Here is a 113965-nt window from a genome sequence, read left to right on the forward strand (position 1 = left end):
CGCCGACCAGCGCCGCGGCGATGGCCGTGATATCGCCGGCCTCGGCGGGCGTGATGAGATCGACGCGGATCAACAGGAGGCACGCACCGAAGACGAAAAGCAGGAGCCAGCCGGTCAGGAGTCGGCGGTCACCGTCGAGGTAAAGCCAGTGTAACAGATCGTCGATGTGCGATTCCGATCCGACCAGCGGATCGGGTTGTGAGGCGGGTGGTTCCTCGCCGTCGTCACTGTCGCGCTCGATCATCGTCTACAGTACGGTCCGTTCGCTGGTTATCGACACGGTACGCTCGATTCTACGGAGAACAATCACGGATCGACGGAAAGAACTATTGCCGGCAGAACAGCGCCACTCATACGGTCTGCTGTAAGTCAGTACCGGCGTATCCGGAGACCGGGTGCCGGGTGAGCCGGTAAACGGTTACAGCAGACCGTATCAAGCGTTCGCCTTCGCATCCGCGAGCGTCTCGTACAGCTCGTCGGCCAACTCCTGGGCGCGACCGGCGTCTCGAGCTTCGGCGTAGACCCGAACGAGGGGTTCCGTTCCGGACGGACGGGCGAGCACCCACGCGTCGCCGTAGTCGAGGCGGTAGCCGTCTCGCGTGTTGAGTTCGGCGTCCGCGGATTGGGCGTGGTTCGCCGCCGCATCGAGCATGGCGTCGCGTTCGGCCGTCGATTCGTACTCGAGGTTGTGTCGAACGTTCGCGTAGCCGTCGAAGGGTGAGACGATCTCGCTCACCGATCGCTCTGCCACGAGTTCGAGGAATCGTGCCGCGGTGAACGCGCCGTCGCGCGCGAGCCGGAAAGCGGGGAAGAAGATTCCGCCGTTGCCCTCGCCCGCGATCGGAACGCGCGCGCCGCTCGCTTCGAGCTCTCTGATCCGCGTGATGATGTTCGTCGAGCCGATCGGGGTCAACTCGAGTTCGGCACCGAGGTCGGTGACGACGTCGACGAGTCGCTGGGAGACGTTGACCGCCGAGACGACGGTGTCTCCCGCCTCGAGTTCGGCAGCGGCGAGGGCGGCGAGCGTGGCGTCGCCCGGAACGTACTCGCCGTCCTCATCGAAGAAGATCGCACGATCGGCGTCGCCGTCGTGAGCGATTCCGACGTCAGCGTCGCTGGCCCGAACGAGTTCTCCCAGGTCTCCCAGGTTCTCCGGGACGGGTTCTGGATCGCGACCGGGGAAGCGACCGTCGGCCTGGCCGTTGACCGTGACGACGCGACAGCCGAGTTCCCGAAAGAACCTCGGGCTGGTCAGTGCGCCAGCGCCGTGACCGGGATCGAGTGCGACCGTCAGATCGGCACCGGCGATCGTCTCCCGCTCGGCAGCCGCGAGCAGTTCATCCACGTACTGGTCCGTCGTCCCCGTTATCTCTCGGACCCGTCCGGTCTCGTCCCAGGGAGCAACGGCGAACCGTTCGGACAGCAGCGTTTCCTCGATCGTCTCGAGGTCCGAGACGGCCAGTTCGACGCCGTCGGTTCCGACGAGTTTGATTCCGTTGTACTGTGGCGGGTTGTGTGAGGCGGTGATCACCACGACGGGAACACCCGCTCGCTCGGCGTGGAACTGTGCTCCTGGTGTGGGGAGGATACCGAGGCGGTCGACGTCGGTCCCCGTGCTCGCGAGCCCGCTTGTGGCCGCGTCGGCCAGCATTCGGCCGGTATAGCGCGTGTCGCGCGCGATGGCGACCCGATCGACCCCCCACGCCGTCCCCGTAGCCTTCCCAACGCGCAGGACGAATTCGGGCGTCAGCTCTTCGTTGGCGACGCCGCGCGTCCCGCTCGAGCCGAATACTTCCATCGATCGGTAGTGTGACGGGCGTCCCCAAAGGGGTTCCGAAGCCGACGATCAGGCGGAACGCTTTCGGCTGGTGCTCTCGTTCGTCCATCCAGAGATGGATTCGATCGAGGAGAAACGAGTCTACGGCGACCGCGACGGCGCACTCGAGGCGTACGTCACGAGTTCGATCGGCGTCGTTCGCGTTCGGGTTGCCGGCGACACCGTCGGTGAGTTCGGTCTCTGTGAGCGCTGCGACGCCAGGGACGTGACGGCGACCGACGACGTCGTCGCGATCGCGACGGAGGAGGATGTTCGCGTGTACGACCTCGAGAGTGGAGTGGGCTCAGCCGAGGGTACCGACGACGAGCCGACGTTCGCGGAAACCGGGTTCGGCTCCGCGGTCGCCGTCGGTGCGGACGGCCCAGATCTGATCGCGGCCGGCGATGACGGTCGCGTCGCCCGGCGTCGCGCCGGCACCGATCGTTGGGAACCGCTCGCCGCAGACGCGGTGGGTGGAGCGGACTCGGAGCGACCGGGAATCGGTACGGTCCGAGCGATCGACGGCGATCTCGTCGGAACCGAGACGGGGGTCTATCGCATTCACGACGGCGGGCTCGATCACGCCGGACTGACGGCTGTCAACGACGTCTCGACGCCAGGCGTTCCGCTCGCGGCCACGGACGACGGCCTGTACAAGCTCGGAAACGGCTGGATGGAGATCCTCGAGGAATCGTTCGAATCGGTAACTGCGGACCCGCGTTCGGAGCCCGGCCGTCTGGTTCGGGCTCACGCAACTGCGGGCGACACGATCTACGCGCTAGAGGGTGGCGAGTGGCACGCGACCGGCAGCGCCGGCGCTCCGATCGTCGCCATCCGTTACGGCGAGACGGTCTACGCCGTAACGGAGGACGGCGGCTTTTGCGCTACGGGCGAGGGTGGATGGCGCACGCATCCACTCGGTATCGACGGCGTCACGGGGCTCGCGATCGCAGCCGCCCGAAGCGATAGTAGCCACTGAAAGTCGATGTACACCTGATCGCACGACAGCGATGCGATCGGTGTGTGAATTGTTGCAGTTGGTACTATAAGGCGAACGCTCCACCGAGCGCGTGTTCGAACGCCTTTGACCGTCGAGGCGACCCGAGCGCGAGAACGAAAACCCGTTTACCCCCCGCGCTGTGGGCTCGAGTATGATCATCAGTGGATCCGCGTCCCAGTCACTCGCCGCGAGGCTCGCGACCGAACTCGAGGAATCGCTCGCGACCGCCGAGTACGACCGCTTTCCCGATGGGGAGCTCCTCGCGTCAGTCCCCGATATCGACGCCAATGCGGAGCGTGCCGTCATCGTCGCCTCGACGGTCTCGAGCGACGCTCACCTCGAAGTACTCCAGCTTCAAGACGCCGCACGGCAGGCCGGCATCGACGAGACCGTCACGGTTCTCCCGTACATGGGCTACGGACGCCAGGACAGGTCCTTCGATGCCGGACAGCCGATTTCGGCGCGCGCGGTCGCTCGCGCGATCTCGACGGGGACGGATCGCGTCCTCACGGTCTCTCCGCACGAACAGGTCGTCTGCGAGTTCTTCGAACCGACGGCCACGGCAGTCGAGGCGGCGGATCGGCTGGCCGATCCTCTCCCCGCCGATCTCGTCGATCCAGTGTTCCTCTCGCCGGACGCCGGCGCGATCTCGCTCGCTGAGACGGTCCGGGACGCCTTCGGTGCGGGCGAGACGGACTACTTCGAGAAGGTCCGTCACTCGGGAACCGCGGTCGAAGTCTCTCTGAGTGGCGTCGATGTCGTCGGTCGCGACGTCGTCATCACGGACGACATCATCGCGACCGGGTCGACGATGAGCGAGGCGGTCGCTGTACTGCGCGAGCGGGACGTCGGCCGCGTCTTCGTCACCTGCGTCCATCCGCTGCTGGTCCGAAACGCGTACACGAAGCTCGCCCGCGCCGGCGTCGAGGCGATCTACGCCACGGATACGATCGAGCGCGAAAGCAGCGTCGTTTCGGTCGCACCCGAACTCGCAGCCCACCTCTGACTCTCCTCGAGTTCGAGCGACGAATCCATCACCGTCGTGACGGTCTCGTCCACCGCTTTCCGACGAGAATCACCGTTATGGCGGCCAGGAGCGAACCGATCGCGGTTCCGACGCCGAAACCGGGTACCTCCTCGAGGTCCGCGGGTGGGACGGCCTCGATCGTCACCGTCGTTTCCCGATCCCCGACGACGAGTTCGTAGGTCCCCTCCTCGTCGAATTGCACCGACGCGTTGATCGTTTTCCGCTCGTCCGACGCGACGACGACGGTTCGCTCCGCGACGACGCCGTCTTCCGTTCGGAACTCGATAACTGCCGTTCCGGGACCGTCGCCGGCAGCCTCGACCGTCGCCGTGACGTCTACGGGTTCGCCCGGACGTGCCGGTTCGGGATCGATCGAGAGGTCGGTGACGGTGACGCTCGATGCCGTCCGGACGAAGACCGCCAACTCGTCCGAGCCGACCCGAAGTGCGTAGTCGCCGGGTTCGGGCGGCGTCCAGGCGAGCCGTTCGGTTGCGTGTCTCCCCACGGGGAGGGCCGACTGGTTGTAGTCGACGATGTCACCGTCGATAACGAGGCTCGCGTCGTACGTCCCGTCTCGATCTCCGACGTTCTCGACCGTGGCCGGGACCGTCACTGACGTATCCATCGGAACCACCACGGCGTCCCTCTCGGCGGTTACGTAGCCGTCCTCCCACGGTTCGTCCGCCACCTCGAGTGGCTCTGGACCCAAACGGTACGCGAATGCGGCTCCCTCCAGATCGAACGCGGCTGCGTGTTCGCTCCGTGACCACATCCCCGGCGTCGCGTCGGTCAGCGTGTACCGCTCCGCGGTCGCCCGGACCGCCTCTCCGCCGGCGTCCTCGAGGAGCTCGAGGAACCCGTCTCCAGTAAGTCCCTCCTCGTTCGCGTTCATCACCCGGAAGACGTCTTCGAGCGTGCGGTCTCCCTCCGTCTCGAGTCGCAACACTCGATCGATCTCGGCGTAGACGAGTCGCCCTTTGACGTAGTCGGTTCGATCGTCCTCCCAGCTCGGTGGATCGGCAAGGATTCCGTCCGCGTACGGCGCTCGCTCGCCGCGTTCTAGGTGTCGCTTCAGTTCGTCGAACTCGATCAGCCCCTTCTCGAAGGCGATCGTCGCCGCGTAGTACTCGGCCTGGGCCTCGACGAGCCACTCCGCTTCTGGTCCGAGTCGAGCGTCCGACGCGGAACCCGAGAAGTCCTGACGAACGTGGACGTACTCGTGAACCCAGATGTTCGCCGGGTTCTCGAGGGGAGCGTCGGCACGAACCCACGCGTCTCCGTCGCCGTACTGGACGCCCTCTGGCCCCCAATTGACGTCGGTCGGAACGGCGACGATGAATGCTTCGTCGGGTCTGGCCCCGACGTCGAGTTCCCGGCTCGCGTACGTCAGCGTCTCGAGGACGGCGGACGGCTCCTCGGCCATCTCTGCCGATTCGGAGACGACGAGGCGAATCGTCTCTCCGTCGACGGTTCGCTGGTGTTCTTCGACCTCACCGAAGAAGGCGATGTCTCCGCCGGTCGCACCGGGGCCGTCGACGCGGACCGTCTCGTCGTGGCCGACCGACTCGGTCTGTCGCAGCGAGATATCGATACCGGGTACCTGAACCACTCCCCACTCGCCGGTGTCGACGAACGTGTACCGCTCGTCGGCGGTCGTCGCTGTCCTCGCGTGTTCTGTTCGCTCGTCGATGGTCGCCGTTACCATCGCGCGTTTCGTCGGCTCGTTCGGGACCTCACCGCTCGTTTCCGGTGATCCGCCCGATTCGAGCGCGTGAGCGCCGACGTCACCCGTCCGGTTGGCCGGCATGGTAAACCTCACCGACGGTCGATCCGTCTCCTCGGTCCACTCGAGCGTTCCGTCGCCGGTCTCCTCGAACCCCTCGGTCGACTCGACTTCCGCACGGGAGTGGAGACCGATCTCGAGGTCGACGACGGGATCGGGGACGCGAAACTCCTTTTCGGTCTCGAACGTCCCGGATCGATCGGGCAAGTGGCGGAGCGTCGTCGTCCGATAAAGCGTGCTTTCAGTGGCGGTCGTGGCCGTGATGGACCCGGCGTCGATCGGCTCGAGCGAAGCGGGCTCCGCTGCCGGTGAGGCGGTCGGTTCGGCAGACTCGAACGCGCCGACGCCGGCCGGGAGGCTGGCGATCATCAAGACGACGAATACGATCGCGATCAGTCGGGAAGTCACTACAGACCCGTGGAAAGTCGACGATCAAGACTGTTGCGGTGACGGGACCGTCACGTTCGTCGACAACACGGAGAAAACGAGCTTGCGATCATCGACTGCCGCGCAGACGAGTTCGGGATCGCGTGGACGAAGACAGGCTCATACGGTCTACTGTAAGTCGTTACCGGAGCGACCGCGAGCAGTCCTGCGGTCGCTCCGGTAAAAAGTCACAGCAAACCGTATCAGACCGTCCGCTCAGACAGCGGCGAGATCGCAATTTCCATCGTTACGCCCTCGACGTCCCACTCCTTGCGGTGCCCGTCGTCGATCGCACGACGCTCGTCGGCACGGACCTCCTCACGGACCAGATCGATTCGTTCGTCGACGAGGGCGGCGACGCGGTCGTCGTCGACCGCGAGTTCGAGTGCGATCCGCTCTTCGACGTCGAGATCGAGTTCCTTTCGCATCTCCTGGACGCGCCGGATGACCTCCCGGGCGTACCCTTCGCTTTCGATGTCCTCCGTCAGAGAGGCGTCGACGTAGACGACGCCGTGATCGTCGCCGTCGAGACCGAAGGCCGTCCCGGCGACGTCCGCGGGCGTCTGCGAGACGAACGAGACCATCGACTCCTCGAGCTCGACCGATTCGTCGAGCGTGTCGTTGACGGCATCCTCGAGCGCCCCGAGCGATGGACCGTCGATACGAGCCTCGTTGAGCGCGTTCATGACCTCACCGGCCCGACCGCCGAAGGCGGGACCGAGCTCGCTCATGTCGGCCTCCGCGCTGTAGGCGAGTTCTTCCCATCGGTCCTCCGACGAGACGACCTCGATCGAACGGGCGTTGAGCCGATCCGACAGCAGATCGGTGTGGCGTTCGACGGCCTCGAGAACGCGGTCGTCGTCGGCCGCGACCACGACCCGCGGAACCGGCCAGCGAAGCTTCCGACCGGCCTGCTGGCGCGCGTTCGCACCGGCCTCTTCGATCGCTCGAAGAACCGCGACGTCATCCTCGAGTCGGTCGTCGACCCAGCGCTCGTCGACGGTCGGCCAGTCGGACATGTGGACCGTCTCGTAGCCGTCGTCTCCGGAGAGCGCGCCGTAGATCTCCTCGCTGATGAACGGTGCGAACGGCGCGAGCAGGAGGACGCACTCTCCGAGAACGCGATAGATCGTCGCGTAGGCCGCCGTCTTCGAGTCGCTGTCCTCTTCTTCCCACATCCGCTCGCGGACCGCCTGGACGTAAAACCGTGACACGTCCTCGACGACGAACTCGATCAGCGCCTCGAGCGCTCTGTCCTGACGGAACTCCTCGAAGTGGGCCGTCATCTCGGCTTTCGTCGTCTGCAGACGGGCGAGGATCCACTCGTCGACTAGCTCGAGATCGTCCTCGACGTCCTCGACGTCGGTTTCGCTCGGATCGAAGCCGTCCAGTCGCATGTACGGCAGCGGGAACCGAAAGACGTTCCACAGCGTCCGCAGGTGGTTTTCCATCGTCTGCATTCCGTCCCACGAAAAGCGCATGTCGTCGCCCTGTGGATTGTTCGAGAGCAAGAACATGCGCATGACGTCGCGACCGTGACGATCGATCGCCTCGTGCGGATCGACGAGGATGTCCTTCGACTTGGACATCGCGCGGCCGTCGGGCATGAGCGCGTGGCCGTGCATCAACACCTGCTCGTAGGGGCTCTCACCGAGCGCAGCGGTACCCATTCCGAGCTGTGACCAGAACCAGCCGCGGGTCTGGTCGTGGGCCTCGAGGATGAGATCGGCGGGCCAGAGCTCGTCGAATCGGCCGTCGTCTTCGGGGTAATCCAGCGTTCCCCAGGTCGCCACCGAGGAATCGAGCCAGACGTCGAAGACGTCGGGAACGCGCGTGTACGTCGTTCCGTCCTCCGTGATGGTGAAGTCGTCGACCGTATCCTTGTGGAGGTCGACCGTCTCGGGGTCGATCTCCTGGTCGACGCGCTCCGTGAGTTCCTCGCGGGTCGAGATGACGATCATCTCGGTATCGTCGTCACGGTGTTCCGGCGTCCACACCGGCAGCGGAATCCCCCAGTACCGCTGGCGGGAAACGTTCCAATCCGGCGCGTCCTCGACGAAGTCCCGGAATCGGTTGTCGCGGGCCCACTCGGGATACCACCGGCTGTCCTCGATGTTCTCGAGCAACTCGTCTTTGACGTCCGTGATGGTGATGAACCACTGGTCGGTGACGATCTGGACGATTCCGGTATCACAGCGCCAGCAGTGACCGTAGCTGTGAGTGACCATTCCCGACGAGAGCAACGCCCCGTTGTCCTCGAGGTCCGCGATGATCTCGTCGTCGGCCTCCTTGACGAACTGACCCTCGTACGTGCCGGCCTCGTCGGTGTAGACGCCGTCGCCGCCGACGGGACAGAAGATCGGAAATCCGAGCTCGCTGCCGCGTTCGAAGTCCACCTCACCGTGACCGGGTGCGGAGTGGACCAGTCCCGTCCGATCCGCTTCGACGTAGTCGGCCGCGTAGACCTCGAGTGCACCCTCGTGGTCTGCGTGGTCCGGAACCTCCTCGGAGAGGGGGTGGTCGTAGGACCAGCCGACCATCTCTTCGCCGGGGAGCTCCTCGACGACCTCGTAGTCGTCGTAGCGCCCCTCCTTCAGGACATCCTCGACGCACTCTTTGGCGACGTAGAGGAGATCCGATCCGTCGTCTGTTTTCGCACGGACTCCCTGGTACGTGAGCTCCGGATCGACGGCGACGAACGTGTTCGCCGGGATCGTCCACGGCGTCGTCGTCCAGATCACGACCGATCCCTCACGATCGACGAGGTCGAATTTCACGTAAATCGAGGGATCCTCGACGTCGTCGTACTCGACTTCGTTGTTCGCGATGGCGGTTTCGCACCGGGGACACTGCGAGATCGAGCGGTGACCTTTCTCGACCAGATCGCGGTCGGCTGCGTTTGCAAAGCCCCACCAGGCCGCTTCCATGTACTCGGGGGAGACGGTACGATAGGGATCGTCCCAGTCCATCCAGACGCCGAAGTCCTGAAAGTCCGACTGCAGTCCCTCGAGTTGCTCGTCGGCGTACTCCTTGCAAGCCTCGATGAAGTTCTCCTCACCGAATTCCTCGATGTCCTTTTTGTTCTCGAATCCGAGTTTCTCCTCGACTCGAGTCTCGATGGGGAGGCCGTGCATGTCGTAGCCCGGCCGGTCCGTCACGTCGTAGCCCTGCATCCGAAGGAATCGGAGGTTGACGTCCTTCAGCGACTTATTCCAGGTGGTACCCATGTGCGCCGACCCGGACGTATACGGCGGGCCGTCGACGAAGAAATAGGTTTCACCGTCCGATCGGTGATCGACCGTCTGCTCGTAGGCGTCGACGTCGTCCCAGTACTCGAAGACCCGTTGCTCGATGGCCTGGGGGTCGTACTGGTCGTCGACCTCGGCGAACCTGTCCATACCAGACGTGATTCGCTCCGAGATTAAAGGGGAATCGGTCCTGTACTCGCCGTCGGGGATCCGATCGGTCGTCGCTTCGAGGCACCGACGTGGGCGGAGAATATCCACACGAACTCGGACGAGTTTCAGCGGCTCGAGGCGATCACTCGCAAGAACACTTTCCGGTAGCCGATGCCGTACAGACCCGCATAGAGCATGACCGCACCGATCGCCGCGAGCCAGAGGGCGACCATCGCTTCACCGGAGCCGAGATGCTGAAGACTGGCGTACTCAGCGGCGAGACCGCCCGCCGTCAGCACGGCGGCGATGAGCGTGTACGCGAGTATCGGGAGCAGTTCGACGAGGAGTTCGGGGCCGATCGATGTCATTACCGCCGAAATGTAACCGACGAACGTAAATCTGTCTCTCCGATCCGCTCCGTCTATCCCTGTGGAGTCGTACCGTCGAACATGTCTCCGACAGGCCCGGAGCCCGGACCAGACACCGACTCTTCGCCGTCCGATCGCGATCCGACGGTTCCGGAGTCGCGTCACGTCCTCGAGTCCGACTGTTCGCGCTGTCCGGCGCTCGTCGACTCCCGCGAGTGCATCTCGTGGGGAACCGGACCGCTCGACGCGACGGTGGTCGTCGTCGGTGAAGCGCCCGGATACGGCGATCCCGACGCCGACCGCTGGCAGGGCGGGAACTGGACCGGAAGGGCCTACACGTCTCGTCACTCCGGACGGCGGATCCGCCGAATGCTCGAGCGCATCGACTACGGCGACGACGCCTACTACACCAACGCAGTCAAGTGCTTTCCGACGAGCGAGAACTCGCCGGAGAACGCTCGCGACACGCCGACCAACCGCGAACCGACCGCCGAGGAACGGTCGAACTGTCGCCCACACCTGCTCGCAGAGCTCGAGGCCGTCGAGCCGGACGTAATACTCGCGACCGGAAAACACGCGACGACGACGATCCTCGCGGCCGAACGTCGCCAGCTCGATGGATTCGTCGACAGCGTACTCGAACCCGTTCGCTGTGAACGACTCGAGACGTGGCTCGTTCCCGTCTTCCATCCGTCGTACCAGGACATCTGGCTCAATCGGCTCGGATACGAACCCGACGGATACCTTGTCGCGATCCGTGAGGCGATCGAAGACCCGTCGACGGCGGCCGAGCGGTGATCGGGAGCGTCTGATACGGTGGATCACCGTTCGGGCAGATTTTCGTACGGCGAAGAAGTTTATACTGGTCGAACTCGTAGGAGCGCCCCAGTCGAATGGAAGAGAGCATCTCGGGATTCAAGGTTCGCGGCGACTGGGGCGACGTCGTCGAGCACGGCGAACGCATCACGCGGGCGCTTCGCGATGCCGACGTTCACGACCCCGACGAGGACACCAACGCACGCTTCTCTCGAGCGTTCGACGAGTGGGAGGAGTGGCGGCCGAAGGCTCACGAACGCCTCGAGTCGGACGTCAGCGAGAAGACGGCCGAGCAGGCGAGCGTCGAGGAAGGAAAGGGAGAAAAAGCCGGCAAGAAGCCGGACGAGGACATCAAAACGGCCGGAGAGAAACTCTCGGAATCCTACGAGCAACTCGAAGAAGACGATCCGGAAGCCGCAGTCGACAACTGGCGAGAGTCGATCGACTACGTGGCGCGAGCGGCTGACTCCGCGGGACGAAAGGCGCTTCGCCGCGTCGAGGACACGGTCTATCAGAACGTGATGACCCAGCTCGCACCGTACTACTTCGACAACGAACTCATCAGCGCGAACATCCAGCAGTCGACTCGCGGGACGGACAACGGACAGCAGTTCGCCTTCGAGGTCAACGTCAACGACGACGTACTCAAAGACGAGGTCTCCGATCGCCTCGCGGAACTCGACGACGAGATCGACCGCTGGCACGTCGAAGTCGAGAAGGACACCGACGCCGCCGAAGCCATCGAAGGTGCCGAAGCGCCACCGGAGCCGACGGACAACTCGAAATCGACGACGAACTGACCGCGTGACGACCGTCGGCCGGATCAGCTGGCCGTCGGCCGATCGAATTCAGTGGGCTGTCGATCGAACGGGTAACGGACGACGTCCTCGAGTCGAGGTCGGCACACACTTGTAGACCCCCCCAGTAATCCCCCGTAAATGGTCGAGATCGTAACGATCGCGACGTTTCTAGTTGCCGCGGTCGCGAGTCTGTTTATGGCCTGGGCGATCGGTGCCGGCTCGAGCGGATCGACGCCGTTTGCCCCGGCCGTCGGAGCGAACGCGATTTCGGTGATGCGGGCCGGCTTTCTCGTCGGTATCCTCGGATTCGCCGGTGCCGTGTTACAGGGAGCGAACGTCTCCGAAGCCGTCGGGACGGAGCTGATCGGCGGCGTCACGCTGTCGCCGCTGGCGGCGACGATCGCCCTCGTCATCGCGGCCGGACTGGTCGCGATCGGCGTCTTCGCCGGATACCCGATCGCAACGGCGTTTACCGTCACCGGCGCGGTCATCGGCGTCGGACTCGCGATGGGTGGCGATCCCGCCTGGCCGAAGTACGCCGAGATCGCCACGCTGTGGATACTGACGCCGTTCGTCGGGGGTGGTCTCGCCTACGGGATCGCCCGTACGCTCCGGGCGGAAGCGCTCTCGGAGACCACGCTCATCGTTGCCCTCGCGGCGCTCGTCGGCGTCATCGTCGCCAACATCGAGTTCGCCGTCCTCGACTCGGCGGACGGCGGCGCCTCCATCGCACAGGCCTCGAGCAGGATCCTTCCGGTCTCCGAACTCGTCGGCGTCGCGATCGTAACGCTCCTCGTAGCGGGGGCGTGGGCGGCCGTGATCGCGTTCGACCTCGCCGGCGGGGTCGAACGGGGAGAGAGGCACTTCTTGCTCATCCTCGGCGGACTCGTCGCGTTCTCTGCAGGTGGCAGCCAGGTCGGCCTGGCGATCGGACCGCTGATCCCGCTGTCCGGCGATCTCGAGCTTCCACTGATCGCCTTGCTCGTCGGCGGCGGATTCGGTCTGTTGCTCGGTTCCTGGACGGGTGCACCTCGGATGATCAAAGCGATCTCTCAGGACTACTCTTCGCTCGGCCCACGCAGGTCGATCGCCGCGCTCATCCCGTCGTTTCTCATCGCACAGATCGCCGTTCTCTACGGGATCCCCGTTTCGTTCAACGAGATCATCGTCAGCTCGATTATCGGAAGCGGCTACGCCGCGTCGGGAGCCGGCGGCGGCGTCAGCGGACGAAAGATGGCCTATACGGTCCTCGCGTGGTTGCTCTCGCTCGCCGGATCGATCGCCATCTCCTACGTGGGTTACGCAGTACTGGCCGCCATACTGCTCTGACGCGCGACCCCATCAAAACCGCGACACGTCGATATCGAACGGTCTTTACACGATCGGTTGCGAGATCCAGTATGGCAGCGGACGCTCCCGACACCCCGGACGATTCTCGGACGATTCAGTGGCGACGCGACGCCTCGACGTCTCGCGCCGTGTGGCTCCTCTGGTCGCTCGGCGTCGGAACGTTCTTCGCCGCGATTTCGATCGTCGTCTTCTGGCGGCTGTACGACCTGGCCGGTCAGGCTGGAAGCGGCGTCCAGTCGATCGTCGTCGCGTTCGTCGTCGCACTCTTCGTGACGGTTCTTGCGGTTTTGCTCTCGAACAACGCCGAGTCCCAACTCGAGCGAATCGCTCGCTTGCTCTCGATCACGCCGCCGTCGGGGACGGCGCTCGAGCGGGCCACGGACGCGGCGCTCGGTACGATCGTGATGACACTCGTCATCGGCTCGCTCATGGTTGCCGGTCGAATCGTCTCCCAGCAAGGGTTGCTCGGCGACGTCGGCGCGGGACCGTTCACCGGAGCCGCCGCCCTGTTGATTCCGCTCGCGCTCGTCGCCGTCGCGCTCGCATCGTTTCTCCGATCGGCCGGCGCACTCGATCTCGACGACGGCGCGCTCTACCTCGTCGATCCCGACCAGAAAGTGGACCTCTCGACGATCGAAACGGTCTCGAGGCGACGGATTGCCGATGCGACAGTCGTCACGCTCGGATACGCACAGCCGGACGGGCGGTACGTTCCCGGCCCGCGACGGCTCGTCGTTCCACCGGACGTCGCACGCGAAATCGAACGCGCCGTCGACGCTCGACCGTAGCCGACTGGTTCGCAGACGACCGCGCTCGAGTGCTCTCTCGAGGGTCGCTACTCGAGCGAGACGCCGTTTCCGTTCTCTCCGTCCCCCTCCTCCGGCTCTTCGGGCGCTTCGAGTTTGTGGAGTCGGGCTTTCATGATTCGGGTGTTTTCGACGGTTTCGACGGTGATGCGGACGCCATCGAAGGTGATTTCTTCGCCTTCTTCGACGAGTCGACCGGCGCGGTTGAAGATGAAGCCGGCGATGGTTTCGAACTCTTCGCCCTCGGGAAGATCGATCTCGAGCGCCTCGTTGACGTCCTCGATGTTGACCTCGCCGCGGACGAGGACGGTTCGGTCGTCGAGTTCTTCGACGGGTTCTTCTTCGCCGGATTTGAGGATCTCCCCGACGATCTCCTCGATCATGTCCTCGACCGTCACCAGCCCCTCTGTCGTTCCGAACTCGTCGATGACGATCGCCATGTGCATCCGGTTTTCGCGCATCTCCGTCAGTAACTCGTCGATATTCTTGGATTCGGGGACGTGGAGGGTCGGCTGGACGAGGTCGGTGAGTTCGAGGTCCTCAGCTTCGGTTTCGCCGTAGTTGAGATCGCGGACGAGATCGCGGATGTGGACGACGCCCTGGACGTTGTCGAGGCTCCCCTCGTAGACGGGAATGCGGGCGTGACCGCTCTGAATGCAGGTTTCGATAGCCTCGTCGATGGCGGCGTCTTTTGGGACGGCGGTCATGTCGAGTCGGGGGGTCATGACCTCTTTGACGATGGTGTTGTTGAACCGGAAGATGCGCGTGAGCATCTCGTGTTCTTCTTCCTCTAAGACGCCCTCGCGCTCACCGGATTCGATCATCTCCTGGATTTCGTCGCGGGTGACGTAGGGGGATTCGATCGCGCCGGTGGAGCCGGTGAGTCTGTTGACCTGGCGGGTGAGGTAATCGAAGAGGACGATCAGCGGAAAGAGGAAGTATTCGGTGGCTTTGAGCGGTTTGGAGATGCGGATCGCCCAGGATTCGGTGTTTTCGACGGCGTAAGATTTGGGCACGCTCTCGCCGAAGAGAAGGACGATCGCGGTGATGCCGAAGGTCGCGAGGATAACGCCGAGCAGGCCTCCGAAGTGAATCGAGAGCACCGCGGTGGCGATCGAGGACATCGCGATGTTGACGATGTTGTTACCCACGAGGATCGTCACCAGCAACCGATGGGGGTCGTCTTTGAGCCGTTTGACCAGCGCCGCCCCCTCGGTACCGTCCTCGACCATCCCCTCGAGACGGTGTTTGGGAAGGTTGAACATGGCGATCTCGGACGAAGAGAAAAATCCCGAGAGTGCGATGAGGACGACGACCGCGAGGCCGCCGAAGAGCGTCACCGTCGACTCCGCGATTTCGAGGCCCACCACGGGCACGTCGTAGGCAGCCACCACCATCTCGAGAGGGAGAGAGAACACCATTGATACGATGAATTCGTCCCGAATCGGTTAACCGTTTACCATCTCGGTCGACTTCGACGGCGACGACGCGGTCACGTGCCCGTTTCTCGAACGAACGCGGAGATCGATCTCGTCTTCTTCGGTTCCGCTCGAGTGATGGACGGCCGGCCGTCACTCGGTTCCGTCGGTGTCGAACGTCTCGGTTCCGTCGCGCCCGTCGGTGAACGTCACGCGAACGGATTCGGGCTTCCACGACGTCTCGACGCGGACCAACCGAATCTGTGGTGCCCAGTCGTCGGTCGTTCCCCGCCGGCGGATACAGATGTAGCAGTGGACGCGTTCGTTCTCGCGAACGACGTGAGTGACGCGCGCACTGGTCGACTGGCCGGAAGAGCCCACGACGATTCCGACCGCGAACGACTCGTCGAACGCCGTCCGTTCGAGACGCTCCCGGTCGTCGGCCGACAGCTCCACGTCGTTCTCGGATGCGATCCTCTCGGGAGGCTCGAACCGATCGATGTGAGCGGGCCGCGTCGCCAGTATCGCCGTCTCTCTACCGATCCATCGACTCAATGATCCCAGTTCCTCACTCTCGAACTCGAGGTGATCGGCGCGCAGCGAGGGCCGGGAACACCGCGTCGGAAGCGAACAGCCCGCGAACGTCGTCGTTCCGGCCGTCGCGAGGAGGGCACGGCGGCGCATGCCGATCACCTCGGCGGGAACCGGTAAGTGTCTTGCCGTGTTCGACCGAGGCCGCCTTCCGTTCGTCCGCCGACCGTGTCGGTTCGCACGCCTCGTCGTTTCGAGGCGGGACGGTACGCTTTTGCCCGCAACGCTTCGATACCCCGGTATGGATTCGGACGTACTCGAGCGAGCCGCGACGGTGATCCACGACGGCGAGTTGGTCGTCTATCCGACCGAGACCGTCTACGGGCTCGGGGCGGATGCGCTCACACCAGCGGCCGTCGAACGCGTGTTCTCGATCAAAGGACGCGATCGCTCGAAGCCGATCTCGCTCGCCGTCCCCCGATTCGACGTCGCACTCGAGGAGGGATACGTTCGTGCAACCGATCGAGAGCGCCGGTTCGCCGCCGAGTTCCTTCCCGGACCCGTTACGCTCCTCTGTGAACGACGAGCGCGTGTTCCGGGCGTCCTCACGGCCGACCGAGATCGGGTCGGCGTTCGGGTCCCCGACTGCAACCGTGCGCTTTCGCTGCTCGAGCGTCTCGACACCCCGATCACGTCGACGAGTGCGAACGTCAGTGGCGAGCCGAGCGCTCGTCGCGTCGAAGACATCGACGAGTCGGTTCGAAACGCCGCCGTCGTCCTCGACGGTGGGCAGACGCCGGGAACCGAGAGCACCGTCGTCGATCTCTCGACCGAGACGATCCACCGACGGGGTTCGAAAGCCGATCGGATCGACGCGTGGCTCACCGACAACTGATCACTCAGGGGCGGGGGTTTCCTCGCTGACTAAAGATGAACTCCGCCGACTGAGCGCTGTCCTCCTTCGATCCACGGGGATCGCTTCCGTGATCGGTGATACTTCCGTCCGCCCAGCCCTCGACAACGCATCACTCGCTTTTCGCGATTGCTATCACTGATCGCTAATAGTTTCAATAAAATGAATGTATTTATATACTGTCTGTCGGTGATGACTCATCATGACACGGCATGACGTACTCCTCAAAGTATCGGCACTGTTCGGATTCGCGTTCGGACTCGGACTCGGAGTCTATCAGACATTTACGCTCGATCCGATGATTTCGACCATGCACGACGGCGTTCCGTACTGGATGCGTGTGACCCACATTCACATTCTCGGGCTGTCGCTCGTCACGTTCGTGCTCTCGTTCGTGATCGACGACGCCTTCGAGTCCCATCGCGGGAAAGTCGCCTGGCTAACCGTTCTCGGCCAGTGGGGAACACCGCTGACACTCTATCCGGTCGTCGCCCTCGGGATCGTAGTCTTCGGCCCGATTCACAACCTCGTGTCGCTCCTCACGTTCGTCGTAGTTCTCGCGTTCGCGGTCGCGTACGCTCGATCGTGGTCGCAGGTGAGCGAACCCGATCGATAACGATCGCCTTCGCTCAGTACGTCCGATACGTCGCCGAGCCGATGTCGATCCGAACGAGCGCGTTTTCGTCGTAGGCGTCGGGCTTCACGTCGTATCGCTCGTTAATTCGTCGGCGGGCGGTAGCTGTTCGTTCGTCGTCCTCGATTACCGTCCCGGTCCCGAGCATCGTCACCACCCAGTCCGGATCTCCCGCATCGTCCGCCTGAATCGACAGGGCGACACGTGAATTTTCCCTGATGTTCTCGAGTTTCGTTCCCGTCGTCACGATTTCGATCACCTCGTTCTCGTACCGATACCAGACCGGTGCGACGTGTGGCAGTCCCTCCCGACAGGTCGCGAGATGTGCGATCGGTGTTTCGGTCTCGAGTCGCCGCTTCGCTTCCGGTGGAACGATCGCCATGGCTATCCTTGCGAGACCACGCGGGAAAACGATCACCGTGACAGTCCCGACTCTCGACCCAAACCGTCTTTGGATCGACGACCGTATCCTCGGGCGGCCGATGACGATCCACTCGCTCCGATTCGGACTCGGCATCCGACGATGACGAGCCCTATGAGTACCGAGGCCGACCTTCTATCCACACAGTAACAAGATTTCGCTAACAGACGAAAGAATACAATGTTCTGGTGCGCAGGAATTGAAAAAGTGGGGAATGAATGTACGAAAACGATCAGCCGAGGGAGACAGCGCATCAATGTGGTTCCGTAGCCCTCGTGTTGTTTCCACCGACATTAGACATCGGTCTCCTTGGAGTCCAAGGCGTCCAGACAGTCACCGCCGAGGAACCGATCATCCTCGAGGATTCCAGAGGAAACCTTCTGGAGATCGATGGCGAGTTGGGTCCAACCGTCGACCGAAAGCTCGAAGTGACCGGGACGGGCGTATCAGGTGAACGTAGTGTCCGATGAGAATAGACTGAGTCGCCGACAGCTACTCGTTCGAGGTGGTGGTGGCGTCAGCCTTATCGCCGGCGGCGTTGGCACCTACAACGAGATACTTGGCTATGACCGGTTGACGGGGACGAACGTCGTCCGACAAGACCTCGATCCGATAGTGAGCGAACATCTCGGGGCAGCAACGGACACGCTTACGACGGTTTCTGGACGACATATCGATCACGAGAACGGCGCACTCACCGTTCAGGAGGTGGCTGTCTCGAATGGGAGTGAGGCTGGAAATGGACCCAGCACTCTCACGTCATTCGAGTGGTCTGAAACCTCACCAGCGGAAGCAGCCAAACTCGACGAAGAATTAGGACTCGACACCGAGGGTAGCCCACTCGAGCAACTGACGACCGATCTCTCCGCACTCGAGGCGACAGAGATAGACTTCGTCTACGGTACGCTCGCGGAGTTTTTCGAGTACGCTCGAGAAGGAGAGTCACGACCGTATACCGTAGACGCACTGCGAGGACGTGTCGGTGGTGTCGATCCCGGCGTCCTCGAGGAGTTTACAGGAACACCAGCGTCCGACGTCGAAGCCCTCATCGACGGGTTGGCGGATGGCTTTCAGGAATTTACCACGTACGACGCCTCGCGGTACCTCGCCGGTTCGCTCGAGGATAACGTCCTGTTCGGCCGGGGCGACCTCCGCGCTCGATTCGAGTCACCGGCCGATTTCACTGCCATTGTCGGGGGTGAGAACGACGGTCTCGACTGTACGGAAATGAGCCGGCGAACGATCGAAGCTGTTCACACTGCGCATCCACTCGAGCAAACGGTGCCCGTCGTCGCAGGCTATGTCAGGGACCTTCGCCACTCCCATTTTTACGTGACGCTGGCGACGGTCACTCGTGTCGATGGCGAACTCGTAATTCCGGTGACGTTCGTCGATTACATGTACACGACGCTCGTCGACGATTTCCGACTCGACCGACTCGCACGTGTCGATCCGAGTGCATACGACCGCTATCACCGGGCCGACGAGATTCGGTGGTTCAGCTAGAGGAAACCGAGAGCAACTGCGCATCCCACCGGGGTAGCGACGGGTATCTACCAGATTTTAACCGCAGAAAGCAGCGGCGGAACACCACTACCGCCGACGAATTTGGTTATCATCTACGACGGACGGCCGTAAGTGCCAGCAGGGCTATGGAAACGAGTGCTGCGAGGACCCCAAAGCCTGGTTGCCCGTCGTCGAACTCGTCGTCATCGTCGCCAGCGGTATCATCGGCATCAGCTTCATCGTCGTCACCAGCGTCCTCGGAGACGGATTTTGTCCCCTCCACTTCGTCTACGAAGCTCTCTCCTTCCGCGATCACGACCCCGAAATCGTACATCCCTTCCTCTTCTGGGGCGGGGAGGGTGGCTTGGACGAGCTCGCCATCTCCGGCCTCGATGTCGAGGGCTTGTATCTCCGATGTCTCCTCGTCGAGATAGAACTCGGCCTCGACGGTCCCGTCTCCGTCCCCGTCGTTCTCGATCGTGACCCAGATGTCCACATCCGCTCCGGGTGCGGCCGTAATCGGCTCGGAATAAATAGCGCTCACGCGCCACTCGGGCTCTGGTCCTTCGACGATCATCGTCTCGGTTGTTTCCGCCTCACCGACGCTGATGGTGTACTCGTACTCACCCGCTTCGTCGGGAGCAATCAGCGAGAACTCGGCGTCGTCGGCTCTCCCAGCGTCTAACTCGAGAATTTCGGACTGGTCATCACCCTCGAGGTCGAGCGTGACGTTTGCATCGCCGGCCACGTCACCTTCGTTCGCAATGGTGACGATCACGCGCTCTTCATCGCCGGGCTCGAGAATCCCGTAGGCTGCGTCGACGTAGATGATGGTAAATTCAGGCAGTTCTCGCTCGGAAACTGATAAGTTCGTCGCGACCTCATCGTCAGCGGCGGTGATTTCGTACTCGCCCACGTCGTTGAACGTCTCGACGACCGATACCGTCTTTTCGTCTCCACCGTCGATCGTTACCGTTTCGTTTGCTAACTCGTCATCATTGGCCTCGAACCTGATCGTCTCCGTACCCGTTTCGTCGCCGTCGTTCTCGAGCGTCGCGGTAATCGCAACCGACTCGTTCTCCTCAATCTCGGTTTCGTTGAGTGAGAGGTCCGTCGTCGAGATGTCCGCGGGATCCGGTGATGGTGAAGGCGACGGTGAGGGCGATCCTGATGCGTTGATGGTTACCGATTCGGTATCGGTGTCGCTCTCACTCGAGACGGTGATGGTTCGGTCACCGTCGTCACCGCTCGACGTGGCCCAGGTGAGTGCAAACGAGTGGTCGCTTTCGCCACTGTCGACGTCCACCGCTGAGTGGTCTAAATCAGTCGAGGTGGTATCACTCGTGAGCGTGACGGTTTGCTCGCCGTCTGCACCCCAATTAGTGGCCTCAGCGGTCACGTCGAGGTCGTCACCCTCATCGACTGGCGAGTTCGTGTCTGTGATGTTCACTTCGTGGAACGGGCTGGTATCCTCCCACTCGAGGGCGGGGTAGTCGTCGGTGACGTGCCATGTTCCCTCACCGTCAGGAAACTCGAAGCCGTCCATGTTGTCGGTGGCTTTCAAGCCGGTCATTTCGGCGGTCGAGAGCGGTGTGCCACCGTCGGAGTCGGGCTGGTTGGTTGCGTCGATGTCCCAGTAGGATCTCTCGACTGAACCAGCGTTGTCTCCGACGAGACCACCGATGGTAGGTTCCTCACCCTTTACGGTACCGGTCGTAAAGGACTCAGCGATTAGGCCGCCACCGGCGTTTTCCTGGTTTAATCCGACCAGCCCGCCCACGTTCTCATCACCCTCGACGGGGCTGCTGGCGGTCGCGTTCCGTACGATCCCGTTGTGATTCCACCCGACGAGGCCGCCAACTTTCTTGTCCCCGTTCACCGTCCCGGATGCGAACGAGCCATCGACATCGCTCTCGGTACTTCCGACGAGGCCGCCAATATTTTCCTCACCTTCGACGGTCCCTGCCGCAGATGAATCGGTTATCCCCCCTCCCTGATCCGCAAATCCTAGTAAGCCGCCGACGTTCTCACTCCCTCCAGCAGCGACAGTAACATTCGCCCGGGAATCTATGATATCTCCGGAGCCACCTCCCAATTCCGTACTGTATCCAACGAGTCCGCCGACCGTTTCCCCTTCTTCAACTGTAACTGTCCCCTCGGCTGAAACGCTCTCAATTTCGGCATTGTTGCTTCCAATGAGACCACCAATTAGACGCCCAGAGTTCTCATCTGACTCGACTGTTACCGTCGCACTGACGTCGGTAACCGATCCACCCGTCGTCCGTCCGACGAGGCCCCCGACGTTCTCCTCACCGCTGACGGTCGCATCCTCGAGGTGGACATCTTCGATGGTCGCGTCTTCGTTCATCACACCAAAGAGGCCTACGTCGGATCCACCACTCTGGTTGATGTACAGATCCAAAATTGTGAAACCGTCTCCGTCGAAGGAACCCTCGAACGCGTCGTCGTTGTCGCCAATCGGCTCGAACCCGTCGCCGTCGTTCCAGTCTTCGGTGTCGCTCGCCTCGATGTCGTCAGTTAGAACGTAGTCTTCATCCAGTCCGTGCTCATTGATACATTGCAACTCACTGAGGGTTGAAACAGCATAAGCATCACCTCCCTCTAGGTAGGTGATTTCCTCACAATCGGGTTCGGTAGCGGCCACGGTGCCCGTGAGGGCGATTGAAGCGACAAAAACGGCGACTACGACCGTCCCAATCACTACCCCCCACCTCATCGCCAACCCTGGACTGACGCTGTGTTATTGTGGTTCGGCAACCGACGAGGATAACTGCAGTTGAACCACCGCTTCCACAGGGGTTCCCACCACCGTTCGATAGCAAAACATTGTCTGGAAATCATATATGTCAGTTGCTAACTGATCGTATATACTTACCGATGATCAAACAGTTCACAGATGAATAGTCTGTTCGTCGCGAACCATCACATACTTTTAAAAATCAGTCTCTAATATGCCAAGAAGTTACGAACGGAGACGACTGTTTCTTCGTCGGATTCCCGTTCTCGAGGGGTCGTACTGGCCCGCGTTCGAGACGTAATCTCGTCGAGGAAACGGGCCTTTCTCGGATGGCGATCTCTCACACCACCAACACCGACCCCGAAGAAGGAGGGCCTCGAACACACCGAGGGTGGCTACCAGACGACTCCGAAGGGGGCGGCCGTCTGCGACGTGACAGAGACCTATCTCGACACACTGGACGTACTCGAGTCGAACATGCGCGTCGAGTTGTGTTTTTTGCCGGATGCTCTGCCACGGAATCTCGACTTCGACGGCCACACGATCGATTCCTATCGTGAATCGGAGGGCCACGAGACGTTCGTCACCGAGGAGATCCAGTTTTCGTTCGCGATCCATGACCACACTCGTCGCACACAACGATGCCGGTATCCCAATCGTGCTAGTCGAAGGCGATTCGATCACGCTCCGAGGCTGACTCGAGAGGTATTTCAGACGTATCGAGCGCACGCAACGCCGGTTGACGGACTTCTCGAGGACTCGAACAGTATCCACAAGCGAGAGACCACGGAGATGAAGCTGGATACTGAGTTGCATCAGCTCGTGCGGTGTCGCTTCTCGCTCCACGACGTCTAACCGGATCTCTGGGCTGGATTCGGTGAGGATGGTGCGTTCGGGCATAAGCATCGCGAACGCCGCCGCCTCACTCGTTCAAACCCTAATCTGAACAGCACCCAGTAGATCGGGCACGAATTTAGTACAGATAGCGCTCGAACAAGACTCTATGAGCATCGTACAGGATCCCGAACACAGCGATGGAGCCCCAACGATCGAGGATACCGGTATCAGGGAAAAAGATATCGTAGTCGCCTACGAGCACAGCGGATACAAACCCGGCGAGATTACCCAGTTGTATCCGGATCCCCTGCTCGGTGATGTCCATCGCGCACTCGCCTATTACTATACTGTCGGACAGAACTATTTGAAGATCGGTCGCTCTCCTGCAGCCGTCTCCGATGGCGACGGCCGCGAATTTGTGACCGACTTCCCACTGACTTCTGTCCGACAGTATCAGTGGGGGAGGGTCTAAGAGCGGTTCACACTTCCAACGTCAGCGAGTTGGATCGAATCAGGTTGCATCGAGTTGCGGTGGGTGCGACAGCCGACACGGACCGGGGACGGATCGATTTCTCCTCGACGCCGTCCGGAACTGCCCCATCGTCTCGAGGCCGACGTCGTCGAACCGTTCGGACGCGTCCATCGAACCGGGCTGAAAATCGAAGTCGCCAGCAGGTACATGGCGCTCGACCGACTCTATCAGACATGGTCACTGAACGATATCGTTTTCGGTGTCACGACGTCGCAGATTGTGACGTGATCGTCTACAGCGAGTTCGAGGAGTCGATATACGAGGCCGCACGCTCTCATCTGAAGGATGTCCACGGGCGAGACGTCTCCGACGAAGACGTGGCACCATACATAGAACACCTGTCATAGATCCGTCCAGATCTGCGGAATCGGTTCCGTCGGCACATCGAACCCGACCGCGGACAGACGACAATCCGTTCCAGAGACTGCGTCCCGTTTTCGGAACTGTACTCGATAATCGCAATACGGCCTTAATACCGTGTGTGACCCACTCTCAAACGAAGGAGAACCGATGACGACAGACGACCTGCGACACACCGCAACACAGCGTAAGGGAGAGATCGAGCACGGTCTCGACGCCGGCGGCCACCTCGAGTTCATCGATTGGCTCGAGGCAAATCCGGAAGACGGAGCCCTCGAGTTCCGAGCGACGGGCGATACCGAAGCGGTTGCCAATCGCACCACCGCGACGATCGGTGACTGGGCCCTCGGCGGCGAGGAGATGGGAGGCGATCGAGAACACGTCCTCGAGTTCGGCCTTCCTCCGGAGTTAGAGGAGGCGATGGCGTACGTCGAGCCGACCGATCGGTACGAGGCCATCGAAGGCGCGCTCGCGGGACTCACCGCCTGCATCAACGGAACGATCGTGTGGAACGCGATCCGAGAGGGGATCGACGTCGACGAAGTCACGACGACCGTTCGTGCGCCCGTCGATCTTCGTGCCTTGTTCGGCATTCACGACGTCGAGAAGGTACACGACATGTACGGCGAACTCGAGATCGACGTCGACGTGACCGGTGATCTGAGCGCCGAAGAGCGATCGATGGTCCGTGAGTTCCCGAAGCGGTCCCCCGTCTACAACCTCGTGACGCTGGAACACCCGAACAGACCGCGCCTCGAGATTCACTCGACAGAGTGAGCACGACCCGTATTTTTACCCGGAACGCCTCGTGCGTTTGAGACCGTGGCGTCGTCCGATACCGGCGGAGGCTCGTGCACTCGGTGTCCGATACCGGCGGAGGCTCGAGCGCCCGCCTCTCGGTGGGGAGAGGCGCGGTCGAGCAACGGTTTCGAACTCGTCGGGGAGATTGCCTGACTGCGGTCGCAACCCGGTTATGCTCGCTCGTCGACGTCGTCCATCCGATTGCTGTAGTCCCAGCTATAGACCTCTCGAGGATCGATTCGAATGCAGACTTCCTCGCGGTCGTCGTCGAGTAACCGCCTGGCGAGGGCGGATTCGTCTCCGCCGAGATACCGGTCGACGAGCGCACGGAGAACCGCGGTGCCGTCGTCGGGCGAAACGGTGACGGTTCCGGTTCCCCTGATTCCCCGATAGGGAATCCGGTTCGTCGAAACGTCGAACGCGACTGCCGACTCGTCGCGAAGGAACCGTACCAGATGCGCACTCGCCTGCGTTGCACACTCGAGTGAGCCGTCGTGATAGCGATACCACAGCGTGACGAGCCACAATGATCCATCGGGCCTGTGGGTCGCCAGGCGGATCGGGACGGTGGCGTCTCGAAGGAAGGCCATGACTTCAGCTTCGGTCCACGAGCCGTTGAATTCGGTCACGTGGTTCCGTTTGCGTCGCAGATGCAAAGTTCGGATGGTGGCAGTCGTCGTTCGGTCCGCTGGTCGTATCCGATCACGAACCGTTCGCGTCTGATTCGACGGGAACCTCGATCGTCACGCTGGTTCCTCGCGGCTCACGATCGGCGTATTCGACGTCGGCATCCAGCTCGACCGCGGCCCACCTGATCATCCACATCCCGAGGCCGGAGCCGTGCTCGAGCGCCGTTTCACGACCTGATTTGACCGTGTCAACTTCGTGGAACGGAACTCCCGGACCGTCGTCCTCGATCGTGACGAGGAGGGTTTCGACTCCGACTCCAGGTTCACCGGGTTCATCGAGTTCGAGCGTTAGCCGCGCCCAGGCACCTCCGTTCGGACGCTCATGACCGTCGCTGTCGTGGTGTTGGAGAGCGTTCTCGAGGCTGTTTTCGACGATCGAGTGCAAGGCAGCGTGGCGAACCGGGACCGTTATCTCGCCGTTCGTTTCGGTGTCGATGGTCGCGGTCGGATACCGCTTGCGAAGATCGTCGGCGATTTGTTCGACGAGATCGGTCACCGAGACGGTCGTCGGTGACTCCTCGCCCAACAGTTCGTCGACGGAGCCCGATTTATCTCCGAGTGCTGCCAGCGAACCGCCGCTCTGTTCGATCGCCTCTGCCATCCTCGCCAGCTCCGGGTCGTCGATCCGCTCGGTGAGGATCGCACCGTACCCGTGGACGACGCTCGCGTCGTTTCGAAGGTTGTGACGCAGGATCCGATTGAGTACCTCGAGTTGTTGTCGGCGTCGTTCACGGCCGGTGATGTCGGAACAGACCACGATGTACCCGACGTGGGTTCCGTCAGGATCCGTAAGCGTCGAGGGCGAGATCGCGTACGTCCGCGGACTGTACGTCGATCCGACTTCGATCGGATCGATGTCGGCGCCCGATTCGACCGCGTCACCGATGTCCGCAGCCAGCAGATCGTCGACGGAGCGCTCGATCGCGTCGTCGGTCGAAACGCCGAGCATGGTTTCTGCGGCAGCGTTGAGGCGGACGACCTCGCGTTCCGCGGTGAGAACGAGGATCGGATCGGAGAGGTCGTCGATGGCCGACCGTTCGGCGGCGCGGACGGTCGTCGGGTTGCGCTCGAACATGTCGACGCGCCCGAACGCGTACGCATCGAGGACGACGTGGGGGAGAAACAGGATCGGCGCGAGGTTCAACTGCGGGACCGGACCGAGTTCGAACGTCCACGCGATCAGTGCCAGTCCGGGCGGAAGCGTACTCAGCGCGACCGCGGTCGTTTCGCGTCGAAACAGCGGGCCGTAACTGATGAAGGTATCGACGAGCAAGAAGACGCCGCTGGCGACGGCGAGCGTACAGACGGCGACGATCAGGTACGCCCACGGACCGAAGGTGTACGTGACAGTGGCGACGCCGAAGCTGGGCGACAACTCGAGACCGCTCCACACGAGTCCGTGACTCCCGTTCGTGACGACGACGAGACTCGAGAGAGCGCCGAACCCGACGAGGGCACGAAAAGGAATTTCGTGAACGATCTGTCCGCGGCCCGTATATTTGAGTGCGAAGCCGAGAAACGTGATTCCCGTCCAGACGATTCCAAGCCACGTCAGTGCCTCGAACGCAGTTCTAACCGTCACATCGAAAATCAGTAAAGAAAATCCATAGGAGACACACCAGATCGTCTGGGCGACGAAAACGCCGAGAAACCAGGTGACGCCCGGCTTTCCGCGGTGACGATACAGAAACGCACCGAGCGCTATCGAGCCGAGACCAGCACTGATCGACCCCACGACCGGCCAGCCAACGGGAAGACCAGTGCCAAACATCGACTCTCTACCGGTTTCTCGCCCTCACAAATGTGTCCACCGGATGACCGCCGCCTCGATGTCCGACATCGACTCCGACCGTGAGCCCCGACGGACGTCGCCAAACGGATTCTCGAGGGGGCTGTGGTCGGCGTCGACCGACGGCGGACCGGGTCGCTCTTTAAGTACCTCTCGTTCCAAGGTGTAGATACGAGGAGTATTTTATTCTCAGGAGCCGGAGGCGAGCGGTTTCGACGCCATCCACGCGCCGACGAGTGTGACTCGAGCGAGCATTTTTCCGTCTTCCTCTCGGACCGACAGACGAGATGAGAGACGACGGTGTCGAACCCGAATCGGACTCCGGACTCGAGGACGTATCGACGGTCGAAGGCCGACGAGAACCGGACCGTCGCCGCCGTCTCGAGACGCGGGCCGGCTCCGGCTCGCTCTCTCGAGCGGACGTACGGCGGGACTCGACGGTTCGTCGGTGGGGCGTCGTCACGCCGAGTGCGACCGTGATCGGTCGCCCCGACTCGCCGGAGGGTGACCTCTCGGAGAGCATTCGCCGCCTCCACGACGAACAGCACGCGGCGACGCCGGGGTACAGCGAGCGCGCACACCACCTCGATCGGTTGCGGACCACGCAGGCGTTGTGTAACGCACTCGAGGTAACACCCTGGCAGCGCGACCTCGCACTCGGCGTCATGGACGAAATCGATCTGACGGAGTTTGGCAGCCAGCGGGCGATCTCGAAGGTCGCGCTGGTCGTGATCAGACACGTCGTCGACGCGGACCGGCAGGCGTACTTCGGGCTCGACGACATCGACACCCAGGCACTGTCGGCCGATCGGATGGACGAACTCTTCGGTCAGTACCGCGCCCACGACATCACCGACGAGTCGACCTTCCGCCGTCTCGCCGGCCAGATCGGTCTCGATACGACCAGTCTGAACCGCCTCCGTCGCGTACTGCGGGCCCAGCTCGAGGACGAACTACCGGCGTACGGACGAAACCCCTACCGCGATCCCAACCTCCCCGAACCGAGTCTGGGGAGTGACGAACCCGACGTCGATGAGACTCCGGGGTGACGAACCTACTGCTGATGTGAGGAGTCGCCAACTCAGCGTTGATCCGAGAGATCACAACTCGGCGCTAAGCGTCCCTCACTCGAGTTTCTCGAGTCCTCGGAAGAAGTCCGCCTTCGGTCCGACGAGCCTGACGGGTTCGTCCGCGAGCGAGACGGAGACCGCGACCGGTGGCTCGAGGCGTCGCCGGTTGCGGCCGTCGCTGATCACGTAGGCCGTCTCGACGTCGGAGACGGTGAGCGTGAGTTCGGAATCGGGTTCGACGACCAGCGGCGGCATCGAGTCGATCGCGGCCATCTGCGTGACGATCAGGGCGTCGGTCGACGGGTGAACGAGCGGTCCTCCCTCGCTCAAATTGTACGCGGTCGAACCCGTCGGGGTCGCGACGAGGACGCCATCGGAGTGATTCTCGGCGTATCGTTCGCCGTCGATTCGAACCTCGATCGTCGCACCGCCGCCGTGGCCGCGACGCGGTCCGTGAACGACGATCTCGTTGAGTGCGGGCTCGAGTGTCCAGTCGTTCTCGCAGGTCGCCTGCAGTCGGTCGAGCGTTCGGCCCTCGGCTGGATTTCCCCGCCGATACTGCTCGACGAGGGTCGTGACGGCTTCGACGGCGTCTTCGGGGGAGACGGCGTTGAGAAAGCCGACCTCACCGAGGTTGACTCCGAGGATCGGCGTCGAGCCGACTTCGCGTGCGACGAACAGGAGCGTTCCGTCGCCGCCGATACTCACCACGAGATCGCGACCGGCCATCGCATCGACTGGCACGGAAGTCGCATCGACGGCTTCGCCGGTCGCTTCGTCGACGACGAGGTCGTCTCCCTCGCGATCGAATCCGAGGGCGTCGACCAGCGCTTCGGTGAGTTCCTGTGCTCGCTCGTTACCACGTTGGGCGACGATTCCGACGGCGGCGTCCATCGTCGGCGGATACCCGTTCCGGGGTCAAAAAGCCACGCTTCGGCCGGCAACAACATTCATCCCGCTGGACTGACTGCACGTAGGTGAACGAGCCGTCTTTATCGCTCTCGAGGAGTGCCGAGAGCGGGTGATGCACACGCCACCGAGAAGGGGTTCGCCTTCGACGAGTACGTCCCGGACGACCGTCTCGCGATCGAGCTTCAAAAGATCAGGGACGCAAATCACGCCCGCGAGAAAAAGCCATACGGAATCACCGGTGACGGACTCTCGGTGTACCAGCAGGGCAACCTCTTTTGAGCGGCGAGCGCGCCACATTCGGATCGGTAAACGCGTCTTTCGCCGTCGAAGCTGTCTGTTCGCCCTCCATACTTTTGCGCCCGTGTCCGCCACGTCGAACACGGTCCAGCGGACGGCGAGCGACGAAACGCGTTCCCGCGACGACGTAGCAGCGTACATCGAACACCTCGCAGAGGTGTTTGCGACCGTCGACTGTACGACCGACGTCGTCGAACGGACCTCGATGCACCGGGGCGAAACTATCTTTGAACAGCGAGAGAATCCCACCGTTTACGGTGGGCGTGAATCGCGTCGCTGGACGACACAATCTACTGTCGGTGGCAGGCTGGATATTCCACGATAATCCATACTATTAAGTTGGATTATATACATAGGCTATACATGGCGATCGAGGTCACTCGAACCTATGTTGGTTCCATCCAGAACCAGCGACAGGTCTGCGATGGGCTCGATTTGCTCGGCGACGCTGCCTCAAAAATCTGGAACGTCGCACGCTGGACAGCCGACCGTATCTGGGATGCAACTGGCGAAGTCCCAGACGAAAGCTCGCTCAAAGCGTATATGAAAAACCAGCCATGCTGGAAAGACCTGAACGCACAATCAAGTCAGAAAGTCATCGAAGAACTTTCTGACGCTTTCCAGTCGTGGTTCGACCTGCGACAGAACGACCTAGAGGCGAATCCGCCCGGCTACCGCAAACACGGCGACAAACGACCCAAGAGTACGGTCACGTTCAAAGCAGATGGCTTCAAACACGACCCCGAGAACAATCGCGTCCGACTGTCGAAAGGGTCGAATCTGAAAGAAACGTGGGCGGACTTCATTCTCTGCGAGTATCAGGCTCGCCCCGACGTTGACCTCACCGAAGTCAACACGGTACAGAACGTTCGTGCCGTTTGGAACGGCGACGAGTGGGAACTGCACTTCGTCTGCAAAGTCGAACTCGAAACCAACGATTCCGCAGGCGATGGCGTTGCAGGGATCGACCTCGGCATCAAGAACATCGCCACGGTCGCGTTCCCCGACGAGTACGTCCTGTACCCCGGCAACTCGCTTAAACAGGACAAGCACCACTTCACGCGAGCAGAGTACGACACCGAGGGTGAGAACGGCCCGTCTGAGAAATCGGTGTGGGCGCGTCGAAAGCTCACAGAACGGGAGACACACTTCTACCACGTCCTCACGGACACCATTATCACCAAGTGTGTTGAACGCGGTGTTGGGACGCTGGCAGTGAGTTGGCCTGAAGACGTGCGTGAGTCCGACTGGGGGAAGATCGGCAATAAGAAGTTGCACTCGTGGGCGTTCGACCGCATCTATCAGTACCTCGCGTACAAGGGTGAGACACGTGGTGTCGAAGTGCTGAAAGAAAACGAGTGGGACACCTCGAAAACGTGCTCACGGTGTGGCGACGATACGAGATCGAACCGCGTAGAGCGTGGGCTGTACGTCTGTTCGTCGTGTGAGTTGGTAGCCAATGCGGATTGCAACGGGGCGGAGAATATGCGCCAGAAGATAACTCCGAGTCCTCACGGCGAGGATAGGAGTAACGGCTGTGTGGCACAGCCATCGGTACACCTGTTCGACCGCGAGAGCGGGATGTTTCGCACGAGAGAACAGATCGTGTCGTAGACCGGCAAATATCCCAACCTGCGGGACGGGAAGCCGCGCCCTTCAGGGCGCGGAGGATGTCACCGAGATCGAACTGAGCTGGAAGCCCTGAGCGCGGTCGTCGATGCGTTCGTTCCGGAAAACGGGAATCGATAGCGAAGTTCTTGGTCCTGTGGACACGTAGTTCGAACCGATGTACGAGACGATCCTCTTTCCGACCGATGGGAGCGATCACGCAGCGCGCGTCGCAGAACACGCGATCGACGTCGCTGAGACTCGAGAGGCGACGCTACACGTGCTGTCGGTCGTCGACGACCGCGCGTTTCTCGTCCTCGATGACGACCGAATCGAACACGTTCGGAAAGACCTTCGATCGAACGCGCTCGAGGCGACCGACGAGGCAGCGACACGGGCGACGGATGCGGGTCTCGAGGTCGAGACCGCCGTCGACACCGGTAATCCCGCGGAGTGTATCGTCGACTACGCTGCGACCAACGACGTCGATCTGATCGTCATGGGAACCAGCGGAGACGAGTACGAGACGAACGTGGTCGGCAGCGTGTCCCAGCGGGTCGTCCGAACGGCACCCGTTCCGGTCACGACGATCGGTCCTGGCATCTGAGACGGTCCGCTGTCAGTCAGGTCAGTACCGATGCGACCGCGACCGTCCGCCGTCGCACCGGTAACACGTTCCAGCAATCCGTACGAGTTCCTGAGACCTCTCGTAATCGTTAGACTCAGTCGCTCACCGCCGGCGCTCGAGCGGCCAGCACCGGGCGTGCTCACCGCCGGTTCGCGAGCGGAGGTGAAGTGACGGTACACGTCTCCGATATCGCATCGGTTGCAACGATAGCAGATAGGAGGACGTCGTTCGATGACCATATGAAAACCCAGGATAGGTTAAAGTGTCCCGCGTTACTCTCATCCGAGGAATGCGCCGTTCGATCGTCGTTGCCGTGATCCTGTTCGCAATCGCGTTTCTCTTTATCGGCGGTCCCTCGCTTTTGTTCTCTCCGTCGGCGGACGACGTCGTTCCAGAGGAACAATCGCAAGAGGAGCCGGAGATCGTTTCGATTTCCGACAGCGAGAGCGGGTTCTGGCCGTATCTCAACGCCCGCGAGGCCCACGAGAAGCGAAGCCCGCTCAACGTCGTCGTCAGGGGCGAATCGACCGAAGTCGTGAGGCTATTAGCCGAACACGGCGACGGCGACTGGGAGGAAGCCGACCACGACCACTTCGAAGCCGAAGACCTCCTCGATCTGCCGGACAACGAATCCGAAACCGAGGGGACCTCCACCTCGAACCACACGGCTGGGTCGGACGCGGCGGACCCGGAAGCCGAAACCGCGGTCGAGCAGCTTCGACCGGTGTCTCCGACCGACATTCCCTGGTCACACGCTGACGGTGCGACTCGACTGGCCTATCTCGATCCCGGTCCCGGCGAAGAGACGTACTGGACGACCGAAACGCTCCAGCTCGAGGACGGCGAGTACTACGGGTACCGGTACCACATCCGGCTCTACGAGAGCCCGAATCCCGATGATCAGTGGGTCGTCATGCAGACGCACTCGGAACACTTCGACTGGTTCACCCTTCGTCACCGAGTCGACGGCGTCGAAGCCGCCCAGTCGCGACTCGAGCGCGACCTGATGGCGATTCCGGGCGTCGACGTTCAGGAGGACGTCCGACGGATTTACCTCGACAACAGCGGTCCAGCGGATGCGGACGGCTGGGCGACCAAGGTCGATCTCACGGCGATGGCGATCGTTCCGTTCGCGTTCGGTCTCGTTGCGAGGCGGCAGTCTACAGCCGAACACGCGGGTGTCGGAATCCAGGAACGAGCCGACGACGCCATCGACAGTCGGATCAGCGAACACGACCGCGAACGCGTCGCTGCAGCCTCCGACCGGATCGAGGCGAACCACCTCATCCTCGCTGCGACGATCATCGCCGTCGTCCTCGGGGTCAGAATCGCCGGCATCGGGCTCGACCGAACTGTCGACGCGCTCACGGTTCACATGATCGCGGCCCTGCTGTATCCGGTCATCGCTATCGGACTGCCCGCCGTCACGTACGCGATCGCGAACGGCCTCGAGCGACGACTCGATGCCGCCATCGCAGCCTCGCTCTCGCTCGTCGTCGCGATCTGGCTCGATTACACGCTCCTCGGAGTGGACGTCCTGCCGATCGACGTCATCGTCCAGCGAGCGCTCGTCGTCGTCGCACTCGGCCTCATCGCCGGCGGGGCGGCGAGGCGAGCGACCCGCGACTCGAGGCTGAACGATATGCTGATCGCTGGCATGATGCTGTGGATACTCGTACTGGGCGGGACGTTACTCGGATATCTCTGAGCCTGTTCCGACGCTCTCGGTCCCCTGTAACCGGAAACTCGACGCTCGTCCACTTTTTCGCGGGGAGGGGAGGCTATTAGGACGGGCCGGCCGTACCGTTATTCGATGCTCGACCTTCGTTTCTCCGACGCGGAACTGGAACGCCACCGCGAACACATCACCGGCTTCGTTCGTGATCGCGTCGACGCCGCCGGGGTCGACGGCGCAGTGCTCGGACTCTCCGGTGGAATCGATAGTACGCTCACCGCGTATCTCACCGCCGAGGCGCTCGGCTCGGAGAACCTTCACGGCCTCGTCCTTCCGGCGACCGTCAGCGGCGACGAGAACATGAGCGACGCCGAGCGGGTCGCGCGAGATCTCGAGATCAGCTACGACGTCCTCGAGATCGAACCGGTCGTGGACTCGTTGCTCGCTGTCTACCCCGAAGCCGAAGGCGATCGGGAAGCCGTCGGAAACGCTCGAGCCCGCGTTCGAGCCGTACTCAACTATCTCGTTGCCAACCACGAGAGGCGTCTCGTGATCGGCACGGGAAATCGAAGCGAAGCCGCAGTCGGCTATTTCACCAAGTACGGCGACGGTGCCGTCGACTGTCATCCGATCGGGAACCTCTACAAAAAGCAGGTGCGTCAGCTCGCCCGTCACGTCGGCGTTCCGGCAGACCTGGCGACGAAGACTCCGACCGCCGAGCTGTGGGCCGATCAGACCGACGAAGAGGAGATGGGGATCGGCTACGACACCCTCGATTCGATCCTTGCAACGCACATCGACGGACCGCTCTCGGTCGCCGCGACCTGCCGAGCGCTCGAGGTCGACGCGGAAACCGTCGAGCAGGTTCGCCGGATGCACGACCGCAGTGAACACAAGCGAACGGTTCCGCCGGCACCGGAGCCGATCGAGTAATCGCTCTGGGGGTAGGACGGAACCAACTCTTGCGAGTAGTGGACGGCTCACTCACGCGCATCGGCGTCGAGCGCGATGGCCCTGGCCGCGGTCGCCTTGAACGCCGCGAGGATCCGTTTTCCGTCCTCGAGTTCGAGTCGGTCGGCGCTGGTTTTGGTAACGAGAGCCTGAACGGTACAGTCGTCGTCGAGGCGGATCGTGACCCTGGTGATCGCATCTCCGGACTCGAGTCGCTCGATCGTTCCCGAAAACCGATTCCGAAGGCTCGTCTCCGGCGGTTCCGATGGCTGAGATGGGGCGGTGAGGATGACGCTGTCGGATCGGACGGTGATCCGTACCTCGCGTGCCCCCTCGGGAACCAGCGCCACGATCGGTCCGGCGTCCGTCCCCGAGTCGTGGCCGCGAGAGACGAACGTCGAATCCGTTCTCTTCTGCCGGCCGGCGGGTGGAACCACGGTATTTATCTAGCCCGTGAGTCCTTCTATGGAGTATGCGACTGTTGTTCATTCATTCGGATCATCTAACGTTTGAGACGACCGATACGGCGGGTCCGGACGGTCTCGCAGAGACCGAGGGGGTGCCGATGTCCGGAGAGATGGAAGAGTGCGTCACGGCCTTTCTCACCGTCGAATCGGACGACGAAAACGATCTCGATGGCGTCGTCCAGAACGCCGTATCAGAACTGGAAGACGTCACCGGCCAGTTGAACACGCACAACATCGTCCTCTATCCCTACGCCCATCTCAGCGAGGATCTGGCGAGTCCGGACGCTGCCAAGACCGTCATGCGATCGCTCGAGACCGAACTCGAGGCCAAAAACTACGAGATCCTCCGTGCGCCGTTTGGCTGGTACAAATCCTTCGAGATCTCCTGTAAGGGCCACCCGCTGTCGGAGCTGTCACGCCACGTCACGAGTCACCACGGTGACGTCGAGGGCGACGGCGAGGACGAGCCCGAGGACGAAGACGAAGAGCGCGAGCCGAGCGAGTGGCACCTCCTGACGCCGGAGGGCGACCTCGAGGATCCCCTCGAGCGAAAGACCGGCGTGAGCGAGGACATGCAGGCGTTCATCGAGGACGAAGTCGAGGGCGTCACCGCGAGCAAGGGCGAGGAACCGGCGCATCTTTCGTTGATGCAGGAGAAAGAACTCGTCGACTACGATCCCCTTTCTGACGTCGGGAACCTGCGATACTACCCGCGCGGAAAGTTCGTCCGCGACTCGCTGATGGAGTACGTCAACGATCTCGTCGTCGATTACGGTGGAATGCCCGTCGAGACGCCGATCATGTACGATCTCGGGGTTCGCGCGATCGACGAACACGCCGGCAAGTTCGGTGAGCGCCAGTATCGCTTCGAGAGCGGAAACCGAAAGATGATGCTCCGATTCGCCGCCTGTTTCGGCCAGTTCTCGATCATGCGGGACATGTTCATCTCCGAGAACGACCTCCCGCTTCGGGTCTATGAGATGAGTACCTACTCGTTCCGCCGCGAACAGAAAGGCGAGGTCATGGGACTCAAGCGCCAGCGTGCGTTCACCATGCCAGACATGCACACCGCGACGGCCGACATCGAACAGGCCAAAGACGAGTTCCAGGCACAGGCGAACCTCTCGCTCGAGTCCAGTTCCGACCTCGGGCTCAACTACGTCGTCGCCTTCCGGCTCACCGAGGAGTTCTTCGACGACCACCGCGAGTGGGTCGAAGAGGTCGTCGCGGACATCGACGAACCGGTGTTGCTCGAGGTGTTGCCCGAACGCCACCACTACTGGTCGGCCAAGATCGACCTCGCGGCGATCGACGCCCTCGGCCGACCCATCGAGAATCCGACGGTCCAGATCGACGTCGAGAGCGCAGAGCGCTTCGACATCACCTACAACACGGGCGAGTCCTCCCACAACCCGATCATCCTCCACTACTCCCCCAGCGGCGGGATCGAGCGCGTGATGGCCGCGCTCCTAGAGCAGACGGCACGCCAGGAGACGGCGAGTCTGCCGACCTGGCTCTCCCCGACGCAGGTTCGGTTCATCCCCGTCGGGGACGAACACGTCGACTTCTGTGACGAGCTCGTAGACGAACTCACGGAGTCGGGAATCCGTGCCGATATCGACGAGCGAAACGAGTCCGTCGGCAAGCGGATCGCGACGGCCGAAACGGACTGGGTACCCTACTACGCGGTCGTTGGCGACGACGAAGTCGACGATCCCGTCTTCGGTATCAACCTGCGCGGCGAGGACGACGAACGCGAGATGAACCTCGAGGAACTCGCGGCCGCCGTCCTCGATGACGTCGATCAGAAACCGAACAAGAAACGGTACCTGCCACGCTACATCAGCGACCACCCCAACTTCACGTGATTTCGGGCTTCAGTGATCGAGACCGGGTCGCTGGAAGGTCGTCTCACCCCCGGCGGGCCGTACCAGCGCGTCTTCGATCTGTGGTGCGGCCAGAATCTCGTTTCGCCGCTGATCGTCCTCACTCCGGAAGTAGTAGGTGTCCGCACAGCCCGCAACCATCTCCGAGAGTGGCCGGTTCTCGTCGTGGACGACGGAAACGAGATCCCCTGTGACGGCGACTAGCACCGTACTCGGGGGTTTCCTAAACGCCTGTCTGAGCTGCTCGACGGTACAGTCCGCGGGAAGTTCGATGTGTACACCGTCGATCGTCGCCCAACGCGTTTCCATGGCCGTCCGTAACCGACACCGCCATTATACGCTTTTGCGCGCAGCTACCGGCCGCCGCTGTTTTCGTCGGCGTCGTAGGCGTCGATTCCGCCGCCAGCTCGGAGCCTCCGACAGTATTAGGCCGGTCGCGCACACAGTCTCGAGTGTGAGCGAGAACCGCGTCGTTCAGGGGCGAATGGTCACGGCAAAGTCACTCGCGGAGCTGATCGAAGGCGAGTCGGTGATGGAAGCGGAAGCGATTACGGAGGCGGATCGGGACTGTCCGGACTGTGGCGGCTCCGTCCTGGAGGTGGGCTACATGCCCTCCGTTACCGCGTTCGTCACCGGTCGAAAGTGTCAGGACTGCGACTGGCGGGAGGTCGAACGCGACTGAATCTGCTCGAATTTGCGAGCCCGATTACGTCGTCCGGTCTGGACCGCAGCCGTTCGACTCACCGATCCTCACCACACGAGCCACTCGAGCGCGAGGACGACCCCGGCGAGGAAAACGTGCTCGCCGTCGACGACGAAACCGTAGAACAGCGGCCCTCGATCCGGCGTCGCAAACGGGATGTAGCCGGCGACGTAGCCGTTCATCGCGAGGACGACGAGAAACTCACCGGTCAGGACGTCGGTCCAGACGAGGCCGATGACGCCCGTCGCGACGACCACGTTGGCTGCTTGCGAGAGTCGTCTGGTCGATCGGAGGCCGAGCCTGTTTGGAACCGTCGCGATCCCCTCAGCGCGGTCGCCGGCCACGTCTTTGACGTCGAAGATCACGGCGGCGATCGTGATCATGACCGTCACGTACCCCGCCAGAAACAGGACGGAGAGATCCGCGAGCTGTCCGTAGTAGTAGCCGACGCCGAGCGGGATCACACCCCAGGCGAGGCCGACGAAGCAGTTCTTTACGAGAAAGATCCGTTTCAGTCCGCCCAGTGAATACAGCAGCGCAACGGGAACCGGGAGCAACAGATACAGCGCGCCCGGGAGATCGAGTCCGACCGCCGTCGCGATCGCACCGAGATAGAGGACGATCCCGAGAGCGAGCCAGAACCGCCCGTACCGTCTCGTGAACGCCGCTCGCCGCGGGACGTTTCGCTCGTCCTCCTCGAGATCGGTGAATCGGTTGACCGTGTAAACGAACATCGTGGCCGCGAAGACGACGAACAGCGGGAAGAACTCGAGCGAAAGCCCGACGAGAACCATCGTCGTGACGGCCACGCTCACCGTCGCCAGCGAAATGAAGAGGTTGGCGTGAACAAGCAGCCGGAGCCAGCCCGTCACCGACGATACGCGCCGTTCGTTTCTCCGGCTGGTGTTCGTGTTCGTCACGTCAGTTCGGCTCCCGCGGGAACCCGTTCACCTCGTCCGGTGTAGCGGTCGAACGGACTTGGGCGTTGTGGGGAACGCGCCCGTCGACGGCACTCTGACCGGATCCGTGCGGTTCGTTCAGATTTCGAGAATGTCGTCTTCGTCGTCTTCGGGTACGACCAGCGAGCCGTCGAGGACGGTCACGCCGCGGCCGCCGACCCGGACGTCTCGATCGACGCGGACTCGGACCGATCCCGGCCGATCGACGTAGTGCCCCTGCTCGAGGCGCAACTCGTCGGGCAGATCGTCGTCGAACGCGCCGAAGTGATCGAGGTAGGCACCGACCGCACCGCTTGCCGTTCCGGTGACCGGATCCTCCGGAACGCCGGCACCGGGTGCGAACATTCGTCCGTGGAGCGTCGATTCGGCCTCGAGTGCGTCGAACGTAAAGAGATAGACGCCGGTAGCCTCGATCGAATCGGTGAGCGCTTCGATCGCGTCCATGTCCGGCGCGGCGTTTCCGAGATCGGAGAGGTACGTGATCGGAACGATAAGGAACGGAAGGCCGGTCGAAGCGACCGCCAGCGGGATGTCGTCGCTTGCCCCTTCGAGTGCGGCTCGATCCACCCCGAGCGCCTCGGCGGTCCGGGCGTAGCCGACATCGACCTCGCGAACCGTGGGTGCCTCCTGGGTCATCCAGACGGTTCCGTCCGCGCCGACGTCGATCTCCAGGACGCCGACGTTCGTCTCGAGCGTGCTCGTTCCCGGATCGAGACCCTCCTCGCGCAGGTGGGTGAACGAGGCGATCGTCGCGTGACCACAGAGGTCGACTTCCTGTGCTGGCGTGAAGTACCGCACCCGACGATCTGCCTCGGCGCTGTCCCGTAAAAACGCCGTCTCGCTGAGCGCCATCTCGTTCGCGATGGCCTGCATCTGGCCCCTCGAGAGGTCGTCCGCGTCCGGGACGACGCCGGCTGGATTCCCCGTACACGGTTCGTCGGTGAACGCGTCGACCTGACGGACCCGAATCGTGTCCATACGAAACGCTGACGCGCGGCGTTCTTCGCTCTTTTCACTTCCGTCGCCGCGAGCGTGCGATCGATATCAGTCGTCACCCGCCCGCTCGACCAGCGCATCCTCGCCCGTCTCGTCTTTCGACGGGACGCTCGAGTCGTGCGTGCCGACCGGCGGCAGGTTCACCTCCGCTGCGGGCGACGACTCGAGATCCGTCGTGGTCTCGAGTTCGGACATCTCGCCGTCCTCGACGTCGCGGGCGTCCTGGTCGATCCGCATCGAACAGAAGTCGACGCCACACATCGAGCAAAAGCGTGCTTCCTTGTAGTTGTCGCCGGGTAGCGTCTGATCGTGGTAGTCTCGAGCACGGTCCGGATCGAGCGCGAGGCGGAACTGCTCTCGCCAGTCGAAGTCGTATCTGGCCTCAGAGAGCGCGTCGTCCCAGTCTCGAGCGCCGGGTAACCCGTTGGCCACGTCGCCCGAGTGGGCGGCGATCCGGTAGGCGGCGAGTCCGTCCCGGACGTCTTCTTCTTCGGGGAGGCCGAGGTGTTCTTTCGGGGTGACGTAACAGAGCATCGCTGCACCGGCCTGGGCCGCCATCGCCGCACCGATCGCGCTCGTGATGTGGTCGTAGCCGGGTGCGATGTCCGTGACGAGCGGTCCGAGGACGTAGAAGGGAGCGCCGTCGCAGACGTCCTGTTGGCGAGCGATGTTCTCAGCGACGCGGTGCATCGGCACGTGGCCGGGCCCTTCGACCATCACCTGAACGTCGTGATCCCAAGCGATTCTGGTCAACTCGCCGAGCGTGTCGAGTTCGGCGTACTGCGCCTCGTCGCAGGCGTCCGCGAGCGAGCCCGGCCGGAGACTGTCCCCGAGACTGAACGTCACGTCGTGCTCTGCGAAAATCTCACAGATGTCGTCGTAGACCCGAAACAGCGGGTTCTGCTCGCCGCGTTCTTCCATCCACTGCGCCATGATCGAGCCGCCCCTGGAGACGATCCCCGTCTTCCGCCCGTCGGTCAGCGGCAGGTGTTCCGCGAGGATGCCCGCGTGGATCGTCATGTAGTCGACGCCCTGTTCGGCCTGCTTTTCGATGACCGCGAGCAACAGCTCCGTCGTGATCTCTTCGGGGCTCTCGGCCCGTTTGACGGCCTCGTACAGCGGCACCGTCCCGATCGGAATCGGGGAGTGTTCGACGTGCGCCTCGCGGATCTCGTCTAAGTCGCTTCCCGTTCCCAGATCCATCACCGTATCCGCTCCGTAGTGAACCGCGGTGTGGAGTTTCTCGAGTTCGGTCTCGAGGTCGCTCGTCGTCTCGCTGTTGCCGATGTTCGCGTTAACTTTCGTAGAGAACTCGCGACCGATAATCATCGGATCGAGCGCGTCGTGGTTTCTGTTCGCCGGAATCACGGCCTGTCCCTCCGCGACCTGCTCGCGAACGAACTCCGGATCGCGGTTCTCGCGTTCGGCTACGCGTTCTATCTCCGTCGTGATCTCTCCCGAACGGGCGGCTGCGATCTGCGTGTTCGCCATCAATAACTAGGTTGTATTATCCAGTTATAAATAACTAGCTGATGTGCTATCGAGACGGCGAGTGTCGTATCATACATTCCAGACATGTTTTTCGGATGTTACTCGGGCCGTATTAGACGAATCACTCCCAGTCCGTTCCAGTGGGCCACGAACGGTCTGCGATCGCATCGGTACGCAGCTACACCGGTACGTATCAGCCCACTTATGGGGATTGCCGCCCAGATGCTCGAGTAGGTGGCCATCCGATGTCCGATCTACCGGACGATTTCGATTGCACGATCACGAACTGGGAGTACATCTACAGCCTCTGTCGGGACGTCAGCGACGAGGTCCGCCGCGACGAGTTCGAACCCGACGTCATCGTCGCCCTCGCGCGGGGCGGCTGGTTCGCGGGTCGGTGTCTCTGTGATTTCCTCGGGCTGGACGATTTGACGAGCCTGAAGATGGAACACTACGTCGGAACGGCGGAGAAAACCGGCGAGCCGACCGTCAGATATCCGATGCCCGAAGGCAGCGTCGAGGGAAAAGACGTCCTCGTCATCGACGACATCGCAGATACCGGCGGATCGATCGAGCGAGCCTTCGAATACGTCGACGACCGCAACGCGGGCGAGGTCCGTACCGCGACGCTTCAGCTCCTTCAGACCAGCGAGTTCGAACCGGACTACATCGGGGAGCGACTCGAGGAGTGGACCTGGGTCGTTTACCCGTGGAACTTCCTCGAGGACATGATCGACCTGATCACGGGCGCGATGGACCGCGCCGATCAGGAGACGTTTACGCCCGACGAGATCAGACACTACCTCGCAGAGTATCACAGCGTCGAGCGCATCGAGATGGAGATCGCTCAGCCCAACCGGGTGCCGGAAGTCCTCGCGGAGATGGAACGGCGAGACGTCATCGAGATGCACCGCTCCGGCGAGTGGGCGTTGCGCTCCGAGTGAGCGGTCGGGATACGACCGTCAGAGCAGCCCCGAGAGGAACGTCGCTCCGGTCACCGAGAGGACGGTGATGACGACGGTCCAGAGTGCGATGCTCGCGGTCATCCAGACGATCGCTGATTGGCGTGTCGCACCCAAGCCGACGGCGATGAGCGCACCGACGTGGACGCCGGTTACTATCGGTGCGCTCAACGCCAACCCTGGGAGTCCGTAGGAGTCCCAGACCCGTTTTGCCCGCCGTCTTCGTTTCGACGGGGGCGAATCCGATCGTCGAGCGGCGAGCATCGAACGGACGCGGTCGGACGCGACGAGCAGGACGTACACCGGCATCACGTTTCCGGCGAACGCAACGCTGGCGACGAGAATCGGGTTCAATCCGAGGGCGACGCCGATCGGTATGACGATGAGTATCTCGAGAAGCGGCGTGGCTGCCAGGAGAAAGACGAGCAAGTACTGTCCGATGCCGTCGCTCTCGGAGAGCAACTCGCGTGCGCGCTCCTCCGCGCCAGCGAACAGGATATCCACGCTGGCGAACTGGAGGGATGGTGTGGAGAACAGCGCTCCCGAGAGCGCCGACGAAGGTCCGTCGATCATACTCGAACCACGGGAGCCGTCGCGTATAGGTGCTGCTGAACGCGACGACTGGACCGACCGTCTCGCCGGTCGACGAGCACACCGGCCGTCTCCACTCTCCGGAACGAACCGATCACTCCGCGACGGACTCGCCCTCCGCCGCGGCGCTCGTCCCGTCCGTTTCCGTTCCGGATTCGTCGGTCGAGTTGTCGACGATCGATTCCTTCCACGTCCCGCGGCTGAACCAGGCGACCGCCGCGATCGCGCCGACGACGTCGCCCAGGACGACCCCCATCCAGATGCCGGTCGTCCCCCACCCGGCGACGAAGATAAGGTAGTAGGAGGCCGGAATTCGAACGATCCACAGCCCGAGGACGGCGAAGACGAGCGCCGTCTTCGTGTTCCCGGCACCCCGGAACGCGCCCAGGAACACCTGCATGACGCCCATGAAGACGAACGCGAACGCGGCGAACTGAAGGTAGGTCACGCCGTAGTCGATAGTCGCCGCTCGTCCCTCGGCTTCGGCCGTGAGAAACACCGAAACGAACGGCTCCGGAAAGAGGAACGCGATCAGTCCCGCGATGGCCATGATCGAGCCGACGACGGCCGCCCCCAGCCACGTCGCTGACGACGCACGCTCCGGCCTGTCGGCACCGAGGTTCTGTCCGACGATCGAGTCCATCGCCTGTCCCATCCCCATCGCCGGCAAGAACGCGAGCGAGATGAGCCGGTTTCCGAGGCCGTAGGCTGCCACGACCGCCGGCGGGAAGGTCACGACGATGGCGGTCATCGTGACCATCGCCAGCGCCGTCATCGACTGCTCGAGCGCCGTTGGGACCCCCAGTCGCGTGATCTCGGTGACGTACTCGAGGCGCGGTCTGAGGTGGCTCGCCTGGACGTCCGGTCCCACGTCGGTGTAGTACAGGATGTAAAACCCGAGCGCCGTCGCCACGCCCCGTGAGAGTACGGTCGCGACCGCCGCCCCGGCGATCTCGAGGCGGGGAAGCGGACCGACGCCGAAGATGAGGAGCGGATCGATGACGAGGTTGATGATCACGCTGACGAGCATCACTCGCATCGGAGCCCGCGTGCTCCCGTAGCCCCGCATGAGCGCGACGAAGACGTAAAAACCGAAGACGAACGGAAGCCCGAGGAAGAATATCCGCAGGTATTCGGCGGCGAGTGGAACGATCGCCGCCTCCGTCTCGGGGTCGGCGGGGAGGAGCGCGAGCATCGGATCGGTCGCGAAGTAGCCGACGATGCCGAGAACGACCGCGATCAACGAGATGTACGAGAGCGTCTGTCCCGCGATCAGACCGTCCTTGCCGCTTTCGGCACCCGTGTGTTGGGCGATGAGGATCGCGCCGGCGGTGGTAAACCCGCCACCGATCGCGATCAGCAAGAACAGGAGGGGAAACGCGAGGCTGACCGCACCAACCGCATCCGGTGAGAGCGCGCCGAGCCAGAAGGTGTCACCGACGTTGTAGGCGACCTGCAACAGCTGAATAACCACGAGCGGCCAGGCCAGCATAAACATCGGACGAACGAGAGAGCCCTCCGTCAGGTTTCCCTCGTCCGGCTCGCCAGCGGAGGACATATCGAAACAGTGTAACTCGGCCTACTTGATCGCTTCTGATATGTGATATCGGTGACCAATGACGAAGTCACGCGCGTCCGATCGTCCCTCAGTATATCGATCGATACTCCCCCTCGAGCGACTTCTCAGACGCGCTCCGACTCGAGTTCCGGGAAGTCCCCATCGCGCTCGTCGCTCGTGTCCGCACCGGGATCCGACCGGTCGCGGGTGGGCTCGATCCGTTCGCGCGGCTCGACCACACACTGCTCGCAGTAAACGTTCTCGCCGGACTCGAGTACCGCGATCGTCGTGCCAAAGAGCACCCGTCGTCGCTCGTATCGGCGGAACTCGCCACCGTGGGCCGATCGACCGCACTCGTCACAGTCGACGCCAGCCGTGTCGACCTGACCGGTCCGAACGTCGCGTTTCGTACCGATCGTATAGACCGGATCCCTCGAGGCCTCGGCGGCCTGCCAGCAGACGATGAGCCCGAGAACGAACAGGAGCACACCGATCCACCAGAAGCCGACTATCGTCGGGACGACGAGCACCGAAACCAGAATCCAGCACCACAGCAGCGCAAACCCCAGGGAGTCCGCGATCCGCCGGAGTCCGTCGCCGGCGCTTCGACTACGAGCCGGTCGTGTCATTCGTCACTCACCACTGTCGAGATGGGAATAATACTTTCGACACGGGCGTCAGTCCGCGATCGCCTCTTCGGGCTCCGCCTCGAGCGTCGCCTCCTGAATCCAGAGGTCACCGAACAGTTCGTCCTGCTCGAGTCGAATTCGGCCGCGGTGGGCGAGGAACAACAGCGCGAGATACGTCATCACGCGCGAGCCGCCCGTCTCGTCGATCTCGGCGTACAGCACCTCGTCGCGTCCCTTCTCGTAGTGGTCCTCGAGTACGCTCTCGACGCCGTCGATGACCGTTTCGATGTCTTCTTCGTGTGTCGTGTGGGTCACGTCGTCGCTCGTCGGCTCGTCGTCGATCCGGAACTGGTCTTCGGAGTGATAGGAAAGCTCCTGGACGCCCCGGTCGTACCCGCTCGGTGAGTTACTCGTATCGTAACTCCGGGATTCTTTCCACCAGGTGCCGCGTTCGGCACTCCGGAGTTCGCGAACCAGCTCGTCGAGCGTCTCCGGCTTGCCGCGAGCCTGCTTTCGCTCGAGTCGACGCTCCATTTCGGCCTCGAGTCCCTCGATCGGATCGAACCCCGGCGGATGATCGCCGCTCTCTCCGGTTGCCCCAGCGTCGTCAGCGAACGGTGCCTCCCACGGCGGTAATTCCTCCTCGTCGGGCTCGTCCGGTGCGAACAGCTCGTCGCTTTTCATCCGCAAGAGGACGCTCGCGTAGAACAGTGCCCGGCCCGACGTCCGGAGATCCGCATCGTCGAGCACCTCGAGGAACTTGTCCGTGACCCGGACCACGTCGATGTCCCACGGATCGATCTCGCCGTCTTTGGCCAACTGGACGAGCAATTCGACCGGCTCGACGTTTTCGTCGTCTTCGTCCCCCCCGTTCGAGCCCGAACTCGTCCCGGCACCGTCCTCGGAGAACTCGAGGAGCGTCCCACCGTCGTCGCTCGAGACGCCCGGCGGCTCGCGGTCCTCGTGGCCGGCGATGTTCAGCGGAACGTCGTCACCGCCGTCCGTCCGTAGCCTCGAAGACCGCTCCGTCGTCTCCGGGCCCCCGCTCGCGTCGCCCCTCGATCGCGTTTCCGAGGAACTCCGTTCGTCGCTAGTCATCGGCGGGCACCTCCTCACTGCTGAGATCGATCCCGGTCACCGCACTCACGTTGTCCTGTTGCATCGTCACCCCGATCGCTCGCTGCGATCGGTCGAGCATGGCCGAGCGGTGCGAGACGACGACGAACTGCGCGCTGTCTGCGAGTTCCTCGACCATCTCCCCGATCCGATCCGCGTTGACGGCATCGAGGAAGGCGTCGACCTCGTCGAGCGCGTAGAATGGGGCCGGGTTGTGGCGCTGGATCGCGAAAATGAACGCCAGTGCGGTCAGCGACTTCTCCCCGCCGGACATCGCATCGAGGCGCTGGATCGGCTTGTCACCCGGCTGGGCTTTCATGGTGAGTCCGCCGTCGAACGGATCCTCCTCGTTCTCGAGGTGTACCGTTCCGGTTCCCTCCGAGAGCTTCTCGAAGATCTCGGTGAAGTGGCCCGAAATCGCCTCGTAGGCGTCCATGAACGTCTGTTTCTTCTGCGATTCGTACTGGTCGATTCGCTCGCGGATCCCGTCGGCTTCTTCGACCAGCGTGGCCCGTCCGTCCTCGAGGTCGTCGAGATCCGACCGAACGTCGTCGTACTCGTCGATCGCGAGCATGTTGACCGGTTCCATCGCCTCCATATCCGCCTCGAGCAGGTCGATCATCTCGAGGACGGCCTCGTGATCCGGAACGTCCTCGGGATCGTACTCGGTGACCTCCGATTCGAGGCTTTCGACCTCCCACGTTAAGTTGCTCTCGCGCTCGCGCTCGCTCTCGAGTTTGCTCTCGACCGCGTTGACCCGATCTTGTTGCTGATCGCGTCTCGTTCGTGCGTCCGCGAGTTCGTCTTTCAGGTCGTTCCGTTCTGCTTTGAGTTCCGAGAGCTCCTCTTCGAGATCCGCGATCGACTCGCGTTTGTCCTCGAGGATCTCCCGTTTGTCCCGAATAGCCCCCTCGAACTCTTCGATCTGCGTTTCGTGTTCCGCCGTGCGGTTCTGGGCCGTCTCGATGTCGTCGTGGAGGTCCTCGATGGCATCCTGGGCGTACTGCTTTTCGAGACCGAGTTCGTTGAGATCGCCGTCGATCGCGTCGATTCGATCTTCGCGTTCGTCGATTTCGGCCTCGAGGTCGTCGATTTCGGCCGTGAGTTCGGGAATCTTCGACTCCGCGAGTTCGCTCTCGAGATCCTCGATGTCGGCTTCGATCGCTTCGATCTCCGCCGTCTGCTCGTCGATGTCGCTCGAGATCTCGTTCATCCGGTCGTCGACGGATTCGCGTTCGTTGCGAAGCTCGACGAGTTCGTCTTCGAGCGTGTCGATCTCGGCTTCGATCGACTCGCGTCGCTCGTCGAGGGCGTCGATCTCGGCTTCGATCGAGCGAACGTCGTCGGCCGCGTCGGTCTTTCGGTCGCGGGCGTCGTCGAGTCGGCCCTCGACGTCCCGAAGCTCCTCGCGCAGGGAATCTCGCTCGTCCTGTAACTCGGTGATCGCCTTCGCGACGCGCTCGAGTTGCCCCTCGCCGCCGCCGGTAAAGGAGTAGCGAGAGCCGCTGCCGGATCCGCCGGTCATCGCGCCGGTTTTCTCGACGAGGTCGCCGTCGAGCGTCACCATTCGGTAGTCGCCCATGTACGCACGAGCGGTTTCGATGTCTTCGACGACGAGCGTATCTCCCAGAACGTACGAAAAGATCCCGGCGTAGCGCTCGTCGAAGTCGACCAGATCGAAGGCGAAGCCGACGACGCCCGGATCCGTCGGGGCGTTCGGCAGTCCGCGGCGGCTCATCTCCGTCATCGGGAGGAACGTCGCCCGTCCGGCGTTCCGGGACTTGAGGTGGTCGATACACTGCTGACCGATGACGTCGTCGTCGACGACGACGTTCGAAAGCCGCCCGCCCGCTGCCGTTTCACACGCGACGGCGTACTCGCCGGAGACGGTTCCGAGCTGGGCGACTGCGCCGTGGACGCCGTCGATCCCTCCGTTGAGGATCGTCGTCACGGCGCGTCCGAACGAGGAATCCCCGCTCTCGCCCGCGTTCGCCTCGAGCTCTGCGTACTCCTGTTGTTTCGCCTGGAGATCGTCGTCGATCTCGTCGATCTCGGCCTGGACCCGTCGCTTTTCGTCTTTCAGATCGTCGACGACGCCCGCGATGTTCGCGCTGTTCTTTCGGGCCTTCTCGAGTTCGCGCTCGAGGTCGCTGCGCTCGCGTTCGATCTCGGGGAGTTCCTCCCGACGCTGTTCGATCGTTCGCTCTTTCTCGCTGATCGTGTTCGACCGGCGACGTGCCTCGTCGAGGAGACGGTCTTGCTCGCGCTGAAGATCGTTCTTCTCCGTTTTCGCCTCCTCGAGATCGTCCTTTCGCGCCGCGAGGTCGGCTTTGAGGTCGTCGAACTCGGTATCGACGGCGTCGATCTCGGATTCGAGGTCGTCGCGCCTGGCCTCGCGTTCTTGTATCTCGGTCTTGATCGACGCCTTCTCGAGTTTGTGTTCGCGGATCTCGGACTCGAGGTCGTCGATCCGTTCTTGCTTGCGGTCGATCTGGACGAAGGCTTCGCGTCGGTTCGATTCTGCGTCCTCGATCTGTTCTTCGCTCGCGTCGATCCGATCTTCGAGCCGAGAGATGTCGCCTTTGACCTCCTCGATCTCGCTTTTGATTCTGAGCTGTTCGTCCTCACCTTTGCGTTCGATTTCGGCGTTTAAGTCCTCGAGATCCTCCTGAAGGCGCACGACCGCCCCCTGCCGTTCGTCGAGCTCTCGGTTGTGGTCCTCGAGGTCGTCTTCGAGATCGGTGACGCGCGAGCGGGCACCTTCCAGATCGGCGCGTTTGTCCTCGAGTTCGCTCGCCTTCCGATACCCCTCGTACTCCTCTTTTTCGCGCCGGAGTCTGCGGTACCGAAGCGCGCTCTGGCGTTCGTCGTCGAGCTGTTCGAGGCGGTCGCGTTTCTCCTCGATTCGGAGTTCGGCCTCGTCGATCCGCTCTTCGACGATCTCGAGTTCCGCGAACGCGTCTTCTTTTTTGGCGTCGAACTCGGCAACGCCGGCGATCTCGTCGATGATCTCCCGACGAGCGTGTGGCGTCATGTTGATGATCTCGGTCACGTCGCCCTGCATGACGACGTTGTATCCTTCCGGCGTAACGCCGGCCTGTGCGAGTAAATCCCGGATATCAGAGAGGTTGACCGATCGATCGTTGAGGTAGTAATAGGAGTAGTAGTTGTCCTCGGTTTCTTTGACTCGGCGGCGGATACGGATCTCGTCGACCTCACCGACGTCTTCGCTTCCGGCGGCGTTGACGACCTGTGATCGATCGAGCGTGGCGTCGCCGTTGTCGAGGACGACCTCGACGGTCGCCTCGCGCGGCCCGGCGCTATCCGTTCCGTCCTCGTGGCCGGGGTTGTAGATGAGGTCAGTCAGTTTCTCCGCGCGGATGCCACGGGTTCGAGCCAGACCGAGCGCGAAGAGAACGGCGTCGATGATGTTCGACTTTCCGGAGCCGTTCGGTCCGGTAACGACCGTAAAGTCCTCGTAGAACGGGATTTTCGTCTTCCGGCCGAAGCTCTTGAAATCGTCCAGAACGACTGCCTTGATGTACATTCTCTCCTCGAGACCTCCGTCAACAGCGGGAAACGGACGATGAGTCGACGGGCCGTGTGGACCGTTTCATCGTCGCCGTGCAGTTATGCGACAATAATGTCGTCGGTACCTGAGTCTTCCGCTTCGTCACCGGCACCATCGTCCGCGTCGGCGGCCGCCTCCGCGACGTCGTCCGGCGCTGCCTCCGACGTTCCGTCCGACTTGTCCGCACTCTCCGATTCGCCGTTGCGACGGTCGGGCACACGCGTCGGCGTCTCTTCGTCCAGTTCGGCCTCGAGCACGCGAATGCGCTCTTTCGCCTCGATAAGCTCGCTCGTCAATCCGTCCACCGTCGACTCGAGTTCCGCAACTGTCGATTCGAGCTGCTCGACGCGGTTGTTCGACATACGTTCTAGGGACGTTCCCTGACATATAAACGTACGTCAGACATAACTAGCTGTTCTGGCAGGAAGTCCCGCTCACAAACCGTGAGCATCAGCCGCGATCGGGACGGTCAACTCGCATAGAGTGCGGCCGAAACCTCGTCTAGAGTGCGGCCGAAACCTCGTCCAGAACGTCGGTATCGACGAAGACGACGACGTGATCCCCGAGTTCGAGAACCGTTTCACCGCGCGGGGTGATCAGCTCTTCGCCGCGGGTGACCGCTCCGATGACGACGCCGTCGGGGAGTTCACTGGTGACGTTTCGAATCCGATTGCCGAACAGGAGGCTGTCGCGATCGACCTCGATTTCGAGGACTTCGGCCCGGTCGTGCTCGAGCATCGCGAGGTTCTCGGTCCGTTGCTCGCGGGTGAACCGCGTGATTTCTTCTGCGGTCACGACGCGAGGGTTGATCGCGACGTCGATGCCGACCGTCTCGAAGAGGTCGACGTACTCGCCGGCCTCGACGATTCCGAGCGTTCGTTCGACGCCGATCCGCTTGGCGAGCAACGAGACGAGGAGGTTCTTCTCGTCGCTATCGAGGGCGGCGACGACGATATCTGAATCATCGACGTGTTCGCGAACGAGGAAATCGATGTCGGTCGCGTCGCTCTCGAGGACGAGCGTCTCCGGGAGTCGTTCGGCCAGTTCGCGAGCACGCTCGTGGTCGCGTTCGAGCAACCGTGGCTCGAGCCCTTCGGCTTCGAACAGGCGGGCCGCCTGGTAGCCGATCTCGCTGCCGCCGACGATGACGATCTCGTCTGCCTGCTCGAGGGTCGGCGTCGGGGTCAGCCCGCCGGCGAACTCTCGGACGCTTTCGACGGAGCCGATGACGACGACCGCGTCGTGAGCCTGGATCACCGTGTTGCCTTTCGGGACAACGATGTCGTCGTCCCGAAGGATCGCCGCGAACGTCAACGACTCGAAACGGTCGGCTTCTGCGATCGTCTCCCCCGCGACGGGGCTCTCGGGATCGATTTCGAACTCGGCCATCCGGACCAGGCCGTCGGCAAAACTGTCGACGTCACGGGCGTCCGGAAGGCCGGCGATGTCGACTACCGTCTGTGCGGTATGTAGATCGGTACAGACCATGAAGTCGACGCCGAAGGCGTTCGTCGCCCCTTCCCAGGTGCGAAGGAGGTTCGTCTTTTTCACGCGGGCGATCGTGAACGGATCGCCGACGGTCTTTGCGGCCCCACAGACGACGATGTTCGTCTCGTCGCCGTCGGTACTCGCGATCACCATCTCCGCTTCCTCCAGACCCGCCCGTTGTAACGTCTCGATGGAGGTGCCGTCTCCCTGGATCGCCAGCACGTCGAGGTCGTACGTGATCGACTCGACTCGATCGGAGTCCCGATCGATCACGACGACGTCGTGATCTTCCTCGAGAGAATCAGCGATGTTGGTGCCGACTTCGCCGGCACCGACGATGATTACGCGCATCGGCCGACCACCCACGAACGGCATCGACGCCGATACGAGCGGGGACGTATCCGGCTCATCGTCGCGACGTACCATCCGGAGTACCAAGTGGATTGTGTTCGGGCTGAGAGGACAGGACGATCGAGACGCCGATCGACATCGCTTCAGAAACCCGCTCTTGCATCCGCGTGCGCACACCCACCTACGTCGTGTCGTCTGTACGGTGTATCGTCCTCCTACGTCGTGTCGCGCTACGGCATATGGTGAACCGTCAACTCGACGTCGCGGTGCGTTCCTTCGATGTCCGCGACCAGCCGTTCGACGACGGTTTCCGCTTCGGACAGCAGCCGTGGCTGTACCTTTTCGACCACCCAGTCGATCGAGACGAACCGCGGCAGCGAGATCGCGTTCGTATCGGCCGAGTACGGGTCGTAGACGGCCTCGAAGAAGATCCGGCTGGCCGTTTCTGCCGTCGCGGGCGCGGCCTCGGGTTCGGACTCGACGCGCCACTCTCCCCGCGCGTCGACGTCGTTGACGAGTCGCCACTCGAGAGAGTCCGGTGGCGAGACGTCGATCACCTTCGAGTTGGCGGTGTATCCGAGCATCCACCACTCGAAGTGGAGATCGTAGACCGAGCCGCTGTTCCCGTCACCGTGAACGGAAACCGCGTTCAGATGGTCTGCGTACCGCGGATAGTCGGTAAACGACCGAACGTACGGAAAGACCTCCTCCGGCGAACGGTGTGCGACGGTACTGAGGAGAATTCTGTCCACAGGCGCCTTACGAACGTCTCGAGTGTAAGGATTGCTATGCTCGATCGATCGAAAACCGCTCGACGTCGTGGTCCGTTTCGCCCTCCAGGGTCAGGTCGGCCAGAATTTCACCGAGCACGCTCGCGTATGCAAACCCGCTCTCGGACGGACCGACGCCGATCGCCACCTGTGGATGCTCGGGGAGCGTATCGACCAGGAGCCGATCGTCCGGCGTGGTGATAGCCAATCCGCTTTCCATTCGCATCGTCGGTCCAGCTCCGGCGGGGAAGTACTCGCGAGCGAACTCGCGAAGCGGCCGCTCGTCGGCCTGGGTCGGTTCGTGTTCGAACGCGTCGGGATCTCTGACTTCGTTACGGTTCGTAGACCGGCCGAACGTGGCTCCCGGCGCGCTGTCCGTTGGATATCCGTAGAACAGGTCCGAAGGGGTCTGGACTCTCCAGATCGGGAACCGATCCCGTGCGAAGTGGCCGGGCGTTTCCGGCTGAAGCCACGTGAGAACCTGTCGTTCGGAGGTAACGATCCCATCGAGCGCATCGACGAACGCGGGAGTCCACGCACCCGCGGTAACGACGAGGCGGTCGGCTTCGTAGGCGTCGTGGTCGGTCTCGACCCGGACGCCGCCGTCGAGGGGCCGCCAATTCACGACACGTTCGCGGGCACGAATCGTTGCACCGAGGCGGTGTGCGCGGTTGACGTGAGCAACGACGCATTCGGCGGGACGGAGAAATCCTCCCTCCGGCTGATAGACCGTCTCGTAGCCGTTCGGAAGTCGATAGGCTGGGTACCGATCCGTAAGACCTTCGCCCGAGAGAAGCTCGTACTCGAGGTCGTGTTCTTCGCAGGCGAGTTTCGCCTCCTCGACGAGCGAACGTCCGCGGGGCCCGGTGTCGATCGATCCTGTTCGGTACAGCAACCGTCTGTCGTGATCGGCCTCGAGATCGCGCCACAGCGTTTCGGCTCGTCGAAGCAACGAAACGTCAGCCGGATCCTCGATGTCCGTGAGTCTGAGCGGCCGGAGGAGACCGTTGACGGAGCCGCCGTCGTGGGGAACGTCGTAACGCTCGAGGCCGAGTACGTCGACGCCGCGGTCGGCCAGCTGTGCGACTGCCGCACTTCCCGTTCCTCCGACGCCGAGAACAATCACGTCGTGTCGCTCGCTCATATCGGTTGCATCGCTCCGGTGTTCGAAAACACTTGCCAATACGTCTGATCGGCGATGTCCCCCTCGTGGACGTGATGCCGGACGCCGTTGATTCGTCGCTCGACGTTACCTCGGTACGGGGGCCGGCGCGCGGACGTAGTTGCGTTTCCGGACGGGATCACGGTTCGACAACGTTCCACCGGTCCGAGTACGCTGTCCCGCAGCCACAGCGTGCGTACGCATGTACGACGTCGCCATCGGCGTAGATTCCCCCGACGTCTTCGTTTCGTTCCTCAGCGAACGCGAAGACGAACTGCACGTCGTGCGTTTCGTCGGTATCCGCCGTTTCGGGGCAGTGGCCGTCCGTGAGATCACCATCGATCTCGCCTTCGAGTCCCATCGCTGACTGTGCGAACTCCATCGCGTCGGTTCCGGTCGCCGCCCGAAACGCGCTTCTCCCGCGTTCGCCGTCGACGACGATCAACACGCCGTCGTTGATGCGCTCACCGAACTCCTCGAGACGGTCGTCGGTCACGTACGAGTCGGCGAGAAACAACGCGACGTCCTCGAGCCGGTCGCCGGCCAGAAACGCCTCGCGTCGAGTGGTCATGTTCGAACCTGTTGTTCGAGGGCGAAAAAGACCGTCGGTCGCTCTCGACCGGGAGCTGAAAGTCGTCGTGATTCGAGCGAATCGGAACCCGGACGATCGATACCCTGCGTTCTCCCCCGTCGAGTACAGCTATCGGGCGCCTCGGTTGCGTCGGTGGCCAGAACGCTTATATTTATGGACCGGTCCGCTGAGAAAGAAAACAAATGGAGAGATGAAACTCGAAAAAGAACTAACTCATCGACTAACAATCCAGATAGTGCCCCTATCGGGTATTTGTAACCGGCGACACATTATTATATCACATCACTTGACTTTATTTATCGACTTTCAATTTGGTTGGCACCCTGTTGTTTAATATACGGCAGTCCCAGAAATCCAGTAGTCGTGAGTCGGAAAGCCCCTCGCATTCGTCTTCAGCGTGGGTCGACGGTACGATCTCGCTTCCCCTCACGAAACCCCCAGCAGTGATCGTCAATGCATGAGGATGCAATCAGCACGGAATCCGTACTCGAGGAACTTTCGAGGGCGGCTACGGACGGGACGTCGGAATCGCACTCCCTCGATAGCGCCGATACTTCGACCGACGAGGGCGGGATCGAACGCGAACTCCTCGGACTACTCGCAGAGGTCACCGAAACGATCCCGGCCGAAACGACCCAGTTCGACGAGGCAATCATCAAAGAGAACCTCGATGAGGTGTTACTCATGCTCATCACTCTTCACGAGGAGACTCACGGAGAGGAGTTGATCTCGGATCTGGCTCGGTTCTTCGACACGCAACTCAGTCCCGGGACTGTCTATCCGTTGTTGCACGAACTCAAAGCCGACGACGTGCTATCGATGCACGCGAAGGTTCGAACCAAGGAGTATTCGATCGCTGACGAAGAACACGTCACGGCCGCTATCGAAGAGTCGATGATCCAGCACCTGACGTTCGGCTTGCTGTTGTATCTCTTTCTCACCCGAGCCTGATCGGCCGATCGTTAGCGATCGTCGAGGTTCCGTGCGATTTCGCTCAGGCTGTCGCTCGGAGGTTCGTAGGCGTCGTAATACGCCGTTTTGCCCGGTTTTCGAAGGCCGTAGAGAAAGCCCGGTTCGACGACGTCGATTAGCACCGAGCCACCAGGTTGGATACCGGCCTCGACAGCCCACTGCTCGAGACGGTCCGTCTCATCACCCGGATCACGTGCTCCCTGGGGCGTCTCGTAGACGCCGCGGATCGTGAGTTCGTCCCCGGTGAGCGCTCGTTCCGCTCGAGCGAATCGCTGGTCGCGATCGAGTACGAACCGGACGACGTCGTCGATCGAAAACGCATCACGATCGGCCGCCGAAATCACCAGTGCGACGCCGGTGGTCGTCTCCGTGCACGTCGATCGAACCGTCTGTACCGAGGGGTGGTCGCTCGAAATTCTGTCTGCCATCGGGTGTGAGAATTCAGTTATTCGTCGGCGTCGGCATCCGCGTCGGCGTCGGCATCCGCGTCGGCGTCGGCATCCGCGTCGGCGTCGGCATCCGCGTCACCGTCGGAGTCGAGGCCGAGCAGTTCGCTAACGTCGGTACTCCCTCGGGCCGAGATCGCGGCGTTGATCTGTGCAACGGAATCGGAGACTTCGCGGCCGCGAACCGTCACTCGTCGGCGTTCGCCGTCGCGGGACGGGTGATATCCGGTCTGGCGCCCCTCCATCAGGACTTCGCCCAGGTTTGCACCGCCGACGTCACCGCTGAGTGGACGGCCGGCGTCGTCGGAGCCACCGGTGATCTCGAGCGTATAGCCGTCGAGTCCGACTGCGCTTCCGTCGACTTCCTCACCGATCGATCGACCGATAAATCGGTTCGCGTCCTGTTCTTCGGCCTCCAACTGGTAGGACGACCCGGTATCTGGGTCGCCAACGACGACAGTGAAACTTGCCATACTCGACGGGAGACGGGCGTCGCTCAAAAGAACATCGATACAGAGTCGATCGAGCCCACACGGATGAGCGCTCGCTTGATCGACCGTCGAACAGTCAAGTAGTCCGGCGTCCCATCGATAGATGTGTTCATCGAACCGGACCGCCTCGAAAGCCGTCTCAGGGAGGAGTTCGGCGGCGGGAGTTCCGAGTCGCGCGTGGTCGTTCGACAGGCCGTCGACCTCGCAGACTCGTGTCTGTACGTCGACGACGTCGGGTCGCCACTCACGAACGACGTCGTCATCGAGGAGCTTTCGGACGCGCGCGAGGGCACGCCTGCAGCGCGATGGAACTGGTGGATCGGATCGCTCGACGTTGCGTTCGGCCACTACCATCAGTTCAGCGTTCGCAGATATCCGTATGACAGGTGATCGAAGCGAAACGCCTTTTATCGGTACCTGACCAATTGGTCAGTAGTGACCGATCCGAACGTCAGGGACGCGATCATGACCGCGACCTACGAGGCGTTGTGCGATCTCGGCTACACGGAGCTTACGGCACAGGATATCGCTGACCGAACGGACAAGAGCAAGTCGCTTCTCTTCTATCACTACGACGCAAAGGAAGACCTCATTGCCGACTTCCTCGAGTACCTGCTCGAACTATTCGACGAGCGTATCGCAGCGACGGAGGTCCTCTCGCCGGTCGAACGACTGGCGGCGTTCGTCGACTGGTATCTCTACGGATCGAACGAGAGCGAACACCAGTCGTTCCACACTGCAATGCTCGAGCTCCGGGCGCAGGCACCCTACAACGACCGCTACCGAAGGCAACTCCGCAAGAGCGACGATCGGCTTCGGGCGACGCTCGAGGAAATTCTCGAGGACGGTATCGACGCCGGCCAGTTCGTCGAGCACGACCGCGAAGGGACTGCTGCGCTGGTGATCGCGGCGATCGACGGTTCTCGGATCCGCCAGCTCACCCTCGGACGCGACGAGTACCTCGATACGGTTCGTTCGGCTGTCGTCGACGGTATTTTCGACGAACTCCTCGCAGAGGGAGTCGCGTTTCCACACCCGCGAGCGGTTGGCGATCGCCTGGATCTCGAACCCCGACTCGAATCACCCGATAGCACGCCGACCGATGCCGAAACCCCCGACGAAACAGGAGGTGGGGGTTCGTAATCGATCTTTCGTCCCCGCACGACCACTATGAGCGAACACACCACGACACGCGACGAATCCGGGTCCACCAGACGATCGTTTTCGAACCTCTCTCCGTCAGTCCGGACGATCGCATCGGACGCCATCCCGACGGACGACCGCTCCATCCCGGTCGCCCTCTGTCGGCTCGGAACGGAACTGCGACTGGAGTCAGATCGCCCCCACCCGAAGAGCCACCGATCCACCGCGCCGGTCGTCGACGCCATCAGGTCGCTCGAAGGGTACGTCGTTGTTCGCCGTGAGCTGTTGGAAACCGAGCGATACGATCGGGAGGCGATGCGTGATACTGCCGTTTTGGCCAGCGATTTCCTCCACGCGAAGGCGTACGAATCGATCGCGGAAACGCCCCTCACTCGACGACGATTGCTCGAACTGTATCGAATCGCGACCGACGGATCGACAGCGATCTCGACCCAGTTCCTCGCTCGAGTCGCGAACGAATCGGCCGGCGGCGTCGAACACGACGGAACGCCGTTCGAGACGCTCTCGGAAACGGCTGCTGCGCTCGGGACGACGGCTGCGGGCACGTCGGACGAGACACGGGCCGCGTTCGAGCGCTACGGTCGCGAACTGACCGCCGCCTGCCACAGACATCCCCTCTCGATCGAACGGTCACAGCGAGTGGCCGTCGAGATTCTTGCTGGATCCACCTCCACTGAACCGACGGACGGACGTGAACGCGTGACCGACGACACCGCTCGTCTCACCGACGACGGCGATCGGCCGAACGGAGAGGGCGACAGGCTAGCTGCGTCATCCTCACTCGAGCAACATCTCGCGTCCGCGCGGACATCGCTCGATCGACTCCGTGAGCTGAACCGATCCGCATCAGTATCTTCGGCACAGAACCAGCCGATTCTCTCCCGTCTCGAAAGGGCAACACGGATTCCCTTCGAGAACGTACTCGAGATCGATGACTGACCGTACTCGACCGACCTGGCTGGCCTATCCGCTGACGGCACTCGGCGCCGGAATCGGCCACTGCTATCTCGGAGAGTGGAAACGCGGCGCGATGTGGTTCGCCCTCTACGTTCTCGCGCTCGGGTTTTTGAGCGCGCGAACCCTCACCGGCGCGTTCGAACCCGGCCAGCCGTTCGTCGTCTCCGCGTTGCAACTCGAGTCGGTCAACTACGTCGACGTCGCCGTTCCGCTCGCCGTATTGCTGGTCTGTCTGCTGGACGTCTATCTCATCGGATTGACCGAGCGAACCGCCACAGCCGCGGCCAGACCCGACGACCCGCACAGAAACGGGTCGTAGCGGTCACGTTGCCTGCGTCGACCGATCACCCACCGCGATCGGTTCTCCGTCGTCCAGTTCGTCCCGTCGTTCAGTCCCCCCTGTCGTCCAGTCTGCCCAGCAGCAACCGCACCCGGATATGAAAACACCGCACGTAGATGACAAGGCTTATTCACTGTTTGGCACTGATCCAACCTAATGAGTACGGACACCGACCGCGTCGGTGAGGAGACCGAGTCTTCGGCCTCGCTCCTCGAGACGTGGAGAGAGTGGTATCACGTCCCCATTCTCGGGGTCGTGATGCTGTTTATGTTCTGGGTACGCACGCAATCGTACGACCGTTTCGGTATGGAAGACGGGATACCGTCGCTTGCGGCCGTCGACTCGTGGTATCACTGGCGGACGGTGCGCTGGACTGCGGAGAACTACCCCCGAACGATGCCGTACGAGATCTGGACGAGTTTTCCGACCGGCCGCTACGTCGGCCAGTTCGGCACGCTGTTCGATCAGATCATCGTCACGGTGGCGATGATCGTCGGACTCGGTGATCCCTCGCCCGAAACCCTTTATACCGTCTCCCTGCTCGCCGTTCCGGCGATGGCGGCGCTCGTCGCGATCCCGGTCTTTTTGATGGGGCGTCGACTCGGCGGGACGATCGGCGGGATCGCATCCGTCCTGATCCTCGCGCTCGCACCGGGACAGTTCCTCACGAGAACCACTACCGGACAGCTTCAACATCACGTCGCCGAGGTGCTGTTCATGGCGATCGCCATCCTCGCGATGATGGTCGCCCTCCGCGTCGCAGAGCGCGAACGGCCGATCTACGAACTCGTCGCCGACGGCGACTGGGACGCACTACGAACGCCGACCGTCTACAGCGCCCTCGCGGGGATCGCCCTCTCGTTATATATCTGGGTGTGGCCCCCTGGTATCGTCCTCGTCGGAATACTCGCAGCCTTCTTCACCGTTCAGCTCTGTCTCGATTACGTCCGGGACGTCTCGCCGGATCACGTCGCGTTCGTCGGTGCCGTCAGCCTCGCCATAACGGCCGTCGTAACGACACTGCTGATCGAACAACCCGGAAGTACGAGTACGACGAGTTTCGGCTACCTGCAGCCGGTGAGTGCCGCCCTCGTCGCCGCAGGCTGTGTGTTTATGGCCTGGTTCGCCCGCCAGTGGGACGGATACGATCTCGACCGCCACTACTATCCCGCAGCCATCTTCGGGCTGATCGGCGCGACGTTCCTGGTGATGTGGCTCGTCCTGCCGAGTCTGTTCAGTACGATCTTCGATAACGTAACCCGCCGTGTAATTCCGTTCGGAGAGACGGCGACCGACCTCACCATCCAGGAGGCACAGCCCCCTGGAGACTTCACGGCACACATCTTCCACGAGTTCCGTGCGACGTTCTATACGATGCTCGTCGGGCTGGCGCTGTTGGTCGCCCGTCCGTTCCTCGGACGAGAGTACCGGACGGAGTACACGCTCGTCATCGTCTGGGCGCTGTTCCTGACGAGCATGGCCGCCACCCAGATTCGCTTCTCGTACTATCTGGTGCTCGCCGTTGCGGTCGTCAACGCCGTCGTCGTCGCCGAAACGCTTCGATTCCTCGATTTCGACGTCAGCCTCTCTGACGGCATCGACTCGATCCGACAGGTCGAAGCGTATCAGCTCATCGTCCTGCTCATGGTCGTCTTGCTGCTGTTCGCCCCGTTCTTGCCGTACGTGGCGGCGGCGGGGACGACCGCGGTAGACCGCGGCGGTGCAGCGGCACCACACAGCTCGTCCGATCTGTGGCAGCCGTCGAACCAGTGGCTCGCGGAGAACACGCCCGAACCCGGTAACTGGGGCGGTGCGGACAGAGCCGACGAACTCGAGCCCTATGGTACCTACGAGGCACCCGAAGACGGGAACTACGACTATCCAGAGGGGAGCTACGGCGTGATCTCGTGGTGGGACTACGGTCACCTGATCACGGTTCAGGGTGAACGGATGCCCCACTCGAACCCGTTCCAGTCGGGCGCGAGTTCGTCGTCTGCGTTCTTCACCGCGGAATCCGAGGAGCGCTCTGAGCTGATCCTCGACGCCATCGCCGCGGACGAGTCCCCCGCCGACCGGACGGACGAGCAACTCGAGTCGATGGTCGCTGACGGCGACTCCGACGAGGAGATTCGGTACGTGATGATCGACGATCAGATGGCCGGCGGCAAGTTCGCGGCAATCTCGACGTGGTCGGGTCCCGATTACGACTATTACACGACACCGGAGGACGTCCAGTCGGGTGAGCAGATCGACAGAGACGACGTCGCAGATCGGTTCAGCGACGTTCCCTACGACAATACGACGCTTTCGCAGCTCTACTTCGACGACGCCGTCGGAATGGAGAACTACCGTCTCGTCCACGAGAACGACGAACGGACAGCCGGCTTCGTCAGTTACGCCATCGTCGACGCCGAAACCGATCAGGTGTTGATGGACGAAAACGGCAACCATCAGGTCTTCCTCAACCGCATGATGGACCAACAAACTCAACAGGAGATCATGTTGATTCAGCAACACCCACAGTACGACCACCTCGACATCGAAATGATCGGTGAGCGCGAAGGGTCCGCGGTCAAGACCTACGAGCGCGTCGAGGGCGCGACGATCACCGGATCGGCCGACGTCTCCGATCACGAGGACGCTACGGTGACCGCCGCCGTCGAACTCGACTCCGGCGTCGACCGCGGCACGTTCGACTACGTCCAGCAGGGCGAACTCGACGAGAACGGCGAGTTCGAGCTCACGGTTCCGTACGCCACCAACGACGAGCTCGGCGTCGACGACGGCTACACCGACAGCGCCGTCGAGGCGACCGAAGAGTTTACCGTGACCGTGACCGCACCCGCAGCGGACGGTGACGGCTTCGAGGCGTACGAAGACGAGACGGACGTTCCTGAGACCGCAGTCGTCCACGGAGAGGAAGTCGAGGTAACCCTCGAGGAAGTCTCGTTCGAGGATACCGAGGAAGCCCCCGACGAGACGGACGGCGACGACTCGAACGAAACCGACTCAGAAGACGATGACTCGGACGTGCCAGATTCGCTCGACGGCTCGACCGACGAAGAGGACGACACCGACGAATCCGGCTCGCTCGCACCGGTCGCCGCCGATGCGGCACCATAACGGCGCGTCGTCCCGTCTCGGTTCACTGTTCCGCCGGTCCAGTTTGATCGCGTTCGTCACTCCTGTCGTCGCGTGGGACAGCGACTTCGTCCTCGAGATCGACGACCGAAGCACATACGTCGGTTACGGTTCGAGGTAGGGTAGCGGCGATGAACCACACGAATCCGTTCGAAATCGGGTGGCTGGACCCACAACTCGCCCCCGTCTTGCTCGCCGTGATCGTCCTCGCAGCGATCGGGACGACGATCCTCTTTGGGTGTGGTATCGTCGCGTACTCGAGGCGACGAACGAGGCGATATCTCCTGATCACGCTCGTCCTCGGATTGCTCGTCGCTCGGTCACTCGTCGGGCTCGGGACGGTGTTCGGCCTGGTTCCGATGACGGTTCATCACCTCGTCGAACACGGTGCCGACGTGACGATCGCTGCGCTCGTGCTGTATGCGGTCTATCGAAGCGGACCCACGACGACGAGATCCGGCTCGAAACACGAGTGACGCGTATCCAGTCGAGTCTCAACCCAGTTGCTCGAGTACGTGTCCGCCCTCGAGATAAGTAACGTCGTGTCGATCGGCGTAGCTTCGGGCGTCGGCTGGAGTCCGTGCGTTCCCGGTGTCGTCGTCGAGCATCTCACAGACGACGACGGCCGGCGAGAGGTCCGCGGCCTCCGCGAGGGCGACGCCGAGTTCGGTGTGTCCTTCACGCTGTGCGAGCAGGTCGGGGGCCGCTTTCAGCACGTGTACGTGGCCGGGAGTTCGAAACTCGTCGGCGAAGTCGACGGCCGACGGCGTCGAAGCAGCCTCGCCCAGCGCCTGAATGGTCTTGGATCGGTCGTTGTCCGTGATCCCCGTGTAGGTGTCGCGATGGTTGACCGTCAGTGAGAACGACGACCGTTCGTCGTAGCCGAGATCGTGATCGCGCGTTGCGGCGTGGTCGATCTCCTCCGTATAAAACGGGAGATCGAACGCCTCCGCGACCTCGTACCCTAACGCGGCACAGATCAGTCCGCCAGCGTCGTTTCGCATTCGGGCGACAGCCTCGGGTGTGACCGCGTCGGCGTGGTAGATGATATCCGTCTCGCCTTCGCGGTCGGCCGCGTCGTGGACGAGAACCGGCTCGCCCGCCCGGAGGGCCTCTATTGCATCCTCGACCGATCGCTGGGCGGCCGTCGACGCCCGCGCGTTCGTCTCCGTCGGTTCCGCTCGCCCGTCGGCGTCCGTCGAGGCAGTCGTGTCCGTCCCACCGTCCGCGGCCGTCCGCGTCTCTCCGCGCCGACTCGTCATCGTCGATCACCGACCGAGACGATGACGTGGTCGTCGTCCTCGAGACCGAGTTCATCGCGGAGTTTCACGGGGGCGATGATCTCGAGTTGATCGTCGTCGTGGTGCGTTCGTTCGGGGGCGATGATGTGTGATTCCTCGTAGGAATCGCCGTCGACCGTTTCCACCGTCGCGCGGTGACAGACCGCCGGTCCGTAGGTGCGCTCGTCGTCCTCCCAGCCGTCGATCGGGATCGGCTCGAGCGACGTGAGCGCGCCGCGACGGCGAACGCTGTCCTCACGCAGGTCGACGTTCAGCGTGCCGGGAAACGGTTCGTATCCCAGGCGGTCCTCGAACTGTCGCTTGTATCCCGAAAGCGAGATGTAATGTCTTCCTTCGCCCATCCCGCTGGTGACGGTTCCCTCCAGATCGACCTCGGCGTCCGCCTCGAAGATCCGTCGGTAATCCTCGTACTCGGCGTGGAGCGCTCGCTCTCCGGCGTCGGTCACTTCGACCCACTGTCCGTCGCTGACGGTGTCTCGCTCGAGCAGGGTCGCGCTCTCGAGTCGCTGGAGTCTGCGGGAGGCGGTCTGATTCGAGGCCTCGAGGCGATCCGCGAGGTCGGAACACGAGATTTTCACGTCGCCCTCGAGCCCTCCCTCGAGTGCGAGAAGCTTGAGAACCGCAAGCTCGTCGTAGCCGACGGCGCTGTCCGCGAGTACTGACATACCTCCGGATTGGGTGTAGCCACTCAAAAGCGTATCGAATGTGGAAAGCGTAACGTAATTGTGATGGAGTCGTGGGCGTCGGGTCGCTACCGAGACCTTCGGTGGCGAGACCAAAAAGGCACCGGTGGCGGGCTCATTCGCTGAATCTCTCGAGAAAGGTCACCGTCGGATGGTCGGGTTCGACCCCGCGGTGGCTGGACGGACGCCCGAGGTGATTCCCTCGGAGCGTGATCTCGAAACGACTCACAGTTCGGCTGCGATGTACTCTTCGAGGGCGGCGGTACGGGCAGCATCGAACGTAAAGAAGCCGTCCCAGACCCGTGGTTCGACTTCGAGACAGACGAGCGCCGCTGCATCGTCGCTCGAGGGATCGTCCGGATCGTAGATGACGAACCAGCCGTCGCGGTGTTCGGTGGTCGAACCGAGATGCGCCGTGACGTCGAGATCGGTCGACCCCCGAAATCCATAGACGTGAACGTCGACGTTCGTTTCCTCGAGTCTCGCATACACCTCGTTGGTTCCAACCTCGTCGTTCAGGCGCGACAGATGCTGGAACGACGAGCGGAGCGTTCCGCTTCGACTCGACCACGCCAGCTGCTCGATGTATCGCGAGACGAGGATCAACACGAGCTTCTCCTTATCCGCGAGCGGGTATCCGCGTAGCCGCAGTCGAGAATCATCGAGTCCCTCGAGAACGTCCGGGACGTCGATCTCACCGAACGTGCGGCTCCCGGTGACGAACAGATCGGAGTTGATCGCCAGAATCGACTCGTACAGTTCGGTCATCGTCGACGTCGCGACCAGCGCACCATCCTCGAGCAGCGCAACCGCGTCCGTCTCCCCCTCGAGATACGACGACTCCCCGTCCGTTACTTCGGTCTCGACCTCGATTCCCTCCCAGTCGAACGTCTCCGCCAGCAGCGCGGTGAGCGGATCCGCCACGTCCGTGTCGATGACGGCGAGTGCGTGATCGACGCTTCCGACGTCTTCGATGTGCGACCGCAGTGTCACCCTCACTACTCGAACGAACTGGATTGTAAACGTTGTTGCCATCGCGGATGGGGCGGCACTGTCGACGAAAATTACGCGTCCAGACCGGAATCGAACTCTGCGTCGTACCGACCACAGGATGGCCACGTCCGGGTGCGTCGACGCCGTCCGGATCAGTCTCCCGTGACGGGATCGCGAGCCCAGAACTCGCTGTCTTTCTCGAGTTTGGGAACCCACGTATCTCGGGTCTTCGACAGCAAGGCGACGCGAGAGGCGGGAACGCCCATACACTCGGTGAACGCGGGCATGTACTCTTTGATTGACTCTGCGAACTCGATAACCTCCTCGTGGGTCGGCATCGAGGATCGGTCCAGTCGCCCTCGAGAGTGGCCCACGTGCATGTAGGCTTTCAGTTCGACGAAGTCGGGATCGGCCTGCTGGTAGAAGCCGGCGTACCAGTCGGGGTGGTGCATGTTCTCGCCGTCGACGAGGGTCGTTCTGAGGACCGTCCGAGTGTCGTCTTTCTCCGCGAGGACGTCCATCGTCTCGAGCAGTCGCTCCCAGGCGTCGTCCTCCATCGCCTTGACCACCTGATCGAACGTGTGGCGCTCGGGGGCGTCGACGCTGACGTACAGTTGCGTGGGATCACACTCGCGGAGCATCTCGGGTCGGGTGCCGTTGGAGACGAGAAAGGTGGTGATCTCCCGGTCGTGGAACGCCTCGATCAGTTCCGGCAGGTAGGGATAGAGACTCGGCTCGCCGTCGAGAGAAATCGCGACGTGACGGGGCTCCATCGCCTGGTCGAAGACCTCCCGTGGCACCTCGTCGTTGCCGCCGAAACCCGAGAGCAACTTCTTCTGGAGGGTGATAGAGGCATCGACGACGGCCTCGGGGTCGTCCCATTCGACGTCGTCCATCTCGTAGGCGTGGCCCTTGTGGTCGCGCCAGCAAAAGACGCAACGCTCGTTACACCGGACGACCGGCGTCATCTGGATGCAACGGTGGGATTCGATCCCGTAGTAGATGTTTTTATAGCACTTTCCCTCCCCGCGAAGGGCGTTTGCGGTCCAGCCGCAGGTCTGTGCCGCCGTATGGTTCTCGCTGTGATAGTCCGGACTCGAGACCTGTGCCGGACCGCCGTCGCCGTCGTCGCTTCCGTCGCCGTCGTTCCGTTTGCCCCCGTCCTGGTGGCCGTCGGAGGCCGCTTGTGCGCCGGAATCGGCGGAGTCGCTCATGATGGCGTCGCTTGGACGGCGGCGAACAAAAGGTGTGTGGTGTTGCCCGTTCGGAGCCTTACTTTTGGTGTGGAAGCGTTCCCGGTTCGGCTGGTTCGTCCGTTTCGGTCGTCACCTCGCGCTCGAAGCCGTAGAGAACGGGACCGGTATTGGCGGTCAGGAGAACGCCGGTTAGCGGTGCGGTCGGAACGAAGACGTAGAGCCCCACGCCGACCGCGCAGGTGCTCGCCGTGATCGAAGCCCACAGCAGCGGTCGCCCCATCTCGATACGCGTCGCGTCCCAGTAGACCACCGCGAAGACGGCGACCGTTATCGCGAGACCGGCGAGCGCGAGCAACGGAGAGTCTGGCGGCCACATGCGAGAAAGTCGGACCGCTCGAGCCAAAAGCGTTCTGAGACGGAACGTCGATCCTTCGACTGGGTCGCGAGAGCAGTTCCGTTCGCGCCGCTTTACCCCACCATCACCGAGAGCATGCCGACCGCGATCACCGAGGTAACGATCGAGAGAGGGATACCGAGCACCAGCAGTTCCCTGAGAGGAACCCGTACCTCCATGTCCGCCGCGGCCTCGAGCGTGAGCAGCGTGGCGGCGGAGGCGATCGGCGTGGCGTTTCCGGCGAGCGTACTCACCGCGGCGAGCATCAGCCAGTCCGCGGTGGCCGCCTCCGGAATCGCTGCTGCGAGGAGAACGACCGCCGGAACGTTGCTCACGAGATTCGAGAGGCCGAACGTAGCGATCGCAAGCTGGCTTCCGCCGCTGACCGCTTCGACGGCCTCGAGCAGAGCGGTTCCGTCGAGTCCGGCGACCAGCGCGAACAGACCGCCGAAGAGAACGAGCACGCTCCAGTCGACGTCAGCGAACACGTCGTCTCCCGCCACGCGCCGAAAGCCCTGCAGCCAGGCGAGATGAACGATGGCCGTCGAAGCCGCGATCGTCCCGACGCCGACGTCCGGGAGGGCGACCAACAGGACGAAGGTTCCGAGGACGAACGCGACGCTGGTGGCCGCCCAGGCCCGGTCGAACCCGCCCTCGTCCGTTCCCGACCGGACCACGTCGCTCGAGACCGGTGTCTCCAGGATCCGTCCGCGTTCCGTCTTCGGAAGCAAGAACGCGCCCGCGATCAGCAGACAGACGACCGCCACGGGTGCGAGCGCGGCGATGAACTCGAGCGTCGTCAGGTCGCTTTCAGCGAGGATGAACGCGTTCTGTGGGTTCCCGAGCGGCGTCGCGACGCTTCCGATATTGGCACCGAAGACGACGGCGAGGACCGGCGGAACGGGATCGGTTCCGCCGCGTTCGGCCGCGACGACGAGAACCGGCGTGAGCAACAGGACGGTCGCGTCGTTGAGTGCGAGGGAACTGAGGAGCGCCGAGAGGGCGAGCGCACCGAGCGTGAGCCGTCGGGGCGTCCTGGCCGCGGTGACCAGTTGCGTCGCCGTCCACTCGTAGAACCCCGACTGGGCGAGCGCCGTGACGTGGACGAGCATGCCGAACAGCAACAGGAGCGTCTGGACGCTCATCGCCTCGAGCGCGCGCTGGGGCGAGACGATTCCGAGCGCGAGGAGGACGACCGTACCGGTCGCTGCCGTGACCGATCGGGAGACCGGATACCGACCGATCCGCCTGACGAACAACAGCGCGAACGTCGCCAGCACGACGCCCGTCGCGACGGGACCCGCCTCGAGTCCGAACACGATCGAACCACCGCAGTCCGGTATCAAAGAGCCACTGATACTCGAGCGCCGGGTTACCGAACGAACCGAGCCCGACTCGACTGGAGAGCCCGCGCGCCGCCCGCGGCAGCGACGACTTCTCTTTCGAAAGTGTAGTGGAGCGAAGCCTTTGGAAACGTCCGTCTAGATCGCCACAGAGTTTGGCTTGGAAAGGGCAAACCGCTTGAAACGGGATCCCCTCGTACTAGTTACGTGGTGATCACACTGTGAAGTCTACGCTGTCGATCTCGGGGATGTCCTGTACGACGTGTTCCGGGACGGTCGAGACCGCCGTTTCCGATCTCGAGGGAGTTCAGTCCGTCGACGTCAATTTCGCGACGAACGAGGGGGCCGTCGCCTACGATCCGGAGCGTGCGTCACTCAGCGACGTCTACGCGGCCATCGAGGACGCCGGCTACGAGCCCGAACGGACGACGACGACCGTCGAGATCGCGGGACTGTCGTGTTCGACCTGCGCGGAGACCACGGAGCGCGCACTCGAGGACGTACCGGGCGTGCTCTCGGCGTCGGTCAACTACGCAACTGAGGAAGGAACCGTCGCGTTCAACCCGCACGATACGTCGCTCGTCGATATCTACGACGCGATCGAGGACGCCGGCTACGAACCCGAGCGTCGCGTCGACGAGGACGGGCGGGAACTGACCGGAGACCGCGAGCGCGCCGTCGAGCGCGACCTCCGAACGAAACGCAGGTGGACCGTCATCGGCGGACTTCTCACCGCCCCGTTTGTGCTGGTGATGGTCGACATGTTCGTTCCCGGTCTCCTGCCCGAAACGGTTCTGGGGATCGACACCGGCTGGTACGAGTTCGTTCTCGCGACCGCGCTGATGGCGACCCTCGGACGACACTTCCTCGAGGGTGCGTACAGGGCACTGGTCAACAACCGGCAGGCGAACATGGACACGCTCGTCGCGATCGGCACCGGTGCGGGCTATCTCTACAGTACGAGCGTGATGGTCGAAGCGGTCACGGGCGGGCTCTACTACGAAGCCGTGGCGTTTATTCTCTGGTTCATCTACCTGGGTGTCTGGCTCGAGGCCCGCTCGAAAGCCCGCGCGAGCGCTGCGCTCCGGGAGCTGCTCGAGATGCAGGCCGACGAGGCCACGATCGTTCGGGAGGGTGAAGAGGTCGTCGTCCCGCTCGATGACGTCGAGCCAGGAGACGTGATGAAGGTGCGACCGGGCGAGCAGATTCCGACCGACGGCGTCGTCGTCGACGGCGAGAGCGCGGTCGACGAGTCGATGGTCACCGGCGAGTCAGTGCCGGTCGAAAAGCGCGAGGGCGACGAGGTAGTCGGCTCGACGATCAACGAGAACGGCGTCCTCCACGTCGAGGCGACTCACGTCGGGGAGGAGACGGCGATCCAGCAGATCGTCGACCGGGTCAAGGAGGCACAGGCCCGCCAGCCGGACGTCCAGCGGCTGGTCGACCGGGTCAGCGCCTACTTCGTTCCGGCGGTGATCGTCAACGCGGCGTTCTGGGCGGTCGTCTGGTGGCAGTCCCCCGAGTTCCTCTTCGACGTCTCCTCGACGCTCGGGGTGTGGATTCCGCTGCTCGAGCCCGTCGGTGGCGGTCCGATCGGCCTCGAAGCGGGTGGCATCCCGGTCGTCGAGTTCTCGATCGTCGTGTTCGCCTCCGCAATCTTGATCGCCTGTCCCTGCGCGCTGGGGCTGGCGACGCCGATGGCGACGATGGTCGGCTCGACCATCAGCGCGAAAAACGGCGTCCTCTACAAGGGCGGAGACGTTCTGGAGCAGGCGCGCGGCATCGATGTCGTCGTCTTCGACAAGACGGGGACGTTGACCCACGGCGACATGCGGTTGACGGACGCGGTGACGGTCGACGCTGCGGTCGCGTCCGATGGCGGAGGCGAGACGCCGACCGCGGACGGCGGTCGCCTCGAGACGACAGCGGAGACCCCGACAGTCGACGAGGAGTTCTTGCTCTCGGTCGCTGCGAGCGCCGAATCCGGCTCCGAACACCCCCTCGCACGGGCGATCGTCGAGGGTGCCGACGAACGCGGCCTCGAGCTGGAGGACCCCGCCGGGTTCGAGAACGTTCCCGGTCACGGTATCCGGGCGACGCTCTCCGCTGGCGAGGCCCTCGTCGGGAACCGCAAGCTCATGACCGACAACGGGATCGATCCGTCGCCGGTCGAGGGGACGATGGAGCGACTCGAGCGCGAGGGGAAGACAGCGATGGTGGTCGCACTCGACGGAGAGTTGCTGGGCGTCGTCGCAAACGCGGATACCGTACGCGAGAGCGCCAAAGAGACGATCGCTGCACTGCAGGGCCGTAGCTACGAGGTGTTGATGCTCACCGGCGACAACGAGCGGACGGGCCGAGCCGTTGGCGACCGACTCGGGATCGAGCCCGAGAACGTCCACGCCGAGGTCCTGCCGGAGGACAAAGCCGACGAGATCGAGTCGATCCAGACGGACGGGGACCGGGCGGTTATGGTCGGTGACGGCGTCAACGACGCGCCCGCACTGACGACCGCTCACGTCGGCGTCGCGATCGGCTCCGGGACCGACGTCGCCATCGAGAGCGCCGACATCACGCTCATGCGCGACGACCCCGCCGACGTACTAAAGGCGATGCGGGTCGCTGACGCGACCATCTCGAAGGTCCGCCAGAACCTCTTCTGGGCGTTCGCCTACAACGCCACGTTGATCCCGATCGCCTCCATCGGGCTGTTGAACCCCGCGCTTGCGGGGCTGGCGATGGCCGCCTCGAGCGTCTCGGTCGTCTCCAACAGTCTGGCGTTCACGAACTGGGATCCACACGAGGACTACGTCTTCGCCCCGCTTCGACCGATCGTGTGGATGCGAGACGCACTCACAGCCTAGGCGAAGAAGGAAAGACAGTTCCCGTATCGTCGCCAAGGTTCGATCGATGCGAATCGCCGTTCCCAACAAGGGCCGCCTGCACGAGCCGACGATCGACCTTCTCGAGCGGGCGGGGCTCCATCTCGAGAACGGAGCCGACCGCAAGCTCTACGCCGACACCGTCGACCCCGATATCTCCGTGCTGTTCGCCCGCGCCGCGGACGTTCCCGAGTACGTCGCGGACGGCGCGGCCGATCTGGGAATCACCGGTCTCGATCAGGTACACGAAGCGCGCGTCGACACCGTCTCGGAACTACTCGATCTCGAGTTCGGTCGCTGTCGTCTCGTGCTAGCAGCGCCGGAAGACGGGGCCATCGAGACGGTCGCGGACCTCGCGGGCAAAACCGTTGCGACCGAGTTTCCGAACATTACGCGGGAGTTCTTCGCAGAAACCGGCGTCGAACCCGATATCGTCGAGGTGACGGGGGCGACTGAGTTGACTCCCCACGTCGAGATGGCCGACGCGATCGTCGACATTACCAGTACGGGCACGACGCTGAAGATGAACCGCCTCGCCGTCGTCGAGGACGTTCTCTCGAGTTCCGTCCGATTGTTCGGCCGCGAGGACGTCCTCGACGATCCGAAAGTCAGGGAAGTTCGAACCGCGCTCGCCTCCGTCAAACAGGCCGAGGGAAAGCGCTATCTGATGATGAACGTTCCCGAGGACCGCCTCTCTGACGTTCGCGACGTGATCCCCGGCATGGGCGGACCGACGGTGATGGATATCGCGAACGGCGGGGAGAAAGTCGCCGTCCACGCTGTCGTCGACGAAGCTGACGTCTTCGAGACGATCAACGACGCCAAACAGGCCGGTGCGAGCGACGTGCTGGTCACGGAGATCGAACGGCTGGTCGAGTAACACGTCTTCTACCGCCCTCTGTCGGGGGGCTTTCTGATACGGATCAGTCGTCGACCGGCGGCCACTCCCAGGCGTCCGCCTCGAGAACGCCCCGGAGCTTCCGTCGTCGTTCGCGTAACTCCTCGAGTGATCCTTCGAACTCGCCGTCCGAGACCGTCGGTATTCCGTCCTCGCGGAGGCGGTCGAGATCGGACGGTGGAGGTGCCTCTTCGGCGGGTTCGATGAACGCGGTCTCGAGCGTCTCCAGGTAACTTCCGACGCTCGATCGGCCGTCCTCGAGCAACATCGGGTCCGGTTTCTCGTCGTCCGGAAGGCCGTGACGATACAGCGTCAGCGCCTCGTCGAGAATCGGAACGGCGACCGCGGAGGCGTCCGCGCTCTGCTCGCTGTGGTAGTAGTGCAAGATCGGGTACGATTTGTGCTGCTGGGCGAGCAACGAGAGCTGGGACGACAGCGACTCGAGCGACAGTTCGAGACCGCGAGAGACGTCTCCGTCGTCGCTCCAGCTGGTTCGAACGAACGCTTCGCCGCGCTCGCCCACGCCGGTGACGTCGCTCGCGAACGAGCGCTTTTGCGAGACGGCCCCGAGCACGGAGAGAACGTAGGAGACGGCGAGCGTGACGAAGGCCATTCCGGTCGCCGTCGTCAACGAACTGGCGATCTCCCAGCGCCCGCTCGTTGGCGTGTAATCGCCGTTTCCGTTCGTAAACATCGTGTAGGCGACGTAGTAGAACCGACCGATCCAGTCCGCGGGTTCGCCGGTGTGTGCGCTGACGAGCGCGACCGACCCGCCGGCAAAGAGCAGGGTCCATCCGAGCCAGAGCAGTCCGATCCACATCGCCAGCGAGAGCCCCATAATCAGGGGACCGGCCAGGCTGAGTATCCGCGAGTCGTCTCCGCTGGCACGACGGAGCCCGCGCCAGACCCAGGACGTGAGCCGGGACGAAAGCGGCCCCGATCCGCCGTCCACCCAGAGCGTCGTCCAGAGCAGATCCACGATGACGATACCGAGCAGGGCGAGCCCTGCGGCGAGCAACAGCGGCTGCATATCGGAGCCTTCGGCTCCGAGGCCTGTCAACGACACCCCGGCGAATCCGTACCGAGCGTGACTGTCCACACTCGAGGACAACCGCTACTACACACCGACGACTGCCGCTTCGCTCGAGTTCTCACCCGTCACTGCCGATGACGGTACTCACGACGTTGTAATCCGTGTTTTCCAGGATGTTCTGTGGAACGCTCCCGAAGACGGCTTTCTCGAGTTGTGACGTCCGTGGTCTCCCGATTACGACGAATTCGGGATCAGTTCGTTCGGCTTCCGCGAGTATCTCTTCGGTGGGATCACCGACTCTGCCGCGCGCTTCGATCGATTCGTCGTCGAACTCACCGAGGACGTTTTCGACGGCCAGACGGACGAATTCGGCGGCGCTCTTTGCCTCCTGGTCGATCGTGAAACCGCCCAGTTCGCTGTTCCCCTCGAGCAACTCCTTGTGCGTCTCGAAATCGTCTCGCGGAACAACGTGGAGGACGACGAGCCGACTGTCGTACCTGGCGGCGAGTTCGGCGGACGTCTCGAGTACCTTTTTCGGATGGCGTTCTTCGCCGATGGCAGCGAGTATCGTCACGTGGTATCAACCCTGTCGGATACTCTCGAGTTTGGCTGATAAACTGTTTGTTCACCCACCCACGCTGTGGGGTTTCTGTGACGCAGACAGTCCCAGCCTCGAGTGTCCTTAGCACTCGGGGCATTTCCACGCGTGTCCCCTGTATCCTGTTGGGGTGCTGACTCCTATAGTGGCATTCCCCTCAGTACAACCTATATCTAACGAGTGATTTTATGAATAGATCACCGTTCAGTACGCCACTTCGTCTCGAACGCACTGAACGTGTACACTCGCCGCACCGGGTTCACACGGCCGACGGATGCCGTCCGCTGGTGGCGGTTACAAGCGGGTCGACGGAAAGAGTGCGCCTTACTCGAGCAGGCCGAGGTCCTCGAGTCGGGAGACGATCTTGTCGACGGCGTGTTCGGCGTCCTCGGGCTTTTTCCCGCCGGTGATGACGAGTTTGCCGGAGCCAAAGAGCAGGGCGACGACCTCCGGTTCGTCGAGGCGGTAGACGAGGCCGGGGAACTGCTCCGGTTCGTACTCGATGTTCTCGAGGCCGAGTCCGATCGCGATCGCGTTCAGGTTGAGGTTGCGCCCCAGGTCGGCCGAGGTGACGATGTTCTGGACGACGATTTCGGGGTCCTCGTTCACCTGAATCTGGAGTTCACGAAGCTTGTCGAAGACGATACGAAGACTCTCGTGGACGTCGTCGGTGCTCTTTGCCCCGGTACAGACGATCTTCCCCGACCGGAAGATCAGTGCGGCGGATTTGGGATTCTGTGTTCGGTAGACGAGACCGGGGAACTGTTCGGGGTCGTAGTCGGCCCCTTCGAGATCCATCGCAACGCTCTGGAGATCGAGTTCCTGTCCGATGCCGGTCGACGCCACCACGTTTTCGATGTTGATGGTGTCCTTCGGATCCGTCATAAGTCGTTTAAAAAGACGTATTTAAGGTTTATAAAGGTTGGTACCGCCACCTGATATGTCCGGTTCGTGCCCTCGTACGGACAGTATCCGCGTTCGATCGGTTCGGGAAGCGGTAGGCTCATACTCGATCCGCGACGAGCAATTTGAGTGTACCTGCTCGAGTTCGCCGGCGAGGACGATCCGTTCGCGGCGCGCGAGGCGGCCAGTGCCGCGACCGGCGTTCGACGGATCGCCCCCGGAGTCGCGACCGCCCGCGGTGTCGCCCCCGAGCGCGTTCGGGGCCTCGCCTACACTCATCGGGCGAGCGCACTCCTCGGTCGGACCGACGCCGAACGGGAGAGCGCCCGCGCGCTCCTCGAGGCGACTCCGCTCGAACGGACCGGGACCGTCGCCGTTCGAGCGACGGACGTCCGCGGCTCGAGCGGGGTCGACACCGAACGCGTCGAACGCGACCTCGGCCAGGTGCTGGTCGACCGCGGATTCGGAGTCGATCTCGACGATCCCGACCACCTCCTTCGGGCGATCTTTTCGACGGGACGCCTCGAGGGCGGTTCGCTCGCAGTCGACGAGTCGACGGGCGATCTCATCACGTCGCTCGAGTCGACCGGCGACGGAGAAACCGACGGGCCGCGAGACGAGCGCGTCTCGATCTGTGCGCTGGGCTGGCTCGAGACCGAGAGCGTCCGCGACTTCGGAACCCGCGCACCGACAGACAAGCCGTTCTTCCAGCCCGGAAGCATGGATCCGCTGCTCGCTCGGGCCGTCGCGAACGTCGCGGGCGCAGAGCCCGATCGGACCGTTCTCGATCCGATGTGTGGCACCGGCGGCATCCTCGTCGAGGCGGGTCTCGTCGGCGCGGACGTGATCGGAACCGACGCACAGGCGAAGATGGTCGACGGCGCACGAGCGAACCTGGCTCACTTCCTCGAGTCGCCCGCCCTCTCACCCACGGGCGTCGACCGGGGCGGATGGCACGTCGGCCGCGGGGACGCAACCAGACTCCCGCTCCGGGACGGGGCAGTCGACGGCGTCGTCTTCGACGCGCCGTACGGCCGCCAGTCGAAGATCGACGCCCACAGACTCGAGGACCTCGTGGCGGGCGCGCTCGCGGAGGCTCGGCGGGTGGCATCGCGCGCCGTCGTCGTCGCGGATCGCTCCTGGGCGAGCGAGGCGAGAGACGCCGGATGGGAACTCGAGGCCGCCTTCGAACGCCGCGTCCACCGATCGTTGACGCGGTACGTGCTGATCCTTTCGTAGCTCGCCGGTCGATCAGTAGTCTGCCTCGAGCGCGCGCCGTCGAAGTCGCTCCCCGTCGTCGGTCGCGACGGTGAGTTCGGGAACCGGAATCGGCCCGTCGTCTTCGTCGATGGCGACGAACGTGAACGAGGATTCGGTCGTCCTCTCCGTCTCTCCGGTGCGGGGTTCCTCGCGCCAGGCCTGTAACGCGACGTCGACGCTCGTTCGGCCGGCGTCGTAGACGTAGGACTCGATGAGCGCCGTATCTCCGATCCCGATCGGTCGTTCGAAGTTCAACTCGTTTACCTGTGCCGTGACGCAGGTTTCCCCGGCAAAGCGTAGCGCCGACATGGCGCCCACCTCGTCGAGCCACTTCATCAGATTGCCGCCGTGAAGCGTGCCGTTGTTGTTCGCGTGGTTCGGCTGGACGCGAAACCGGTTTCGAATACGCGTTTCCGTGACGGTTGGCATAGCGGGCACTGCGTGTCCCATCAGAAAAAGCGACGGGGTCATACGGTTTGCTGTGACTTTTTACCGGAGCGACCGCAGGACGGCTCGCGGTCGCTCCGGTAACGACTTACAGTAGACCGTATCAGGCCGGGCGGCCGAGTTCCGCGAGGAGGTGCGAGACGTGAATCCGGTCGCTCGAGCCTTCGTGCATCTCGAATTCGACATCGGCTGCGAGTCGATGCACTCGAGCGAGCTTCGCTCCCTGATACCGTTTCCGGGCAATCTCGAGGATCTCGTTGATGACCTCCTCACCGTCTAATCCCTCGTCGACGAGCAACGCATCGAGCGTCTTGCGGGCGTCCGTGAACTCGCCGGCTTCGGCGTCCTCGAGCATCGATTCGACCTCGTCGTCGAGACCGACCGTGGCGATGGTTTCGTAGGCGGCCTGCATCGTGAGTTCGCCCTCGTCTTCGACGGTCGTCTGGGTCGCCAGGATCGCTTCACGGAGGTTGCCGTCCGCATAACCCGCGACGAACTCGAGGCCGTCGGCGTCGTACTCGATCCCTTCCGCTTCGACGATACGCTCCAGAACGGTGACCGTCTCTGCGGTCGTCGGGGACCGAAACGAGACGGGGAAACACCGCGAACGGATCGGCGGGATGAGCTTCGTCGGCTGGCGCGTGGCGATGATAAACTGGGTCGTCCGGTGGTGTTGTTCCATGATCCGGCGAAGCGCCTGCTGGAAGTCCTCGCGAACGTCTTCTGCGTTATCGAGCACGATCGTCTTGTACTCGCCCGAGACGGAGGCGTAACTCGCGGACTCCTTTAGGACGTGGTTGATCATGTCCCGCTTCGAGAGGCTCGAGCGACCCACGAGGAACTGCTCGAACCGCGGGTCGTTTTTGATCTCCGTCTTCGTTCGTCCGAAGAAGTCCGCGACGTTTATCTCGATCAGGTCGTTGTCCGGGTCGGCGTGCGCCTCGCGAGCGAGCGCTCGAGCCGCCGCGGTCTTGGCGCTTCCTGGCGGGCCGTACAACAGGAGATTGATCGGCTCCTCGACGGCCTTCGTCAGGTACTCGCGGGCGTCGTCCTGTGGCAACTCGGCCAGCTCGGGGGCGTGGGTGTCGGTCCACAGCGGCGCGTCCATCGAGCGTCCGTACGGATGGGATCGATAAGAATCGGTCGATCCGTGGGCAGCGTTTTCCTCGGCCGGCGCAACCGGCTCTCCCCCGCGTTCGAACACCGCTCTCTCGTCTACTCGTCCGACTCGGTGTCGGCGCTTCCGTCGGCGTTAGCGTCGTCGGTATCGGCCGCGCTGGCGTCGCTTCCCTCCTCGTTCGCCCCGGACTGGACGTCCGCGACGGTGAACTCGACCTCGACGGTTTCGTTGTCGTGTTCGATCGCACTCGCCTCGTCGGGTGCTTCCGGATCGCCCTCGTAGAGAACCGCTGTGAGTTCGTCGTCGTCGTCGACGGATTCCTCGAGCGCGACCGTCACGTTCTCGTGTTCGCCGGGGCCGAGTTCCTCGCTCGTCCCGATCAGACTCTCGTTGTCCTCGACGGCGACGAAGCCGTCCGCGGGGATCGCGACCTCTGTCGTGACGTTCTCGTCCGCCGCGTCGACGACGTCCACCGCAGGATCGGTGTGGAACTCGAGTTCGATCGTCTCGATCGCACCGTCTCCGTCCGTATAGACGCCGATCGTCTGTTCGCCCGGCGAGGCGCCGGTGGTGTTGATCTCGAAGGTTACCTCGCGGGATTCGCCGCCGTCGAGTTCGAGCGCCTGCTGTTCGATGACCGTCCCGCCGACGCGGAAGTCGATGCTCTGTTGGGTCTCGCGATCGGTCGGATTGCGGATTTCGGCGGTGATCTCGATGGTTTCGTTCGTCAGTGCCTGAGTCGGGGTCTCGAGCGATTCGACCAGGAAGGAGTCGGTGAGCGCGTCGTCGCCCGTCGTCGTCACCGTTGCGGTGTCACTGACCGGGAAGCCGGCTTCCTGGTAGGGGTGGTCCTCCTGGCCGTCCGTCTCCTCGTAGGCGTACGTTTCGTCGTCCGTGGTGTCGCGGTGTACAGTCGCGGTCAACTGACCGATCAGCTCGGGTTCGTCGTCCTCGTCGACCTCGACGGTGACGTTTTCGTGGGTGCCGCTTGCGAGGTACTCCGAGACGGCGATCGGATCCGATCCGCCGTCGGTGACGACGACGAATCCGCCGTCGGAAACGGAGACCTCGTCGATGGTCACGTTCGTCCCGTCGCCTCGTTGGTCCTCGAACTCGATAGACGCCTCGAGATCCTGTTCGACGCCGAATATCGCGGGTGCCTGTCCGACGATGATTCCTGCCGCCAGAACGATCGCGATCGCGATCAGGATCCCGACGATGCGCTTGAGTGTATCGAACGTCGATCTCGTACTCATTTGGGGGTGGTATCGATCGTAGGTAGGGGCTCGAGCGACGTAAAACGCGTCGTCCGTTCGCAGTATTTCGATCGTTCTCGACCGATACGTCCGGTAATCAAGCATTACTCGAGAATAAACGGTTTTCGGAGGGGAACGAACGATCTCCGACGGGTTCGCGTGGGCGCGGACCGGCGGTCGGTGACTCACTTCAGCCGATTCGAAGCGGGTTTAGCTACGGCCCGTCGAACTTCCATCGATACCGATGCCACTTCGCGTCACGTTTCTGGGAACGGCGGGAGCGGTTCCGACGACCGACCGGAATCCGAGCGGGATCTTCGTTGCTCGGGACGGCGAGGGGCTGCTGTTCGACGCCGGCGAGGGAACTCAGCGCCAGATGATGCGTTTCGGGACGGGATTTTCGATCTCGAATCTGTTCGTAACGCATCTTCACGGCGATCACGTCCTGGGGATTCCCGGCTTGCTCCAGACGATGGCGTTCAACGACCGTGAGAGGCCGCTGTCGATCTACACTCCGGATGGCACGCGCCAGCAACTCCGGGAGCTGATCGGCGCACTCGGTACTCGCCTCTCGTTTCCGTTGCACGTCACTGCGGTTGAAGACGGCGACGTTGCTCACCGCGGCGACGACTACGAGGTTCGCGCGTTCGAAACCGATCACGACACTCGTTCCGTGGGGTACGCACTCGTCGAGGACGACCGAAAAGGACGGTTCGACCGCGAACGCGCGGAGGACCTCGGCGTCCCAGTGGGACCGAAGTTTTCGACGCTCCACGAGGGGAATCCGGTCGAACTCGAGGACGGAACCGTCGTCGAACCGGAACAGATCGTCGGTGATCCGCGTCCGGGACGGACGATCGTATACACCGGCGATACGCGGCCGACGGCGGCAACGGTCGAAGCCGCGGCGGATTCCGACCTGTTGATCCACGATGCGACGTTCGCAGAGGACGGGGCAGATCGCGCGGCGAAGACGGCCCACTCGACGGCACGAGAGGCGGCCGAGGTCGCTTCTCGGGCCGGCGTCGAACGACTGGCGCTGGTTCACCTTTCCTCGCGGTACGCGGGGTATCCCGACGGCCACCTCGCGGAGGCGCGCGAGGTCTTCGACGGAACCGCACTGGTTCCCGACGACGGGGACGAACTCGAGATTCCGTATCCGAACCAGGAGTGAGCGGGAGAAGGGCCGTCGTTCGTCGCTAGGTCTCCGCGCCAGCGTTCGCCGCTACGTTTCCGCGCCGGATTTATACTGCCTTCGCCCCTACCACCTTCCGTGAGTACGCGAACGAGTGCGCTCGATGCAGTCGTCTTCGGTGTCGACGTTCAGAGCGGAGACGTCCGCGGCGATGCACCCTCCTACGCGCTGGTCGTCTACGACGGCGAGGAGATCGATCGGGACGTCGTCTCCCACCGGAAGCTTCGACGGCTGATCGACGACGAAGCGCCGGCGATCGTCGCGACGGACAACATGTACGAACTGGCCGCCGACAAGGATCAGCTCATTCATTTCCTCGGCACGCTTCCAACCGAAACCCGGCTCGTTCAGGTGACGGGATCCCACCAGCCCGAGCCCCTTTCTCGCGTCGCGAAACGCCACGGTATCCCGTACGGAAAAGAGCCGATGAAAGAGGCGGAAGCCGCTGCCCGCCTCGCCTCTCACAACGTCGGCCACGAGGTTTCCGCGTTCACCGACACGACCGATCTCAAGGTCTCGAGAGGCCGGTCGACCGGCAGCGGCGGCTGGAGCGAGGATCGCTACACCAGACGCATCCACGGCTCCGTCAAGCGTCGCGCCCGCGAGGTGGAGTCCGAACTCGAGGAGGCCAACCTCGAGTTCGAAACGGACGTCCGGGAATCGTACGGCGGCTACGCGAACGCGATCTTCACCGTCGAGGCGCGGCCGTCGGATATCCCCGTCTCGAGCGCCCGCTCGGGCGACGTTCGCGTCGAAATCGAACGCGAGCGCCGCGACGGCATCGAGTTCCGTCCGCTCGCCAAGCGCCGCGATCACGTCCTGGTCGGCATCGATCCGGGAACGACGACCGCCGTGGCGATCGTCAGCCTCGAGGGGGAGGTCCTCGACGTCTGGAGTTCGCGGACGAGCGACACCGCCGACGTGATCGAGTGGATCGTCGAGCGCGGCCGACCGATCGTCGTCGCGGCGGACGTGACGCCGATCCCCGAAACGGTCGAGAAGTTCCGCCGGAGCTTCGACGCGGCCGAGTGGACGCCGGAGCGTGATCTCCCGATCGACGAAAAACAACACCGCACCCGGGAGGAGCCCTACGACGACGACCACCAGCGCGACGCGATGGCGGCCGCGTTGTACGCCTTCGACGCACACGAAGACCAGTTCGAGCGTATCGCCTCGAAACTCCCACCGGGCGTCGATCGCGGCGACGTCACCGCGCGCGTCGTGGCCGGCGAGGAAAGCGTCGAGGCCGTCCTCACGGACCTCGAAGACGACGACGAACCCGACGAGGAGTCGACGGAGCACGAACCCCGCGAGCTCTCCGAGGAGGAACGACGAATCAAAGACCTCAAACGGCAGGTCGACCGCCTCCAGTCCCACGTCGAGACTCTCGAGGACAGACTCGAGGGAAAAGACGATCGGATCGACGACCTCGAGGCCGAGCTGACGGTTTCGCGCCGTGAGGAGCGTCGCGAGGTCCGCAAGGAGCGGGAGGTGACCCGTCTCGAGCGAAAGACGAACCGGCTCGAACGCGAGCGCGATCAGGCCCGTGAAGAGGTCGAAACCTTAGAGGAGAAAGTCGAGCGGATGAAGGCGCTCTGGAAACTCGACCATTCGAACTTCAGCGACGTCTCCGCGAAAAAGGAGGGACTCGTTCCGGTCAAAGTCGTCGAAAAGTTCTCGAAAGGGGCGATCCGCGAGGCCGACGACCAGTACGGTCTCGCGGTCGACGACGTCGTCTACCTGCGCGATGCCAGCGGCGCGGGTCGGTCGACCGCGGAACTCCTCGCCGGATTCGAACCCCGAGTCGTTCTCAAAGACGGCGGCCTCTCGGAGGTCGCGGACGACATCCTCTTCGAGGCGGATATTCCGGTCGGCCCGGCGGGCGACGTCGCGATGCAGGAGGTCGACGAACTCGCAGTGGCTCGCGAAGAGGACGTCGACGCCGTCATCGAAGACTGGCGAGACCGCGCGCGCGAGCGTCAGCTAGATCGCAAAGCCGCGATGGTCGACCAACTCATCAGCGAACATCGGGCCGGCGACAACGAGGTGTGACGTTCCGGTCGCACTCGAAGTCACTGTACCGTTCCGATCTCACTCGGAGTCTGCTCAGCGCTCTTCGTTTCGCCGTTCGTCCGCGCGTTTCTTGGCTTCCTCGAGCGTTCGTTCCGCTTCCGGCGAGCGTCTGTGTTGGGGTGAGGTGATCGCTTCCCCGGAGCCCTCGAGTCGCTCGTCAGCGTCCTCGACGGCGATCCAGTCGCGAAGTCGGGAGAGAAGGGACCGAACCATAGCGGATCGTTGGGGAAGGACTATGAAATATCTACGGTCGATGGGGAACTGGAATCGATCGTCGCAGACTCAAAACATCCCAAACCCCTGGAGAACGCTCGTAACGAGGGCCTTGACGACGATTCCGAGTCCGGCGATCACGAGTGCGAGTCCCGCGGCGATCACGATATCGGCGTACGCGATGAGTCCGATACCGGCGAGAAGAAGCACGATTCCAGCGATTCCGAGCGGACCGAGTTTATCAAGCATACGGAGAGTCCTCGGCGGGAGGAAAATAAAACGCGTGCTTTCGCCGTCTCGGCTCGTCGATCGGATCGAGTGCCGACTCGCTGTCGAATCAGGTGCGTCCGCCCGTCCGAACGCTCGTCAGAACTGACAGTCCCGTGCTCGGAACGATAAAGGATTAAACCGTTCGACCGCGAATCTCGAGGCATGAGCGACGACGGCGAGGGCGGTCGGAAGAACCTTCGGATGCCGGACGACGACGAGGTCTTCGCAACCGTCACGAACATGCTCGGGGCGAACCGGGTCAAAGTACGCTGTGCCGACGGGACGGAGCGAACCGCACGCATTCCCGGGAAGATGCAAAAACGAATCTGGATCCGCGAGGACGACGTCGTCCTCGTCGAGCCGTGGGACTGGCAGGACGAGAAGGCCGATATCACCTGGCGCTACGAAAAGAGCGAGGCCGACCAGCTTCGACGCGAAGGCCACATTCAGTAGTCCGAACTGTTGGGTTGTGGACGCGTCACTTCGTTCCCGTAGTCTGTCGTCAAACCGCCTCTCGTTTGCGTTTTCGGTCATCGAACCGTCCCCGACTCGCGTTTCGTGACGCCACTCCGCACCGGGTTCGGAGGCACGCCAGGGGGTCGTTTCGGAGACTGGTATTCGGAGACTGGTACGTCCTTCCGCGTGCACCGGTCCAGTACAGAAAGCTTATCATCTCGGTTTACGCTCACGTAGGCATGACTCTCAGTCGTCGCCAGCTCCTGCAGGGTGTCGGCGCTGGCGTCTCCGCTGGGCTGGTCGGGACGGTAGTCTCGGAACCGGCATCGGCATCCTCGTCGCCGTCGTCGGATACCCGCCGGGTGTTCGTCCATCCGGAAAACGGACTGCTCGGTGACCTCCTCGACGCGGTCGAGGGGGTCGGCGGCACGACGCTCCTCGAGTTCGACAACTTCGAGTTCGTGGTGGCCGAGGTGCCGTCGAACCGGGTCAGCGACCTGGCCGGAGCTGCGGGGATCGCGTTCGTCGAGGACGACGAGGAGACGGGGATCCCCGACGACTGGTCGCCCTCGCTGCTGGACGTGTTGGTGCCCCCGGACCGATCGGACTGTTCGACTCATCCCGACCAGCGCACGTCGTGGGGACTCGAGCGAATCGGTGCCGACGATGTGGATCCGGGCGGGTCGGACGTCGACGTTGGGATTCTCGATACGGGCATTCAGTCCGATCACTGCAGCCTCTCGGTCGCGGGCGGGCGAAACTTCACGGCGACCGGGACGCCCAGTGACTACGAGGACCGACACGGACACGGAACCCACGTCGCCGGGATCGCCGGTGCGGTCGACAACGATCTCGGGATGGTGGGAACGGCACCGGACACGAACCTCTACGCCGTAAAGGTCCTCGACGACGACGGCCGCGGCCGGTACAGCGAACTGGTCGCGGGTATCGACTGGTGTCTCTCGAACGATATCGAACTCATCTCGATGAGCCTCGGGGGCGAGAACGAGAGCGAGACGGTCGACGACGTGATCGAGACCGCCACCTCGGACGGGCACCTCCTGCTCACCGCGGCCGGAAACGAGGGCAACGCGGAAGACGGCTCCTGCGACGAGGAGACGATGACTTACCCGGCAACCCACGACGACGTTCTCGCGGTCGCCGCGATGGACGAAGACGACACGCTGGCGTCCTACAGCAGCGTCGGTTCGGCCGTCGACCTGTTGGCACCCGGTACGGAGATCACGTCGACGATCACCGACAACGAGTACGCCGAAGCGAGCGGAACGAGCATCGCCTGTCCGTTCGTTACCGGCGTCGCGGCGCTGGTCTGGGGGATCAGCGAGGCGGACGGACCGGGTCCGAACGACGCCATCCGACGGACGCTTACCGACTCCGCTGAACCGGTCCTCGAGACCTGCGAGGAAGGCCACGGACTCGTCGACGCCCGCGCGGCGGTCGACGGCGACGTACCGGACGCAGACGATAGTTCATCGGATCGGGAAGGCGAACCTACCGATCGCGGCGAAAGCCGGTCGGCACTCGAGTGGCTCGCAGACGCGGTCTCTGGTCTTCTCGAGCGAATACGCGAACTGTTCGGATAGACGGCACCGCCAGTCTGCAGATCAGCGTCCGCAGGACACAGATCGGCCAGAACGCGCCTCGAGTCTCGAGGGTGTTCCTCGAGGATCGATCGGCTACAATCCCGCGACGTCTTCGATAGCGTCGGTCAGCGCTTCGATGCTCTCTACGTCGTGTTCGCCCATGTGACCGATGCGGAACGTCTTCTCACCGAGGGCGGAGCCGTAGCCGTTCGAAAAGACCATATCGTACTCCTCGGAGACGTTCTCGATGGTTTCTGCGACGTCGATCCCGCGTGTGTTCTCGATGCAAGCCACCGTCCGGGATTCGTACCCCTCTTCGGGAAACATCTCGAAGTGCTTTCGGGCCCACTCGCGTGTGTATTCGGCCATCTCGCGGTGACGTCGATCCCTCGCGTCGTGGCCTTCCTCGAGCATGTGTTTCATCTGTGTTCGGTAGGCGAGCATGACGGGAATCGCGGGCGTCGAATGCGTTTGTCCCTTCCGGTCGTAATAGTCGATCGTCCGCTGGAAGCCCCCGTACCACGAGGCGGAATCGCTCTCGAGTTCGCGCTCGTAGGCGTCCTCGCTGACGACACAGACGGCGAGTCCCGGCGGCATGGCGAACGCCTTCTGGACCGAGGTGAAGATTACGTCGATGCCGTGGGCGTCGATATCGACGTAGTCGCCGCCGAGCGCCGAGACCGCGTCGACGATGAAGTACGTGTCCGGGTACTCGGCAACGACGTCACCGATCTCCTCGACGGGGTTGCGGACGCCGGTCGAACTCTCGTTCATCACGCAGGTAACGGCGTCGTACTCGCGCTCGCCGTCCTCGAGCGCCTCGCGGACGTCGTCGGGTTTGACCGCCTGACCCCACTCGTAGGCGACGGTGTCGACGCGCTTGCCGAGACGGTCTGCGATGTCGGCCTGGCGCTCGCTGAAACTACCACAGGTCGTACAGAGGACGTCCTCGTCGACGAGGTTCAGGATCGAACTCTCCATGAAGCCGGTTCCAGAGCCCGTGAGAACGACGACGTCGTTCTCGGTGCCGAGGAACTCCTTCGTGTCCTCGACGACGGTCGTATAGAGGTCCGTCATTCGGTCCATTCGATGGCCGAACATCGGCTCGCACATCGCCTCGATGACGTCCTCGCGCACCTCGGTCGGACCCGGAATGTACAGCGTCTTGTCTGGGTAGTCGTCTTTGTATTCGCGTTTGTTGGTCACGCAAGCCACCTGAGTGAGCGAAACTGCGTCGCGAACTGGTATGGTACTTTTGATGCGGCACCGAAAACGCCGTGACGATCGGCAGCGACCACCGCACTCGAGTTAGATCAGTCCGCACACGGCGACCCGTTGGACGTCCTCCCGGTGCGCTCGGAGCGACGGTCGCGGTGGCGCTCCTCGCCCGCGTGAGCCACGTAAACGTTGCTGCCGACGACGACGTCGTCCGTCTCGGTCGGTGTGCGGCCCGGACCGTATCCGATCGCCGGGCCGAGTAGCCGCCAGACCGCATCGATCTTGCAGAGTGCAAAGCCGGTGACGATCAGCGCGAAGCCAGCGACCGTTGCAACCGTGATCGACTCACCGAGTACCGCCCAGCCGAAGACGGCGGCGACGATCGGTGCCGCGTAGTTGACGAGACTGATTTCCGTCGCCCCCACGCGTTCGAGCAACACGAAGTACAGGAAGAACGCGCCGCCGGTCGAGACGACCCCGAGGTAGGCGAGCGCACCGAGCGTCGCCGGCGTCACGGTGACGCTCGAGACGTGTTCGCCGGGGTGGACGGCGCTGAGTGCGTGGAGAATGAACGCACCGAGCGCCATCGCCCACGCCTGTAACGAGACGACCGGAAGCGTTCCCTGAATCCGTTCGATGAGAACGGAGCCGACCGCAAACGACAGTGCGGCGACGAACAACAGCGCGATGCCGAGTCCGTGGCCTGCGAGCGAGCCGCCCGAAACGGCGATTACGACGATTCCGGCGAGGCCGACGACGAGTCCGGCGACGACCGGTGCCCGGATCCGCGTTCGCGGAAGGACGGCCAGCGCGATCAGCGGCGTGACGATCGGTATAAGACTCATGACGATCGCTGAAACCGCACTCGAGACGTACGACTGGCCGACGAAGAGGAGACCGAAGTGGACGCCGACGAGCAAGACGCCGCCGACGACGATCGCGAGCCAGTCCGCCCGCGCCTGTGGCCGCCACTCCGTCCGGAGCGCGACGACGAGGGCGGCGAATACGACCGCCGCGACGTCGAATCTGAGCGCTGCAAAGAGCAGCGGCGGCAGCGTCTCGAGACCGATCTCGATGGCGCTAAACGCGGTCCCCCACGCGACCGCGAGGGCGACGAAGAGTAAAATATCTCTGTTCGAGTTCATGTATGTGATGACGGTCTGGAGACTACTTGATGGTTCGGATTCTGTGTTTATAGCACCTCTAGTGCCCGAATTCGGAGTTATACGTTACCATGAACCACACATCCATGGTAGTGTGTTACTAATTGGTTCGACATACGTCAGCGGTCTCGTCGAGCGGATCTCACCGAGCGGATAATTCGGAGAGACCACTAGCCCCACGAGTCCGTTCGAGATCGTTCTCGCGTCGGGTGCTATCGAGAGGTCGATGCGAAACGGCGACTCGAGGACGGTCGCGAGTCGGCTGGACGGCCTCGAACGACGGACTGACGTCTCCGACAGTGGGCCAAAGGGAGAAGAACGACAGTAGAACGGATCGATTATTCGACGATGAGTTCTCCGACCATCGAGTTCGGGTGTGGGTCGCAGACGTACTCGGCCATCTCGCCGCTGGCTTCGAACTCGAGGATCTGGTCGTCGTCGGGGTCGTCGACCTCTTCGGTTTCGAGGCCGTCGACCACGTCGCCGCCGTCGTCGCGGATCTCGATGTTGTGGAAGTTGTCGTCGCCTTCCGTCCAGCCGATCTCGTAGCTTTCGCCCTCCTGAAGGATCAGCGTCGGATTCACGTCGCCTTCGATTTCGGCCGGCTCGAGACCTTCCCAGCCGGACATCTGTCCGTCGAAGAGGATCTCCGTACCGGGCTCGATCTCGACGCCCTCGCCGTCCCCATTGCCGTTGCCGTTGCCGTTGCCGTTGCCGTTATCGTCGTCACTACAGCCAGCGACGAGTGCGGTCGCGGCCGCTGCACCGGTGAGCTTCATGGCGGTCCGCCGCGAAATGGCCTTCTTTCGTGTCATCGAGCAATCGTTGGAGATGAGCACATAAAAATTGATATCCTCTATCCGTGCGTAGCCATGCGATTCCATACCAAGATTGGTTGTTATTTTGGATACGAGTGAACGTTCGTCTCATTATTCCCGTCGGTCGTGTGACCACCGATCGATCAATCACACTCGGTTGGCCCGAGCCCGTCCGATGCGATCGAGAGCCGGAACACGATCGGTGCCGCGACGATGGCGATGGCGATCTCGAGGCCGCCGACGATCAGAAACGCGAGATCGTAGCCGAACTGTCCGGCGACGATGGAACCGACGAGGAAGCCGCCGAGAAATCCGAGGCTTCCGGCGAGATTGAACCCGGCCATCGCGAGTCCGCGCTCGTCTTCGTCCGCGAGATCGGTGACGAGCGCCATCGTCGCCGGCGAGACGAGTGCACCGAGAACGCCGATGGTGGCCATCGCGATCGCAGCGGTCGCGACGGTCGGTGCGACGCCGACCACCAGAATGCCCACCCCGTAACACATCGATCCGAGGACGATCGGGATCGTCCGTCCTATCCGATCGGAGAGTGACCCGAACGGATACTGCAACAGGGCAAACGGTGCGAAAAAACACGCGAGCAAGAGTCCGGTCGTTCCGGCTTCGAGCCCGAACGTCTCCTGGAAGTAAAGCGTCCCGACGAGTGCGAAAAAGCCCGCGGTCATCCGATCGACGAACCCGAACGCGTACGGAACCGACAGCGATGGTCGCCGTTTGATCCCCTCGAGGAGCGCTCCAGCGCTTCTGTGGACGTCCGGCGTCCGATCGTCGACGGCGGCGACGACGACACCGACGGTGAGAAGCAATCCCGCGGCGACGACGAGGGGCGCGACGGGATCGACTTCGGTCAGTTGTCCGCCGACTGGTGCGCCGAGAGCCGCACCGAGGCCGATAGCGATTCCGGCGGCACCCATATTTTTCCCGTGGCCACCGGGGAGATCCATGAGCATGGTCATCGTCAGGGAGAACGCGCCGACGGTCATGGCACCCTGGAACACCCGAAGAGCAAGCACGCCTTCGAACGGAACCGATCCGACGGCGGGGACGAGCGCGAGCGCCCCGTAGCTGAGCGCACCGATGACCGCACCGACGACGATAAACGGCGTTCGGCGACCCGTGACGTCGCTGACGATCCCCCAGAGTCCGACGAACGCGATGTAGGCCGCGAACTCGGCGACGAAAAACCACATCCCCGCATCGAGCGTGGTTTCGGTGAGCGGCGAACCCGACGCATCGGCACCTAGCACGTCGACGAGCGTCGCGATTCCCGGATACAACAGGAGCTGAGAGAACATCACCGCGAAGACGACTGCGGCGAGAACGACTCGATCCCGATCACCGGTATCTGCGGCCACGACCGCGGCTAGGGCCTCCGACCCTATGAACTCGTTCGTCTCGGTCGGTAACGACGCGCGTTCGACCGTCGAGTTCGTTCCAGTTCCGCTGGTCGGACGCCGTCTCCATTCTCCGGTGACGGTGTGCTTTTCACGACGCTTGCCCACCCATCGATATGGAACTCGAGCCAGTGACGGACGTACCAGAGATCCGTCCCGGCGACGATATCGCCGCCCTCGTCGCGGATCGGGCCACTCTCGAGCCCGGCGACGTTCTGACGGTGGCGAGCACGATCGTCTCGAAGGCCGACGGACGAACGGCGGATCTCGAGGCGTATCCCGTCAGCGGCCGCGCACGAGAGATCGCTGACCGAATCGGTGCGCTCACGGACGACGAGAAAGACCCGCGGTTCGCACAGGCGGTTCTCGAAGAGAGCACGGAGCTGCTGATCGACTGTCCGTTCTTGCTCACGGAGACGCGGTTCGGTCACATCTGTGTCAACGCGGGGATCGACCGCTCGAACGTCCCGGACCACGATCTGCTCCTGTTGCCGGACCGACCGGCGAAAAGCGCAGAGCGCATTCGGACGGGGTTGGTCGATCGTGGGATCGACGACGTCGCGGTGATCGTCACGGACACCTGCGGGCGACCGTTTCGACACGGTCAGCGCGGCGTTGCACTGGGCTGGGCCGGGATGCCCGCGAGCCGGGACTGGCGCGGCGAGCTCGACCGCGACGGGCGCGAACTCGGCGTCACCGTCCAGTCGGTCGTCGACGAACTCTCCTCGGCCGCCAACCTCGTCGCCGGGGAAGGCGCGGGCGGCACGCCCGCCGTCGTCGTCCGCGACTGGGAGTTCGGTGACGTAGCGGGGAGCGACGAACTGTTCCGGTCGGTCGAGGACGACCTGATCAGACGGGCGCTCCGACAGTGGGAGTGGGGGGAAGACCGATGACGAACGACGGCCCGGACGGTGTTTCCGTCCGCGGTTCTTCGGAGCCGACCCGGGCCATCGAACTCACGCCCGAACACCCGCCGGCGCGGATCGCTGAGCTCGCGGCGTGCGCCGAGCGCGAGGGCTTCGACGTCGCCTTTACGAGCAGTCACTACTTCAATCGCGACCCGTTCGTGACCCTCTCGCGCATGACGGACGCCACCGACGAGATCCGACTGGGTCCGGGGGTCGTCAATCCCTACGAGACCCACCCCGTCAAGCTGGCCGCACAGACGGCGACGATCGACGAGGTGAGCGACGGACGAGCGGTCTTCGGCGTCGGTGCCGGAGACCGCTCGGCGCTTTCGAACATGGGCGTCGAGCGCGACCGGCCGCTGCGGCGCGTCCTCGAGACGTTCGACGTCGCACGCGACCTCTGGGACGGAACGACCGTCACTCACGAGGGAACGTTCACCGCGAGAGACGCTTCGCTGAACCTCGAGCCGGCCGAGATCCCGGTGTACGTCGGAGCACAGGGTCCGCAGATGCTTCGGATGAGCGCCAAACACGCCGACGGCGCGTTGATAAACGCGGCCCATCCTCGCGATCTCGAGTGGGCGTCCGACCAGATCGAGCGCGGACTCGAGGATCGGCCGGACGAACACGGCGAGTTCGAGGCGCTCGCGTTCGCGAGCGTGAGCGTCGCCCCGGAGGAAGACGACGCTCGTGCGGCAGCGCGGCCGCCGGTCGCGTTCATCGCCGGCGGTGCGGCCGATCCGGTTATAGACCGCCACGATATCGATCGCCAGGCCGCGAGCGCGGTCAGCGACGCGCTCGAGGACGGCCGGCTCACCGAGGCGTTCGATCGCGTCACGCCCGAGATGATCGACGCCTTCTGTATCGCGGGAACGACGGAGACCGTCGCGGATCGCTTCGAGGCGGCGCTCGAGCACACCGACGGGATCGTCGTCGGATCGCCGCTGGGACCGGATCTCGAGGATGCGATCGTTCGCGCGAGCGAGGCGCTCTCGATCGCGAGTGCGTGAGAAGCGAACGGCGACGGACGATCAGTTCGACGTGACGAGGCTGCCGATCGCGCCGAGGGTCAGCGCGCCGAAGACGCCGACGGAGAAGACGATGAGGAGCGTTCCGACGAGGACGAGCAGCGGTGCGAGCCCCTCGCCCATCGCGACGTCGGTGAAGAGTTCGTTCATCTCGACGATGTTGTCCACGATGACGTTCAACACTGCGGCGGTTTGCATGTCTAAAGATTCTTAACGGGAGTACTTGGCCGTGCCGATCCGTCGTCACGACCGCGTCCACGACGCCCGCTCACTCGACAGCCTCGTCGATCGGTGACGACGACGCCCGATCCGTCCGCGGCGAACGATATAACTCGGTGCCGATCGAACAGGGTCGCGTGACCGACGACGCGACGCTTTCGGATTTCGCTACGGGTCGCTCCGACGAGGATACCGACGAACGACGCGACGCGGACGGCACCGATGGCGTCTCCTCGCTGTCGACGTACGCGTGGGGAGAGTACGTCTGCAGTCGGTGTGACGGCGCGGCCGAGCGCGTCTGGCGGGACGACGGTGCGGTCGTCTGTCCCGACTGCAAGGACTGGTAGCCGCCCCGTCCGTTCAGGCCCGCGGTCACGGAAGCGTCTGGAGACAGCTTCGACAGTAAGTATAGAAGCGATCGTTCGTAGTTCCACAGACGCGACACGAGACGGCGGTTCCCGATAGCTCTGTTTTCGTGGTCATCGAGGTCGGATACGCGAGCCAGTCGAATACGCCTCCGGCATACCTTTGCAAGTCGTTCGGTGGCTCTCGCGGTGATTGCCCCGAAGATTTATATCTCAGTCGTGGGTTTATTCACCTGCAATGGCGAAAGGTACGGTCGAATTCTTCAACGACACTGGCGGTTACGGGTTCATCGAGAGCGACGATTCGGACGAGGACGTGTTCTTCCACATGGAGGACGTCGGCGGCCCCGATCTGGAAGAGGGTCAGGAGGTCGAATTCGACATCGAGCAGGCCGATAAAGGCCCGCGCGCGACGAACGTCGAGCGCCTGTAGGCACCCAGTAACGCGAGGGGTATCGTTCTCTGATCGTCACCCGACGAGCGGCGGCTCCCTCCTCGAGTTAGCTGAATTGAGGCGCTAAGCCCCTTCCTCAAGGAGCAACGCAAGGAGCGAACGGCGTCAGCCGTGAGCGAATAGGGGAGGGTAGTTCACGTGGCGTAGATCGGAGCCGCGGGCCGTATCAGTCGCTATGATACTTCAGTGGTGATGACACAAAACCTATGGTCGACAGAGCCCGATGACGAACAACGACGATGAGACCGCTGCGCTCTGACCGTCCCCGTTTCCTCCCAAGCGATGACTGACCTCGATCACCACAGAGACAGAAACCACGAGCCGTCCACGGACGACGAGTTGTCCGTTTCGAGCGTCGCGAACCTCTGTACCGAACTCGAGGAGAACGTCGCTCGCGTGATCGTCGGCCACGACGACGTCGTCGAACACGTCGTGACGGCCATGCTCGGCCGAGGTCACGTGTTGCTCGAGGACGTTCCCGGCGTCGGCAAGACGATGCTCGCTCGCTCGATCGCGACGTCGATCGACTGTATGTTCCGGCGCGTCCAGTTCACGCCGGATCTGCTCCCCTCCGACGTCACCGGCGTCAACGTCTTCAATCAGAAGACGCGCGAGTTCGAGTTTCAGCCCGGCCCCGTCTTCGGAAACATCGTTCTGGGCGACGAGATCAATCGCGCGCCGCCGAAGACGCAGTCGGCGTTGCTCGAGGCGATGGAAGAAGAACAAGTTACCGTCGACGGCGACACGCGGGAACTCCCCGACCCGTTCGTCGTCATCGCGACCCAGAACGCCGTCGAGCCGAACCGGACCTACGATCTCCCGTTCGCTGAACTTGATCGGTTCATGAAGAAACTCGAGTTAGGCTATCCGGAACCCGACGAGGAGACCGAGCTCCTCGGTCGAACCGTCGGCGGACATCCGATCGAATCGCTCGAGCCGGTGACTGACCGCGAGACGATCGTTCGCGCCCGCGAGACGGTCGCGAAGGTTCGCGTGGAGGAGCCGGTCCGAGCGTACGCGACCCGGCTCGCGGGCTACACGAGAGAGAACGCTCGAGTCGGCGTCAGCCCTCGCGGAACGATCGCGCTGTTACGGGCGGCACAGGCGCGGGCGATCACCGAACACCGCGAGTACGTCGTCCCCACCGACGTCAAGATCGAGGCCCCGGTCGTACTGGGCCATCGAATCCGGACGGACGACCGGGCGCGTGACGGCGATCGAGTGGTCGAAGAGGCCCTCGAGCGCGTCCCGGTCGAGGCGGAGCGGGTGTAGCCCAGGTGATCCACCAGTGAGACTCACCCTCCGCGGATGGGTCGTCGTCGCCGTCATCGCGTTTTCACTCTGGACGAGCGCGCGCTACGGACCACGGTCGCTGAACGCCGTCGTCGTTCCGGCGACGATCGTCGTACTCGCCGGGGTCGTCTCGGTTGCTCGGATCAGCCGGCCGAGCGTCGAGCGGACCACGTCCAGCGAGGGCGTCGCCGGCGACGGATTGACGATCGAGCACGTAATCGACGGCGACAGAACGGTTTCAGCTACCCTCAGCGAGGCCGCTGACGGCGAGCTGTACGACGTGAAAAGCGACGGTGACCCGACCACGGAGACGGTTCTCGAGGCCGGCGTCCAAACCCGTTTCGAGTACGAACTCCACCTCGAGAAGCGTGGAACGGACGTGATCGGTCCGCTTTCGATCGTCGTAACGGACGTTTTCGGGCTCGTCGCCCGACGGTTCGACGACGACGGGACGACGAGCCTGGTGGTCGTCCCGCCGACGAAAGAGCTGCGGGCCGGGCCGACGGAACGGTTGCTCGCGCCCGCGGTCGAATCGGACCGAGACGAGCGCGCGGAGTTCGATCACCTCCGCGAGTACCGGCGTGGCGATTCGCTACGCGACGTTCACTGGAAGTCGACGGCAAAACGAGCGGATGACGGCCTGTTCGTCACGGAGTACGTCGCCGAGGGCGACGCCGGCTCCGTCACGATCGCCCTCGAGTGTGTGGAGGGACGGGCGGACGAACTGGCGACTGCCGCCGCGAGCGTGGCGGACTCGCTTCTCGAGCGCGGAGTTCGCGTCGGACTGGTGCGATCCGACGGGGGGGCTCCGTTGGCTCCGGGTACGGGGCGAGAGCACCGTCGTGACGTACTCGAGATCCTCGCCGTCGTCGACAGCGGCGAACTCGCGGTCGACACGCGTCGCGAAGCCGACGTTCGGATTCGTGCCGACGAAAGCGAGACGACGGTAAGCGTCGGCGACGTCGAAACCTCGTTCGAGCGACTTCGGCGTGGTCGCGATCACGGACGCGAGTTCGGACCTACCGTCGACGAAACGAGATCCGACGATCCGGGGATGGACGACTTCGGGGCGGTCGCGTGAGTACGCGGTCGTCGGACTCGAGCGACGGCGTTCGGACGCGAACGGTGAGCGTCGACACCGACGACGCGATCGGCCCGGATCTGTTTCGTCTGCTCGCGCTCGGCTGTGTGCTGGTTCTGACGGCGTCGTACGTGAGCGTCCTGCGCGAGGTCACGCGCGTCGTCGGCGGGACTCGGTCGCTGTTCGTTCTGGTCGGAGCGACGATCCTCGCCGCAACGATTCTCTCCCGATTGATCCGCCCTCGAACGGCGACGGTAACCGCACTGGCGGCCGGCGGCGTGAGCTTCGGCTACTACCTCGAGGCGAGCGGCGTCGGCATCGGAGGTGCACTCGACGGATTCGAGGAGATTCTCACCGACACCGTCACGCTCGTGACCGGGCTCCCGCTGCTTCGGATGATCGAGGCCGGGATCTGGTCGCTCGCGTTCGTTCCCGCGCCCGTCTTTCTCTCGTGGTATCTCGCGTTGCGGGGACGGTACGGACTGAGCGTTCTCGCCGGCGGGACGGCGCTGGTCTTTCTCGTGTTGACGGGCGACGCGGAGACGACCACCACTCTCGTGGGGACGCTCGGTGCGATGGGTGCTATCGGCTTCGGTGAACTCACGCGACGGGAGGGATCGATCGCACAGGCGGATCTGCTCGCCGTGCTCTTTGCCGTCGTCATCGTGCTCTCGCTGTCGGTCACGTTCGTTCCGAGCGGTCCGGCCAGCCCGACGACGGCCGGCGGCGCGACCGGAGGAACGCTCGAGGGAACGATCGACTCGGCCTCCGAGCAGTCCGGAATCGCCGGCGACGTCGATCTCTCGCCCGAGAAGCGATTCACCGTCGAAGCCGACCGGCCGTCGTACTGGCGTACCGGCGTCTACGACCGGTTCACCGGCGACGCCTGGGTCAGAACCGGTCAGGACCGGTCGCTCGAGGAAGGAATCGCCACACCGCCGGGGAGACACGATCGGATGCGCCAGACCGTGACCGCGGAGACCGAACTGGGAGTGATGCCCGCAGCAGCCCAGCCGATCGACGTCGACGGCGACCTGGCCCAGCGGACCGAGGTCTCGACGCACGATCAGATCCGACCAACTTCGACGCTACTCGAAGGCGACAGCTACGTCGTCGAGAGCGCGATCCTCCACGCCACGCCGGACGACCTCGCGGCTGCGGGGGAGGACTACCCCGATGACGTGAGTGAGTCCTATCTGCAAACGCCTGAGGGGACCTCGAGCGAGTTCGAGCAACGGACCGCGGAGGTGACCGCGGATGCCGAAACCCCCTACGAGAAAGCGACCGCGATCGAGCGCTACCTTCGCTCCTCGAAGGAGTACTCGCTCGACGTCGACCAGCCGGAGGGAGACGTAGCCGAGGAGTTCCTGCTCGAGATGGACGAGGGGTACTGCGTCTACTTCGCGACCGCGATGACCCAGATGCTGCGGGCCGAGGACGTGCCAGCCCGATACGTGACCGGATATACGGCCGGCGAACCCGTCGACGACGGTGAGTACGTCGTTCGCGGTCTCGACGCTCACGCCTGGGTGGAAGTCTACTTCCCGGAGAAGGGCTGGGTCGCGTTCGAGCCGACGCCGGGCGACGAACGCGACGAGGTTCACAGCGAGTTCCTCGAGGACGAATCCGACGACGTCGAGGATAACGGCGAAGCCGATGGCACCGACGATCCGGCGGACGAGAACGTCCCGAGCGACCAGAACGCGGACGACGGCTCCGCTGACGATACAGCGGAGAACGGTTCGGTCGACGATGGAGAGGACAACCCTCCATTCGACGACTCGAGCGACGACGTTGCGTCGCCGGTCGACTCTCTCGACGGAAACGTCCAACAGACAGACGACGGGATCGGGATGGACGACGTCGTCTCGCTGCTGACCGTCACGCGCGAGACCGCAGCGATCGCGGCCGTCGTCCTGATCGGTCTCGTGGCTTTCGTTCACCGAACCGGTGCGTTCGCCGGCGCGCGTCGGACGGTCGGGATCTACCGGCACGGACGACGAGCCGACCCGGACGAGGACGCTCGACGCGCGTTTTACCGACTCGAACGACTGCTCGCCCGCGAGTACCGCCCGCGGCGGCGCGACGAATCGGCGCGCGAGTACGTGCGGACGCTCGCGGCGGCCGACGAGGACGGGGTCGCGAGCGACCGCCGAACCGAGGCGGTGCTCGCGTCATACGAGCGCGCCGTCTACGGCGGTGGTGTCGGTCGCGAGCAGGCGGACGACGCGATAGAACTAGTCGATGGGTTGTCACGCGAGCGCGTACCGGTCGTCGGCCGTCGTCGTGACAGGTCGGAATAAGGCGCGCTGGAAGTGGTTTTTAGCTTCGATGCGACTCGAGAAGTGAACTTCTCGTGTCACGGGATGCGGGCTGCCTGCTCCCAAAGCCACCTCGCCTCGACGAACCGTCCGTTCGCTCACTGAAAAAGAACCACGCGAGGGCATGCAGGTCCCGATAGTGTTTAATATGGTCATTTCGTACGATCAACCGTAATGTCGGAAGTCTGCTCGACGTGCGGGCTGCCCGAGGAACTCTGCGTCTGTGAAGACGTGGCCAAGGGACAACAGCAACTCACCATCCGCATTGACGAGCGCAGATACGGTAAAGAGGTAACGATCGTCGAAGGATTCGATCCGAAGGATGTCGACCTGGATAGTCTCTCGTCGGATCTCAAGTCCAAGTTCGCCTGTGGCGGTACCGTCGAGGACGGCCACATCGAACTTCAGGGTAATCACACGGGTCGCATCGAGGATTTCCTTCGGGACCGCGGCTTCAACGTCGCATGAATTCCGCGATGATCTGAAACGACTTCCGACCGGCCGGTCACGAATCGTCCACTCGTACGGATCGTTACAACGTTTACCGGTGATTGCTACTCCGTCCGGGCAATCGCCGGTAACAAATCATAACAGACCGTACCAGTCACCGCTGTTCTGTCGCGCGATCTGACGGCTTCGAGCGAGCGCTGGCCGTCCGTCGAGCGATCGCTCACAGTCTCAAACGCGACGGATTCAAAACGGCGATTCGGGCTCCGTCGTCGAGTCGCCGTCGCCGTCCTCGCGGACGAGACCGTACCGCATCCCGTACTCCTCGAGCCCTCCCGCCATGCTTTCTACCCGTGCGTCCGCGCTTCCCTCGTACGAGCCGATGAGCTTTGCAGCCTGAACGCTTGCTTTGCCGTGCGGGCAGACGGTGACGATTCGATCTGCGTCCTCGAACTCGTCGATCCGGGCCGTGAGTTCGTGGAAGGGAACGTTCTCGCTGTCGGGAATATGACTGCGCTCGAAACTGCGCTCGTCACGAATATCGACGATGCGAACGTCCGAATTCGCCTCGAGGAGTTCGTTGACCTCGTCGGGTGAAACTTCGCCGTCCATCACCACCGCTTTCGAACGCCGACAGGATAAGGACACGGATCGACGGCGACGAACGTTCCGACGCGATTGCGAGCGCCGTCAGCTCCGTCGGTTCCCGTCAACCGGACCGATCAAAACCGTCGAGACGGGTCTGGTCGCTCTCGGTGCCGTCGACACCCGCCACGTCCGCTGCGCGCTCTATGGCGGCGGCGAACGTCTCTTCCTGGCTGCGATCGTACAGCGTCGCCGCCGGGTGAACGCAGACCACTAGCCGTCGCGGCGTTCCGTCGATCCGGATCTCTTCGATCGCACCGGCCTCTTTCGTCACCGCAACCGATCGCTCGAGCAGGTGCTCGCTCGGGACCTTCCCCAACGTGATGATAACCGCCGGGTCGAGCCGGTCGATCTCGGACTCGAGATAGCCACGGCAGTTCTCGAGTTCGTCCGTCGTCGGATCCCTGTTGTCCGGCGGTCGACAGCGTACGCAGTTGGTGATGCGGACGGCGTCGCGATCGAGACCGACGATCCGAAGCTGGTCGTCGAGCACCGATCCGCTACGACCGACGAACGGCTCCCCCCGTTCGTCTTCGCGCGCTCCCGGTCCTTCACCGACGAACAGGACATCGGCGTCGGCCGGCCCGGTTCCGTTGACGATCCGGCTGCGAGAATCGACCAGCGCGGGACAACGCGTACACTCGGTCACGCGGAGGTCTTCCATCGAACCCATACTCGAGGGGTCAGGGGGCCGCCTACTACGTCTTTCGGGTCGAGGCTGGCGACGATCAGTCGGGTTCGGCGTACGCGTCGCCCGCTCGGGCGGCGAGGCGAGCGACGCGAATCGGTTCCGGCCGGCCGCCGGACGGCGTAAACGCGTCGACCACCTCGGCCGCTTCGTCTGCTCCGCAGCCGACGTGTCTGACGTACACCGTCTCGCCGTTGATCGACAGCGTCCGACGCTCGGGCAGTGAGCGATATATCTCGAGGCGATGCTCGAGATCGGTATCCGAGAACGCCTCGTCCAGACCGGACTCGAGACCGTCGCTCGCCTCGAAGGAGACGGTGATCACGGGTCGCTGAACGGTCGCCGCAATACGCGACGGCTCGAGCACGTTGTACCAGGCGGGGGCGATCGCACCGAGGAGAACGTACCGGACGTCCGGCCGATCGAGATCCTCGACCACCGAGACGACGGCCTCGGTCGCGTCGGTACCGCCGACGGTACACTGTCCGTACGTGAGCCCGTCGAGAACGCTGTCGGCGCGAACGACGGCCCCCGCCAGCGTACTCCGGGTTCGATCCGGACACCGGTCGCCGCGGTACGACTCGGCAATGCCGAGCGCCCGCACTCCGGATTTCATCAGGAGTCGTCGTCTTTGATCTCTTTTAGCCGGTCGAGTAACTCGTCACTCGATGCGCCGTTTTCGAACTCGAGCGTTCCGTCGTGACTGTTCTGATCGGATTTGACCGCGTCGTCTTCGTCAAAATCAGCATCGACGTCCTGTTGCTCGGATTCGTCGTAGCTCCCGAATCCCATACGGGTATTTCTACGTGCCACCCACTCAAAAATCCGTGGTAATTATTCCGACCCGAATTTCGCGTACAGAAGAACGTCGGCAACGCGTCGGACGAAACGGACAGTATCGTTTTTATCCTCGCCCGCGACTGGCCGAACATGGACGTCTATCACGTAACCGACGGTGCCGAGATATTCACCTGTAACGCGTTTCTTGCCATCGGAGATCAGACGACGCTCGTCGATGCGAGCTCGTGGGACGGCGTCGTCGACGAGATTCGCGAGCGGACCGACGACGTGGACGCCGTGGTAATGACCCATCAACACGGCGATCACGTCAGCCAACTCGAGGCCGTCGTGGACGCGTTCGATCCCGATGTCTACGCCTACGACGACCATCCGACGCGAACCCATTCGATCGACGACGGCGACACGGTACCGATCGGTGATGAAACGTTCGACGTGGTGTACACGCCCGGCCACGCCGACGATCACGTCTCGTTCGTCTCGGAACGCTCGCTGTTCTCCGGCGACGTCGTCGTCCACGACGACGGCGCGTTCGAGTACGGCAGTTTCGGACGAACGGATATGGCAGGTCAGTCCCGCGAGGAACTCATCGAAAGCATCGAGCGACTCAGAGAGCGTCTGCCCGAGGGAGTCGAGCACCTGTACGCGGGCCACGGTGGCGTCTTCCACGGCGACGTGCGCGACGTCGTCGAGACGGCACTCGAACGTGCAACGAACCGAGAGCCGAAGTATCCCGACGAGTGAGACGGTCACGCACGACAGACCGTATCAATCGTCGTCGCTCGTCACTACCGGTGATTCGTTCGCGACGTCTCTCGAGCGTTCGAACCAGTCGTCGATGTTTTCAGCGACGTAGTCTTTGCCGCCCCAGCCGAACGCGATGCCGATCGCCAGCGCAGCGGCGAGTCCGCCGCCGTAGGCCAACGCCTGTGCGAACGTATGGAGGATCGTCACGTCGACGCCCATCGTCTCGAGACCGATGACCAGGACGACGAAATAGAGCAATCCCTTCGTGACGCCGGCAAGGGCAGGTGAGACGCCAGAACCCCGTGCAATGGGAGACTGGCGGACTTGATCGGCGGCGTAGCTCGCCAGGTAGAACCCGAGGAACAGGACGATGAGGCCGACGACGATCGGCGGCACGTACGAGAGCAAGTCCTGGGCCCAGGTAGAGAAGAACCACGACGCCGACGCCGTATACCGAAACGCGACCCACTCGATCGCGACGAAAAACGCGACTATCACGACGTAGTACCTGGTGATCGTTGCAAACGTCCTCGAGACGGCCTTCTGATCGTCGGAAAACAGAGCATCGAAGGGCGTCCGTCGAACTTTTTCGTCGAGTTCGATCCGTCGACCCGTGCTGATCACGAGCGGCCGGACTCGGTTTCCGATAGCGACTCCGATCAGGACGATGGCGGCTGCGACGAGCAACAGCGGTACGAGTTCGACGAGATCGACGATACTCCGTTCGATCGATCGTCTGACGTCGCCGGCGAGCAAGGGCCGCACTACCGCTCACCCGGTACCGGCACACTCCACTCACTCAACGAACCAGTGTCGCTACGGAACATATCCATACTACAATACGGTAACTACCCATAATAAATTTACCTGTATAGGGCGTAGTGAATATATGAGTGGAGCCCGCAGGGAGATCACGCGATCATACAGACCGCGCGAAGTTCCTCGAGTGATCGAATGGAACACTCCTCGAATCTCGAGTCGTGGATCCCCCTCTCGAACTGGAGTGACGGTTCACCGGTAAGTACAGGGCGTATACGTATCGCTGGGAATAGTCGATTTATATAAACTAATAATAAATTCTTGAGTACCAGGAATAGGTATGTGCTCGCCACATATTTATCCGTCAAATAAGCGTAAATAACTATCACATGAGTTCCCACTCAAATGGACCAACTACGTACGGATTCGGCGGCAGTTTAAATTGGCTACTCGGCAGTGCAGTAGGCGGCATCATCGGTTCGATCCTCTTCGGTGCGGTGCTATGGATTGTTGATCCAGCGATTGTCACCGAGACCATCCCAGCCATCTATGGTATAGATCCCGGTACAGTCGGATTGGTGTTTCATTTGATACATGGGACCGTCCTCGGTATCATTTTTGGATTTATTGTCAGTCGTAATCCAATCTTCAGCACCATTACCGCAGACGCCACAACCGGCTTATTCGCTGGTAGGGGGCTGACCACACGATTCGCCCTTGCTGGACTCGTCTATGGACTCGCTGTTTGGGCGTTCCTGCCGATAATCGTTCAATCGATTTGGATCGCCTTCACTGGAATTGTCGACCCTGGCTTTCCGTTTGCCGCATTTGAGAGTCTCATCGGTCATCTGCTCTATGGTCTTCTCCTCGGTGCACTTTTCGCGGTTTTCGTCGAGACCGCTCCAGAAGCAGAAGAGACTGAATCTCCGTTCGATGAAACTTCAGATTCCGACTAAATATGCTGAATTACTGCATAGTCTCGCACAAATCCGGAACCGTTCCCCGGAGGGAGTCGATTATGCCGCGCGGGCTTCCTTGGCTTTGGGACGGAGGTTCCCGTAGCCACACTTGCGGCAGTTGTCTGCGTCTTTCGGGTTGCGGGCGTTACAGCGCATGCAGATCATCTTCTCGAGCGTTCGTTTTTCGGCAGCGTCGAAGGTCGGCATGTCGCTCAGTTAGGTTGACGTGCATTTAACCGCTGTGGTCTGTGCGCCGTCGCGCGAACCCGGCGTTCGTCGAACGCTACTCCTCGTCGGCCAGGTACTCCTCCTGAACGGCGACGACCTCGCTCGAGTCAGTACACTCGCTGTAGCGTCGCAGGGGTTCTTCGTTGAGCGTCAGGAACGTCTCACCCCAACGAAACGGCTCGAGGATCGACTCGGCGTGTTCGAGTTCGTCGAAGATACAGAGCGCGCCCGCGAGCGCCTCGACGGTCGTCAGCCGAAACGGTCGCCCGTAGTTGACCGGGTTCGCGGCGACGAGGAACGGGAGCGCTCGATGGACGCCGTTCATCCGAAACGAGGCCGCCTCGGCGGACTCCCAGGAGCAGTCGAGTGCCACCAGCGTGTCGAGCCCGGCCTCGCGGTCGGCTGGCGACAGCGCCCGCTCGGCGTGCGGATTGAGGACGACCCCGTACGGAACCTGCCCCATCGTCCGGTAGAGAATCGCCTCGTCGAACTTCTCCATGCGACGGGCGGTACACTTCTCGGGATCGTCGTCACCCTCGTAGTAGACGTGACACTCCACGCGAGTTCGTAGGCGGAGCCGAAAGAAAAACGCCGCGGACCGTCCGCGCTACTCCTCGTGGATCGTCTCGCCGCGGTTGAGGCGTGCGGCGATCGTAAACGTCTGTTCGGCCTCGCGACGCGTCGGGAAGTGTGCCGCCATGTATCGAGCCGTCGCGATCAGTGGAACCCGCTTGCGGTGCTCGAGATCGACGCTGGCGCCGTCGTCCAGCTCGTCTTCGCGTGTCCGTACGAGATCGAACTGTCGGAACGCCGCCTCGAGGTTCTGGAGCGTGTGAAAGCCGGCGTCCTCCCGGAGAAGTCCGTGGCCGAGCGTTCGTTTCAGTGCCTCCGGATCGCCGTCGCAGTCGAAATACTCGGAGACCAGCCGACCAGCGTCGTTTACGTTCCCGTCGACGTCGAACGTCTCGAGTAAGTCCTCGAGGATCTCGTCGGAATCGCGGCCGGTTTCGTTGTCCCCCGGTTCGGGGATCGGGGCGGGCGGGGTGTTGAGGAACCGATCGAGATAGACGTTGAGGACCGCGTCGAAGACGCCGCGGTAGAGTTCGACCGCGTCGGTCCGACGCGTGGCCTGCTGGACCGCGTTGGCGTAGGTGAACGTGTGGTGGACGGTGTTCCAGTCGCTGAACTCGTTTGCGGTCCCGAACTGGGCGACCCGTGTGGCTGCGGCGTGGCTGACCTCGATCGCAAGCTCCTCGGTGGTCGCTCCCGCCGCGATCGCGGCCGCGAGCGCGTCGACGACGGCTTCGGGGTCGTCACCGAGCAGCGTCGCCTGGAAATCAGCGGGTGGGGACCACGACCGCCCCGTCCCTTCGCTCACCAGCTCCGAGAGACCCCTCGTAGCGGAGATCTCGCCGCCGTAGACCTCCTCGAGCAGCGAAACGAGATCGACCGGTCGACGCCAGGACGAGCGCTCGTCGCTTCGGTCCGCGGTCACCAGCGGCTCGACGAGACTCGCGAGCGCGGCGGCCGTCCGCTCTCGAGAGCGGGACGGTGCGTTCGTTCCGTTTTCGTACGCGCGATCGGGCTGTCTCGAGTCCGTCTGTACGAGCGTCTCGAAGGCCGTGTTCGCGAAGTCGAGAACGTGACCGGTCGAGAGGTAGGGATGATCCGTCGCCGCGGCGAACACCAGTTCCGCCAGTTCGGACTCGGACCGGCCCGTCGCGACGGCGGTCCGAAGACAGCGTTCGGCACCGTCCGCGTCTCGCACCTCGACGCAGTCGCGGAACCACGATTTCAGGCGATCGAACGCGATCTCGTCCGTCGAGAACGAGAGCTGATCGAAGCGGGGTGGCTCACCGGCCGCGTCGTCCGCGACGTGGCGGACGCCGGTGTACAGCGCCCGCTTTCGATCCTCGGTCTCGAGATCTTCGAGTACGTTTGCCATACAGCCGAGGATCGTCAGCCCGGATCCCCACCCCGACTCTCGGTACCGGGTTCCGAACTCGAGGGCCGTCGCGACCGGTTCCGAGTAGTCGACGCCCGCATCGATCAGCCCGATCGTCGACTTGGCGACGACGAGCCGGAGGTTTTCCTCGAGGCCGGCCTCGAGACGCTCGGCCCAGTGTTCGTCGGGCGGTAACGCACGGGGCGGGTTCGGGTCGACGTAGACCGTTCCGTCGCGGACGGAGACCGGGTACGTCGGGACGTCGTCGGCCCACGGATCGAAGGTGTCCCCACAGGAGAGTTCGAACCGGGCGTGGTGCCAGTGACAGGTGAGAATCCCGTCGTCGACGGTTCCTTCGACGAGCGGAAAGCCCATGTGCGGACACCGGTTGTTCACCGCGCGAACGTCGCCCTCGTGGGAGAAGAGGGCGATCGGCGTTCCGTCGACGCTCACCAGCTTTCGACCCTCCGCGTCGAGTTCCTCGAGCGAGGCGACCGCTCGAGCATCGTCCGATATTGTCATACGATACCCAACGACTCACACCCGTGTAAGCGTTGTCCGCGCGCCCCGCTCGGCGTCGACGGAGGTGGCGCCGACTGTCCTCGAGGCGGCTTCCGAATAGCACACTTTTGGCGATCCCGCCGAATGTAGCAGTATGGAACCAACGACGCTCGTCAGGCAGTACTACGACGCCCTCGACGATCACGAGTACGAGGCGCTCGAGGAGGTACTCTCCACCGGGTTCGTCCAGCACCGGCCCGACAGAACGTTCGAGGGCCGCGAGACGTTCGTCCGGTTCATGCGCGACGAGCGGCCGAACCCCAATACGGAGCACGAACTCGATGCGATCGTCGACGACGGCGATCAGGTCGCCGTCCGCGGCCGTCTGATCGAATCGGGAACGACCCTGTTCGCGTTCGCTGACTTCTTCGACCTCTCGGACGGGCGGATCGTTCGACTGGAGACGTACTCGCGGTAAGTGTCGATTCGACCTGCGCTTTCACCGACTGAACGGTTCACGGGTAGTGGATCAAACGACAAGGTATTTGCAGTACGACTTCGACGCGCCCGTATGGTCCACTGCCCCGAATGCGAGGCGACCCTCGAGGAGAAGACCGACGTGGAATTCGTCGAGATGGACGCAACGACCGGGTTCTTTTCGGCCTCCAAACGCTTCTACCTGGTCGCGTGCAACGAGTGTGGCGCGGCGATCGGCAGCGGCGTCGCCGGGGCGAAAGCCTGAGGCTGTTTCGTCCGCAACGGTAACTACTTACAGTAGACCGTCTCAGGCCGAACAGTTGTTCGGGCCGAGCTCCAGTTCGACGCGGTCCTCGGGTGCTAGCTCGAGTGTCCCCCGGTTGTACTCGATGATCTCCTCGTAGTTGGCGGGCTTCTCGCCGGCGTCGGCCATCCGGTCGACGAACGCGTCCTCGTCCAGATCGAGCAGTTCGATCCCGGTTCGTGCCTCGCGGATCGTCGTCGTGATCGCCTCGCCGGGCCTGCCGTGGGCGAACTCGCCGTCGGCGGTCACGGTGACGTGTCCCGGCAGGACGACGACTCCCTCCGGTTCGGCAAGGACGGTTCGGTGTAGCGCCTCGTAGAGCATGCGGGCACCCTCTTTTCCTTCGTCCTCGCTGAACTCGAGTTCCGTTCGTCCGGTCGAGTCGACGTGGAGCGTGTCGGCGGTTACGAGCGCTCGGTCGTCGAGGAGCAGCGAGATCATCTCGCTCGTGTGGCCGGGCGTTTCGAGGGCTTTGAGTTCTCGGTCACCGACGGCGAGCACCTCGTTTCGCTCGAGCGGCGTGAACTCGTATTCCACGCCCCGGGCAATCGCGCGCTCGCTCAGGTAGTAGGGGACACTGAGTCGCTCCGCGAGGTCACGACCGCCGGAGATGTGATCCGCGTGAACGTGGGTGTCGATCACGCCGACGATCGAGAGATCGGCCCGGGTCGCCGCGATCTCGTACTCGTCGACGTCCGCCGTCGGATCGACGACGACCGCGTCGCCGGTCGCTGGACAGCCGATGAGATAGCCGAAACACCCCTTCGCACGCCGCTGGATCTGAACGATGGTCAGCCCGTCGCCGGCGTCGACCTCGACGTGATCGTAGACGCCGCTCCAGCCTTTCATCCCTCCATCGACGGCCTGAACCTCGTATGCGTCCGTCGCCGACTCGAGTTGCGTCGCGAGATTCCCGGAGGAGATCCCCTTCGCACAGATGGTGAGCACCCGGTCGGCGTCTCCGACCGCTCGCTCGAACTCCTCGAGACGTCCGTCGAGATTCTCCTCTGGACCGAACGGGAAGTGAATCGCACCGGAGACGTGCCAGGCTTCGAAGCTATCCTCGGGCCGGGTATCGACGAGGGCGAACTCGGTCTCTTCGTCCTGCAGTTCCGCGAGTCGATCGGGCGAGAGCGTGGTGACCATGGTCGACGCTACGCGTGCGATCGACGTAAAGTATCTGCGAGCGACGGACGACCGATTCCTGGAAAATGAGAACTATGATCCGAGTACTTGTTTATAGACTGCAAACGAATACCCGTAAGAGGTGACTGATGATGGAAACAACCCCGGTAAACCAGTTGGAAAGTCGCGTTGGTGGCATCACACTCGAGGGGGAGCCCCACGCGCTCAGTGCGTGGTTCGTCGTTGCACTGCGGCTCACGATGGGTCTTGCGTTCCTCGGTGCCGGAGTCGGGAAGCTCTCGGTCGTCGCGGGCCAGCCCTTCGACGCGGGCGGATATCTGATGGGTGCAAGCGGACCCGCAGCCGGGCTGTTCGGGGCGATGGCCACCAACCCGGCGCTGATGGAGGTCGTCAACGTCGTCGTTCCGGCGACGCAGATTCTGATCGGTCTCGCGCTGGTGGCCGGCGCGTTCGTCAGACTGGCCGCCCTCGGCGGCGCGATGCAGATGGCGATGTTCTACCTCGCAAGCTGGGACGTCGCCGGCCCGCTCGGATTCGTCAACAGCGATCTCGTCTACCTGATGGTGTTCCTCGCGATCGCGGCCTTCGGAGCCGGCCGAATCCTCGGTCTCGACCGCGTGATCGAAACCCTCGAGGTCGGAGGCGAACCGCTGCTCGAGCGCGTCCCGGCGCTCCGATACGTCCTCGGCTAACCACCGCCACGAGCCTCCCCCTTCGGGGCATCTGACCGCCTCGAGCGGAGTCAACGCTCTCGAGGATCGTCGTAGCAGGCTGGCTCGGCCATAGCATGACCGATGTCTCGCGTTGACGGTGTCCGTCGTCGACACGCAACCACTACGTACCACCACCTCGAATCCGCACTCGAGCAATGTCATCGATTCGCCGTCTCCTGAAGGGACTCTTCGCGAGCGTCGTCGGAATCGTCGTCATCGGCCTCCTCGCGACGGTCGTCTTCGCTGTTACCATCTTCGTCGTCTCGACCGGCGCGAGCCTCGCGGGCTACGAGCCGAGTGCGGATTACGTCGTTATCGCGGCGGCGCTCATCGTCGTCTCCGTTATTCTCACCGGCGGGTTCACGCCGCGACTGTCGGGGAGAAGCGACGACGAGGACGGTGACCGCTTCGACGATCGGACGTTCAACTGAAACCGTGAGGTGTTCGATCGACAGCACCGCACGGCCGCCGTCCATCGTCGGTCCAATCCTCGTTCTTCGCGCTAGTATCGTGATCGGTTCATCGTTCTCCGCGTCTGGTGTCGCTTTCGCTCGCGCTAGCCGATAGGTTCGTTTAACTGAGATGATCGCGTACGGTCGGTATGGCCCTTTCAGATTCCGTCTCCGCCGTCGTCGCCGTGCTCCGTCGACGCCCGGGCGACCTCCTCCCGATGTACCTCCTCGGTGCAGCGATCCCGGCAATCGTTCGTGTTATTCCGTTTGTCGGCGTCCTCGTCGGCTATCTGTACCTCGAGTCGACCGGTCGGCTCGAGGGAATCCCCGAACAGCTTGCCGACCTCGATACGACGCCGCCCGATCCCGACGCCAGCGAGGAAGCGTTCGAGGCCTGGATGAGCCAGTTCCAGCCGATCGTCGAACAGGTGGTGACGCTCCCGCTGGTGTTGCTCGTCGCCGCGACCGCAATCGCGAGCGTCGCCGTCCTGTTGCTCCTCTACGTCGTCATCGCCGCCGGACAGATCGCGGCCTGTGCAGCCCGATTGCGCGACGAGCGGGGAACGACGGCGGGGATCGCCGGCATCCGGCGATACTGGCTTCGCTTCCTCGGGCTGGCGGTCCTCGAGTTCCTGGTGTGGGCTGCGATCCTAATGGCGGTCGGGACCGCGACGATACTGTTCATCGGCGTCCTGGCGCTTGCAGCACCGGTGGTCGGATTGCTCGTTGGACTCCTTTCGATCCTCGTTCTGATCGGAATACTCGCCGCCGTCCGCGCGCTGTTTGCGTTCGCGCCGGTGGCGGTCGTCGTCGACGACGCCGGCGTGTTCGGCTCGCTCTCGAAGACCGTGGGGTTCATCAGGCGACGGCCGATCGAAGCCGGCTTCTACTATGCGATCTCGGTCGGAACCGTCCTCGCGATTTCGGTCGTCTCGAGTTTCCTCGTAATCGTCGAGGTCGTCGCGTTCACCTCTCTCCTTACCGTACTGGTTGTGCTTCCGGCCCTCGACCTACTGAAGACGGCGCTGTACGCGAACTACCGTGATCGGTTGCGTGCACCCGCCCAGCCCGAGCGGTCGGTCCGGACACAGTTCCGGGACGGAATCCGCCGCGGCTGGTCCGAGATGATCGGATTCGTTCGCGACACTCCCGGAACTCACGCTCTGGTCGTCGCCCTCGCAGTCGGCTCGTTTTGGGTCGGCTGGGAGCTCGCGGGGCCGTACGCGGGGATCGTCGACGCGTCGATTTCCGCCCGCCTCGAGGGTCACATCCCGCCGGCTGCCGCCCTCGAGTTCTTCGGGAACAACTGGCTGGTGGCGATCACGACCGCCTACGCGGGCGTCGCGCTTGCCCTCCCGGCGATCGCGTCGCTGCTGTTCAACGGCGTGATGATGGGCGCACTTTCGCGGCTCGAGGTCGATCCAGTGGAGCTGCTCACGTTCGTGATTCCGCACGGGATCTTCGAGATCCCGGCGATCTTCGTCGCGAGCGCGCTCGGACTGTGGCTCGGCGTCGTCGGCTGGCGTGCGTTCCGCGGCCGAATCGACCGGCCGACGTTCGCCGATGCACTCGAGCGTGCGTTCTGGGTTCTCGTCGGAATCGGCATTCTGCTCGCGATCGCCGGGTTCGTCGAGGGATTCGTCAGCCCGTACTACGCCCACATCTTGCTGTAGCGTCGCTCGATCGTTCGCACGAGACCGGTCACACGTCTCCGGCGCTGGGGCGGGTTCGGCCTCGGCGTTCGATCAGTCCCCTGAGGAGGGACGGTACCGTCGACTCACGACCTTCCAGCGGCCCCGACGGAACAGCCAGTAGTTGATCCCGCCGGGAACGTACGTCTCGAGCAGGAGTGCGAGATAGAGCGCGGCGACCCCGAGCGGAGTCACGAGACCGAGCGCTGCAGCGGGTAGTGCGAACACGTAGCGTCCGATCAGCGAGGCCAGAAACGGGAGGCGCGTATCGCCCGCGCCGAGCAGGGCACCTGCTGCGGTGCCGTCGATCCCCATTCCGACCGCGCTGATCGCCCCGATTGCGACGAAGACGCCGGCCTGTGCGACCTCGTTCGGATCGGAGACGAACACGGACGCGATCGGCTCCGAGAAGACGATAACCACGATGGCCAGTGCGCTGTAGACGACGACCGAGAGGCGGATGATCCCGGCTCCGTACGCTCCCGCTTCGTCTTCTTCGCCTGCGCCGAGATGCTGGCCGACGAGCGAACTCGATGCTAGTGAGAGTCCCCAGTTGACGCTGTTGGAGAGGTCGCGAACCCGGCGACCGACTTCGATCGCCGTGACGATCACCGGTCCGAACGACGCGGCGATCCACAACAGCGGGAAGACGACGACACCCTGTGCGAGGCGACGACCGATCTCCGGCAACGAGATCTCGACGAGTTGGCGAATCACCGCCGGCTCGAGGCTCAGGCTGGAGCGGCTGATCGGAACGGGGCTGGGTTTCATTCCGAGGCCGCCGTAGGATCGCCCGATCATCCCCCACGCGAGAATCACGGTCACGATTCCGGTCGAGACGCTCGTTCCGATCGCCGCGCCGGCGACGCCGAGTCCGAATCCGAAGATGAGGATCCCGCTCAGAACGATGTTGAGAAACGCGCCGCCGGCGCGCACGACCATCTCCGTGAACGTGTCTCCGACGGCCGTGTAGGTTCGGCTGGCGATCAGGTTGAGCATCTCGAAGACGACGGCGGGAGCGACGAACACGAGGTAGGTGCTCCCGTGTCCGAGCGACGTGGGATCGGCTCCGAGCAATCCGATGAACGAATCTGCGAACGTAAGAAACACCAGCATAATCGGAACCGCGAACGCCACCGTGAGGAACACGCTCTGTGTGACCACGACCGATGCGCGCTCGGCGTCGTCACCGCCGTAGTTCTGCGAGACCAGGCTCACGGTGCCGCCCGCGAGTCCGAGTCCGAGCATCGTCACGGTTCCCCAGTACGCGAGCGCGAAGGCGAGTCCCGCGGTTCCAGCCGTTCCGACTGCGAGGCCGACCATCGCGAGGTCCGCAGTCTGTTTGGACGTGATCGCGAACCCGGTGATGATCCGGGGCCACGCGAGGTTCATCGTCGGACGGAACCGCTCGGCGTCGATGATCCCGAATCGCTCGAGTACTCTCGCGAGAGACGCCACTGCAGCCGCCTGCCAGCCGGTCATTGTCCGTTCTTTCGCGACCGGACCCTTGCGTCTGTCGTTTGGATCGCGAGCGAGCGTGGCCCGACGCCACTCGAGTTACGGACGAAGCCGCGAGAGCATCGCTTTCAGGTGGGCGGGCGAGGCGAGCGAGGTCGGCCGATCCATGTGGACGCCGATCTCGCCCGAAAGCGTTCCGAGACCGACGTGCTGGATCGGTTCCGGAAACGAGTAGGCTCGTCGCAGCAGTCGTCCCAGCGCCATCTCGCGCGCTAAGTCATCGCGCCAGGCTCGTTCGTACGCTGGGAGCGTCGACGGTCGGTCGGGATCGATCTCGCGGGCGGCGTGGTCGGCACAGCTCATACCGTAGAGAATCCCTCCGCCGGTGAAGGGTTTGGTCTGTGCCGCCGCATCCCCGATCAGAAACGTTCGCCTGGCCGTCACCCGGTCCGCAGGCCCGATCGGAATCGCCCCCGAACACCGGTGGGAGACGTCGATCTCGTAGCCGTCGATCAGTTCCTCGAAATGCCTTCTCACCTGAACTCCCGGGGGGGCTGCGAGTCCGTACTCGACGCCCGCCTCGCCACGAGGGATTCGCCAGGCGAAGAACGTCGGTGCAGTGAGGTGGACGTCGACGAAGTCTTCGTGGTCGTCCTCGTCGGAAAACGCCAGCACCCCGTGTAACAGCTCGTCGGGCTGGGGTAACTCGAGTTCCTCGCGTACCCGCGATCGCGGCCCATCACAACCCGCGAGCATCTTCGTCTCGAACCGCTCGGTGCCCTCCGGCGTGCTCACGTCGACCTCGACGCGGTCGCGGTACTCACGGACTGCCGTGACGGTGTGACGCTCGCGAACGTCCGCACCCGCATCGTCTGCGAGGGCTGCGAGATGTCGATCCAGACCCACGCGGTCGATGACGTTCGAAGCTACTTCTCGCTTGTAAAACGGATAGGACTCGCTGTGGGGACCGCCGACGTGAAAGCGCGCGCCGTAGATCTCGTTCTGGAACAACTCATCGCGTGCCCCGCGACCGATGAACTGCCAGATATCGGTGCTGACGTGTCCCGAACAGGCAAGCGGCGCCCCGATCTCACCTTTCTCGAGTGCGAGGACGTCGAATCCCTTTTCGGCGGCCCGTCGCGCGAACCGTGCCCCGGCCGGCCCGACTCCCACGACGACGAAGTCGTACATGTCCGTCACGTTCACGTCGTTCGGTAAATAGTCTAGTGAACGATCGGTGCGGATCGTGCCATCGACCACTCAGATCGACTCATCTTCGAGCAGGTCCAGAAATCGGCCGGCGTCGCCGTCGAAGCGCTCGAGTAACTCACGGACCGTCGCGCGCTCGTCGTCGGTGACCGTGACGTGGACCATCCCCTCGTCGGGCTGTCCGTAGACGACGCTCGCTCGCTCGGGTGCGGCGACGATCGCCGGCAACACGACGAGGTCCTCTTCGCCGTCGACGAGGATCGTTGTCGATCCCTCGGATCGAAGTCCCTCGAGTAGCGTGCGGACGACGTCTTCGGTGATCGTTGCGGGCGGATTCTCCGCCTCGAGGTGGGTCTCCGCCGTCACCGTCTTGCGGATCTCGTCGTCGACGGCCTCGCGTTTCGTCTGTTCGTCGACGAGTGCGACGTCCGGTGGACGGCCCGCTTGCAGGAAGTGGTAGGTGACCACGTCACCGACGGCGATCAGCGGGCCGTCGACGGTCTCGAGAAGTCGATCCGCGTCGGTCTCGATGGGTCCCATCGGTTCTTTGAGCTCCCCGCGGAGTTCGTCGGGAAGGCGGAGCAGCCGATTTTCGTCACCGGGTTCGGTATCGTCGGCTCTCGAACCGTCCGATCCGTGCTCGTCTCGAGGCACGGCTATCGAACTTTGAGGGCGTACGCGCCGGGCTCGGTGACCTGCATCTCCGTGGCGATCTGACTCTGTTCGGGATGGGCGATAACCACGTAGCCGGCCCAGTCCTCGGTCAGTGACGATGAGTTACAGGCGTCACAGGTTTCGTTGTCCGGATCGTTGACCCGGTGGCACTCTCGACAGACGAGGCGATCGGAGACCATCGTTACTCACCCGCCGTCGCTTCCTGTTTCTCGTGGTCTTCCGTGAGCCAGCCGTGCTTGCCGAGACCGGGCTGTTTGGCCGTGAGCCCGATTTTCGAGTCGCGCGGGTTGCGCTCGTCGATACTCTTCGTGACGATCCGGGCCCGGACGGCGTCGTCGACGCCGAGCGTTCGATTGGACTCGTTCGATGCCAGTTGCTGATTCTCGCGGTCGTACGCGAGGTACTCGTCGCTGATCTGAGAGACGTGAAGTAATCCGTCGACGGGGCCGATGCCGACGAAGGCACCGAATTCGACGACCTCGACGACGGTGCCGTCGACGACTTCTTGCATCTGTGGATCGAACGTGACGGCGTCGAAATCAGCCTCGTAGTAGACGCCCGGTCGGTTCGGCAGCACGGTCCCCTTACCGATGTCTCGAACGTGGGTGACGGAGACGACGCTTCCGACCTCTTCGTCCATGCGTCCTTCGAGTTTGTCCTGTAGCAGTCGCTTTACGAGTGCCGGCGAGACGTCACCGAGCTCCTCGGGCGGTACTTCAACCGTATCCGTTAGTCTGACCCGTTTGTACATCTATGGTCGAGTGATCGCTAGCTTGTTTCTCCCGCGTAATGCAATTACCGGTACACTCGTCTCGAGTATCCGGTCGCGAAGCGGGCGGTCGTTCGTGACGACGTAGTCGACACCGCCTTCGCGGGCGAGTTCGACCAGGGCGTCATCTGCGTACGATGCCTCCGTATCGACGACGAGACAGCGCTCGGTCGCCAGATCGTGGCCGACGGTTGCGGCCGTTCCTTCTGCCCCTCCTTTCTCGGAGAGTCGCCTGAGTTCCTCGACGACCGACTGTGGCGCCAGCAACTCGTAGGAACCCAACAGCCGATCGAGTTCGTCGAACAATCTGACATCGAGTTCGACGGGCATCATCAGCGCGCTCGTATCGAGGACGATCCGCGTGGTCATGCTCTCCACTCCCAATCCCGGCTACCTTTGCAACGTTCCCAGGCCGATCAGCCGCCACCGCGCACCGATTCGGCGATTGATCGCGATCTTTGCGCCCGGTTCGGCCGAGACGGGGCGCTTGAGATCGACCTCACACTCGCCGTCCCGAGCGCTCGTTACCGCGCCGACGGTCGTCGCGGTGCCCACGGTCATCATCAGGGGTTCGCCGGTGCTGATCTCGTCGACCATCTCGCCGCCGTCGACGCCGACGACGCGTTCGAGCAGGTCGACGCCCATCGTGAACTGGTCCCAGGTCGGCGGGAGCGATCCCGGCGGTCCGGCGATTCGACCGGCCAGCGCGTCACCTTTCGTCAGCGACGGATCGAGGCCGGTGCCGACGCCGAGCAACCCGCCCGGCGTGACGGTATCGGCGCTCTCGCCGCCGGCCTGGAGCGAGCGGATCGTCGTCTCGATCGGTACGTACTCCGAGCGCCCGCCCTCTTCGACCTCGCGGCCGGGACGGATCTCGAGTTCGTCGTCGACCTCGAGTTCGCCGTGGACGAGACTGCCGCCGAGAACACCGCCGGTGAGGTTCTCGTGGGTCGTTCCGGGTTTGTTGATGTCGAAACTGCGCGCAACGTGCATTCGTGGATCGTCGTCGGGATCGCGCTCCGGCGTCGGAATCTCGTCTTCGATCGCCTGGATCAGGAGGTCGACGTTGACCTCTTGACCCGCCGAGATCGGAACGACGGGTGCGTCTTCCGCGACGGTTCCCTCGACGAACTCCTGTATCTCTTCGTAGTTCTGTCGGGCCTGATCGCCGCTGACGAGATCGACCTTGTTCTGGGCGATGACGATGTTATCGATCCCGATGATGTCGAGCGCCATCAGGTGTTCTTCGGTCTGGGGCTGTGGGACGGGCTCGCTGGCGCTGATCACCAGCACTGCGCCGTCCATCAGCGACGCCCCCGAAAGCATCGTCGCCATCAGAGTTTCGTGTCCCGGGGCGTCGACGAACGACACGGTCCGAAGCGGCTCGCTATCGGAGCCGTCCGGACACTCCTGTTCAACAGTGTAACACTCCGGCTCGTCCACGTCTGGACAGTGACGGAACGTCGCGTCGGCGTAGCCGAGACGGATGGAGATGCCGCGCTTCATCTCCTCTGAGTGCTGGTCTGTCCACGAGCCGCTGAGAGCTTGCACCAGCGTCGTCTTGCCGTGGTCGACGTGACCGACGAGCCCGATGTTCACCTCCGGTTGTCGATTTCCTGCCATAAGACGGTGAGTAATCTTAGATAGAGGTTCCGCCGTGCGCTTGATAAACCTACTGTTCTGAACGCGCTTGAGGCGCGCGAAACCGTTCCCGCGTGCGGTCTTTCAGCGCGTCGAATCAGTTCGATTCTGGAAGCGGTCCGTGATCCACTCGAAACGCCGTCCGGCCGGGTCGCCACAGGCTTATACCGTTCCCGTCTCGAACTCGGATGTAGTGTCCGAGTTCGCGTTCGAACTCGAGTTGTGTGCCCATCTCGAGAGCCGCGTCGAGGGAATCCTGTCCCGTCAGCTCGGCGCAAGCGTTGCCGACCCCGGCGGTCGGATTCTCGACGTGGTCTGCGTCGATTCCGGTCCGGAGTTCTCCGAACGGACGGCCATAACGAACGAGACGATCCCGGACGCCGCGATCGAGTCGGCCGTGGGTACCGGTCGAGCGCGCTACTGGAAAGACGCCTTCTCGTGCCATCCCGACCAGGCTCGACGAGCGATGGAACGTGCCTGCGAGATCGGCTTTTTCGAATCCGAACGCAGAAACGGTCGCGAGTACGTCCGGCAAGTCGCTCGCTATCCGGACTGGTACGACCGCATCGTCGGCATCGAGAACAAACCGGAC

At 63.1% G+C, this 113965-nt stretch carries 117 protein-coding genes and 3 pseudogenes (2 of these 120 only partly in view); 53 read left to right on the forward strand and 67 right to left on the reverse strand.

The window, feature by feature from the left end; all coding sequences use genetic code 11:
• Together EA462_RS00250 and glmM are read right to left on the reverse strand one after the other, a co-directional pair.
• Positions 1-244: the start of a hypothetical protein gene (locus EA462_RS00250; protein ID WP_124176576.1), read on the reverse strand. 830 nt of this gene lie to the left of the window's left edge; only the first 244 of its 1074 coding nucleotides appear in the window; the start codon lies at positions 242-244; its stop codon lies beyond the left edge, outside the window.
• 189 nt (positions 245-433) lie between these two features.
• Positions 434-1798: a phosphoglucosamine mutase gene (gene glmM, locus EA462_RS00255; protein ID WP_124176577.1), complete on the reverse strand. Its 1365-nt coding sequence runs from the start codon at positions 1796-1798 to the stop codon at positions 434-436.
• A 94-nt stretch (positions 1799-1892) separates the two neighbouring features.
• On the opposite strand from glmM, the gene EA462_RS00260 reads away from it, so the two are divergent.
• Together EA462_RS00260 and prs are read left to right on the forward strand one after the other, a co-directional pair.
• Positions 1893-2795: an HVO_0234 family beta-propeller protein gene (locus EA462_RS00260; protein WP_124176578.1), complete on the forward strand. Its 903-nt coding sequence runs from the start codon at positions 1893-1895 to the stop codon at positions 2793-2795.
• 172 nt (positions 2796-2967) lie between these two features.
• Positions 2968-3822, forward strand: coding sequence for a ribose-phosphate diphosphokinase (gene prs, locus EA462_RS00265; RefSeq protein ID WP_124176579.1), 855 nt, complete (start codon positions 2968-2970; stop codon positions 3820-3822).
• A 28-nt stretch (positions 3823-3850) separates the two neighbouring features.
• On the opposite strand, the gene EA462_RS00270 is transcribed toward prs, so the two are convergent.
• The 3 genes from EA462_RS00270 to EA462_RS00280 form a co-directional block, all read right to left on the reverse strand.
• A complete protein-coding gene (locus tag EA462_RS00270; protein ID WP_124176580.1) occupies positions 3851-6034 on the reverse strand; it encodes a CARDB domain-containing protein in 2184 nt (727 codons plus the stop codon).
• Between the two features lie 221 nt (positions 6035-6255).
• Positions 6256-9450: an isoleucine--tRNA ligase gene (ileS, locus tag EA462_RS00275; protein ID WP_124176581.1), complete on the reverse strand. Its 3195-nt coding sequence runs from the start codon at positions 9448-9450 to the stop codon at positions 6256-6258.
• Between the two features lie 125 nt (positions 9451-9575).
• Positions 9576-9818: a hypothetical protein gene (locus EA462_RS00280; RefSeq protein WP_124176582.1), complete on the reverse strand. Its 243-nt coding sequence runs from the start codon at positions 9816-9818 to the stop codon at positions 9576-9578.
• A gap of 81 nt (positions 9819-9899) precedes the next feature.
• Here EA462_RS00280 and EA462_RS00285 point away from each other — a divergent pair, with 81 nt between their 5' ends.
• The 4 genes from EA462_RS00285 (at position 9900) to EA462_RS00300 (ending at position 13572) form a co-directional block, all read left to right on the forward strand.
• Positions 9900-10616: a uracil-DNA glycosylase gene (locus tag EA462_RS00285; RefSeq protein ID WP_124176583.1), complete on the forward strand. Its 717-nt coding sequence runs from the start codon at positions 9900-9902 to the stop codon at positions 10614-10616.
• A 95-nt stretch (positions 10617-10711) separates the two neighbouring features.
• A complete protein-coding gene (locus EA462_RS00290; protein ID WP_124176584.1) occupies positions 10712-11434 on the forward strand; it encodes a DUF5828 family protein in 723 nt (240 codons plus the stop codon).
• A gap of 138 nt (positions 11435-11572) precedes the next feature.
• Entirely contained in the window at positions 11573-12763 is a 1191-nt protein-coding gene (locus tag EA462_RS00295; protein ID WP_124176585.1) for an inorganic phosphate transporter, read from the forward strand.
• A gap of 71 nt (positions 12764-12834) precedes the next feature.
• Positions 12835-13572, forward strand: a complete 738-nt coding sequence (locus tag EA462_RS00300; protein WP_124176586.1) for a hypothetical protein — start codon at positions 12835-12837, stop codon at positions 13570-13572.
• Positions 13573-13619: 47 nt separating this feature from the next.
• On the opposite strand, the gene EA462_RS00305 is transcribed toward EA462_RS00300, so the two are convergent.
• Both EA462_RS00305 and EA462_RS00310 read right to left on the reverse strand, forming a co-directional pair.
• Positions 13620-15011, reverse strand: coding sequence for a hemolysin family protein (locus EA462_RS00305; RefSeq protein ID WP_124176587.1), 1392 nt, complete (start codon positions 15009-15011; stop codon positions 13620-13622).
• 150 nt (positions 15012-15161) lie between these two features.
• On the reverse strand, positions 15162-15692 hold the full coding sequence (locus EA462_RS00310; protein ID WP_124176588.1) for a hypothetical protein: 531 nt from the start codon (positions 15690-15692) through the stop codon (positions 15162-15164).
• Positions 15693-15840: 148 nt separating this feature from the next.
• On the opposite strand from EA462_RS00310, the gene EA462_RS00315 reads away from it, so the two are divergent.
• Together EA462_RS00315 and EA462_RS00320 are read left to right on the forward strand one after the other, a co-directional pair.
• Positions 15841-16434, forward strand: coding sequence for an L-threonylcarbamoyladenylate synthase (locus tag EA462_RS00315; RefSeq protein WP_124176589.1), 594 nt, complete (start codon positions 15841-15843; stop codon positions 16432-16434).
• 220 nt (positions 16435-16654) lie between these two features.
• Positions 16655-17068, forward strand: a complete 414-nt coding sequence (locus tag EA462_RS00320) for a hypothetical protein (RefSeq protein ID WP_124176590.1) — start codon at positions 16655-16657, stop codon at positions 17066-17068.
• Between the two features lie 13 nt (positions 17069-17081).
• Here the strand turns inward: EA462_RS00320 and EA462_RS00325 are convergent, their stop codons facing one another.
• On the reverse strand, positions 17082-17468 hold the full coding sequence (locus EA462_RS00325) for a pyridoxamine 5'-phosphate oxidase family protein (RefSeq protein ID WP_124176591.1): 387 nt from the start codon (positions 17466-17468) through the stop codon (positions 17082-17084).
• Positions 17469-17725: 257 nt separating this feature from the next.
• On the opposite strand from EA462_RS00325, the gene EA462_RS00330 reads away from it, so the two are divergent.
• Together EA462_RS00330 and EA462_RS00335 are read left to right on the forward strand one after the other, a co-directional pair.
• Positions 17726-17977, forward strand: coding sequence for a hypothetical protein (locus tag EA462_RS00330; RefSeq protein WP_124176592.1), 252 nt, complete (start codon positions 17726-17728; stop codon positions 17975-17977).
• Positions 17967-19013 carry a hypothetical protein gene (locus EA462_RS00335; RefSeq protein WP_124176593.1) on the forward strand — a complete coding sequence of 349 codons (1047 nt, stop codon included), beginning with the start codon at positions 17967-17969 and terminating at the stop codon, positions 19011-19013. The genes EA462_RS00330 and EA462_RS00335 overlap by 11 nt, the downstream gene beginning before the upstream one ends.
• Positions 19014-19122: 109 nt before the next feature.
• Here EA462_RS00335 and EA462_RS00340 read toward each other — a convergent pair whose 3' ends face one another.
• Both EA462_RS00340 and EA462_RS00345 read right to left on the reverse strand, forming a co-directional pair.
• Positions 19123-21678, reverse strand: coding sequence for a GLUG motif-containing protein (locus EA462_RS00340; protein WP_165871997.1), 2556 nt, complete (start codon positions 21676-21678; stop codon positions 19123-19125).
• Positions 21679-22521: 843 nt separating this feature from the next.
• Positions 22522-22671: pseudogene (locus EA462_RS00345) on the reverse strand (IS6 family transposase); the annotation flags it as partial.
• A gap of 103 nt (positions 22672-22774) precedes the next feature.
• On the opposite strand from EA462_RS00345, the gene EA462_RS00350 reads away from it, so the two are divergent.
• Entirely contained in the window at positions 22775-23080 is a 306-nt protein-coding gene (locus tag EA462_RS00350; protein ID WP_124176595.1) for a DUF433 domain-containing protein, read from the forward strand.
• 39 nt (positions 23081-23119) lie between these two features.
• Here EA462_RS00350 and EA462_RS17670 read toward each other — a convergent pair whose 3' ends face one another.
• Complete coding sequence (locus tag EA462_RS17670; RefSeq protein ID WP_279386996.1) at positions 23120-23251, reverse strand: hypothetical protein; 132 nt, start codon at positions 23249-23251, stop codon at positions 23120-23122.
• A gap of 62 nt (positions 23252-23313) precedes the next feature.
• Between EA462_RS17670 and EA462_RS00355 the strand changes: the two genes are divergently transcribed.
• Together EA462_RS00355 and EA462_RS00360 are read left to right on the forward strand one after the other, a co-directional pair.
• On the forward strand, positions 23314-23487 hold the full coding sequence (locus EA462_RS00355; RefSeq protein WP_124176596.1) for a DUF1059 domain-containing protein: 174 nt from the start codon (positions 23314-23316) through the stop codon (positions 23485-23487).
• 163 nt (positions 23488-23650) lie between these two features.
• Entirely contained in the window at positions 23651-24277 is a 627-nt protein-coding gene (locus EA462_RS00360; RefSeq protein WP_124176597.1) for an OsmC family protein, read from the forward strand.
• 194 nt (positions 24278-24471) lie between these two features.
• Here the strand turns inward: EA462_RS00360 and EA462_RS00365 are convergent, their stop codons facing one another.
• A complete protein-coding gene (locus tag EA462_RS00365) occupies positions 24472-24930 on the reverse strand; it encodes a pyridoxamine 5'-phosphate oxidase family protein (RefSeq protein ID WP_124176598.1) in 459 nt (152 codons plus the stop codon).
• 73 nt (positions 24931-25003) lie between these two features.
• Entirely contained in the window at positions 25004-26761 is a 1758-nt protein-coding gene (locus EA462_RS00370; protein WP_124176599.1) for a histidine kinase N-terminal 7TM domain-containing protein, read from the reverse strand.
• Between the two features lie 305 nt (positions 26762-27066).
• Here EA462_RS00370 and EA462_RS00375 point away from each other — a divergent pair, with 305 nt between their 5' ends.
• Positions 27067-27828, forward strand: coding sequence for a DNA-directed RNA polymerase subunit epsilon (locus EA462_RS00375; protein ID WP_124176600.1), 762 nt, complete (start codon positions 27067-27069; stop codon positions 27826-27828).
• Between the two features lie 75 nt (positions 27829-27903).
• Here EA462_RS00375 and EA462_RS00380 read toward each other — a convergent pair whose 3' ends face one another.
• Positions 27904-28743, reverse strand: coding sequence for an NAD(+)/NADH kinase (locus tag EA462_RS00380; RefSeq protein ID WP_124176601.1), 840 nt, complete (start codon positions 28741-28743; stop codon positions 27904-27906).
• A gap of 171 nt (positions 28744-28914) precedes the next feature.
• Here EA462_RS00380 and EA462_RS00385 point away from each other — a divergent pair.
• From EA462_RS00385 to EA462_RS00410, 6 genes and pseudogenes are all read left to right on the forward strand, one after another.
• Positions 28915-29040 (forward strand): annotated as a pseudogene (locus EA462_RS00385) (KaiC domain-containing protein); the annotation flags it as partial.
• Between the two features lie 82 nt (positions 29041-29122).
• Entirely contained in the window at positions 29123-29383 is a 261-nt protein-coding gene (locus tag EA462_RS00390) for a hypothetical protein (protein ID WP_124176602.1), read from the forward strand.
• A gap of 38 nt (positions 29384-29421) precedes the next feature.
• A complete protein-coding gene (locus EA462_RS00395) occupies positions 29422-30672 on the forward strand; it encodes an RNA-guided endonuclease InsQ/TnpB family protein (RefSeq protein ID WP_124176603.1) in 1251 nt (416 codons plus the stop codon).
• Positions 30673-30844: 172 nt separating this feature from the next.
• A complete protein-coding gene (locus EA462_RS00400; protein WP_124176604.1) occupies positions 30845-31273 on the forward strand; it encodes a universal stress protein in 429 nt (142 codons plus the stop codon).
• A 310-nt stretch (positions 31274-31583) separates the two neighbouring features.
• Positions 31584-33002, forward strand: a complete 1419-nt coding sequence (locus EA462_RS00405; protein WP_124176605.1) for a hypothetical protein — start codon at positions 31584-31586, stop codon at positions 33000-33002.
• A gap of 105 nt (positions 33003-33107) precedes the next feature.
• On the forward strand, positions 33108-33902 hold the full coding sequence (locus EA462_RS00410; protein ID WP_124176606.1) for an NAD+ synthase: 795 nt from the start codon (positions 33108-33110) through the stop codon (positions 33900-33902).
• Positions 33903-33949: 47 nt separating this feature from the next.
• Here the strand turns inward: EA462_RS00410 and EA462_RS00415 are convergent, their stop codons facing one another.
• Positions 33950-34357 (reverse strand): TOBE domain-containing protein, encoded by a 408-nt coding sequence (locus EA462_RS00415; RefSeq protein WP_243641331.1) that lies wholly within the window; start codon positions 34355-34357, stop codon positions 33950-33952.
• Positions 34358-34392: 35 nt separating this feature from the next.
• Here EA462_RS00415 and EA462_RS00420 point away from each other — a divergent pair, with 35 nt between their 5' ends.
• Positions 34393-36255, forward strand: a complete 1863-nt coding sequence (locus EA462_RS00420; RefSeq protein ID WP_124176608.1) for a threonine--tRNA ligase — start codon at positions 34393-34395, stop codon at positions 36253-36255.
• 9 nt (positions 36256-36264) lie between these two features.
• On the opposite strand, the gene EA462_RS00425 is transcribed toward EA462_RS00420, so the two are convergent.
• Positions 36265-36582: a hypothetical protein gene (locus tag EA462_RS00425; protein ID WP_124176609.1), complete on the reverse strand. Its 318-nt coding sequence runs from the start codon at positions 36580-36582 to the stop codon at positions 36265-36267.
• A 145-nt stretch (positions 36583-36727) separates the two neighbouring features.
• On the opposite strand from EA462_RS00425, the gene EA462_RS00430 reads away from it, so the two are divergent.
• Positions 36728-36955, forward strand: coding sequence for a DUF5795 family protein (locus tag EA462_RS00430; RefSeq protein ID WP_124176610.1), 228 nt, complete (start codon positions 36728-36730; stop codon positions 36953-36955).
• A gap of 68 nt (positions 36956-37023) precedes the next feature.
• On the opposite strand, the gene EA462_RS00435 is transcribed toward EA462_RS00430, so the two are convergent.
• From EA462_RS00435 to thiC, 3 genes are all read right to left on the reverse strand, one after another.
• Positions 37024-37896 carry a UbiA family prenyltransferase gene (locus EA462_RS00435; protein ID WP_243641332.1) on the reverse strand — a complete coding sequence of 291 codons (873 nt, stop codon included), beginning with the start codon at positions 37894-37896 and terminating at the stop codon, positions 37024-37026.
• A 117-nt stretch (positions 37897-38013) separates the two neighbouring features.
• On the reverse strand, positions 38014-38913 hold the full coding sequence (locus EA462_RS00440; protein ID WP_124176611.1) for a PhzF family phenazine biosynthesis protein: 900 nt from the start codon (positions 38911-38913) through the stop codon (positions 38014-38016).
• A 66-nt stretch (positions 38914-38979) separates the two neighbouring features.
• Positions 38980-40422, reverse strand: coding sequence for a phosphomethylpyrimidine synthase ThiC (gene thiC, locus EA462_RS00445; RefSeq protein ID WP_124176612.1), 1443 nt, complete (start codon positions 40420-40422; stop codon positions 38980-38982).
• 245 nt (positions 40423-40667) lie between these two features.
• Here thiC and EA462_RS00450 point away from each other — a divergent pair, with 245 nt between their 5' ends.
• Positions 40668-41366, forward strand: coding sequence for a phosphoribosyltransferase (locus tag EA462_RS00450; protein WP_124176613.1), 699 nt, complete (start codon positions 40668-40670; stop codon positions 41364-41366).
• An 18-nt stretch (positions 41367-41384) separates the two neighbouring features.
• On the opposite strand, the gene EA462_RS00455 is transcribed toward EA462_RS00450, so the two are convergent.
• The 10 genes from EA462_RS00455 to EA462_RS00500 form a co-directional block, all read right to left on the reverse strand.
• On the reverse strand, positions 41385-41957 hold the full coding sequence (locus EA462_RS00455; protein ID WP_124176614.1) for a small multi-drug export protein: 573 nt from the start codon (positions 41955-41957) through the stop codon (positions 41385-41387).
• A gap of 112 nt (positions 41958-42069) precedes the next feature.
• Complete coding sequence (locus EA462_RS00460; RefSeq protein ID WP_124176615.1) at positions 42070-43533, reverse strand: MATE family efflux transporter; 1464 nt, start codon at positions 43531-43533, stop codon at positions 42070-42072.
• A gap of 125 nt (positions 43534-43658) precedes the next feature.
• Complete coding sequence (locus EA462_RS00465) at positions 43659-44162, reverse strand: hypothetical protein (RefSeq protein ID WP_124176616.1); 504 nt, start codon at positions 44160-44162, stop codon at positions 43659-43661.
• A 48-nt stretch (positions 44163-44210) separates the two neighbouring features.
• Positions 44211-45260, reverse strand: a complete 1050-nt coding sequence (locus EA462_RS00470; RefSeq protein WP_124176617.1) for a segregation and condensation protein A — start codon at positions 45258-45260, stop codon at positions 44211-44213.
• Positions 45253-48825 (reverse strand): chromosome segregation protein SMC, encoded by a 3573-nt coding sequence (gene smc / locus EA462_RS00475; protein ID WP_124176618.1) that lies wholly within the window; start codon positions 48823-48825, stop codon positions 45253-45255. Before smc ends, EA462_RS00470 begins: the two co-directional genes overlap by 8 nt.
• An 83-nt stretch (positions 48826-48908) precedes the next feature.
• Positions 48909-49211, reverse strand: a complete 303-nt coding sequence (locus tag EA462_RS00480) for a DUF7518 family protein (protein ID WP_124176619.1) — start codon at positions 49209-49211, stop codon at positions 48909-48911.
• A gap of 139 nt (positions 49212-49350) precedes the next feature.
• Entirely contained in the window at positions 49351-50688 is a 1338-nt protein-coding gene (gene trkA, locus EA462_RS00485; protein ID WP_124176620.1) for a Trk system potassium transporter TrkA, read from the reverse strand.
• 230 nt (positions 50689-50918) lie between these two features.
• Positions 50919-51440 carry an SRPBCC family protein gene (locus EA462_RS00490; protein ID WP_124176621.1) on the reverse strand — a complete coding sequence of 174 codons (522 nt, stop codon included), beginning with the start codon at positions 51438-51440 and terminating at the stop codon, positions 50919-50921.
• A gap of 34 nt (positions 51441-51474) precedes the next feature.
• A complete protein-coding gene (solA, locus tag EA462_RS00495) occupies positions 51475-52602 on the reverse strand; it encodes an N-methyl-L-tryptophan oxidase (protein ID WP_124176622.1) in 1128 nt (375 codons plus the stop codon).
• A gap of 157 nt (positions 52603-52759) precedes the next feature.
• Positions 52760-53191: a DUF5807 family protein gene (locus EA462_RS00500; RefSeq protein WP_124176623.1), complete on the reverse strand. Its 432-nt coding sequence runs from the start codon at positions 53189-53191 to the stop codon at positions 52760-52762.
• 474 nt (positions 53192-53665) lie between these two features.
• Here EA462_RS00500 and EA462_RS00505 point away from each other — a divergent pair, with 474 nt between their 5' ends.
• On the forward strand, positions 53666-54163 hold the full coding sequence (locus EA462_RS00505; RefSeq protein WP_124176624.1) for a helix-turn-helix transcriptional regulator: 498 nt from the start codon (positions 53666-53668) through the stop codon (positions 54161-54163).
• A gap of 11 nt (positions 54164-54174) precedes the next feature.
• On the opposite strand, the gene EA462_RS00510 is transcribed toward EA462_RS00505, so the two are convergent.
• Together EA462_RS00510 and EA462_RS00515 are read right to left on the reverse strand one after the other, a co-directional pair.
• Complete coding sequence (locus tag EA462_RS00510; RefSeq protein WP_124176625.1) at positions 54175-54612, reverse strand: DUF7112 family protein; 438 nt, start codon at positions 54610-54612, stop codon at positions 54175-54177.
• A 95-nt stretch (positions 54613-54707) separates the two neighbouring features.
• Positions 54708-55103: pseudogene (locus tag EA462_RS00515) on the reverse strand (30S ribosomal protein S6e); the annotation flags it as partial.
• Between the two features lie 123 nt (positions 55104-55226).
• Here EA462_RS00515 and EA462_RS00520 point away from each other — a divergent pair.
• From EA462_RS00520 to EA462_RS00545, 6 genes are all read left to right on the forward strand, one after another.
• Positions 55227-55511, forward strand: a complete 285-nt coding sequence (locus EA462_RS00520) for a hypothetical protein (protein ID WP_124176627.1) — start codon at positions 55227-55229, stop codon at positions 55509-55511.
• A gap of 45 nt (positions 55512-55556) precedes the next feature.
• Positions 55557-56264 carry a TetR/AcrR family transcriptional regulator gene (locus EA462_RS00525; protein WP_124176628.1) on the forward strand — a complete coding sequence of 236 codons (708 nt, stop codon included), beginning with the start codon at positions 55557-55559 and terminating at the stop codon, positions 56262-56264.
• Between the two features lie 27 nt (positions 56265-56291).
• The gene (locus EA462_RS00530; RefSeq protein ID WP_124176629.1) at positions 56292-57224 is read left to right on the forward strand and encodes a hypothetical protein; all 933 of its coding nucleotides are present in this window, start codon (positions 56292-56294) and stop codon (positions 57222-57224) included.
• On the forward strand, positions 57217-57561 hold the full coding sequence (locus tag EA462_RS00535) for a hypothetical protein (RefSeq protein WP_124176630.1): 345 nt from the start codon (positions 57217-57219) through the stop codon (positions 57559-57561). The genes EA462_RS00530 and EA462_RS00535 overlap by 8 nt, the downstream gene beginning before the upstream one ends.
• A 177-nt stretch (positions 57562-57738) precedes the next feature.
• Positions 57739-60705, forward strand: coding sequence for an oligosaccharyl transferase, archaeosortase A system-associated (locus tag EA462_RS00540; protein ID WP_124176631.1), 2967 nt, complete (start codon positions 57739-57741; stop codon positions 60703-60705).
• 149 nt (positions 60706-60854) lie between these two features.
• Positions 60855-61199: a DUF7471 family protein gene (locus EA462_RS00545; RefSeq protein WP_124176632.1), complete on the forward strand. Its 345-nt coding sequence runs from the start codon at positions 60855-60857 to the stop codon at positions 61197-61199.
• An 18-nt stretch (positions 61200-61217) separates the two neighbouring features.
• Here the strand turns inward: EA462_RS00545 and ribB are convergent, their stop codons facing one another.
• From ribB to EA462_RS00575, 6 genes are all read right to left on the reverse strand, one after another.
• A complete protein-coding gene (gene ribB / locus EA462_RS00550) occupies positions 61218-61985 on the reverse strand; it encodes a 3,4-dihydroxy-2-butanone-4-phosphate synthase (protein WP_124176633.1) in 768 nt (255 codons plus the stop codon).
• On the reverse strand, positions 61982-62689 hold the full coding sequence (locus EA462_RS00555; protein WP_124176634.1) for a DUF120 domain-containing protein: 708 nt from the start codon (positions 62687-62689) through the stop codon (positions 61982-61984). Before EA462_RS00555 ends, ribB begins: the two co-directional genes overlap by 4 nt.
• A 243-nt stretch (positions 62690-62932) precedes the next feature.
• Positions 62933-63700, reverse strand: coding sequence for a histidine kinase (locus tag EA462_RS00560; RefSeq protein ID WP_124176635.1), 768 nt, complete (start codon positions 63698-63700; stop codon positions 62933-62935).
• A gap of 152 nt (positions 63701-63852) precedes the next feature.
• Positions 63853-64914, reverse strand: a complete 1062-nt coding sequence (twy1, locus tag EA462_RS00565; RefSeq protein ID WP_124176636.1) for a 4-demethylwyosine synthase TYW1 — start codon at positions 64912-64914, stop codon at positions 63853-63855.
• 58 nt (positions 64915-64972) lie between these two features.
• Entirely contained in the window at positions 64973-65272 is a 300-nt protein-coding gene (locus EA462_RS00570) for a hypothetical protein (RefSeq protein ID WP_124176637.1), read from the reverse strand.
• 92 nt (positions 65273-65364) lie between these two features.
• On the reverse strand, positions 65365-66609 hold the full coding sequence (locus tag EA462_RS00575; protein ID WP_124176638.1) for an SLC13 family permease: 1245 nt from the start codon (positions 66607-66609) through the stop codon (positions 65365-65367).
• A 245-nt stretch (positions 66610-66854) separates the two neighbouring features.
• Here EA462_RS00575 and EA462_RS00580 point away from each other — a divergent pair, with 245 nt between their 5' ends.
• Positions 66855-69497, forward strand: a complete 2643-nt coding sequence (locus tag EA462_RS00580) for a heavy metal translocating P-type ATPase (RefSeq protein WP_279386997.1) — start codon at positions 66855-66857, stop codon at positions 69495-69497.
• 46 nt (positions 69498-69543) lie between these two features.
• A complete protein-coding gene (gene hisG, locus EA462_RS00585; protein WP_124176639.1) occupies positions 69544-70395 on the forward strand; it encodes an ATP phosphoribosyltransferase in 852 nt (283 codons plus the stop codon).
• Between the two features lie 43 nt (positions 70396-70438).
• Here the strand turns inward: hisG and EA462_RS00590 are convergent, their stop codons facing one another.
• From EA462_RS00590 to EA462_RS00600, 3 genes are all read right to left on the reverse strand, one after another.
• Positions 70439-71443 (reverse strand): potassium channel family protein, encoded by a 1005-nt coding sequence (locus tag EA462_RS00590; protein WP_124177169.1) that lies wholly within the window; start codon positions 71441-71443, stop codon positions 70439-70441.
• A 121-nt stretch (positions 71444-71564) separates the two neighbouring features.
• Positions 71565-72020 (reverse strand): universal stress protein, encoded by a 456-nt coding sequence (locus EA462_RS00595; protein WP_124176640.1) that lies wholly within the window; start codon positions 72018-72020, stop codon positions 71565-71567.
• A gap of 348 nt (positions 72021-72368) precedes the next feature.
• The gene (locus EA462_RS00600) at positions 72369-72929 is read right to left on the reverse strand and encodes a TATA-box-binding protein (protein WP_006671604.1); all 561 of its coding nucleotides are present in this window, start codon (positions 72927-72929) and stop codon (positions 72369-72371) included.
• Positions 72930-73076: 147 nt separating this feature from the next.
• Here EA462_RS00600 and EA462_RS00605 point away from each other — a divergent pair, with 147 nt between their 5' ends.
• Complete coding sequence (locus EA462_RS00605; protein WP_124176641.1) at positions 73077-74186, forward strand: methyltransferase domain-containing protein; 1110 nt, start codon at positions 73077-73079, stop codon at positions 74184-74186.
• Positions 74187-74198: 12 nt separating this feature from the next.
• On the opposite strand, the gene EA462_RS00610 is transcribed toward EA462_RS00605, so the two are convergent.
• The 3 genes from EA462_RS00610 to EA462_RS00620 all read right to left on the reverse strand — a co-directional run bounded on the left by EA462_RS00610 (position 74199) and on the right by EA462_RS00620 (position 77030).
• Positions 74199-74636: an acyl-CoA thioesterase gene (locus EA462_RS00610; RefSeq protein WP_124176642.1), complete on the reverse strand. Its 438-nt coding sequence runs from the start codon at positions 74634-74636 to the stop codon at positions 74199-74201.
• Positions 74637-74757: 121 nt separating this feature from the next.
• Entirely contained in the window at positions 74758-75762 is a 1005-nt protein-coding gene (locus tag EA462_RS00615; RefSeq protein ID WP_124177170.1) for an AAA family ATPase, read from the reverse strand.
• 107 nt (positions 75763-75869) lie between these two features.
• The gene (locus EA462_RS00620) at positions 75870-77030 is read right to left on the reverse strand and encodes a DUF7282 domain-containing protein (RefSeq protein WP_124176643.1); all 1161 of its coding nucleotides are present in this window, start codon (positions 77028-77030) and stop codon (positions 75870-75872) included.
• Positions 77031-77274: 244 nt separating this feature from the next.
• Between EA462_RS00620 and rnz the strand changes: the two genes are divergently transcribed.
• Both rnz and EA462_RS00630 read left to right on the forward strand, forming a co-directional pair.
• Positions 77275-78204, forward strand: coding sequence for a ribonuclease Z (gene rnz, locus EA462_RS00625; protein WP_124176644.1), 930 nt, complete (start codon positions 77275-77277; stop codon positions 78202-78204).
• Between the two features lie 99 nt (positions 78205-78303).
• A complete protein-coding gene (locus EA462_RS00630; RefSeq protein WP_124176645.1) occupies positions 78304-80277 on the forward strand; it encodes a DUF460 domain-containing protein in 1974 nt (657 codons plus the stop codon).
• A 54-nt stretch (positions 80278-80331) separates the two neighbouring features.
• Here EA462_RS00630 and EA462_RS00635 read toward each other — a convergent pair whose 3' ends face one another.
• On the reverse strand, positions 80332-80511 hold the full coding sequence (locus EA462_RS00635; RefSeq protein ID WP_124176646.1) for a hypothetical protein: 180 nt from the start codon (positions 80509-80511) through the stop codon (positions 80332-80334).
• 69 nt (positions 80512-80580) lie between these two features.
• The gene (locus EA462_RS00640) at positions 80581-80760 is read right to left on the reverse strand and encodes a DUF7470 family protein (protein ID WP_124176647.1); all 180 of its coding nucleotides are present in this window, start codon (positions 80758-80760) and stop codon (positions 80581-80583) included.
• A gap of 183 nt (positions 80761-80943) precedes the next feature.
• Between EA462_RS00640 and eif1A the strand changes: the two genes are divergently transcribed.
• The gene (gene eif1A, locus EA462_RS00645; protein WP_124176648.1) at positions 80944-81234 is read left to right on the forward strand and encodes a translation initiation factor eIF-1A; all 291 of its coding nucleotides are present in this window, start codon (positions 80944-80946) and stop codon (positions 81232-81234) included.
• 242 nt (positions 81235-81476) lie between these two features.
• Positions 81477-82841 (forward strand): S8 family peptidase, encoded by a 1365-nt coding sequence (locus tag EA462_RS00650; protein WP_124176649.1) that lies wholly within the window; start codon positions 81477-81479, stop codon positions 82839-82841.
• 93 nt (positions 82842-82934) lie between these two features.
• Here the strand turns inward: EA462_RS00650 and EA462_RS00655 are convergent, their stop codons facing one another.
• From EA462_RS00655 to EA462_RS00670, 4 genes are all read right to left on the reverse strand, one after another.
• Entirely contained in the window at positions 82935-84047 is a 1113-nt protein-coding gene (locus tag EA462_RS00655; RefSeq protein WP_124176650.1) for a pyridoxal-phosphate-dependent aminotransferase family protein, read from the reverse strand.
• A gap of 107 nt (positions 84048-84154) precedes the next feature.
• Entirely contained in the window at positions 84155-85204 is a 1050-nt protein-coding gene (locus tag EA462_RS00660; protein WP_124176651.1) for a DMT family transporter, read from the reverse strand.
• A 356-nt stretch (positions 85205-85560) separates the two neighbouring features.
• Complete coding sequence (locus tag EA462_RS00665) at positions 85561-86037, reverse strand: cupredoxin domain-containing protein (protein ID WP_124176652.1); 477 nt, start codon at positions 86035-86037, stop codon at positions 85561-85563.
• Between the two features lie 146 nt (positions 86038-86183).
• On the reverse strand, positions 86184-87413 hold the full coding sequence (locus EA462_RS00670) for an MFS transporter (RefSeq protein ID WP_279386998.1): 1230 nt from the start codon (positions 87411-87413) through the stop codon (positions 86184-86186).
• A gap of 155 nt (positions 87414-87568) precedes the next feature.
• On the opposite strand from EA462_RS00670, the gene EA462_RS00675 reads away from it, so the two are divergent.
• Positions 87569-88345 (forward strand): coenzyme F420-0:L-glutamate ligase, encoded by a 777-nt coding sequence (locus EA462_RS00675; RefSeq protein WP_124176654.1) that lies wholly within the window; start codon positions 87569-87571, stop codon positions 88343-88345.
• The gene (locus EA462_RS00680) at positions 88342-89370 is read left to right on the forward strand and encodes a 5,10-methylenetetrahydromethanopterin reductase (protein WP_124176655.1); all 1029 of its coding nucleotides are present in this window, start codon (positions 88342-88344) and stop codon (positions 89368-89370) included. Before EA462_RS00675 ends, EA462_RS00680 begins: the two co-directional genes overlap by 4 nt.
• A gap of 21 nt (positions 89371-89391) precedes the next feature.
• Here the strand turns inward: EA462_RS00680 and EA462_RS00685 are convergent, their stop codons facing one another.
• Positions 89392-89586, reverse strand: coding sequence for a hypothetical protein (locus EA462_RS00685; protein WP_124176656.1), 195 nt, complete (start codon positions 89584-89586; stop codon positions 89392-89394).
• Between the two features lie 137 nt (positions 89587-89723).
• Here EA462_RS00685 and EA462_RS00690 point away from each other — a divergent pair, with 137 nt between their 5' ends.
• Complete coding sequence (locus EA462_RS00690; protein WP_394341809.1) at positions 89724-89954, forward strand: DUF7573 domain-containing protein; 231 nt, start codon at positions 89724-89726, stop codon at positions 89952-89954.
• Between the two features lie 25 nt (positions 89955-89979).
• Here EA462_RS00690 and EA462_RS17950 read toward each other — a convergent pair whose 3' ends face one another.
• Positions 89980-90090: a DUF7577 domain-containing protein gene (locus EA462_RS17950; RefSeq protein WP_449289196.1), complete on the reverse strand. Its 111-nt coding sequence runs from the start codon at positions 90088-90090 to the stop codon at positions 89980-89982.
• Positions 90091-90210: 120 nt separating this feature from the next.
• Here EA462_RS17950 and EA462_RS00700 point away from each other — a divergent pair, with 120 nt between their 5' ends.
• From EA462_RS00700 to yciH, 5 genes are all read left to right on the forward strand, one after another.
• Positions 90211-90405, forward strand: a complete 195-nt coding sequence (locus EA462_RS00700; RefSeq protein WP_124176658.1) for a cold-shock protein — start codon at positions 90211-90213, stop codon at positions 90403-90405.
• Between the two features lie 303 nt (positions 90406-90708).
• The gene (locus EA462_RS00705) at positions 90709-91698 is read left to right on the forward strand and encodes an AAA family ATPase (protein WP_124176659.1); all 990 of its coding nucleotides are present in this window, start codon (positions 90709-90711) and stop codon (positions 91696-91698) included.
• Positions 91699-91714: 16 nt separating this feature from the next.
• Positions 91715-92800 carry a DUF58 domain-containing protein gene (locus tag EA462_RS00710; protein WP_165871998.1) on the forward strand — a complete coding sequence of 362 codons (1086 nt, stop codon included), beginning with the start codon at positions 91715-91717 and terminating at the stop codon, positions 92798-92800.
• Positions 92797-95103 carry a transglutaminase TgpA family protein gene (locus EA462_RS00715; RefSeq protein ID WP_124176661.1) on the forward strand — a complete coding sequence of 769 codons (2307 nt, stop codon included), beginning with the start codon at positions 92797-92799 and terminating at the stop codon, positions 95101-95103. The genes EA462_RS00710 and EA462_RS00715 overlap by 4 nt, the downstream gene beginning before the upstream one ends.
• Before the next feature lie 192 nt (positions 95104-95295).
• Positions 95296-95589 carry a stress response translation initiation inhibitor YciH gene (yciH, locus tag EA462_RS00720; RefSeq protein WP_124176662.1) on the forward strand — a complete coding sequence of 98 codons (294 nt, stop codon included), beginning with the start codon at positions 95296-95298 and terminating at the stop codon, positions 95587-95589.
• 225 nt (positions 95590-95814) lie between these two features.
• Here the strand turns inward: yciH and EA462_RS00725 are convergent, their stop codons facing one another.
• The 4 genes from EA462_RS00725 to EA462_RS00740 all read right to left on the reverse strand — a co-directional run bounded on the left by EA462_RS00725 (position 95815) and on the right by EA462_RS00740 (position 97693).
• Entirely contained in the window at positions 95815-96180 is a 366-nt protein-coding gene (locus EA462_RS00725; RefSeq protein ID WP_124176663.1) for a rhodanese-like domain-containing protein, read from the reverse strand.
• 97 nt (positions 96181-96277) lie between these two features.
• Positions 96278-96886 carry a uracil-DNA glycosylase gene (locus EA462_RS00730; RefSeq protein ID WP_124176664.1) on the reverse strand — a complete coding sequence of 203 codons (609 nt, stop codon included), beginning with the start codon at positions 96884-96886 and terminating at the stop codon, positions 96278-96280.
• 55 nt (positions 96887-96941) lie between these two features.
• Complete coding sequence (locus EA462_RS00735) at positions 96942-97517, reverse strand: endonuclease dU (protein WP_124176665.1); 576 nt, start codon at positions 97515-97517, stop codon at positions 96942-96944.
• Positions 97517-97693, reverse strand: coding sequence for a DUF5786 family protein (locus EA462_RS00740; protein ID WP_124176666.1), 177 nt, complete (start codon positions 97691-97693; stop codon positions 97517-97519). The genes EA462_RS00735 and EA462_RS00740 overlap by 1 nt, the downstream gene beginning before the upstream one ends.
• 138 nt (positions 97694-97831) lie before the next feature.
• Between EA462_RS00740 and EA462_RS00745 the strand changes: the two genes are divergently transcribed.
• Positions 97832-98443, forward strand: coding sequence for an MBL fold metallo-hydrolase (locus tag EA462_RS00745; protein WP_124176667.1), 612 nt, complete (start codon positions 97832-97834; stop codon positions 98441-98443).
• 24 nt (positions 98444-98467) lie between these two features.
• Here EA462_RS00745 and EA462_RS00750 read toward each other — a convergent pair whose 3' ends face one another.
• The gene (locus tag EA462_RS00750; protein WP_124176668.1) at positions 98468-99211 is read right to left on the reverse strand and encodes a hypothetical protein; all 744 of its coding nucleotides are present in this window, start codon (positions 99209-99211) and stop codon (positions 98468-98470) included.
• 383 nt (positions 99212-99594) lie between these two features.
• On the opposite strand from EA462_RS00750, the gene EA462_RS00755 reads away from it, so the two are divergent.
• Positions 99595-100161, forward strand: a complete 567-nt coding sequence (locus EA462_RS00755; protein ID WP_124176669.1) for a hypothetical protein — start codon at positions 99595-99597, stop codon at positions 100159-100161.
• 60 nt (positions 100162-100221) lie between these two features.
• On the opposite strand, the gene EA462_RS00760 is transcribed toward EA462_RS00755, so the two are convergent.
• The 3 genes from EA462_RS00760 to EA462_RS00770 all read right to left on the reverse strand — a co-directional run bounded on the left by EA462_RS00760 (position 100222) and on the right by EA462_RS00770 (position 102859).
• Entirely contained in the window at positions 100222-100371 is a 150-nt protein-coding gene (locus EA462_RS00760; RefSeq protein ID WP_124176670.1) for a 50S ribosomal protein L40e, read from the reverse strand.
• Between the two features lie 76 nt (positions 100372-100447).
• Positions 100448-100951: a DUF367 family protein gene (locus EA462_RS00765; protein ID WP_124176671.1), complete on the reverse strand. Its 504-nt coding sequence runs from the start codon at positions 100949-100951 to the stop codon at positions 100448-100450.
• Between the two features lie 48 nt (positions 100952-100999).
• Positions 101000-102859, reverse strand: a complete 1860-nt coding sequence (locus tag EA462_RS00770) for a Rieske (2Fe-2S) protein (RefSeq protein ID WP_124176672.1) — start codon at positions 102857-102859, stop codon at positions 101000-101002.
• Positions 102860-102992: 133 nt separating this feature from the next.
• On the opposite strand from EA462_RS00770, the gene EA462_RS00775 reads away from it, so the two are divergent.
• Together EA462_RS00775 and EA462_RS17130 are read left to right on the forward strand one after the other, a co-directional pair.
• Entirely contained in the window at positions 102993-103316 is a 324-nt protein-coding gene (locus EA462_RS00775; RefSeq protein WP_124176673.1) for a nuclear transport factor 2 family protein, read from the forward strand.
• A gap of 93 nt (positions 103317-103409) precedes the next feature.
• The gene (locus EA462_RS17130; RefSeq protein ID WP_165871999.1) at positions 103410-103580 is read left to right on the forward strand and encodes a hypothetical protein; all 171 of its coding nucleotides are present in this window, start codon (positions 103410-103412) and stop codon (positions 103578-103580) included.
• A gap of 42 nt (positions 103581-103622) precedes the next feature.
• Here EA462_RS17130 and EA462_RS00780 read toward each other — a convergent pair whose 3' ends face one another.
• Positions 103623-104765, reverse strand: a complete 1143-nt coding sequence (locus EA462_RS00780) for an MBL fold metallo-hydrolase (RefSeq protein WP_124176674.1) — start codon at positions 104763-104765, stop codon at positions 103623-103625.
• 131 nt (positions 104766-104896) lie between these two features.
• Between EA462_RS00780 and EA462_RS00785 the strand changes: the two genes are divergently transcribed.
• The 3 genes from EA462_RS00785 to EA462_RS00795 all read left to right on the forward strand — a co-directional run bounded on the left by EA462_RS00785 (position 104897) and on the right by EA462_RS00795 (position 107603).
• A complete protein-coding gene (locus EA462_RS00785) occupies positions 104897-105457 on the forward strand; it encodes a DoxX family protein (RefSeq protein WP_124177171.1) in 561 nt (186 codons plus the stop codon).
• 176 nt (positions 105458-105633) lie between these two features.
• Positions 105634-105909: a hypothetical protein gene (locus EA462_RS00790; RefSeq protein ID WP_124176675.1), complete on the forward strand. Its 276-nt coding sequence runs from the start codon at positions 105634-105636 to the stop codon at positions 105907-105909.
• 170 nt (positions 105910-106079) lie between these two features.
• Positions 106080-107603 carry a stage II sporulation protein M gene (locus EA462_RS00795; RefSeq protein WP_124176676.1) on the forward strand — a complete coding sequence of 508 codons (1524 nt, stop codon included), beginning with the start codon at positions 106080-106082 and terminating at the stop codon, positions 107601-107603.
• A 72-nt stretch (positions 107604-107675) separates the two neighbouring features.
• Here EA462_RS00795 and EA462_RS00800 read toward each other — a convergent pair whose 3' ends face one another.
• The 7 genes from EA462_RS00800 to EA462_RS00830 form a co-directional block, all read right to left on the reverse strand.
• Positions 107676-109103 (reverse strand): MATE family efflux transporter, encoded by a 1428-nt coding sequence (locus EA462_RS00800; protein ID WP_124176677.1) that lies wholly within the window; start codon positions 109101-109103, stop codon positions 107676-107678.
• A 75-nt stretch (positions 109104-109178) separates the two neighbouring features.
• On the reverse strand, positions 109179-110270 hold the full coding sequence (locus tag EA462_RS00805) for a geranylgeranyl reductase family protein (protein ID WP_124176678.1): 1092 nt from the start codon (positions 110268-110270) through the stop codon (positions 109179-109181).
• A gap of 69 nt (positions 110271-110339) precedes the next feature.
• Positions 110340-110942: a GTP-dependent dephospho-CoA kinase family protein gene (locus EA462_RS00810; RefSeq protein ID WP_124176679.1), complete on the reverse strand. Its 603-nt coding sequence runs from the start codon at positions 110940-110942 to the stop codon at positions 110340-110342.
• A gap of 2 nt (positions 110943-110944) precedes the next feature.
• Positions 110945-111142 carry a transcription elongation factor subunit Spt4 gene (gene spt4 / locus EA462_RS00815; protein WP_124176680.1) on the reverse strand — a complete coding sequence of 66 codons (198 nt, stop codon included), beginning with the start codon at positions 111140-111142 and terminating at the stop codon, positions 110945-110947.
• A 2-nt stretch (positions 111143-111144) separates the two neighbouring features.
• Entirely contained in the window at positions 111145-111714 is a 570-nt protein-coding gene (locus tag EA462_RS00820; protein ID WP_124176681.1) for a DNA-directed RNA polymerase, read from the reverse strand.
• Complete coding sequence (locus EA462_RS00825) at positions 111715-112101, reverse strand: PIN domain-containing protein (protein ID WP_124176682.1); 387 nt, start codon at positions 112099-112101, stop codon at positions 111715-111717. It abuts the gene before it with no gap.
• 21 nt (positions 112102-112122) lie between these two features.
• Entirely contained in the window at positions 112123-113355 is a 1233-nt protein-coding gene (locus EA462_RS00830) for a translation initiation factor IF-2 subunit gamma (RefSeq protein WP_124176683.1), read from the reverse strand.
• 211 nt (positions 113356-113566) lie between these two features.
• Here EA462_RS00830 and EA462_RS00835 point away from each other — a divergent pair, with 211 nt between their 5' ends.
• Positions 113567-113965, forward strand: the 5' portion of a protein-coding gene (locus EA462_RS00835) for a DUF5787 family protein (protein WP_124176684.1). It continues 582 nt past the right edge of the window; only the first 399 of its 981 coding nucleotides appear in the window; the start codon lies at positions 113567-113569; its stop codon lies off the right edge, out of view.

It is taken from the genome of Natrarchaeobius halalkaliphilus (assembly GCF_003841485.1).
In the GTDB taxonomy this organism is placed as follows: Archaea; Halobacteriota; Halobacteria; order Halobacteriales; family Natrialbaceae; genus Natrarchaeobius; species Natrarchaeobius halalkaliphilus.

Coding starts and splice junctions, on each gene's coding strand:
- EA462_RS00350 (WP_124176595.1), top strand. CDS start 22,775: ATGAGCATCGTACAGGATCCCGAACACAGCGATGGAGCCCCAACGATC.
- EA462_RS00370 (WP_124176599.1), bottom strand. CDS start 26,761: ATGTTTGGCACTGGTCTTCCCGTTGGCTGGCCGGTCGTGGGGTCGATC.
- spt4 (WP_124176680.1), bottom strand. CDS start 111,142: ATGGTCTCCGATCGCCTCGTCTGTCGAGAGTGCCACCGGGTCAACGAT.
- yciH (WP_124176662.1), top strand. CDS start 95,296: ATGTCGGAAGTCTGCTCGACGTGCGGGCTGCCCGAGGAACTCTGCGTC.
- EA462_RS00440 (WP_124176611.1), bottom strand. CDS start 38,913: ATGGACACGATTCGGGTCCGTCAGGTCGACGCGTTCACCGACGAACCG.
- EA462_RS00290 (WP_124176584.1), top strand. CDS start 10,712: ATGGAAGAGAGCATCTCGGGATTCAAGGTTCGCGGCGACTGGGGCGAC.
- EA462_RS00460 (WP_124176615.1), bottom strand. CDS start 43,533: ATGTCCTCCGCTGGCGAGCCGGACGAGGGAAACCTGACGGAGGGCTCT.
- EA462_RS00310 (WP_124176588.1), bottom strand. CDS start 15,692: ATGCGCCGCCGTGCCCTCCTCGCGACGGCCGGAACGACGACGTTCGCG.
- EA462_RS00300 (WP_124176586.1), top strand. CDS start 12,835: ATGGCAGCGGACGCTCCCGACACCCCGGACGATTCTCGGACGATTCAG.
- EA462_RS00480 (WP_124176619.1), bottom strand. CDS start 49,211: ATGTCGAACAACCGCGTCGAGCAGCTCGAATCGACAGTTGCGGAACTC.
- EA462_RS00740 (WP_124176666.1), bottom strand. CDS start 97,693: ATGGGATTCGGGAGCTACGACGAATCCGAGCAACAGGACGTCGATGCT.
- EA462_RS00395 (WP_124176603.1), top strand. CDS start 29,422: ATGGCGATCGAGGTCACTCGAACCTATGTTGGTTCCATCCAGAACCAG.
- EA462_RS00330 (WP_124176592.1), top strand. CDS start 17,726: ATGTACGAAAACGATCAGCCGAGGGAGACAGCGCATCAATGTGGTTCC.
- EA462_RS00685 (WP_124176656.1), bottom strand. CDS start 89,586: ATGCAAACCGCCGCAGTGTTGAACGTCATCGTGGACAACATCGTCGAG.
- EA462_RS00285 (WP_124176583.1), top strand. CDS start 9,900: ATGTCTCCGACAGGCCCGGAGCCCGGACCAGACACCGACTCTTCGCCG.
- EA462_RS00650 (WP_124176649.1), top strand. CDS start 81,477: ATGACTCTCAGTCGTCGCCAGCTCCTGCAGGGTGTCGGCGCTGGCGTC.
- hisG (WP_124176639.1), top strand. CDS start 69,544: ATGCGAATCGCCGTTCCCAACAAGGGCCGCCTGCACGAGCCGACGATC.
- EA462_RS00780 (WP_124176674.1), bottom strand. CDS start 104,765: ATGGTCACCACGCTCTCGCCCGATCGACTCGCGGAACTGCAGGACGAA.
- solA (WP_124176622.1), bottom strand. CDS start 52,602: ATGAGCGAGCGACACGACGTGATTGTTCTCGGCGTCGGAGGAACGGGA.
- EA462_RS00545 (WP_124176632.1), top strand. CDS start 60,855: ATGAACCACACGAATCCGTTCGAAATCGGGTGGCTGGACCCACAACTC.
- EA462_RS00510 (WP_124176625.1), bottom strand. CDS start 54,612: ATGGCAGACAGAATTTCGAGCGACCACCCCTCGGTACAGACGGTTCGA.
- EA462_RS00315 (WP_124176589.1), top strand. CDS start 15,841: ATGGATTCGGACGTACTCGAGCGAGCCGCGACGGTGATCCACGACGGC.
- EA462_RS17670 (WP_279386996.1), bottom strand. CDS start 23,251: ATGGACGCGTCCGAACGGTTCGACGACGTCGGCCTCGAGACGATGGGG.
- eif1A (WP_124176648.1), top strand. CDS start 80,944: ATGAGCGACGACGGCGAGGGCGGTCGGAAGAACCTTCGGATGCCGGAC.
- EA462_RS00680 (WP_124176655.1), top strand. CDS start 88,342: ATGACGAACGACGGCCCGGACGGTGTTTCCGTCCGCGGTTCTTCGGAG.
- thiC (WP_124176612.1), bottom strand. CDS start 40,422: ATGGCGAACACGCAGATCGCAGCCGCCCGTTCGGGAGAGATCACGACG.
- EA462_RS00825 (WP_124176682.1), bottom strand. CDS start 112,101: ATGACCACGCGGATCGTCCTCGATACGAGCGCGCTGATGATGCCCGTC.
- EA462_RS00455 (WP_124176614.1), bottom strand. CDS start 41,957: ATGATCGACGGACCTTCGTCGGCGCTCTCGGGAGCGCTGTTCTCCACA.
- EA462_RS17950 (WP_449289196.1), bottom strand. CDS start 90,090: ATGACCACGAAAACAGAGCTATCGGGAACCGCCGTCTCGTGTCGCGTC.
- EA462_RS00705 (WP_124176659.1), top strand. CDS start 90,709: ATGACTGACCTCGATCACCACAGAGACAGAAACCACGAGCCGTCCACG.
- EA462_RS00405 (WP_124176605.1), top strand. CDS start 31,584: ATGCGCCGTTCGATCGTCGTTGCCGTGATCCTGTTCGCAATCGCGTTT.
- EA462_RS00770 (WP_124176672.1), bottom strand. CDS start 102,859: ATGACAATATCGGACGATGCTCGAGCGGTCGCCTCGCTCGAGGAACTC.
- EA462_RS00535 (WP_124176630.1), top strand. CDS start 57,217: ATGACTGACCGTACTCGACCGACCTGGCTGGCCTATCCGCTGACGGCA.
- EA462_RS00805 (WP_124176678.1), bottom strand. CDS start 110,270: ATGTACGACTTCGTCGTCGTGGGAGTCGGGCCGGCCGGGGCACGGTTC.
- EA462_RS00700 (WP_124176658.1), top strand. CDS start 90,211: ATGGCGAAAGGTACGGTCGAATTCTTCAACGACACTGGCGGTTACGGG.
- EA462_RS00570 (WP_124176637.1), bottom strand. CDS start 65,272: ATGTGGCCGCCAGACTCTCCGTTGCTCGCGCTCGCCGGTCTCGCGATA.
- EA462_RS00375 (WP_124176600.1), top strand. CDS start 27,067: ATGAGAGACGACGGTGTCGAACCCGAATCGGACTCCGGACTCGAGGAC.
- EA462_RS00620 (WP_124176643.1), bottom strand. CDS start 77,030: ATGAGTACGAGATCGACGTTCGATACACTCAAGCGCATCGTCGGGATC.
- EA462_RS00640 (WP_124176647.1), bottom strand. CDS start 80,760: ATGCTTGATAAACTCGGTCCGCTCGGAATCGCTGGAATCGTGCTTCTT.
- EA462_RS00735 (WP_124176665.1), bottom strand. CDS start 97,517: ATGAAATCCGGAGTGCGGGCGCTCGGCATTGCCGAGTCGTACCGCGGC.
- EA462_RS00665 (WP_124176652.1), bottom strand. CDS start 86,037: ATGACACGAAAGAAGGCCATTTCGCGGCGGACCGCCATGAAGCTCACC.
- rnz (WP_124176644.1), top strand. CDS start 77,275: ATGCCACTTCGCGTCACGTTTCTGGGAACGGCGGGAGCGGTTCCGACG.
- EA462_RS00410 (WP_124176606.1), top strand. CDS start 33,108: ATGCTCGACCTTCGTTTCTCCGACGCGGAACTGGAACGCCACCGCGAA.
- EA462_RS00800 (WP_124176677.1), bottom strand. CDS start 109,103: ATGACCGGCTGGCAGGCGGCTGCAGTGGCGTCTCTCGCGAGAGTACTC.
- EA462_RS00675 (WP_124176654.1), top strand. CDS start 87,569: ATGGAACTCGAGCCAGTGACGGACGTACCAGAGATCCGTCCCGGCGAC.
- EA462_RS00355 (WP_124176596.1), top strand. CDS start 23,314: ATGGTCACTGAACGATATCGTTTTCGGTGTCACGACGTCGCAGATTGT.
- glmM (WP_124176577.1), bottom strand. CDS start 1,798: ATGGAAGTATTCGGCTCGAGCGGGACGCGCGGCGTCGCCAACGAAGAG.
- EA462_RS00360 (WP_124176597.1), top strand. CDS start 23,651: ATGACGACAGACGACCTGCGACACACCGCAACACAGCGTAAGGGAGAG.
- EA462_RS00555 (WP_124176634.1), bottom strand. CDS start 62,689: ATGTCAGTACTCGCGGACAGCGCCGTCGGCTACGACGAGCTTGCGGTT.
- EA462_RS00635 (WP_124176646.1), bottom strand. CDS start 80,511: ATGGTTCGGTCCCTTCTCTCCCGACTTCGCGACTGGATCGCCGTCGAG.
- EA462_RS00320 (WP_124176590.1), top strand. CDS start 16,655: ATGACACGGCATGACGTACTCCTCAAAGTATCGGCACTGTTCGGATTC.
- EA462_RS00470 (WP_124176617.1), bottom strand. CDS start 45,260: ATGACTAGCGACGAACGGAGTTCCTCGGAAACGCGATCGAGGGGCGAC.
- EA462_RS00295 (WP_124176585.1), top strand. CDS start 11,573: ATGGTCGAGATCGTAACGATCGCGACGTTTCTAGTTGCCGCGGTCGCG.
- EA462_RS00540 (WP_124176631.1), top strand. CDS start 57,739: ATGAGTACGGACACCGACCGCGTCGGTGAGGAGACCGAGTCTTCGGCC.
- EA462_RS00745 (WP_124176667.1), top strand. CDS start 97,832: ATGGACGTCTATCACGTAACCGACGGTGCCGAGATATTCACCTGTAAC.
- EA462_RS00400 (WP_124176604.1), top strand. CDS start 30,845: ATGTACGAGACGATCCTCTTTCCGACCGATGGGAGCGATCACGCAGCG.
- EA462_RS00325 (WP_124176591.1), bottom strand. CDS start 17,468: ATGGCGATCGTTCCACCGGAAGCGAAGCGGCGACTCGAGACCGAAACA.
- EA462_RS00505 (WP_124176624.1), top strand. CDS start 53,666: ATGCATGAGGATGCAATCAGCACGGAATCCGTACTCGAGGAACTTTCG.
- twy1 (WP_124176636.1), bottom strand. CDS start 64,914: ATGAGCGACTCCGCCGATTCCGGCGCACAAGCGGCCTCCGACGGCCAC.
- ileS (WP_124176581.1), bottom strand. CDS start 9,450: ATGGACAGGTTCGCCGAGGTCGACGACCAGTACGACCCCCAGGCCATC.
- ribB (WP_124176633.1), bottom strand. CDS start 61,985: ATGACGAGTCGGCGCGGAGAGACGCGGACGGCCGCGGACGGTGGGACG.
- EA462_RS00260 (WP_124176578.1), top strand. CDS start 1,893: ATGGATTCGATCGAGGAGAAACGAGTCTACGGCGACCGCGACGGCGCA.
- EA462_RS00380 (WP_124176601.1), bottom strand. CDS start 28,743: ATGGACGCCGCCGTCGGAATCGTCGCCCAACGTGGTAACGAGCGAGCA.
- EA462_RS00450 (WP_124176613.1), top strand. CDS start 40,668: ATGTCCGATCTACCGGACGATTTCGATTGCACGATCACGAACTGGGAG.
- EA462_RS00615 (WP_124177170.1), bottom strand. CDS start 75,762: ATGGACGCGCCGCTGTGGACCGACACCCACGCCCCCGAGCTGGCCGAG.
- EA462_RS00420 (WP_124176608.1), top strand. CDS start 34,393: ATGCGACTGTTGTTCATTCATTCGGATCATCTAACGTTTGAGACGACC.
- EA462_RS00725 (WP_124176663.1), bottom strand. CDS start 96,180: ATGGACGGCGAAGTTTCACCCGACGAGGTCAACGAACTCCTCGAGGCG.
- EA462_RS00775 (WP_124176673.1), top strand. CDS start 102,993: ATGGAACCAACGACGCTCGTCAGGCAGTACTACGACGCCCTCGACGAT.
- EA462_RS00785 (WP_124177171.1), top strand. CDS start 104,897: ATGGAAACAACCCCGGTAAACCAGTTGGAAAGTCGCGTTGGTGGCATC.
- trkA (WP_124176620.1), bottom strand. CDS start 50,688: ATGCGCGTAATCATCGTCGGTGCCGGCGAAGTCGGCACCAACATCGCT.
- smc (WP_124176618.1), bottom strand. CDS start 48,825: ATGTACATCAAGGCAGTCGTTCTGGACGATTTCAAGAGCTTCGGCCGG.
- EA462_RS00790 (WP_124176675.1), top strand. CDS start 105,634: ATGTCATCGATTCGCCGTCTCCTGAAGGGACTCTTCGCGAGCGTCGTC.
- EA462_RS00425 (WP_124176609.1), bottom strand. CDS start 36,582: ATGGAAACGCGTTGGGCGACGATCGACGGTGTACACATCGAACTTCCC.
- EA462_RS00660 (WP_124176651.1), bottom strand. CDS start 85,204: ATGAACTCGAACAGAGATATTTTACTCTTCGTCGCCCTCGCGGTCGCG.
- prs (WP_124176579.1), top strand. CDS start 2,968: ATGATCATCAGTGGATCCGCGTCCCAGTCACTCGCCGCGAGGCTCGCG.
- EA462_RS00730 (WP_124176664.1), bottom strand. CDS start 96,886: ATGGGTTCGATGGAAGACCTCCGCGTGACCGAGTGTACGCGTTGTCCC.
- EA462_RS00610 (WP_124176642.1), bottom strand. CDS start 74,636: ATGCCAACCGTCACGGAAACGCGTATTCGAAACCGGTTTCGCGTCCAG.
- EA462_RS00820 (WP_124176681.1), bottom strand. CDS start 111,714: ATGTACAAACGGGTCAGACTAACGGATACGGTTGAAGTACCGCCCGAG.
- EA462_RS00600 (WP_006671604.1), bottom strand. CDS start 72,929: ATGACGGATCCGAAGGACACCATCAACATCGAAAACGTGGTGGCGTCG.
- EA462_RS00755 (WP_124176669.1), top strand. CDS start 99,595: ATGAGTTCCCACTCAAATGGACCAACTACGTACGGATTCGGCGGCAGT.
- EA462_RS00760 (WP_124176670.1), bottom strand. CDS start 100,371: ATGCCGACCTTCGACGCTGCCGAAAAACGAACGCTCGAGAAGATGATC.
- EA462_RS00465 (WP_124176616.1), bottom strand. CDS start 44,162: ATGACACGACCGGCTCGTAGTCGAAGCGCCGGCGACGGACTCCGGCGG.
- EA462_RS00305 (WP_124176587.1), bottom strand. CDS start 15,011: ATGGTGTTCTCTCTCCCTCTCGAGATGGTGGTGGCTGCCTACGACGTG.
- EA462_RS00280 (WP_124176582.1), bottom strand. CDS start 9,818: ATGACATCGATCGGCCCCGAACTCCTCGTCGAACTGCTCCCGATACTC.
- EA462_RS00830 (WP_124176683.1), bottom strand. CDS start 113,355: ATGGCAGGAAATCGACAACCGGAGGTGAACATCGGGCTCGTCGGTCAC.
- EA462_RS00500 (WP_124176623.1), bottom strand. CDS start 53,191: ATGACCACTCGACGCGAGGCGTTTCTGGCCGGCGACCGGCTCGAGGAC.
- EA462_RS00590 (WP_124177169.1), bottom strand. CDS start 71,443: ATGCAGCCGCTGTTGCTCGCCGCAGGGCTCGCCCTGCTCGGTATCGTC.
- EA462_RS17130 (WP_165871999.1), top strand. CDS start 103,410: ATGGTCCACTGCCCCGAATGCGAGGCGACCCTCGAGGAGAAGACCGAC.
- EA462_RS00530 (WP_124176629.1), top strand. CDS start 56,292: ATGAGCGAACACACCACGACACGCGACGAATCCGGGTCCACCAGACGA.
- EA462_RS00795 (WP_124176676.1), top strand. CDS start 106,080: ATGGCCCTTTCAGATTCCGTCTCCGCCGTCGTCGCCGTGCTCCGTCGA.